This is a genomic window from Rhizobium etli 8C-3, from assembly GCF_001908375.1.
GTDB lineage: Bacteria > Pseudomonadota > Alphaproteobacteria > Rhizobiales > Rhizobiaceae > Rhizobium > Rhizobium etli_B.
Map to the genome: position 1 here is coordinate 3,592,056 of NZ_CP017241.1, position 115,343 is coordinate 3,707,398.

96 protein-coding genes and 2 pseudogenes (2 of these 98 cut by a window edge) are annotated in these 115,343 nt (G+C 59.7%); 37 read left to right on the forward strand and 61 right to left on the reverse strand.

All coding sequences use genetic code 11. The annotated features are described in order from the left end of the window. The 6 genes from AM571_RS17820 to AM571_RS17845 all read left to right on the forward strand — a co-directional run. Positions 1 to 854: the 3' portion of an ABC transporter substrate-binding protein gene (locus tag AM571_RS17820; RefSeq protein WP_074063334.1), read on the forward strand. The gene continues 307 nt to the left of window position 1, outside the view; 854 of the gene's 1,161 nt are visible here — the last part of the coding sequence; the start codon falls outside the window, past its left edge; the stop codon is at positions 852 to 854. Positions 855 to 1,045: 191 nt separating this feature from the next. Continuing rightward, positions 1,046 to 2,032 (forward strand): ABC transporter ATP-binding protein, encoded by a 987-nt coding sequence (locus AM571_RS17825; protein WP_074062550.1) that lies wholly within the window; start codon positions 1,046 to 1,048, stop codon positions 2,030 to 2,032. Then, positions 2,029 to 2,997, forward strand: coding sequence for an ABC transporter permease (locus AM571_RS17830; protein ID WP_074062551.1), 969 nt, complete (start codon positions 2,029 to 2,031; stop codon positions 2,995 to 2,997). Before AM571_RS17825 ends, AM571_RS17830 begins: the two co-directional genes overlap by 4 nt. After that, positions 2,987 to 3,802 carry an ABC transporter permease gene (locus AM571_RS17835; RefSeq protein WP_074062552.1) on the forward strand — a complete coding sequence of 272 codons (816 nt, stop codon included), beginning with the start codon at positions 2,987 to 2,989 and terminating at the stop codon, positions 3,800 to 3,802. The genes AM571_RS17830 and AM571_RS17835 overlap by 11 nt, the downstream gene beginning before the upstream one ends. 14 nt (positions 3,803 to 3,816) lie before the next feature. Beyond that, positions 3,817 to 5,244: a gamma-aminobutyraldehyde dehydrogenase gene (locus AM571_RS17840; protein WP_074062553.1), complete on the forward strand. Its 1,428-nt coding sequence runs from the start codon at positions 3,817 to 3,819 to the stop codon at positions 5,242 to 5,244. Between the two features lie 109 nt (positions 5,245 to 5,353). Continuing rightward, positions 5,354 to 5,527: a DUF1328 domain-containing protein gene (locus AM571_RS17845; protein WP_022715956.1), complete on the forward strand. Its 174-nt coding sequence runs from the start codon at positions 5,354 to 5,356 to the stop codon at positions 5,525 to 5,527. Positions 5,528 to 5,543: 16 nt separating this feature from the next. Here the strand turns inward: AM571_RS17845 and AM571_RS17850 are convergent, their stop codons facing one another. Together AM571_RS17850 and tal are read right to left on the reverse strand one after the other, a co-directional pair. After that, positions 5,544 to 6,212: a DUF1345 domain-containing protein gene (locus AM571_RS17850; protein WP_074062554.1), complete on the reverse strand. Its 669-nt coding sequence runs from the start codon at positions 6,210 to 6,212 to the stop codon at positions 5,544 to 5,546. Between the two features lie 105 nt (positions 6,213 to 6,317). Further along, positions 6,318 to 7,283, reverse strand: coding sequence for a transaldolase (gene tal, locus AM571_RS17855; protein WP_074062555.1), 966 nt, complete (start codon positions 7,281 to 7,283; stop codon positions 6,318 to 6,320). A 320-nt stretch (positions 7,284 to 7,603) separates the two neighbouring features. Between tal and AM571_RS17860 the strand changes: the two genes are divergently transcribed. After that, on the forward strand, positions 7,604 to 8,590 hold the full coding sequence (locus tag AM571_RS17860; protein ID WP_074062556.1) for a sugar-binding transcriptional regulator: 987 nt from the start codon (positions 7,604 to 7,606) through the stop codon (positions 8,588 to 8,590). Here AM571_RS17860 and AM571_RS36370 read toward each other — a convergent pair. After that, positions 8,581 to 9,453: a methylated-DNA--[protein]-cysteine S-methyltransferase gene (locus AM571_RS36370; RefSeq protein ID WP_132552536.1), complete on the reverse strand. Its 873-nt coding sequence runs from the start codon at positions 9,451 to 9,453 to the stop codon at positions 8,581 to 8,583. The two genes, AM571_RS17860 and AM571_RS36370, sit on opposite strands and share 10 nt — an antisense overlap. Before the next feature lie 69 nt (positions 9,454 to 9,522). After that, positions 9,523 to 10,020, reverse strand: coding sequence for a DUF2244 domain-containing protein (locus AM571_RS36375; RefSeq protein ID WP_132661384.1), 498 nt, complete (start codon positions 10,018 to 10,020; stop codon positions 9,523 to 9,525). On the opposite strand from AM571_RS36375, the gene nth reads away from it, so the two are divergent. After that, positions 10,019 to 10,822 (forward strand): endonuclease III, encoded by an 804-nt coding sequence (gene nth, locus AM571_RS17870; RefSeq protein ID WP_196776293.1) that lies wholly within the window; start codon positions 10,019 to 10,021, stop codon positions 10,820 to 10,822. The genes AM571_RS36375 and nth overlap by 2 nt on opposite strands. Before the next feature lie 16 nt (positions 10,823 to 10,838). Here nth and AM571_RS17875 read toward each other — a convergent pair whose 3' ends face one another. Further along, positions 10,839 to 11,558 (reverse strand): sulfate transporter family protein, encoded by a 720-nt coding sequence (locus tag AM571_RS17875; RefSeq protein WP_074062558.1) that lies wholly within the window; start codon positions 11,556 to 11,558, stop codon positions 10,839 to 10,841. A gap of 233 nt (positions 11,559 to 11,791) precedes the next feature. Here AM571_RS17875 and AM571_RS17880 point away from each other — a divergent pair, with 233 nt between their 5' ends. Further along, positions 11,792 to 12,646, forward strand: a complete 855-nt coding sequence (locus AM571_RS17880; RefSeq protein WP_074062559.1) for a MurR/RpiR family transcriptional regulator — start codon at positions 11,792 to 11,794, stop codon at positions 12,644 to 12,646. Here AM571_RS17880 and AM571_RS17885 read toward each other — a convergent pair. The 9 genes from AM571_RS17885 to AM571_RS17925 form a co-directional block, all read right to left on the reverse strand. Next, complete coding sequence (locus AM571_RS17885; RefSeq protein WP_074062560.1) at positions 12,643 to 14,226, reverse strand: FGGY-family carbohydrate kinase; 1,584 nt, start codon at positions 14,224 to 14,226, stop codon at positions 12,643 to 12,645. The two genes, AM571_RS17880 and AM571_RS17885, sit on opposite strands and share 4 nt — an antisense overlap. Further along, positions 14,226 to 14,915, reverse strand: coding sequence for an HAD family hydrolase (locus AM571_RS17890; protein ID WP_074063335.1), 690 nt, complete (start codon positions 14,913 to 14,915; stop codon positions 14,226 to 14,228). The genes AM571_RS17885 and AM571_RS17890 overlap by 1 nt, the downstream gene beginning before the upstream one ends. 93 nt (positions 14,916 to 15,008) lie before the next feature. After that, positions 15,009 to 16,490 (reverse strand): mannitol dehydrogenase family protein, encoded by a 1,482-nt coding sequence (locus AM571_RS17895; RefSeq protein ID WP_074062561.1) that lies wholly within the window; start codon positions 16,488 to 16,490, stop codon positions 15,009 to 15,011. A 101-nt stretch (positions 16,491 to 16,591) separates the two neighbouring features. Then, on the reverse strand, positions 16,592 to 17,590 hold the full coding sequence (locus AM571_RS17900; RefSeq protein WP_074062562.1) for an ABC transporter ATP-binding protein: 999 nt from the start codon (positions 17,588 to 17,590) through the stop codon (positions 16,592 to 16,594). An 18-nt stretch (positions 17,591 to 17,608) separates the two neighbouring features. Continuing rightward, complete coding sequence (locus AM571_RS17905; protein ID WP_074062563.1) at positions 17,609 to 18,439, reverse strand: carbohydrate ABC transporter permease; 831 nt, start codon at positions 18,437 to 18,439, stop codon at positions 17,609 to 17,611. Between the two features lies 1 nt (position 18,440). Beyond that, positions 18,441 to 19,313, reverse strand: a complete 873-nt coding sequence (locus AM571_RS17910) for a carbohydrate ABC transporter permease (RefSeq protein ID WP_074062564.1) — start codon at positions 19,311 to 19,313, stop codon at positions 18,441 to 18,443. A 133-nt stretch (positions 19,314 to 19,446) separates the two neighbouring features. Further along, entirely contained in the window at positions 19,447 to 20,757 is a 1,311-nt protein-coding gene (locus AM571_RS17915; protein ID WP_074063336.1) for an ABC transporter substrate-binding protein, read from the reverse strand. 144 nt (positions 20,758 to 20,901) lie between these two features. Next, the gene (locus tag AM571_RS17920; protein WP_074062565.1) at positions 20,902 to 21,855 is read right to left on the reverse strand and encodes a sugar-binding transcriptional regulator; all 954 of its coding nucleotides are present in this window, start codon (positions 21,853 to 21,855) and stop codon (positions 20,902 to 20,904) included. 139 nt (positions 21,856 to 21,994) lie between these two features. After that, on the reverse strand, positions 21,995 to 22,573 hold the full coding sequence (locus tag AM571_RS17925; protein ID WP_237358562.1) for an exopolysaccharide biosynthesis protein: 579 nt from the start codon (positions 22,571 to 22,573) through the stop codon (positions 21,995 to 21,997). Between the two features lie 264 nt (positions 22,574 to 22,837). On the opposite strand from AM571_RS17925, the gene AM571_RS17930 reads away from it, so the two are divergent. Genes AM571_RS17930 through AM571_RS17940 form a run of 3 tightly spaced genes read left to right on the forward strand, consistent with a single transcriptional unit; the run spans position 22,838 to position 25,802 of the window. Then, positions 22,838 to 23,500, forward strand: coding sequence for a response regulator (locus tag AM571_RS17930; RefSeq protein ID WP_074062566.1), 663 nt, complete (start codon positions 22,838 to 22,840; stop codon positions 23,498 to 23,500). Beyond that, complete coding sequence (locus AM571_RS17935) at positions 23,497 to 24,831, forward strand: ATP-binding protein (RefSeq protein WP_074062567.1); 1,335 nt, start codon at positions 23,497 to 23,499, stop codon at positions 24,829 to 24,831. Before AM571_RS17930 ends, AM571_RS17935 begins: the two co-directional genes overlap by 4 nt. A 59-nt stretch (positions 24,832 to 24,890) precedes the next feature. Beyond that, positions 24,891 to 25,802, forward strand: a complete 912-nt coding sequence (locus AM571_RS17940; protein WP_074063338.1) for an ROK family protein — start codon at positions 24,891 to 24,893, stop codon at positions 25,800 to 25,802. Between the two features lie 54 nt (positions 25,803 to 25,856). Here the strand turns inward: AM571_RS17940 and AM571_RS17945 are convergent, their stop codons facing one another. From AM571_RS17945 to AM571_RS17960, 4 genes are all read right to left on the reverse strand, one after another. After that, positions 25,857 to 29,003 carry an efflux RND transporter permease subunit gene (locus AM571_RS17945; protein WP_074062568.1) on the reverse strand — a complete coding sequence of 1,049 codons (3,147 nt, stop codon included), beginning with the start codon at positions 29,001 to 29,003 and terminating at the stop codon, positions 25,857 to 25,859. Positions 29,004 to 29,030: 27 nt separating this feature from the next. Beyond that, entirely contained in the window at positions 29,031 to 30,167 is a 1,137-nt protein-coding gene (locus AM571_RS17950) for an efflux RND transporter periplasmic adaptor subunit (protein ID WP_074062569.1), read from the reverse strand. Between the two features lie 50 nt (positions 30,168 to 30,217). Then, positions 30,218 to 30,823, reverse strand: a complete 606-nt coding sequence (locus AM571_RS17955; protein WP_074062570.1) for a TetR family transcriptional regulator — start codon at positions 30,821 to 30,823, stop codon at positions 30,218 to 30,220. A 136-nt stretch (positions 30,824 to 30,959) separates the two neighbouring features. After that, positions 30,960 to 31,391 (reverse strand): OsmC family protein, encoded by a 432-nt coding sequence (locus AM571_RS17960; protein WP_074062571.1) that lies wholly within the window; start codon positions 31,389 to 31,391, stop codon positions 30,960 to 30,962. Positions 31,392 to 31,582: 191 nt separating this feature from the next. On the opposite strand from AM571_RS17960, the pseudogene AM571_RS17965 reads away from it, so the two are divergent. From AM571_RS17965 to AM571_RS17975, 3 genes and pseudogenes are all read left to right on the forward strand, one after another. Next, positions 31,583 to 31,797, forward strand: a pseudogene (locus AM571_RS17965) (D-galactonate dehydratase); the annotation flags it as partial. Between the two features lie 100 nt (positions 31,798 to 31,897). Further along, a complete protein-coding gene (locus AM571_RS17970) occupies positions 31,898 to 32,296 on the forward strand; it encodes a DoxX family protein (protein ID WP_074062572.1) in 399 nt (132 codons plus the stop codon). 84 nt (positions 32,297 to 32,380) lie between these two features. Beyond that, a complete protein-coding gene (locus AM571_RS17975; protein ID WP_074062573.1) occupies positions 32,381 to 33,160 on the forward strand; it encodes an SDR family oxidoreductase in 780 nt (259 codons plus the stop codon). 2 nt (positions 33,161 to 33,162) lie between these two features. On the opposite strand, the gene AM571_RS17980 is transcribed toward AM571_RS17975, so the two are convergent. Then, positions 33,163 to 34,380 carry an adenylate/guanylate cyclase domain-containing protein gene (locus tag AM571_RS17980; RefSeq protein WP_074063339.1) on the reverse strand — a complete coding sequence of 406 codons (1,218 nt, stop codon included), beginning with the start codon at positions 34,378 to 34,380 and terminating at the stop codon, positions 33,163 to 33,165. A 337-nt stretch (positions 34,381 to 34,717) separates the two neighbouring features. Here AM571_RS17980 and AM571_RS17985 point away from each other — a divergent pair, with 337 nt between their 5' ends. Next, positions 34,718 to 35,629, forward strand: a complete 912-nt coding sequence (locus AM571_RS17985) for an SMP-30/gluconolactonase/LRE family protein (RefSeq protein ID WP_074062574.1) — start codon at positions 34,718 to 34,720, stop codon at positions 35,627 to 35,629. A 49-nt stretch (positions 35,630 to 35,678) separates the two neighbouring features. Beyond that, positions 35,679 to 37,922: a glycoside hydrolase family 2 protein gene (locus AM571_RS17990; RefSeq protein WP_074062575.1), complete on the forward strand. Its 2,244-nt coding sequence runs from the start codon at positions 35,679 to 35,681 to the stop codon at positions 37,920 to 37,922. A 6-nt stretch (positions 37,923 to 37,928) separates the two neighbouring features. On the opposite strand, the gene AM571_RS17995 is transcribed toward AM571_RS17990, so the two are convergent. The 5 genes from AM571_RS17995 to AM571_RS18015 form a co-directional block, all read right to left on the reverse strand. Then, positions 37,929 to 39,044, reverse strand: coding sequence for an ABC transporter ATP-binding protein (locus tag AM571_RS17995; RefSeq protein WP_074062576.1), 1,116 nt, complete (start codon positions 39,042 to 39,044; stop codon positions 37,929 to 37,931). Positions 39,045 to 39,047: 3 nt separating this feature from the next. Then, positions 39,048 to 39,992, reverse strand: coding sequence for a carbohydrate ABC transporter permease (locus AM571_RS18000; RefSeq protein WP_074061012.1), 945 nt, complete (start codon positions 39,990 to 39,992; stop codon positions 39,048 to 39,050). Beyond that, complete coding sequence (locus AM571_RS18005; protein ID WP_074062577.1) at positions 39,989 to 40,942, reverse strand: carbohydrate ABC transporter permease; 954 nt, start codon at positions 40,940 to 40,942, stop codon at positions 39,989 to 39,991. Before AM571_RS18005 ends, AM571_RS18000 begins: the two co-directional genes overlap by 4 nt. A gap of 82 nt (positions 40,943 to 41,024) precedes the next feature. Continuing rightward, entirely contained in the window at positions 41,025 to 42,281 is a 1,257-nt protein-coding gene (locus tag AM571_RS18010) for an ABC transporter substrate-binding protein (protein ID WP_074062578.1), read from the reverse strand. 224 nt (positions 42,282 to 42,505) lie between these two features. Next, positions 42,506 to 43,294 carry an endonuclease/exonuclease/phosphatase family protein gene (locus AM571_RS18015; protein ID WP_074062579.1) on the reverse strand — a complete coding sequence of 263 codons (789 nt, stop codon included), beginning with the start codon at positions 43,292 to 43,294 and terminating at the stop codon, positions 42,506 to 42,508. A gap of 65 nt (positions 43,295 to 43,359) precedes the next feature. On the opposite strand from AM571_RS18015, the gene AM571_RS18020 reads away from it, so the two are divergent. Continuing rightward, positions 43,360 to 44,331, forward strand: coding sequence for a lysylphosphatidylglycerol synthase domain-containing protein (locus tag AM571_RS18020; RefSeq protein ID WP_074062580.1), 972 nt, complete (start codon positions 43,360 to 43,362; stop codon positions 44,329 to 44,331). On the opposite strand, the gene AM571_RS18025 is transcribed toward AM571_RS18020, so the two are convergent. Continuing rightward, complete coding sequence (locus AM571_RS18025; RefSeq protein WP_074062581.1) at positions 44,281 to 45,816, reverse strand: phospholipase D-like domain-containing protein; 1,536 nt, start codon at positions 45,814 to 45,816, stop codon at positions 44,281 to 44,283. The two genes, AM571_RS18020 and AM571_RS18025, sit on opposite strands and share 51 nt — an antisense overlap. A 150-nt stretch (positions 45,817 to 45,966) precedes the next feature. Here AM571_RS18025 and AM571_RS37435 point away from each other — a divergent pair. Next, a pseudogene (locus AM571_RS37435) lies at positions 45,967 to 46,451 on the forward strand (hydroxypyruvate isomerase); the annotation flags it as partial. A 98-nt stretch (positions 46,452 to 46,549) separates the two neighbouring features. Here AM571_RS37435 and AM571_RS18035 read toward each other — a convergent pair. The 12 genes from AM571_RS18035 to AM571_RS18090 all read right to left on the reverse strand — a co-directional run bounded on the left by AM571_RS18035 (position 46,550) and on the right by AM571_RS18090 (position 60,456). Then, on the reverse strand, positions 46,550 to 48,274 hold the full coding sequence (locus AM571_RS18035) for an ABC transporter substrate-binding protein (protein WP_074062583.1): 1,725 nt from the start codon (positions 48,272 to 48,274) through the stop codon (positions 46,550 to 46,552). Between the two features lie 78 nt (positions 48,275 to 48,352). Further along, positions 48,353 to 48,634 (reverse strand): DUF2160 domain-containing protein, encoded by a 282-nt coding sequence (locus AM571_RS18040; RefSeq protein WP_074062584.1) that lies wholly within the window; start codon positions 48,632 to 48,634, stop codon positions 48,353 to 48,355. Positions 48,635 to 48,645: 11 nt separating this feature from the next. Next, positions 48,646 to 49,473, reverse strand: a complete 828-nt coding sequence (locus AM571_RS18045; protein ID WP_074062585.1) for a carbohydrate ABC transporter permease — start codon at positions 49,471 to 49,473, stop codon at positions 48,646 to 48,648. A gap of 10 nt (positions 49,474 to 49,483) precedes the next feature. Next, a complete protein-coding gene (locus tag AM571_RS18050) occupies positions 49,484 to 50,350 on the reverse strand; it encodes a carbohydrate ABC transporter permease (protein WP_022716001.1) in 867 nt (288 codons plus the stop codon). 2 nt (positions 50,351 to 50,352) lie between these two features. After that, positions 50,353 to 51,423, reverse strand: coding sequence for an ABC transporter ATP-binding protein (locus AM571_RS18055; RefSeq protein WP_074062586.1), 1,071 nt, complete (start codon positions 51,421 to 51,423; stop codon positions 50,353 to 50,355). A gap of 9 nt (positions 51,424 to 51,432) precedes the next feature. Further along, positions 51,433 to 52,512, reverse strand: a complete 1,080-nt coding sequence (locus AM571_RS18060; RefSeq protein ID WP_074062587.1) for an ABC transporter ATP-binding protein — start codon at positions 52,510 to 52,512, stop codon at positions 51,433 to 51,435. A gap of 42 nt (positions 52,513 to 52,554) precedes the next feature. Beyond that, the gene (gene glpD, locus AM571_RS18065; protein ID WP_074062588.1) at positions 52,555 to 54,072 is read right to left on the reverse strand and encodes a glycerol-3-phosphate dehydrogenase; all 1,518 of its coding nucleotides are present in this window, start codon (positions 54,070 to 54,072) and stop codon (positions 52,555 to 52,557) included. A 186-nt stretch (positions 54,073 to 54,258) separates the two neighbouring features. Continuing rightward, a complete protein-coding gene (locus AM571_RS18070; RefSeq protein WP_074062589.1) occupies positions 54,259 to 56,262 on the reverse strand; it encodes an aldo/keto reductase in 2,004 nt (667 codons plus the stop codon). 43 nt (positions 56,263 to 56,305) lie between these two features. Continuing rightward, positions 56,306 to 57,391 carry an ABC transporter ATP-binding protein gene (locus AM571_RS18075; protein WP_074062590.1) on the reverse strand — a complete coding sequence of 362 codons (1,086 nt, stop codon included), beginning with the start codon at positions 57,389 to 57,391 and terminating at the stop codon, positions 56,306 to 56,308. A 13-nt stretch (positions 57,392 to 57,404) separates the two neighbouring features. Then, entirely contained in the window at positions 57,405 to 58,247 is an 843-nt protein-coding gene (locus tag AM571_RS18080) for a carbohydrate ABC transporter permease (RefSeq protein WP_074062591.1), read from the reverse strand. After that, positions 58,244 to 59,104 carry a carbohydrate ABC transporter permease gene (locus tag AM571_RS18085; protein ID WP_074062592.1) on the reverse strand — a complete coding sequence of 287 codons (861 nt, stop codon included), beginning with the start codon at positions 59,102 to 59,104 and terminating at the stop codon, positions 58,244 to 58,246. Before AM571_RS18085 ends, AM571_RS18080 begins: the two co-directional genes overlap by 4 nt. Positions 59,105 to 59,181: 77 nt before the next feature. After that, a complete protein-coding gene (locus AM571_RS18090; RefSeq protein WP_074062593.1) occupies positions 59,182 to 60,456 on the reverse strand; it encodes an ABC transporter substrate-binding protein in 1,275 nt (424 codons plus the stop codon). An 86-nt stretch (positions 60,457 to 60,542) separates the two neighbouring features. Here AM571_RS18090 and AM571_RS18095 point away from each other — a divergent pair, with 86 nt between their 5' ends. Together AM571_RS18095 and AM571_RS18100 are read left to right on the forward strand one after the other, a co-directional pair. Next, positions 60,543 to 61,454, forward strand: coding sequence for a helix-turn-helix domain-containing protein (locus tag AM571_RS18095; RefSeq protein ID WP_074062594.1), 912 nt, complete (start codon positions 60,543 to 60,545; stop codon positions 61,452 to 61,454). A 520-nt stretch (positions 61,455 to 61,974) separates the two neighbouring features. Next, positions 61,975 to 65,124 carry a PAS domain S-box protein gene (locus tag AM571_RS18100; RefSeq protein WP_074062595.1) on the forward strand — a complete coding sequence of 1,050 codons (3,150 nt, stop codon included), beginning with the start codon at positions 61,975 to 61,977 and terminating at the stop codon, positions 65,122 to 65,124. Positions 65,125 to 65,185: 61 nt separating this feature from the next. Here the strand turns inward: AM571_RS18100 and AM571_RS18105 are convergent, their stop codons facing one another. Beyond that, entirely contained in the window at positions 65,186 to 65,578 is a 393-nt protein-coding gene (locus AM571_RS18105; RefSeq protein WP_074063340.1) for a response regulator transcription factor, read from the reverse strand. Between the two features lie 431 nt (positions 65,579 to 66,009). Here AM571_RS18105 and AM571_RS18110 point away from each other — a divergent pair, with 431 nt between their 5' ends. Next, complete coding sequence (locus AM571_RS18110) at positions 66,010 to 66,645, forward strand: response regulator transcription factor (RefSeq protein ID WP_074062596.1); 636 nt, start codon at positions 66,010 to 66,012, stop codon at positions 66,643 to 66,645. A 45-nt stretch (positions 66,646 to 66,690) separates the two neighbouring features. On the opposite strand, the gene AM571_RS18115 is transcribed toward AM571_RS18110, so the two are convergent. The 6 genes from AM571_RS18115 to AM571_RS18140 all read right to left on the reverse strand — a co-directional run bounded on the left by AM571_RS18115 (position 66,691) and on the right by AM571_RS18140 (position 72,316). Then, positions 66,691 to 67,020: a hypothetical protein gene (locus tag AM571_RS18115; RefSeq protein WP_074062597.1), complete on the reverse strand. Its 330-nt coding sequence runs from the start codon at positions 67,018 to 67,020 to the stop codon at positions 66,691 to 66,693. Between the two features lie 11 nt (positions 67,021 to 67,031). Then, on the reverse strand, positions 67,032 to 67,352 hold the full coding sequence (locus AM571_RS18120; RefSeq protein WP_074062598.1) for a hypothetical protein: 321 nt from the start codon (positions 67,350 to 67,352) through the stop codon (positions 67,032 to 67,034). A 555-nt stretch (positions 67,353 to 67,907) separates the two neighbouring features. Next, positions 67,908 to 69,188, reverse strand: a complete 1,281-nt coding sequence (gene otnK, locus AM571_RS18125) for a 3-oxo-tetronate kinase (protein ID WP_074062599.1) — start codon at positions 69,186 to 69,188, stop codon at positions 67,908 to 67,910. Between the two features lie 3 nt (positions 69,189 to 69,191). Next, positions 69,192 to 69,968, reverse strand: coding sequence for a 2-oxo-tetronate isomerase (otnI, locus tag AM571_RS18130; RefSeq protein ID WP_074062600.1), 777 nt, complete (start codon positions 69,966 to 69,968; stop codon positions 69,192 to 69,194). Between the two features lie 10 nt (positions 69,969 to 69,978). Then, positions 69,979 to 70,914, reverse strand: coding sequence for an L-threonate dehydrogenase (gene ltnD, locus AM571_RS18135; protein WP_074062601.1), 936 nt, complete (start codon positions 70,912 to 70,914; stop codon positions 69,979 to 69,981). 85 nt (positions 70,915 to 70,999) lie between these two features. Continuing rightward, the gene (locus AM571_RS18140) at positions 71,000 to 72,316 is read right to left on the reverse strand and encodes an MFS transporter (RefSeq protein WP_074062602.1); all 1,317 of its coding nucleotides are present in this window, start codon (positions 72,314 to 72,316) and stop codon (positions 71,000 to 71,002) included. 217 nt (positions 72,317 to 72,533) lie between these two features. On the opposite strand from AM571_RS18140, the gene AM571_RS18145 reads away from it, so the two are divergent. The 6 genes from AM571_RS18145 (at position 72,534) to AM571_RS18170 (ending at position 84,636) form a co-directional block, all read left to right on the forward strand. Continuing rightward, positions 72,534 to 73,532, forward strand: coding sequence for a LacI family DNA-binding transcriptional regulator (locus AM571_RS18145; RefSeq protein WP_074063341.1), 999 nt, complete (start codon positions 72,534 to 72,536; stop codon positions 73,530 to 73,532). 516 nt (positions 73,533 to 74,048) lie between these two features. Then, positions 74,049 to 75,737 (forward strand): ABC transporter ATP-binding protein/permease, encoded by a 1,689-nt coding sequence (locus tag AM571_RS18150; protein ID WP_074062603.1) that lies wholly within the window; start codon positions 74,049 to 74,051, stop codon positions 75,735 to 75,737. A 99-nt stretch (positions 75,738 to 75,836) separates the two neighbouring features. Then, entirely contained in the window at positions 75,837 to 76,505 is a 669-nt protein-coding gene (locus AM571_RS18155; protein WP_074062604.1) for a CBS domain-containing protein, read from the forward strand. Between the two features lie 413 nt (positions 76,506 to 76,918). After that, positions 76,919 to 79,384 (forward strand): phosphoketolase, encoded by a 2,466-nt coding sequence (locus AM571_RS18160; RefSeq protein WP_074062605.1) that lies wholly within the window; start codon positions 76,919 to 76,921, stop codon positions 79,382 to 79,384. 33 nt (positions 79,385 to 79,417) lie between these two features. Beyond that, positions 79,418 to 83,311: a GH36-type glycosyl hydrolase domain-containing protein gene (locus tag AM571_RS18165; RefSeq protein WP_074062606.1), complete on the forward strand. Its 3,894-nt coding sequence runs from the start codon at positions 79,418 to 79,420 to the stop codon at positions 83,309 to 83,311. A gap of 5 nt (positions 83,312 to 83,316) precedes the next feature. Next, positions 83,317 to 84,636, forward strand: a complete 1,320-nt coding sequence (locus tag AM571_RS18170; RefSeq protein ID WP_074062607.1) for a glucoamylase family protein — start codon at positions 83,317 to 83,319, stop codon at positions 84,634 to 84,636. 187 nt (positions 84,637 to 84,823) lie between these two features. Here the strand turns inward: AM571_RS18170 and AM571_RS18175 are convergent, their stop codons facing one another. After that, positions 84,824 to 86,002, reverse strand: coding sequence for an acetate/propionate family kinase (locus AM571_RS18175; protein WP_074062608.1), 1,179 nt, complete (start codon positions 86,000 to 86,002; stop codon positions 84,824 to 84,826). A gap of 2 nt (positions 86,003 to 86,004) precedes the next feature. Continuing rightward, the gene (locus AM571_RS37440; RefSeq protein WP_237358506.1) at positions 86,005 to 86,361 is read right to left on the reverse strand and encodes a hypothetical protein; all 357 of its coding nucleotides are present in this window, start codon (positions 86,359 to 86,361) and stop codon (positions 86,005 to 86,007) included. Between the two features lie 904 nt (positions 86,362 to 87,265). On the opposite strand from AM571_RS37440, the gene AM571_RS18185 reads away from it, so the two are divergent. Further along, positions 87,266 to 87,586, forward strand: a complete 321-nt coding sequence (locus tag AM571_RS18185; protein ID WP_074062609.1) for a hypothetical protein — start codon at positions 87,266 to 87,268, stop codon at positions 87,584 to 87,586. A gap of 370 nt (positions 87,587 to 87,956) precedes the next feature. Here AM571_RS18185 and AM571_RS18190 read toward each other — a convergent pair whose 3' ends face one another. From AM571_RS18190 to AM571_RS18225, 8 genes are all read right to left on the reverse strand, one after another. After that, positions 87,957 to 89,747: a hypothetical protein gene (locus tag AM571_RS18190; RefSeq protein WP_074062610.1), complete on the reverse strand. Its 1,791-nt coding sequence runs from the start codon at positions 89,745 to 89,747 to the stop codon at positions 87,957 to 87,959. A 267-nt stretch (positions 89,748 to 90,014) separates the two neighbouring features. Continuing rightward, positions 90,015 to 90,329, reverse strand: a complete 315-nt coding sequence (locus AM571_RS38400; RefSeq protein ID WP_074062611.1) for a hypothetical protein — start codon at positions 90,327 to 90,329, stop codon at positions 90,015 to 90,017. A 197-nt stretch (positions 90,330 to 90,526) separates the two neighbouring features. Beyond that, entirely contained in the window at positions 90,527 to 90,763 is a 237-nt protein-coding gene (locus tag AM571_RS18200; protein ID WP_074062612.1) for a hypothetical protein, read from the reverse strand. Between the two features lie 159 nt (positions 90,764 to 90,922). Further along, a complete protein-coding gene (locus tag AM571_RS18205; protein WP_074062613.1) occupies positions 90,923 to 91,234 on the reverse strand; it encodes a potassium channel family protein in 312 nt (103 codons plus the stop codon). 203 nt (positions 91,235 to 91,437) lie between these two features. Then, on the reverse strand, positions 91,438 to 92,532 hold the full coding sequence (gene cax, locus AM571_RS18210) for a calcium/proton exchanger (protein ID WP_074062614.1): 1,095 nt from the start codon (positions 92,530 to 92,532) through the stop codon (positions 91,438 to 91,440). Positions 92,533 to 92,803: 271 nt separating this feature from the next. Then, positions 92,804 to 93,013, reverse strand: a complete 210-nt coding sequence (locus AM571_RS35735) for a hypothetical protein (RefSeq protein ID WP_081377150.1) — start codon at positions 93,011 to 93,013, stop codon at positions 92,804 to 92,806. Positions 93,014 to 93,577: 564 nt separating this feature from the next. Then, entirely contained in the window at positions 93,578 to 94,534 is a 957-nt protein-coding gene (locus tag AM571_RS18220; RefSeq protein ID WP_074062615.1) for a hypothetical protein, read from the reverse strand. 84 nt (positions 94,535 to 94,618) lie between these two features. Continuing rightward, positions 94,619 to 94,933 (reverse strand): hypothetical protein, encoded by a 315-nt coding sequence (locus AM571_RS18225; RefSeq protein ID WP_074062616.1) that lies wholly within the window; start codon positions 94,931 to 94,933, stop codon positions 94,619 to 94,621. A 478-nt stretch (positions 94,934 to 95,411) separates the two neighbouring features. On the opposite strand from AM571_RS18225, the gene AM571_RS18230 reads away from it, so the two are divergent. Continuing rightward, complete coding sequence (locus AM571_RS18230) at positions 95,412 to 96,104, forward strand: GGDEF domain-containing protein (RefSeq protein ID WP_237358507.1); 693 nt, start codon at positions 95,412 to 95,414, stop codon at positions 96,102 to 96,104. 192 nt (positions 96,105 to 96,296) lie between these two features. On the opposite strand, the gene AM571_RS18235 is transcribed toward AM571_RS18230, so the two are convergent. The 7 genes from AM571_RS18235 to AM571_RS18265 all read right to left on the reverse strand — a co-directional run bounded on the left by AM571_RS18235 (position 96,297) and on the right by AM571_RS18265 (position 106,052). Beyond that, complete coding sequence (locus AM571_RS18235) at positions 96,297 to 97,400, reverse strand: glycoside hydrolase (protein WP_074063342.1); 1,104 nt, start codon at positions 97,398 to 97,400, stop codon at positions 96,297 to 96,299. 28 nt (positions 97,401 to 97,428) lie between these two features. Beyond that, on the reverse strand, positions 97,429 to 98,601 hold the full coding sequence (locus AM571_RS18240; protein ID WP_074062618.1) for a polysaccharide pyruvyl transferase family protein: 1,173 nt from the start codon (positions 98,599 to 98,601) through the stop codon (positions 97,429 to 97,431). A gap of 39 nt (positions 98,602 to 98,640) precedes the next feature. Continuing rightward, positions 98,641 to 99,819 (reverse strand): polysaccharide pyruvyl transferase family protein, encoded by a 1,179-nt coding sequence (locus tag AM571_RS18245; protein ID WP_074062619.1) that lies wholly within the window; start codon positions 99,817 to 99,819, stop codon positions 98,641 to 98,643. A gap of 36 nt (positions 99,820 to 99,855) precedes the next feature. Further along, positions 99,856 to 102,534 (reverse strand): glycosyltransferase, encoded by a 2,679-nt coding sequence (locus tag AM571_RS18250; RefSeq protein WP_074062620.1) that lies wholly within the window; start codon positions 102,532 to 102,534, stop codon positions 99,856 to 99,858. Then, entirely contained in the window at positions 102,524 to 104,005 is a 1,482-nt protein-coding gene (locus AM571_RS18255; RefSeq protein ID WP_074063343.1) for a DUF6212 domain-containing protein, read from the reverse strand. The genes AM571_RS18250 and AM571_RS18255 overlap by 11 nt, the downstream gene beginning before the upstream one ends. Positions 104,006 to 104,187: 182 nt before the next feature. Continuing rightward, positions 104,188 to 105,435, reverse strand: coding sequence for a glycosyltransferase family 4 protein (locus AM571_RS18260; protein ID WP_074062621.1), 1,248 nt, complete (start codon positions 105,433 to 105,435; stop codon positions 104,188 to 104,190). 44 nt (positions 105,436 to 105,479) lie between these two features. Then, positions 105,480 to 106,052 carry a MarR family transcriptional regulator gene (locus AM571_RS18265; RefSeq protein WP_081377118.1) on the reverse strand — a complete coding sequence of 191 codons (573 nt, stop codon included), beginning with the start codon at positions 106,050 to 106,052 and terminating at the stop codon, positions 105,480 to 105,482. 195 nt (positions 106,053 to 106,247) lie between these two features. On the opposite strand from AM571_RS18265, the gene AM571_RS18270 reads away from it, so the two are divergent. The 7 genes from AM571_RS18270 to AM571_RS18300 form a co-directional block, all read left to right on the forward strand. Then, complete coding sequence (locus tag AM571_RS18270) at positions 106,248 to 108,008, forward strand: type I secretion system permease/ATPase (protein ID WP_074062622.1); 1,761 nt, start codon at positions 106,248 to 106,250, stop codon at positions 108,006 to 108,008. Then, positions 108,005 to 109,405, forward strand: coding sequence for an HlyD family type I secretion periplasmic adaptor subunit (locus tag AM571_RS18275; protein ID WP_074062623.1), 1,401 nt, complete (start codon positions 108,005 to 108,007; stop codon positions 109,403 to 109,405). The genes AM571_RS18270 and AM571_RS18275 overlap by 4 nt, the downstream gene beginning before the upstream one ends. 271 nt (positions 109,406 to 109,676) lie before the next feature. Beyond that, positions 109,677 to 110,336, forward strand: a complete 660-nt coding sequence (locus AM571_RS18280; protein ID WP_074063345.1) for a calcium-binding protein — start codon at positions 109,677 to 109,679, stop codon at positions 110,334 to 110,336. Positions 110,337 to 110,400: 64 nt separating this feature from the next. Further along, positions 110,401 to 112,650, forward strand: coding sequence for a glycosyltransferase family 2 protein (locus AM571_RS18285; protein WP_074062624.1), 2,250 nt, complete (start codon positions 110,401 to 110,403; stop codon positions 112,648 to 112,650). Further along, the gene (locus AM571_RS18290) at positions 112,647 to 113,486 is read left to right on the forward strand and encodes a class I SAM-dependent methyltransferase (protein ID WP_074062625.1); all 840 of its coding nucleotides are present in this window, start codon (positions 112,647 to 112,649) and stop codon (positions 113,484 to 113,486) included. The genes AM571_RS18285 and AM571_RS18290 overlap by 4 nt, the downstream gene beginning before the upstream one ends. Then, positions 113,483 to 114,745, forward strand: coding sequence for a glycosyltransferase family 4 protein (locus AM571_RS18295; RefSeq protein WP_074062626.1), 1,263 nt, complete (start codon positions 113,483 to 113,485; stop codon positions 114,743 to 114,745). Before AM571_RS18290 ends, AM571_RS18295 begins: the two co-directional genes overlap by 4 nt. After that, positions 114,742 to 115,343 carry the 5' portion of a hypothetical protein gene (locus tag AM571_RS18300; RefSeq protein WP_074062627.1) on the forward strand. 130 nt of this gene lie beyond the right edge of the window, so 602 of the gene's 732 nt are visible here — the first part of the coding sequence; the start codon lies at positions 114,742 to 114,744; its stop codon lies off the right edge, out of view. The genes AM571_RS18295 and AM571_RS18300 overlap by 4 nt, the downstream gene beginning before the upstream one ends.

The following is a 115,343-nucleotide window of genomic DNA, read 5'->3' on the forward strand; positions in this document are numbered from 1 at the left end:
TTGCGGGCAAGCGCGTGCAGCCGATCAATACCGATCTCATTCCAAGCTTCAAGAACCTCGACGAACGCTTGCAGAGCGCCCCGTGGCATACGGTCGGCGGCGTCCACTATGGCGTGCCCTACCTGTGGGGGCCGAACGTTCTGATGTACAATACCGATGCCTTCAAGGATAATGCCCCGACCAGCTGGAAGGTTGTGTTCGAGGAAGAAACGCTGCCCGATGGCAAGTCCAACAAGGGCCGCGTCCAGGCCTATGACGGGCCGATCTACGTCGCCGATGCTGCCATGTATCTGATGGCCCACAAGCCCGATCTCGGCATCAAGGATCCCTACGAACTCAACGAAGATCAGTATAAGGCAGCTCTCGACCTGCTGCGCGGCCAGCGCAAGCTCGTCTCCCGCTACTGGCATGACGCGATGATTCAGATCGACGACTTCAAGAACGAAGGGGTCGTCGCATCCGGTTCCTGGCCGTTCCAGGTGAACCTGATGCAGGCCGACAAGCAGAAGATCGCCTCGACCTTCCCCGAGGAAGGCGTGACCGGCTGGGCCGACACGACGATGCTTCATGTCGACAGCGAGCATCCGAACTGCGCCTATATGTGGATGGAGCACTCGCTGTCTGCCAAGGTCCAGGGTGATGCCGCCGCCTGGTTCGGCGCGGTTCCCTCCGTTCCGGCCGCATGCAAGGGCAACGAACTGCTGACCGATACCGGCTGCACGACCAACGGTTTCGATCACTTCGACAAGATCAAATTCTGGAAGACGCCTGTTGCAAAGTGCGCGACGCAGAGTGAGTGCGTGCCCTATCACCGCTGGGTGTCGGACTATATCGGCGTTATCGGCGGGCGATAGTCCTCACCCAGGCACAATGATTGCCCCCGACCCTCTCCCTCACGCAGGGAGAGGCAACATGCCTCAAGACCTCTCGCCGCCAAAACGCCCCGAGGGGCGATAGCATCGCCGCGTGTTCCCATCGCCGCGTTGCCGGGAGAAGCTATCCGGCAGGCAGGACGAGGGGCATCAGGTATAACTTGGAGACCCCAATGACCCCCGCCGTCCGTTTCCAGCAGGTTTCGCGCCATTTCGGCCAGGTTCGCGCCGTCGACGGCGTCGATCTCGAAATCGCACCGGGCGAGTTCTTCGCTATGCTCGGTCCGTCGGGTTCCGGAAAGACGACCTGCCTGCGCCTGATCGCCGGCTTCGAACAGCCGACGGAGGGGCATATCGAGATTTTCGGAGAAACGGCAGACGGTGTCCCGCCCTACCGCCGCAACGTCAACACCGTCTTCCAGGACTATGCGCTCTTCCCGCATCTCAATATCCTCGAAAACGTCGGCTACGGGCTGATGGTCAAGGGCATCGGCAAGGTAGAGCGCACCAAGGCCGTCGAACAGGCGCTGGAAATGGTGAAACTTCCAGGCTACGGCGCCCGCCGGCCAGGCCAGCTCTCCGGCGGCCAGCGACAGCGCGTGGCGCTTGCCCGCGCGCTGGTCAACAAGCCGAAGGTCCTGCTGCTCGACGAGCCGCTTGGCGCGCTTGATCTGAAGCTGCGCGAGCAGATGCAGGAAGAATTGAAGAGCCTTCAGCGCGCGCTCGGCATCACCTTCGTCTTTGTCACCCACGATCAGGGCGAGGCGCTCTCCATGGCAGACCGCCTCGCCGTCTTCAACAACGGCCGCATCGTTCAGGAAGGTTCGCCGCAGGATATCTACCGCCGTCCGAAGACCCGCTTCGTCGCCGATTTCGTTGGTTCCTCCAATGTCATCGCGCCTGATGTAATGACGTCGCTCGGCGGTGAAAGGCGCTGGGCAAGCCTGCGCCCCGAAGCGATCCATCTTTCCGGCGACGGCATGGAGGCAGCGGTCGAAAATACCAGTTTCCTTGGTGCCGCCTATCGCCTGACGGTCGGCATGTGGGGAACACGCCTGCATGTCACATTACCGGCAGGTGCCAATGTGCCGGATATCGGCGCCAGCGTGCGTCTCGCATGGCAGCCGGCCGACGTGCATTACATGGATGATGCAGCATGACATCGCTCGCCCTGACGAAGCCTGGCGTTACGACCTCCATCTTGCCCGGCCGCGGTGGCTTCTTCGGTAGATTGTCGGATGCCTTCTGGCGCCACCCAAAGCTACTGCTTTTCTTGATGCTGACGCCGCCGCTGCTCTGGCTCGGCATCATCTATATCGGCTCGCTGATCGCGCTGCTGCTGCAGAGTTTCTTCTCGATCGACGATTTCTCCGGCTTGATCAACTATGAGTTCACGCTCGCGACCTACGCGGAGCTTCTCAATCCAACCAATTTTGACATCATCGTCCGTACCCTTGCCATGGCGCTCATGGTGACGATCGCATCCGCCGTCATCGCCTTCCCAATCGCCTACTACGCCGCGCGCTATGCGCAGGGAAAGTGGAAGGCGTTTTTCTATCTCGGCGTCATGCTGCCGCTCTGGTCGAGCTATCTCGTCAAGATTTACGCCTGGAAGCTGATCCTCGCCAAGGAAGGCATCCTCACCTGGATTTTCGCCAAGCTGCATCTCTCATGGCTGCTCGACGGCATTCTCACGCTGCCGATCGTCGGCGGCAATTCGCTTTCGGTGAGCTATCTCGGCACCTTCGTCGTTTTCGTCTATATCTGGCTGCCCTACATGATCCTGCCGACGCAGGCTGCTCTCGAGCGCGTGCCTGCAAACCTGATCGAGGCCGCCTCCGATCTCGGCGCCACGCCAGGCCAGACCTTCCGCACAGTGCTGTTCCCGCTATCGCTGCCCGGCATCGTTGCCGGCTCCATCTTCACTTTCTCGCTGACCCTCGGCGATTACATTATACCGCAGATCATCGGTTCTTCCCGCCTCTTCATCGGCCAGGCGGTCTATGCGCAGCAGGGCACCGCCGGTAACGTGCCGCTCGCCGCCGCCTTCTCCGTCGTGCCGATCGTCATCATGGCCATCTATCTCTGGCTTGCAAAAAAACAGGGGGCTTTCGATGCGCTCTGACCGCCGACACCGCTCCCCTTTTGCCCTGAAGATCGCAGCCGCGAGCGGCCTGCTTTTCCTGCATCTGCCGATCCTGCTGATCTTCGTCTATGCCTTCACTACCGAGGAGAAGAGCTACCAGTGGCCGCCGCCGGGCCTGACGACGCAGTGGTTCGACGTAGCCTGGAACCGGCCCGATGTCTGGGCAGCCCTTAGCCTTTCTGTGCAAGTCGCCAGCATCGCCACCGCTATCGCCCTGGTGCTCGGCACGCTTTGTGCTGCCGCCGTCAGCCAGACGAAATTCTTCGGCCGCGAGGTCATCTCTTTGCTCGTCATTCTGCCGATCGCCCTTCCCGGTATCATTACCGGCATTGCGCTACGATCGGCCTTCAGCCTGTTCGACATCCCGTTCTCGGTCTGGACGATCGTGCTTGGTCACGCCACCTTCTGCATCGTGGTCGTCTACAACAATGCAGTCGCCCGCTTCCGCCGCACCTCCGGCTCATTGATCGAAGCTTCGATGGACCTCGGCGCCGACGGCTTCCAGACTTTCCGGCACGTCATCCTGCCGAATATCGGCACCGCACTGCTTGCCGGCGGCATGCTTGCCTTTGCCCTCTCATTCGACGAAGTCATCGTCACCACCTTCACCGGCGGCCAGCAGTCGACGCTGCCGATCTGGATGCTCGAAGAGCTCATCCGCCCGCGCCAGCGCCCTGTCACCAACGTGGTCGCCATGGCCGTCGTGCTCGTCACCTTCCTGCCGATCCTGGCAGCCTACTACCTCACCCGCGACGGCGATCAAATCGCCGGAGCCGGCAAATAAAAGGGAAGAACATCATGGACACCCAGATGCTGATTGGATCCCGCTTCGAAATGGGCACGGAAACGGAAGAGCACATCCTGAACCCGAAGACGGGTGAGACCGTGCTCAATCTGCCGGAAGCTTCCTTCGGCCAGATCGATGCCGCTGTGGAAGCCGCCGGGAAGGCTTTCAAGAGCTGGTCGCAGACGACACCCGCCGAACGCTCCGGTTATCTGCTGAAGATCGCCGATGCCATAGAGAAGGACGGGCAGGCCTTTGCCAGGCTCGAGGCACTGAACTGCGGCAAGCCGATCAACGCCGTGCTCAACGACGAGATCCCGGCGATCGTCGATTGCTACCGTTTCTTCGCGGGCGCTGTGCGCAACCTGCACGGTCCGGTCTCTGGCGAATACCTGCCAGGTCACACCTCGATGATCCGCCGCGACGCGATCGGCATCGTCGGCTCGATCGCGCCCTGGAATTATCCTCTGATGATGATGGCCTGGAAGCTGGCACCGGCGATCGCCGGCGGCAACACCGTCGTCTTCAAGCCTTCCGAACAGACACCGCTAACGGCTCTGAAGATGGCGAAACTGCTCGCCGACATCCTGCCAGAAGGCGTCGTCAACGTCATCCTCGGTCGCGGAGAAACCGTCGGCAATGCGCTGATCAACCACCCGAACATCGGCATGGTCTCGATCACCGGCGATGTCGCGACCGGCAAGAAGGTGCTGCAGGCGGCTGCCAAGTCCGTAAAGCGCACGCATCTGGAGCTTGGCGGCAAGGCCCCCGTCATCGTCTTCGAGGACGCCGATATCGATGCGGTCGTCGCAGGCATCCGCACCTTCGGTTACTACAACGCCGGCCAGGACTGCACTGCCGCCTGCCGTATCTATGCTGACGCCAAGGTTTATGACAGGTTCGTCGCCGATCTCTCCTCTGCGGTTTCCTCGATTAAGTTCAACCTGGACGAGGACACTGAAAACGAGATCGGTCCGCTGATCTCCAAGCGCCAGCGCGACCGCGTCGAAAGCTTTGTCACCCGTGCTGCCGAACACAAGCACATGGAAATTACCGCCGGCGGCAAGGCCTCAGGCGACAAGGGCTTCTTCTTCACGCCCACCGTCATCGCCGGTGCCACGCAGGATGACGAGATCGTCCGCCGCGAGGTCTTCGGCCCGGTCGTCTCCGTGACGCGCTTTAGCGAGGTCGAGGATGCCGTCGCTTGGGCAAACGACAGCGACTATGGCCTTGCCTCCTCCGTCTGGACCAAGGACATCAGCCGTGGCATGAAGACGGCCGCGCGCCTGCAATATGGCTGCACTTGGATCAACACGCATTTCATGCTGGTCAACGAAATGCCGCATGGCGGTCTCAAGCAATCCGGCTACGGCAAGGATATGTCGGTCTATGCGCTGGAGGATTACACCGCCGTCCGTCACGTGATGATCAACCATGGTTGAGTAATTCCGACCAGGATCAGGTTGTGGTGAAGAACCGTCGCAGGGTCTGCGGCGGAACAATTTGGTCTTTCCTGCGTCCTCTTCTGTATCCAACGCAGAGGAAACATCCATGCTCAAATGGGCTCTCATATTTCTCGTCATTTCACTGGTTGCCGGCTTCTTCGGTTTTTCCGGCATCTCAGCCGCCACCGCAACGATTGCGCGTGTCCTCTTCGGCATCGCCCTCGTCATCTTCCTGATCTTCCTGATCCTGGCGCTGATCGCTGGCCAAGCGGTTCTTTAAGAGCCGCTTGTCTTGCCTAGAGCAGGCTCGCCCCGACATTGATCGCGAGTGCCAGGATGGTCGTATTGAAGAGAAACGACAGCACCGCATGAAGCAGCGCGATCTTTCGCATCTGCATGGTGGAGACGGCAATATCGGCCGTCTGCGCGGCCACGCCGATCGTGAATGAGAAATAGAGGAAATCCCAATAGACAGGCTCTTCGATCCTGTCTGGGAAAATCAGGCCTTCACCCTTGTCAGGTCCACCGTAAAATCGATGAGCGTAGTGGATTGTGAAGAGCGTGTGGAGGAAAACCCAGGAAACCAGGATCGTGACCACTGCCGCGCAGGCTCTGGCGAAGGCGACATCAGGCGGCGCTTCTTTCACGGAATGCAGCTCGAGCCCAATGCCGGCAATGCTTGCAAGTGCCGCTGCGATCGACAGGAAGAGTACGAAGTTGTCGGAAAAATCCAGATCTTCGGCTCGCTTGCGGATATCGGCAACCGTTGCGCAAAGCATCCTTCGCCAACTGATACATGCAAACACGATGGCCGTCACGTTCCAGCCGATCAGCACGTTGCTGGCGTTTACATCCCGGGAGGTGAGAAGCAGGAAAACCACCAAGCCTGCGAGGAAAGCAATGATGATGCTCAGATGCCGGACGATATAGATCATAATCGAACTGCGCTGATCGTCGTCCGCCATGTCGTTCCTCAGGCTTCTTTCAGGCTTTATGCCATTGATATCAGCACGAAAAAGGCGCGGCCGCCATTGGCAACCGCGCCTTTCCAGCCCTTTTCTATGAAGGTGTCAGGCAGCAGCGAGCTGCAACTCCTTCTGGACCATCGAGCGAAGCGCCGTCAGGTCCTTGGCGAAGGCGCGAATGCCTTCGGCAAGTTTTTCGGTTGCCATCGCATCTTCGTTCATCATCCAGCGGAACGTCTTCTCGTCGATCTCGATCCTCGGCTCGGCCTTCTTCGTGTCCGGCGAGAGCTTGCGAACCAGTGTGCCCTGATCATTGGCGAGTTCGTCGAGCAGCGCCGGACTGATGGTCAGGCGGTCGCAACCGGCCAGTGCTTCGATTTCACCAGCGTTGCGGAACGAGGCGCCCATGACGATCGTCTTGATGTCATGGGCCTTGTAGTAATCGTAGATCTCACGGACAGACTGAACGCCTGGATCCTCTTCCGCAGTATAATCCTTGCCGGTCGACTTCTTGTACCAGTCGAGGATGCGGCCGACGAAGGGCGAGATCAGAAAAGCCTTCGCATCGGCGCAGGCTATGGCCTGGGCCTTGGAAAAGAGAAGCGTCAGGTTGCAGTCGATGCCCTCTTTCTGCAGCACTTCGGCAGCGCGGATGCCTTCCCAGGTCGAGGCGAGCTTGATCAGAATGCGGTCGCGTTCGATGCCGCGCTCCTTGTAGGAAGCGATGATCCCGTGCGCTTTGGCGATCGATGCTTCAGTGTCGAAAGAAAGGTCAGCATCGACTTCAGTCGATACGCGCCCCGGCACGAGCTTCGACAACGCGGCGCCAACGGAGATCGCAAGACGATCTGCGACGGCGGCGGCAACTGCATCGCTGTTTCCGCCCTGCTTCTTGCCCCAGGAGACGGCTTCCTTGATTGCATCGGCAAACATCGGCGTTCCGAGTGCCTTCAGAACGATGGTCGGATTGGTCGTGCAATCCACCGGCTTCAGGCGGGCGACAGCCTCGATATCGCCAGTGTCGGCGACGACCGTGGTCATGTCGCGGAGTTGGTCAAGCTTGGATGTCATGGTCAAATTCCCTTGTGAACTCGAACTGTTAACTTGAGCTGCGGACCGGCGCGAGCTCTGCCCGGCGATGAAGTAGTTACAGACAGATGACTTTGCTGCAGGAGCGAAACCGCGTGCCTTCTCAAGTGCCCGCGTGTCCTCCTCGGACAAACGACTGTGTCGGGATGACTATCGCCACTGCGAAAAGCGAAAGTCAAGGACATTTGTGCATTTCAATTGACATAAGTGTCACGCCCGTCATTATCGCCTGGAACAAGGAAATTTTGCCCTGCTTTTCCGCTTCCGGATGCAAGTAGGGTGAAACTCGAGCAGGAGAAGATGTGGTCAAGCTGAAACGCGGCACGCACACGGCTTACTCAGAAGCCTCGTCGCTGAGGCTGCGCGCCGCGTGGCTCTACTACAATCAGGGCCTGACGCAGAAGGACGTCGCCGAGCAGCTCGCCATAAGCCGCACGACGGTCATCCGCTTGCTCGACGAGGCGATGAAGCGCAGCGAGGTGCAGATCTGGATCAACGATTCGATCGGGGACTGCGTCGAGCTTTCCGTGAAGCTGGAGCGCGCCTACGGGCTCGACGAGGCAATCGTTGTCCCCGCTCCCGTCAGTTCCGACGTCGATAGTCTTGCAAAGAGCGTTGGGCTGGCGCTCGGGCAGTTCCTGTCCGAGGCGATCCCGGACGAGTATACGATCGGCGTCGGCTGGGGCCGCACGATGACGGCTTCGCTTTCGAGCTTCAGGCCGCCCCGCCGCACCAATTGCAAGGTCGTCTCGCTGCTTGGCGGCATCGTCGCGGTGCACCAGACCAACCCCATCGACTATACGTGGCGGCTGGCCAGTCAACTTGGCGCCGAGTGCTACATGTTCCTCTCGCCGCTGCTCGTGGATTCGGTCGAGACAAAGCGCAATCTGATCGAGAAATGCGGACTGGACACGATCTATCGGCTGGCGGAAGACCTTGACCTTGCGATCGTCAGCTGCGGCGACATTGGCCCGCATTCGACATCGCTGTCGGAAGGCTGGATATCCAAGGCGGAATTGCAGCAGCTGATCGATGCCGGCTGCGTCTGCGACACGATGTTCAATTTTCTGGACAAGGACGGCAATACCGTCGATCACTCCATCAACAGCCGGGTGATGTCGGTCGATCTGGACACGCTGAAGAAGGCGCGCCACATCGTGCTCTCTTCAGGTGGGGCACACCGCGCCGTCGCCATCCGTGCCACCATCCGGCGCATCGGCTGCAATACGCTGATCACCGACGAGAGCGCGGCAAAGGCGCTGCTCGAACTGGCCGAAACTCATGCCTGACCGGCTTCCCACCCCAATATAGCCCGTTTGCGGGTGAGACCCCAATGGTAACCCGTCAAGTCGCCATTCTTCCCGAGCGCACGATGACATGGCACAACGAAGGAGATCGGATTGCGTCCAATCGCAGCACCGACTGCACGCGATGCCGTAGGCTGGCCGATATCTTTGGCAATGTCGGAATAGGTCATCGCTTTGCCAATCGGAATCTTCAAGAGACTCTCCCAGACGCGGACCTGAAAATCCGTGCCGATGAGCACGACGCGCAACGGCTGGTCTACTGACCAGTTTCCGGGCTCGAAAATGCGCGTTGCATAAGGCGTGGTTGCCTGCCGATCTTCGACAAATTGGGCATTCGGCCAGCGGCAGCTCATGTCTTCGAAACAGGCGGCCTCGTCGCCGAGATCGCTGAAAGCAAGGCCTGCAAGGCCGCGATCGGTAGTCATGACCAGCGCGACGCCGAAGGGTGACTGGTGGAAGCCGTAGCGGATCGTCAGGCCGCCGCCCTTTGCCTTCCATTCACCGGGCGACATGGCCTCATGGGTGACGAAGAGATCGTGAAGACGGCTTGGACCGGAAAGACCCACCTCGATCGACGTTTCAAGCAGCGGCATGTCTTCCTTGCGCAGCAACCGCTTGGCATGATCGAGCGTGACTGCCTGGAGAAAGGCCTTGGGCGAAAGCCCCGCCCAGCGGGTAAACGTCTTCTGGAGCTGCGTCGGCGACTGGTTGAGCCGCGCGGCTATCGCCTCCAGCGACGGCTGGGCGCGATAGTCTTCCGTGATAAGTTCGATGACCTGACGGACGGTCTCGTAATCCGGACTCTCGGCCATAGTGTCTCTGTTCAGATGGGCGATCATATTCATCATTCTTCTCCTTGTAACAAGGAGATAGTCAAGAAGGGGACCGCAAGCCACCCGTTTCTTGCGCAACGTTCAAAGCCGTTGCTTGACTGTCGCAAGCGCTCCTTTGAATGCCTTGGCAAAGCTTTCGCGATCATCCGGATTGAGGAAGGAGCCGATATCCGTCCGCCGGCCTTCACCAAAAACATGCATGGATAGAATGCCGATTTCCTGATGGCGGCAAACGAGGAAACGTGCCCAGAATGGATTGAAGTGATGCTCCACCATGCGTCCGGATGGCGTAAACTTTCGGATCGCGACATCGGTGCGCGAAACAGTCACCTCCTCGCGCGCCCTGCCGGAGCGGTAGTTGAGCCAGAAGGCACCGTACAGCAACGCGAAATCCAGCCCGAGGAAGAAGCCGATCGGCCAAGCGCCGGTAACGACGAAGAAGATCCCATAGATGAAACAGAGCGTACCGGAAATCAAAAGCAGCACCCTGAAGCCCTTGCGGCCGAGCGACCGGTAAGGGAAAAGTTCGGCTGCAAAAACAGGCTGTTCGTTCGCCCGCCCGGCGTTGCTTTCCGTCATGGCTGATGAGTATAGATTGTCGATGCCCGATCCGAAACTCAAATCCGTCCGCAAAACCTTGCAAAACTCCAAAGCGAACGCCCGCCGCAGGGCTGTTCCGGTGCGCACTGCGTATTCGCAAGCCGAGCGCGAGGAGATATTCCGCCGCTTTTCGATCCAGCGGCCGGAACCCAGAGGCGAACTGGCACACACCAATCCATTCACGCTCGTCGTTGCCGTGGCACTTTCCGCCCAGGCGACGGATGCCGGTGTCAACAAGGCGACGCGGGCGCTTTTCAAGGTTGCAGACACGCCGCAAAAGATGCTGGCGCTCGGCGAGGAACGGCTGCGCGACTACATCAGGACGATCGGCCTTTACCGCAACAAGGCGAAGAACGTCATGGCGCTCTCGCAAATGCTGGTCGATGAATTCGGCGGCGAGGTTCCGAACAAGCGGGAGGAACTCGTTCGCTTGCCAGGCGTCGGCCGCAAGACAGCGAACGTGGTTCTATCGATGGCCTTCGGCCAGGCGACGATGGCGGTGGACACGCACATATTCCGCATCGCCAATCGCATCAAGCTGGCACCGGGAAAGACACCGGACGAGGTCGAGGACCGCCTGATGAAGGTGATCCCCGGTCACTACCTTTATCATGCCCACCATTGGCTGATCCTGCACGGCCGCTACACGTGCAAGGCGCGCCGCCCGGAATGCGAGCGCTGCGTGATTGCCGATCTCTGCAAATCGCCGGAAAAGAGCTGCGACGTACCGGCGCCGCTGGTCGAGCTACCGCCGCAGGTGATCGGCGAGGCCGTCGAATAGCCGACGATCGGCCTCCTCAAGTTGATCGGTGAAAACCGAGATCCCGTTGGGAAATCAGCTTATAGAGATGAACCATCATGCCCGCCGCAAACAGCGGCGTCAGCAGATTGAGGAAGGGGATCGCCAGGAAAGCGGCGATCACCAGACCGCCGAGAAAGACGGTAGAAGCGTGCTTTGCCCTGAAAAGCCGGGCCTCCTGCGGAGAACGGAAGCGCATGGCGGCGAATTCGAAGAATTCCCGACCGAGCAGATAACCGTTTACCAGAAAGAAGGCGATCAGGTTCACGCCGGGGATGAAAAGGAGGAACAGGGCGACAATATTGCCGGCGATCACCACGCCCAGGAACTTGAGAGAACTCGTGATCGCCGGGCCGATCGGCATCGCCGTTCCCGGGATATCCTCGGGATAATCCCGCTTCTCCACCACTTCCGCCACGTCATCGAGAAACAGGCCTGCAATCAACGCGGTCACGGGCGACAGCAGCAGCGCCAGGCCCAAGGCGAGACCGATGCTTGCGAGAACGACGAACACGAAGCTCAGCCAGCCGGCCCAATCCGGGATTTCGGGAAAGAAGCCCGCAATCCACGGAAACAGAAAAGTAATGAACAGGCCTCGCAGCACGAACCAGAGCCCGATCAGAACCAGGATCGTAACCCCCAACACCTTAACGAGAACCGATCGGGTTTCCCGTGCAAAAAGGTTGAAAAAGGCAAGGCGCGCCGCATCGAGGATCATTCTTCGCATCTCCAGGTTATATCTGTGCATGTAGGAATCTCAACGCCCGACGGCAAGTCGAAATAAAACTACATGCAACGATGGAAAACTTGTCTAAAATAACACAATAATATATAGTCTATAGTGTTCGATATAAACTTGAGCCTAGGACGCAGCTTCCGGAAATAGTTGCAACGGCAAGTCTCGCCAATAGCGCATCCGCGAATTGCCTCTGGGAAGTCAGGGAGGCTGATGTGGAAGACTTTGTTCAGAAGCTCAGACACTATGTGAAGTCAGGCACGCCGGCCGAGCGCAGAATTGCGAAATATTTTACCGAGCATCTGAACGACCTTCCTTTCGAGACCGCTGCCTCCGTGGCCGACAGGCTCGATCTAAGCCCGATGACGGTTGGCCGTTTCCTGCGCGCGCTCGGCTATCAGGGTCTCGACAGCGTCAAGGTCCATTTCCGTGAAACAGCCGTCACCTCCCCTGTCCAACTTCAAAATTCGCTCAGCGAGTTGCAGACCGATGCCTCGGAAGGAAAGTCGCTTGCGTTGCTGGTCACCGAGCAGATCCAGGCGCTGCATCACATCTACCATCTGACGGCACAGACGCACTGGGCCGAAGCTGTCGCGATGATTGGCATGGCGCGTGAAGTTTTCATTGCGACGCATGCACGCCTTGCTTGCTTTGCGACGCATTTCGCCCACCGGCTGACACGGTCGCGCGATGGCGTCCACGCTCTGGACGGTTCTGCAAACCGCTTCGCCGAACTGTTCGCTCGCCCGAGCGGTGAAGGCGCCCTCCTGATCATCATCGATTGCCGACGCTTCGGCAAAGCGCGTCTGTTGGCGCGAACCGCGCGGCGCTATGGATACAAGGTCGTGCTGATCACGACGGAAATCAGCGACTGGCTGCCCGACCAATCCAATGTCATGCTGGCGCTTCCGCCCGCCCGCTCGCCCGACGAGGACAACCTTCCTCCGTTGATCGCTCTTCTCGACTGTCTGGCGGAATCCGTCATTGCCGCCACAGGCGAAGAGGCGCTCGAACGCCGGCGGCGAATATCGGAATTCGGCACTATTCTCGGAGAAGGCGGCAGCCGCTAGCATATAGCCTCCAGTTCGGCGCGATGGCGATACATCGCGAGAAACCGCCGGTACTCGCGATCATACAGAGCCTGCTTTGTCGCGTCCGGCGCACGCTCTTCACCCCCGGGATACATTGCCAGGCCGGCTGTCGTGAGATCCGTGTGTAAGCCACAGGCGACAGAAGCCCCGATCGCGGTGCCGAGCAACACCGCCTCGTTCATCTTCGGCACGATTACCCTGCAACCCGTTGCATCCGAGTAAAGCTCCATCAGCACGGGGTTTTTCACATGCCCGCCCGCAACATGCAGCGTATCCGGCACATAACCATATTCCTTCATCTTTTCGAGAATATGCCGGATGCCGAGCGCGATACCCACGGCCGTGCGCCAGTAGAGCGCGCAAAGCCCGTCGAATGAGGTATCGAGCGTCAGCCCGCTGATCGTGCCGACTGCGTGCGGATCGGCAAGAGGCGACCGGTTGCCGTGGAAATCCGGCATCACGAAGATGCGCGAGCCGAGGGCGTCGCCTTCTTCGGCACGCAACTGGGCGATGCGGGAGACGATCTTGTGATGCAATGCAGGGTCGGGCTCGCCTCCAGCAGCATGCATGCGCACGATATGGTCGAGCAAGGCACCCGTCGCCGATTGTCCGGCCTCAACCAGCCACAAATCCTGAAATACGACCTCAAAGTAAGGTCCCCACATTCCGTGACTTGGTTTTCGATCGCGGGAGAAGGAAATGATGCAGCTCGAGGTTCCGGCAATGAGCGCCAACTGACGCTCAAGCTGCGCCGGGTCGGCCGCATAGCCGGCAAGCGTGCCAAGCGCGCCCGCATAGGCGTCGATCAGGCCCGCCGAAACATGGCAGTCCGTCGTCAGCCCGAGTGCCGATGCAGCCTCCTGGGTAAGGGTGCCGACGCTGGCGCCGACCGGTGCTGTCTCGTCGGGCAGACGGCCGCGTTCCTTAAGGTCTTCAAGACCGATCTGCGCGAGAAAATCCCCTTGCCAACCCTTTTGCTTGTGCGCCAGATAGTTCCACTTCGCCGTCAGCGTGCTGCGCGAACGGGCAAGCGAGCCCGTCGCCTTCCATGTCATGAAGTCGGCAAGGTCGAAGAAATAACCGGCATTCATCCAGGTGCCAGGCAGTTTCTTCTTCAGCCACATCAGCTTTGGCATCTCCATCTCCGGCGACATGAAATGCCCGGAGTGTTCGAGAACCGCATGGCCGGTTGCAGTGCAGAAATCAGCTTCGTTCAGCGCCCTGTGGTCCAGCCAGACGATCGTGTCGAAGCGTCTTTCGCCCCCGGTCGATACGCTGATCTGCCCACCATCGACATCGCGGACGACGAGCGAGCACGTGCCATCGAAGCCGATCGCACCGACAGACGCAGGAGCTGCGCCCGATTGTTCCATCGCCTTGCGAACGACGATGCAGACCGCCGACCAGATGTTTTCAGAATCATGTTCGGCATGATTTTCACGCGGCCTATTCATGATGATCGGATGTTCGGCCTTTCCGAGCAGGCGACCGCGGGCATCGAACACACCGGCACGCGCGCTGCCGGTGCCGACATCCACCGCAACCACATGATCATGCATCAAGGGAAAGTCCCATCCAGCTTTTGTTTCTGGATAAGGTGTAGCAAATCCGGCATCGCGTCAAACACGAGTTCCGGCGAAAGCCGCTCGAGTTCGGCACGATAACCTGCAAAATTGGCATGTGAGCCGCCGGTAAAGGCAAAGACCGTCATGCCTGCAGCCTTGGCCGCCTCGATGCCCGCAGGGCTGTCTTCGATTACGACACATTCCTTGGGATCGACGTGCATTTCGCGGGCGGCATGCAGGAAGAGGTCCGGTGCCGGCTTTCCATTCGTCACCATCGAGGCGCTGAAGATGTTCGGCAGCTTGTCGATGAGGCCGGTGACGGTGAGCGACAGCCTGATGCGCTCGACCTGGCTGGACGAGGCGACGCAGCAAGGGATGTCGAGCGCATCGATCGTCGCACCTATGCCGTCGATCGGCCTCAGTTCTTTCCTGAATCGTGCATAGAGATTGGTGCGAATGCGCTCGAGAAACTCGTCGCCGGCATGCACCTGATAATCGCTCTTCATCGTTTCGATGACGGTCGCGAGGCTCTTGCCTAGAAAGCGTGCATAGACCTCTTGCTCGGTGATCGGCACACCGAGGTCGTTCATCGCCTCGACGAGCACGCTGACGGAGATCGGCTCGCTATCGACGAGGACACCGTCACAATCGAAAATGACCAGGCGTGTTTCGCAATCAGCCATGAAGACCAACCCAGAGTTCGGTTCGGGCGCGTGATCGGGTCGCGCACGCGCAAGCCGATCAATGGCGGCATGAATTGCCGCCATGTTGAGTTCCTACACTGCAAGCTTGCCGTCGAGATAGAGCTGCAGGGTCGCACGGGTCCCCTTTTCCCACAGCGTTTTCAGGGCATGCGCAAAACGCTTGCGGAACAAGTCGGATTGCGACACCTCGCCGAAAATGCCCTCGAAGACGAGGAACGCCGCCGGATCGTCCTTTGCCTTCAGTGCGGCGGCATGGAGCAGATCGGCACTGGCATCGTTGAAGACGATCTCCTTGCCGCTGTCGGTCGTGCCCGCGAAGTAACGGCACCACAGAGCCGAAACCAGCGAAAGGCCCACGACGTCCCTGCCCTGGCGCAGATTGTCGAGCGTGGAAGGCAGGATAAATTTCGGCTGACGGTTCGAACCGTCCTGCGCCAGGCGCGGGATCGTGTCGGCGATCTTCGGGTTCAGAAGGCGGCGCTCGATCAGCGCGAAATAATCCTTGAGCGAGGTATCGGGCACCGGCGGCACGATCGGGATGATCTCGTCGTTTTCGAGCTTGGCGAGGAAGGCGCGGATCAGCGGCTCTTCCATCGCCTCATGCACGAAATGGATGTCCATCAACGCCGCCGGGTAGGCGATCGCCGCATGGCCGCCGTTGAGGATGCGTATCTTCATGTGCTCGTAAGGAGTGACATCCGGCACGAAGGTGACGCCGACTTTATCGAGCGCTGGCCGTCCGGCAGTAAACTTGTCTTCCAGCACCCACTGTTTGAACTCTTCACAATAGACCGGCCAGTTGTCTTCGATACCGAACGTATCGTTCAAAAAATCGATCTCGCGCTGGCCCGTTGCCGGCGTAATGCGATCGACCATGGCATTGGGAAAGGCGACATTTTCCTTGATCCACACGGCAAGGGCCGGATCGGAAAGCTCCGCCACACCCAAGACGGCGTTTCTGGTCACGGCGCCGTTATGCGGAATGTTGTCGCAGGACATAACGGTGAAGGGCACGATGCCCTTTTCCTTGCGCGCCTTGAGACCGGCAACGATAAGACCGAAAACGGTTCTCGGCTCGGACGGGTTTTTTCCGTCCGCAGCTATCGCCGGATGCGATGGATCGAATTTTCCGGACGCGTCGATGAAATATCCGCCCTCGGTGATCGTCAGCGAGACAATGCGGATTGCAGGATCGGAGAGCTTGGCGACGATGGCTCGGCAATCGCCGACCGGCAGGATGTCGACCATCGGCGCCGTGACACGCGCAGCCGTCTTGTTGTTGTCCTGCTCCACGACCGTCGTCAGGAAGTCCTGCGCGGCAAGCTTCTCGCGCATCGCGACGTCGGAAGGCAGGATGCCTGCACCGATAATGGCCCAGTCGTGATCCTTTCCTTGGTTGAAAAGATCGTCGAGGTAGATAGCCTGGTGGGCACGGTGGAAATTCCCGACGCCGAAGTGCACGATGCCGGCGGTAAGCGACGCTCGGTCATAAGCCGGGATCTCGGCCGTTTTAGCCGCATCGGGAAGCGTTGCCAGCGATAATTTGCACGTCATGTTTCAGTCCTCTTGAGGTCTTGCGAAGCGGATCCGCGCTCTGCTTGCAGCAAACCGGACGCCTTGCCCGGCCTGCATTTTCACCCCGCACGATATGCGCTTCAGATGGCGAGGCCGCCCTCGTTGAATTTATGGATGCGCGACTTGTCCGGCGTCAGGTAGACGGTGTCGCCGGCCTTCGCCGCGAAATCGCCGCCACCGCGTGCGGTGACCGAGCCGATACCTTCGACGTCTATATGCAAGAAGGTATCGGAGCCGAGATGCTCGGCGACGACGACCCTGCCTTTCCAGTCGCCGCTTTCGGTCGAAAGCAGCACATGCTCGGGCCGCACGCCGATCGTATGCGCGTTCAGCGCAGCCGCATTGTGGCCTGTGATGAAATTCATCTTCGGCGAGCCGATGAAACCGGCCACGAAGAGATTGCGCGGGCTCTTGTAGAGCTCCAGCGGCGAGCCCACCTGCTCGATGTTGCCGCGGTTCAACACGACGATCTTGTCGGCCATCGTCATGGCTTCCACCTGGTCGTGGGTGACGTAGACCATTGTGGTCTTCAGTTGCTGGTGCAGTTCGCTGATTTCGATGCGCATGTTGACGCGAAGTGCAGCATCGAGGTTCGACAGCGGCTCGTCGAAGAGGAAGGCCGATGGCTGGCGGACGATTGCGCGGCCGATCGCCACACGCTGCCGCTGACCGCCGGAAAGCTGGCGCGGCTTGCGCTCCAGGTAATCGGTCAGGTTCAGGACGCGTGCGGCATCGCTTACCTTCCTGTCGATTTCGGTCTTGTCCATGCCCGCCATCTTCAACGGAAAGGCGATATTGTTGCGCACGCTCATATGCGGATAAAGCGCATAGGACTGGAACACCATCGCAAGCCCGCGCTCGGATGGCGCCTTTTCGGTTGCGTCCTTGCCGTCGATGACGATCTTGCCGCCGGAAACGTCCTCCAGCCCGGCGATCAGCCTGAGCAACGTGGATTTGCCGCAGCCCGACGGGCCGACGAAGACGACGAATTCGCCGTCCTGGATGTCGAGATCGATCGAAGGGATGACCTTGGCTTCGCCGAAGACCTTCGAAACGCTCTGAAGGGTAATGCTGCCCATGTTTGTCTCCCTGATGACTTATTTCACCGCGCCGAAGGTCAGGCCGCGGACGAGTTGTTTTTGTGAGAACCAGCCGAGGATCAGGATCGGCGCGATTGCCATTGTCGATGCGGCCGAAAGCTTGGCGTAGAACAGACCTTCGGGGCTGGAATAGGAGGCGATGAACGCCGTCAGCGGCGCAGCTTTCGAGGCGCTGAGGTTCAGCGTCCAGAAGGCTTCGTTCCAGGCCAGTATGATGTTAAGGAGCAGTGTCGAGGCAATGCCCGGTATCGCCATCGGCGTCAGCACGTAGATGATTTCCTTGGCAAGCGATGCGCCGTCCATTCGTGCCGCCTCGAGGATTTCGCCAGGGATTTCCTTGAAGTAGGTGTAGAGCATCCAGACGATGATCGGCAGGTTGATCAGCGTCAGCACGATCACCAGCCCCATCCGGCTGTCGAGCAGGCCGAAATTGCGGAACATCAGGTAGATCGGAATGAGCGCGCCGACCGGCGGCATCATCTTCGTCGAAAGCATCCACATCAGCACGTCCTTGGTCCGCTTGGTCGGCGAAAACGCCATGGCCCAGGCGGCAGGGATGGCGATGATGAGGCCGATCAGCGTCGAGCCGAAGGAAATGATCACCGAATTCATGAAGTGGCCGAGATAGTTCGAGCGGCTCTGCACCTCCGCATAGCTTTCCGTCGTCCAGTGGAAGAACAGGAACTGCGGCGGCGAGGCGATCGCATCGGCCTCCGACTTGAAGCTCGTAAGAAATGTCCAAAGGATCGGGAAGAAGATCAGGATCGCCAGCGTCCAGGCGATCGCCGTCATGACCACCTTGCGTCGAGTTGTGACTTTTCTGGCCATCTCAAGCCTCCAGATTCTTGCCGACAAGGCGGACAAGGAAGATCGCGACGATGTTGGCGAGGATGACCGCAATGATACCGCCCGCCGAAGCGCCGCCGATATCGAACTGCAGAAGCGCCTGCGCATAGACGAGGTAGGTGAGATTCGTGCTCTGCGTCCCCGGGCCGCCATTGGTGGTAACCAGGATCTCGGCAAAGACCGAGAGCAGGAAGATCGTCTGGATCAGGATCACGACCGTGATGGCGCGCGCCATATGCGGCAGGATGATATAGATAAACCTCGATATCGCACCGGCGCCATCCATTTCGGCAGCTTCCTTCTGCTCCTCGTCCAGCGACTGCAGAGACGTGAGCAGGATGAGCGTTGCAAACGGCAGCCACTGCCAGGCGACGATGAGAATGATCGAGAACAACGGCGCGTTTGCCAGCCAGTCATAGGGTTGCAGCCCGAGCGCCTTGGCAAGATGTGCGAAGAGCCCGTTGACCGGGTTCATGAACATGTTCTTCCAGACAAGTGCTGCCACCGTCGGCATGACGAAAAACGGCGCAATCACCAGGATGCGCACGATGCCCTGGCCATAGATGTCCTGGTCGAGCAGCAGGGCGAAGGCGATACCGCCGACCACGGTGATGATCAGCACACCGAGCACCAAAAGCAGCGTATTGGTGAGTGCCGCGAAAAAGGCGGGATCGGAAAGGAAGTAGCTGTAGTTCACAAAGCCGACGAAGCTTTCCATTCCCGGGCTGAGAAGGTTGTAGTTCAAAGTCGAGAAGTAGATCGTCATCGCAAGCGGGACGATCATCCACGCGAAGAGAAGCACGACGGACGGTGCGATCATCATTCGCGCTGCGGAGCGGGTGTGTAACGTTGCCATGGCGATGACCGATCCTGTTTCGAGGGGCTGTCTGGCTGCAGGGCAGCTGAGAAAAAGGGGCCGCCGACGCTATTCGGGCATTCGGCGGCCCAGAGGGGCGGGAGGTCAACGATCCCACCGTCTCAGGAGGTTATTATTTGATGTAACCAGCCTTGGTCATTTCGCGGGTCGCCAGTTGCTGGGCGCTCTGCAGGGCCTGTTCGACCGAGACCTGGCCGGCGAGAGCCGCGGAGAACTGCTGGCCGACGGCCGTGCCGATACCCTGGAATTCCGGGATCGCCACGAACTGGACGCCGACATAGGGAACCGGCTTGACGGTCGGCTTGGTCGGGTCGGCCGCATTGATGGAGTCGAGCGTCATCTTCGCGAAAGCCGCAGCCTTCTGATATTCCGCGTTCTCATAGAGCGAGGTACGCGTGCCGGGAGGCGCGTTCAGCCAGCCTTCCTTCTCGGCGACGAGCTTGGTGTAATCCTTGCTCGTTGCCCAGGCGACGAACTTCTCGGCTGCTTCGACCTTCTGCGAGCTCGCCGGGATGGCAAGGCTCCAGGCCCACAGCCAGTTGCCGCGCTTGCCGAGACCCTTGTCGGGAGCGAGCGCGAAACCGACCTTGTCGGCAACCTTCGATTCCTTCGGGTTGCTGACGAAGGAGGCTGCGACGGTCGCATCGATCCACATGCCGCACTTGCCGGTCTGGAAGAGCGCCAGGTTTTCGTTGAAGCCGTTCGACGAAGCGCCGGGAGGGCCGGCTTCCTTCATCAGGTCGACGTAGAAGGCAAGCGTGTCCTTCCACTCCGGCTGGTCGAACTGGGGCTTCCAGCTCTCATCGAACCAGCGGGCGCCGAAGGAGTTCGACATCGCCGTCAGGAAGGCCATGTTTTCGCCCCAACCGGCTTTGCCGCGCAGGCAGATGCCGTAGATTTCCTTGTCCTTGTCGGTGATCTTCTTCGCAGCATCGGCGATGAAGTCCCAGGTCGGCGCGTCGGGCATCTTCAGGCCGGCGGCGTCGAAAAGGTCCTTGCGATACATGACCATCGAGCTTTCACCGTAAAACGGCGCCGCATAGAGCTTGCCGTCCACAGTCAGGCCGCTGCGAATGGCCGGCAGCAGGTCATCGGCGTCATAGTCGGCGCCAAGGTTGTCGAGCGGCAGGAGCCAGTTCTGCTTTGCCCAGATCGGGACCTCGTAAGTGCCGATCGTCAGAACGTCGTACTGGCCGCCCTTGGTCGCGATGTCGGTCGTGACCTTCTGGCGCAGAACGTTCTCTTCGAGAGTTACCCATTCAAGGTCGATGTCGGGATTTTTCGCCTTGAAGTCATCCGTCAGCTTCTGCATCCGGATCATGTCGCCGTTGTTGACGGTCGCGATCGTCAGCGTTTCGGCCGAAGCCATGCCCGCAAACGCCAGTGCTGAGCAGGCGCCCAGCAGAATAGTTCTCAATGTCATATCTTCCTCCCAGAAGATGGGTATGAGCATTCGCTTTGCTCGTGAGCAATTACTCACTATAGGGCGTGGAATGTCAATTGGAATCGTTGCTGCAACAGCGAAATGCAGAGTTATCCGTTTGATTTTACAAATGATATTTTTTGCTCAGGAAGTGAGCAAAAAATCGGCCGTCTGTTCGTCGGTGATCAGGCTGTTGATTTGACGGCCAACAATGGCAGCTCTGATTGCCTTGAATTTGCGCGTGCCTTTGGCGATTCCAATGACTGTCGAGGTTTCGCGTGAAGGAATCGAGGCCGATGCGACGCGCTCGTTGATCGGATTGTCGAGAAGCCTGCCCTGGGCGTCGAAAATCCAGCCGCAGATTTCGCCGACGGCCCCCTCGCGCATCAGCTCCATCATCTCGTCCTTCTCCAGGAAGCCGTCGACGCAAAGCGGGCCGTCGATACCCAGTTCGCCAATACCGACGAAGGTCACATCGGCCTGGGCGCTGATGGCAAGCGTGGAGCGCACCAGTTGCTGGCCATGGAGCAATTCACGCTCCTCGGCCGAAGTGACGAGCACCGGCAGCGGCATCGGGAAGTGCCGCGCCTTCACCGCATCCGCCATGCTGAAGATGACATTGTAGTAGGCAGCTGATCCGTCCGGCGTAATGTTGCCCGTCAGCGAAACGATGCGATGATTGGGACATTCGATCGTCGGCAGCTGATCGACGGCAGCCTTCAGCGTACGGCCGGTTCCAACAGCGAGCACGATCGGATCCGGCCGCTTGAGCCATCGCTCGATTTCGGCAGCCGCCGCTTCGGCGATGCCGACCGTCCTCGATGAAGACCCCGGATCGCTCGGCACGATCTCGACATGCTTGAGCTCGAATTTCTTGCGCAGCTGATTGGCGAGCTCGAGACAGGCAGCAATGGGATGATCGAGCCGCACTTTGATGAGTTTTTCGGCAACGGCCAGCGACACCAGGCGCTGTGCTGATTGCCGCGAGATACTCATCGTAGAGGCAATCTCGTCCTGCGTGCGTCCAGCCACGTAATAAAGCCAGCCCGCACGCGCTGCGTCGTCCAGCCGTCCAGGTGTCTCGGTTCTTTTCGCCATTGGGGTCTACCGCGCGTAAATGAGGCCGGCTTTTCCGCCGGGCGAATATCCTTGAGTCTGTGCCGCGCCAGATCAGAACAAAATTGAGCAAAAGTCGAGTGCATTGAGAAATGCAGCCGCCGTATGGGAGAAAATTCGCTCACGCAAACCAGTTTGTGACGAAGAAGATCGCAGCCTTGATAAGGCCGTAGATCACGCCGCCAACGACGGTCAGCGAAACACCGGCCATGATCAATCCAAACAACGAAAAGAGACCGTCCTTGCCCAATATGCCGAAGGCAAACAGACAGATGGTAAAGGCCGGCAGGATGTTGCCGAGCGGGATAGGCAGCGTCAGGATGACCGCAAGCACCAGGCAGAGAAAGCCCACGAGGTATTCGGCAGGCGGTTCGACGAGGAACGAAAGCCGCGGCTGCAGCATGCGCTCGGCAAAAGCGAGCCAACGGTGAATGCGCGAGACGATCGCTTCGAAGTCCTCGCGCTTCATCGAGCGGCCGGCAATTACCTTCGGTAGCCATGGCTTCAGCCCGAATGTCAGCTGGGCTGCCAGAATGAATAGCGGTGCGCCGAGGATTGCGGAAGTTCCCGGCGGCGTCGGCACCAGATTGGGAATGGCAAAGACCAGCATCAAGGCACCGGTCGCACGGTCGCCCATCACCTCGAAGAGGTCGCCGACGGAAATGCGCTCACGGTTCCTGTCACCCGCAAGCTGCCTCAGGATGGCCGAAAGCCTTCGCCCCCGGGGGCGCGGACCCCTGATAAAACGCCTGCGTGATGTCTCCATTTCCTCGATTGTCACAGCATCCCGGCTCGTCGGCTTGCGACTGATACCATCGGAGTGTGAATCTTCTCTGTCGAATGCGCCGCCATCATGGCCATGCGCGTTCTGGATCTCGGCCATTACATGGCTATTTTTCGCCGGCACCCCTTGCTTGACCCTCAGCAACAAGCAGCGCTACTGCTCTTGGCAAGGAGACATTGCGTGCGCATTCTGCTGGTTGAAGATGACGGGATGATTGGGGAAGCGGTGCGCGATCACGTTGCAGCGGCCGGCCACGCGATCGACTGGATGCGTGCGATCGGCGATGCTGAAGCCGCCGCAGGCTCTGTCGGCTACGGCCTGATCCTGCTTGATCTGCAGCTTCCCGACGGCAGAGGCATCGATTTCCTGAAACGGTTGCGTGACAAGGGTGTGGCGATGCCGGTAATAATCCTCACCGCGCGCGACCAGATCTCCGATCGCATCGAGGGGCTGAACGCCGGCGCCGACGACTATCTCGTCAAGCCGTTCGATCTTAGAGAATTGAACGCCCGCATCATGGCCGTTTCGCGCCGCTACGACGCCAATCCAAGGACTATCATCCGCATTGACGATATCGAGATCGACCGGCCGCAGCACAGGCTTGCCGTCGCCGGAGAACCGGTTGTGCTGACCAGCCGCGAATGGGCTGTGCTCGATCTGCTCATCGCCCGTCCGGGCGCAATCGTAGCAAAGGACCGGATCGAGGAAGCCCTCTATGCCTTCGGCTCGGAAATCGAAAGCAATACGGTTGAGGTCTATGTCAGCCGGCTGCGCAAGAAGATCGGTCGCGACAGGATCAAAACCGCCCGTGGCATCGGCTATTCGCTGGCGCAACAATCATGAAACGCGAACCGAGCATCACGCGCCGGCTCATTCTCGCGCTCACGAGTGCTCTGGTCATCTTCTGGCTCGCCGCGATCGGGCTCGGCATCCAGGTGATGCAGCAAGAATTCGACGAGCTTTTCGACAGCGCCCAGCAGGAGACGGCACAGCGTCTTTTGGCGCTGGTGGTCAATGACCGGAACCAGCGCCTCGAAACGGACCCTCCCGGCGTCGCGCTTCTGAATAGTCCGGCCAGCCGCGAATATCTGACCTACCAGTTACGCGACAAGGACAAGAAGGTCATCCTCCGCTCCAATGACGCCTCGCCCGAACCTTTCGATGCGCCACTCGTGCGCGGTTTTCACAACAATGATCGCCAGCGCATCTACACCGAAGCGACCGCTGACGGCGCCCTGTTCATGCAGGTCGCCGACCGCCTCGGCAATCGTCGCGAAGCCGTGCGCGAAAGCGCCGTCACGCTGCTGCTTCCGCTGATCGTGCTGATCCCGGCGAGTATTTTCGCCATCTGGCTCATCCTTGGCCGGGCGCTGAGCCCGATCGAAACGCTGCGCCGGAACATCGCCACCAAGGACAGCGGCAATATGGCAGCCATTGAAGGCGACGAATTGCCGAAGGAAATCAAGCCCATCGCTCGCTCGGTCAATCTTCTGCTCGCCCGTCTCCGGTCGGCTCTCGAAGCGGAACGCGAATTCAGCGCCAACAGCGCTCACGAGCTCCGCACGCCGATTGCAGGCGCGCTGGCACAGACCCAGCGCTTGATTGAAGAACAGTCGTCCGGCGCCGCCAGGACGCGGGCGCGGCAGGTCGAAAGCTCGCTCATCGATCTCGGGCGCCTTGCCGAAAAACTGCTGCAGCTTTCACGCGCCGAAGCCGGCATCGGAGCCAGCGACAAAGCCGAAGACCTCGGCAAGGTGCTGGATATGATCGTCAGCGACTACGAGCGCGACAGCCGCACCAAGGGGCGCGTCAACTATGTGCCCGACGCTGGATCAACGCTTGTCCGTTATGCAGACGTGGATGCATTCGGCATCGTCATGCGCAACCTCATCGAAAACGCGCTGCTTCATGGCGACCAGGCTCGGGGCGCCACCGTCAGCCTGGACAAGGCCGGGACCATCCGCGTCGTCAATGGCGGCCCTGCGATCCCGCAAGCGCATCTCAGTGACCTCAAGAAACGCTTCCGGCGCGGCACGACCAGCGCATCCGGTTCCGGCCTGGGCCTTGCGATCGCCGACCGCATCGTCTCGCAGATGGGCGGCACGCTGGAACTCCGCTCCCCGGCAAGCGAGGAGACTTCCGGCTTCGAGGCCAAGGTGAACCTGCCGGCATGAGACTTGCAAATCCGCCCGAAGGGTGCGACCAGACGCGGAAACTTTCGAGGCAGACAAGCATGATCATCTCACTCGACATCGGCGGTTCGGCAATTAAACTCGGTATCGCACGCTCGCAAACGGATATCGTTCCGATGGGTCGCCGTCCAACCCCCAAGGATGATTTTGCTGCTTTCGCCGAGACGATCCGAAGTTTCATAGCCGAGACCGGCGAGACACCTTCGCGCCTTGCCTTCTCGATAGCCGGCGTCGTCGATCCCGATACGCAGCGGCTGACATGTGCCAACATTCCCTGCATTCACAACCGCAGCCTTGCGTCTGATCTGCAGGCCGAACTTGGTTTTCCGGTTTTGATTGCCAACGACGCCGATTGCTTCACCATCGCCGAAGCCGAACTCGGCGCCGGGCGCGGCCACCGTATCGTCTTCGGCGCCATCCTCGGCACTGGCGTCGGCGGCGGGCTCGTTTCCGACGGCCGGCTCGTCAACGCCTCGGGCGGTTTCGCCGGCGAATGGGGCCACGGGCCGATCCTTGCCTGCGAAGCCGGCAATCCGCCTGTGAAGATCCCAGCCCTTCCCTGCGGCTGCGGGCAGAAGGGTTGCGTCGATACAGTCGGCGGCGCCCGTGGCCTAGAGCGGCTTCACAAGACGCTGCACGACCTCGACTTCCCCAGTGAGCAGATCATCGCGCAATGGCAACGAGGTGAGGAAAAGGCGACGAGCACGCTCGACGTCTATACCGATCTCGTCGCCTCGCCATTGGCACTGACCGTCAACATCACCGGCGCGACCATCGTCCCGGTCGGCGGCGGCCTTTCCAATGTCGGGCCGCTGCTTGGCGAACTCGACAAGGCCGTCAGGGGCCGCACGCTGCGCAGGTTCGACCGGCCGCTTGTCGTGCGCAGCGAATGTCGTCTGGAGCCAGGCCTCATCGGCGCGGCACTTCTGGGCCTCAAAGCGGAAGCGGCTTGAGAGCATCTTGATGATGATTGGAATGAAAATGGCGCGGCTTGCACCGCGCCATTTTCACTCTGCTGCCAATGCCGGCGGATGATGTTCTTCCGCCTCTTCCTGGTTGGCATTGGCATATTCGGCCTGCGTGTCCTTCGTCTTCGGCTCGCGGCCGAAGAAGAGGGCATAACCGGCTGGTAGCACGAGGATGGTCAGCACGGTTGCAACCAGAATGCCGCCCATCATCGCGTAGGCGAGCGGACCCCAGAAGACGCCGCGGGAGATCGGGATAAGAGCGAGAACTGCCGTCAGCGCCGTCAGCATGATCGGCCGGAAACGGCGCACGGCCGCACCCACGATCGCCTCCTGCCGGTGCATGCCCGCCTTGATATCCTGGTCTATCTGGTCGACGAGGATGATCGAGTTGCGGATGATGATGCCGAGCAGCGCAATCACCCCGAGGATCGCGACGAAGCCGAAGGGCGCGCCGCTGATCAGCAGTGCCGCAGAGGCGCCGATGATGCCGAGCGGACCGGTCGCGAGCACCAGCATCGCCTTGCCGAAATGCTGCAGCTGCGCCATCAGCAGCAGGACGATGACGACGAGCATGACCGGCGCCTTGGCAGCGATCGAGGCCTGACTTTCAGCTGCATCTTCCGCACCGCCCTGGATTTCGATCTTGTAGCCGGCAGGCAGGCTGTCGCGCAGACCTTGCATATCGTCATACATCTTCATCGCCACGTCGTTCGGCTGGATGCCGTCTGGCAGTGTCGCGCGGACAGTGATCGTCGGCAGGCGGTCACGCCGCCATTCGACGCCTTGTTCCATGACGGGGACGACCTTGGCGACCTGGGCGACCGGAACAAAGCCTCCGAAGTCCGTCGAGACATAGACCGAATTGACGGCCGACAGCAGCGAACGGCTGGAATCCGGTTCGCGGGCGACGATCGAGACCGTCTCTTCGCCGTCGCGGAAGTCGTCAAGCGACGTGCCCGACACGGCCGTCTGCAGCGTCTGGCGAACGCGCTGCGACGTGACGCCGAGGGCGCGGGCACGGTCCTGGTCGATCACCAGCTTCATGGCCGGCACCGGCTCCAGCCAATCGTCGTGTACGGCGCCGAGCTGCGGATTTTCGGCAAACTTTGCCTTTACCTGATCGGCGATCTGGCGAACCTCCTGGCGATCCGGTCCCATGACGCGCATTTGCACGGGCCAGCCCGTCGGCGGACCGAGGAAGAGTCGGTCGACCTTGCCGCGGATCGATGGAAAATCGTCCGCAAGGATGCCACGCAGCTTGACGATCAGCCGCTCGCGGGCAGGTTCGTCGTTCGCGATGATCAGGAGCTGCGCGAAGTTTGGATTGCGAAGCTGCTGGTCGAGCGGCAAGAAGAAGCGCGGTGCGCCCTCGCCGATATAGGTGGCGATGAACTTCTTGTCCTTGTCATCCATCATCCTGGCTTCGAGGGCCTTTGCCTGCGTCTCGACTTCCTTGATGCTCGTGCCTTCCGGCAGCCAGAGATCGACGAGAATTTCCGGACGCGAGGACTGCGGGAAGAAGTTCTGCGGAATGAACTGGAACGCCCAAAGGCTTGTTGCGAAGGTGAAGAGCGTGGCAGTCAGCACGATGATGCGATGGCGCACAGCCCATGCGACAGTGGTGCGCAGGCGGCGGTAAAAGCGCGTGTCGAAGACATCGTGGTGCTCGCCGGCGTGCTTGCGCTGCTTGAGGATCATGTATCCCAGCCACGGGGTGAAATAAACCGCGACGAACCACGAGACGACGAGCGCGATTCCGACCACATAGAAGAGCGAGCGCACATATTCGCCGGCCGTCGATTCTGCAAAGCCGACGGGAATGAAGCCTGCCGTGGTGATCAGCGTACCGGTCAGCATCGGGAAGGCGGTCGAGGAATAGGCGAAGCTCGCCGCCTCGATCTTCACGAGGCCCTCTTCCAGTTTTCGTTCCATCATCTCCACGACGATCATCGCATCGTCGACCAAGAGCCCAAGCGCAATAATGAGCGCGCCGAGCGAGATGCGCTGAAGGTCGATGCCGAGTTCGTACATGATGGCGAAGGTCGCAGCCAGCACAAGCGGAATCGCTATCGCAATGACAAGGCCCGATCGCCAGCCGATCGATAGGAACGAGACGATCAGCACGATGACGAGCGCTTCGCCAAGCGCATGCATGAATTCGCTGATGGCTTCCGTCACGACATCCGGCTGATTGGATATCTGGTCGACGGAAACGCCGTAGGGAAGTGATTCATCGAAGCGCTTATAGGTCGCTTCGATATCCTTGCCGACGTCGGTGACCTTGAAACCCTTGGCCATGACCACGCCGACTTGCACGCTTTCGTGCCCGTTGAAGCGGTACTTGCGTTGATAGGGGTCTTCAAGCCCGGAATTAATGGTGGCAATATCACCGAGACGCGTCACCTGGTTGCCGGAACGCAGGCGTAGTTCGCGAATATCTTCGGCTTTCTTCACATCCCCTTCGACGGAGATACGCACCGAACGCAGCCCGGTATCGACAGAGCCGGCGGGATCGACTGAGTTTTGGCCTTTGATGGCGTTCTGCAGGTCTGGGATCGTAAGCCCTCGTTCGGCAAGCGCCTTGGAGGAAACGTCGACATAGATCTTTTCCGGCTGGTCACCGATGATGACGGCCTTCTCGACGCCGCGGGTCGAAAGCAGCATGTCGCGCGCCTGGATCGCGAATTTCTTGAGTTCCGGATAGGAGTAGCCGTCGCCGCTGATCGAATGAAGCGTGATGAAGGTATCGCCGAATTCGTCGTTGAAATAGGGTCCGAGCAGGCCTTCGGGCAGCTCATTCGAGATATCGCCGACCTTCTTGCGCACCTGATAGAAGGCGTCCGCCACTTCCGCGGAGTTCGTGTCGCCCTTCACCTGCAGCGTAATGATTGCGCTGCCGGCACGGGTGTACGAGCGAACGAATTCGAGGTGCGGCGTTTCCTGCAGCTTGCGCTCGATCTTGTTGACGACCTGATCCTCCATTTCCTGGATCGAGGCGCCTGGCCACGTAGCTTGCACGACCATGACACGGAAGGTGAAGTCCGGATCTTCCTTCTGTCCCATGCGCATCAGTCCGAGCGCACCGGTGATGATGATCAAACCGAAGAGGAAACGCGCAATGCTCGGATGACCGATTGCCCAGCGCGACAGATTGAAGGAGCGTTTCTCGGTGTTCGAGTTGTCCATGACAGTATTCCCTCTCCTGGACAGCAATTATTGAACGGTGCCGGCAGTCCCGGCGGAAGCCGACTGCTGGCCCGGCACGGAGACCTTCAGGTTCTCTGTCATGAACTGCGTTCCGGCAGCAACAACGAGATCCCCGCTCTTCAGGCCTTCGGTGACGTTGACGCCGTCACCGGTGAAATCACCGACATGAATTTCGCGTGCGTGCACGGTTGCCGCGCCGCGGTCGACCACCCAGACGATCTTCTTCCCATCCTTCTCGCCAAGCGCGCTCAGCGGCACTGCGACATAGGGTTCGGAGTTCTTGACATCCGCCTCGATCGTCGCCGTCATACCGAGCAGCACACGCTGATCATTTGGCAGGCTGACGCGGACGGAAAAGGTCCGGGACTGCTGATCGGCGCTGCCTGAAACTTCGCGCACCTTGCCCTCGAGCATCAGCTTGTCATCCGACCAGAAGGTTGCCTTCACCGTCTTGCCGGGCTTGAATTCGGCAATATCGTTTTCCGACACCGCGATTTGAACTTCCTTCTCGCCATCGACGGCAACGGCAACGACAGGCGTGCCGGAGGCGACGACCTGACCGGTATCCGCATTGACTGCGGTCACGATGCCGTTCTGATCGGCCTTCAGATCCGTATAGCTTACCTGGTTCTTTGCCTGATCGAGTGAGGAGATCGCAGCATCGCGCGTCGAAACAGCCTGGTCGTAGGAAAGCGAAGCCTGCTCGAGCTGCGATTTCGGTGTGGCATTCTTGTCGAAGAGCTGCCCGGCACGTCTGTTTGCGAGATCTGCCGTCTGCACACCCTTTTCGGCCGCCGCCAGATTGGCTTCAGCCGTCTTCACCGCGAGCTGATAATCGGTGGGGTCGATGCGCGCGAGCACATCCCCAGGCTTCACCCGATCGCCGATATTGACGAGTCGCTGCGTGATCTTGCCCGCAACACGGAAGCCGAGATTCATCTCGATGCGTGCTCTTACAGCGCCGGAATAGTCAAGGGTGCGCGTTTGGCCGGCCATGGCAATTTCCACGATCTTGACGGGGCGGACGATTTCCTTCGTCTCTGCCTTCTCCTCCTCGCTGCAGCCGGCAAGGCCGAGGCTGGCGATGCCGACAAATGCGAGGCTGAAAACGGACGGCAGATAGCGTGTCTTGAGCGAAACCATCTTCGCACTCCTGATCGTTTCGTGTGTTTCTGGACGGCCTTGCCGTGCTGTTATTTCAATGCCTTGATCGAATACTCGATGAGTTCGTCAACGCTCGCGCGGTTGGTCTTGGCAAGACATTGCGCCACCATCTGCGGGTGGCAGAGCGTCACGGTGGCCGCACCGAAGCAGCGTGAAGCAACATCGGCGTCTTGCTCGGCGAATTCACCGGCGGCGATCCCTTCGCGGATCACGCCGGCGATGAGTTCATGAATGCTGTCGATGTGCCTCTCGATGACATGCCAGTCGCGCTCGATCGCGAGGACCACAATCTCGTGCACCTTCTGTTCATCAAGCATGGTGTCGAGGGTCATCTGATACTGGCCATGCACAAATCGTCGCAGCCGCTCCGACGCGCTGATCGGCAGATGGCAGATGTCGTAGGCCTGCTTGTAACTGGCAGCCAGCATGCGGCCGCAGATCGCCTGGTGGATTTCCACTTTCGAGGCGAAGAAGCGGTAGATATTGGCCGGGGACATGCCAAGGTCACGCGCAATATCCGCAACCGTGGTCTTGCCGTAGCCATAATGCCGGAACAGCCGCTCTGCCGCGTCGAGAATGCGCGCCACGTTTTCCTGACGGGTACTGTCCAGCACGTTTTCTGTAGTGTCATCCATGCGCTCAGACCTTACGACTGACGAATTTTGAATTTCGTCAGTCGTAAGATATCAGGCATCACTTGTCAATGATCTGTTGCACCAAAAAAATGCCGCGGCCCCGGCCCGCAGCATTTAGAGTCACCAGTTGCCGAGGTCAGGCCAGCTTGACGTCGAGTGTGATCGGCACAGCGGAAAGTGCCTTGGATACCGGGCACCCCGCCTTTGCCTTATTGGCAAGCTCGGTGAACGTCTCCTGGTCGGCGCCGGGGACTTTGCCGGTCAGCGACAGATGGATCGCGGTAATCGCGAAGCCGTCTTCGACGCTCTCGAGCGTTACCTTTGCCGTGGTCTCCATGGCTTCGGCCGTGAGCCCCGCATCGCTGAGGATCAAAGACAGTGCCATGGTGAAGCAGCCGGCATGGGCCGCGCCGATCAATTCTTCGGGATTGGTGCCTGGAATACCTTCGAAGCGGCTTGCAAACCCGTAGGGGTACTCCTTCAACGCGCCGCTCTGCGTCGATATCCGCCCCTTGCCTTCCCTGAGGCCGCCGGACCATTGAGCCGAACCTGTACGATTGATCTGCATGCCGTCCTCCTGTTTCGATTGGATTGCTTCGGGAAAGGTCTTGTGCCGCTTCCCGCCGCAGGAGGCTAAATCCTCCCGAACGGCAATATAAGGCTCTATCCTCGGAAGACGACTGCCATAAGAAAATCGTCCGAAGACAAGACCTCCCATCGGCCGACACGACACATCATCGCATGGCTGCAGGTCGATGCGCCTTCATCGAGGAACAGAGCATCGGCATTCACTACAACCAGGGCAACGACATCCTCGACTACATCTCCAACAAGGACGCCTTCCGATACCCGAGGGCTTTGTCAGCATTGCCCAGGGGCCGGGCGGTGTCGAGGTCGATGAACGCTCCAAGCTGGGCCCAACCTGGCGCAATCCCGTCTGGCGTCATGCCGACGAAAGCGTCGCCGAGTGGTGAGGACCAACAAGGGTCGCATCGAGCGGCCCTTTTTGTTGCACCGTGTAGGAGGCAGCGCGCGCCATCCGTCATAGTGAAAGCTCACCGAAGGAGATTTCACATGGCCAGAGCAATCGCAGTGATCGTCGCACGCATCATCTTCAGCTTCATCTTCTTCATGGCGGCCGGCTTCAAGTTTGCCGACATGGGCGCCACGGCAACCTATATCGCCTCCGCCGGCTTTCCGGTTGCCCGCTTGCTGGCATGGGTCGCAGCCTCCTTCGAGATGGCTTTGGCGCTAGCCCTGATAACCGGCGTGTTCTTTACGGAAGCAAGCCTGCTTGGGGCCATTTACGTCGTCTTTCTGGCATTTGCCTTTCATGGCCCGTCACGCTGGACGGACAACCAGGCGGAATTCGGCTTCTTCGTCGACCACTTCAGCTTCCTCGCTGGACTTCTATTTGCCGCCGTGCACGGGCCGGAGAAGTGGGCGATCACCCGCAGCCTGATGAGACTTTAAGGCCAGCCCGAACTTCGCCGCCCGCCGGAACCATGCCTCCATTCGAACATTGCCCTAACGCTAACCGAACGAGGGATTGGGAAAATGGAACTTCAGGGAAGAACTGCTTTGGTCACCGGCGCCGGTTCCGGCATCGGAAAGGCCACCGCGCTGAAGCTTGCTGCAGAAGGCGCCAGGGTTGCCGTTTTGAGCCGCACCGGCCGCGAGGCCAAACAAACGCGCGACGAAATCCGCACTGCAGGCGGGCAGGCGATCTCGCTGACGGCCGACACCAGCGACGAAGGCTTGATGCGCGATGCAATTGACACGCTTCTGGCCAGGTTCGGCGGCATCGACGTCGTCGTTGCCAATGCCGGTATCAATGGCGTCTGGGCGCCGATCGACGACCTGAAGCCGGAGGAGTGGGACAAGACCATTGCCGTCAACCTGCGCGGTACCTACCTCACCCTGCATCTCACTGTCCCGCATATGAAATTGAACGGCGGCTCCATCATCGTCGTCTCCTCGATCAACGGAACGCGGACCTTCACGACGCCCGGCGCGACCGCCTATACCGTCACGAAGGCCGGCCAAGTGGCGATGGTGCAACAGCTGGCATTGGAACTCGGCAAGCACGGAATCCGCGTCAATGCCGTCTGCCCGGGCGCCATCGACACCAATATCAGCGACAATACCAGGAGCCGCCACCGCGAGGAGACGGAAATCCCGGTCGTCTGGCCTAAGGGCGAAATTCCGATCAGCGGCGGCGCGGCAGGCCAGAGCGCCGATGTCGCCGAAGCCATCCTCTTTCTTGCGACAGAGCGCTCGCGTCACATTACCGGCACACCGATCTGGATCGATGGCGGCCAAGGGCTGCTGCGCTAGGCTCAGGCGCCGAGCCCGGCAGTTTCGAGCGTGTAAAGCTCCTGCGACCGCTTGACACCGCGCAGCGCGTAACGGCCGATGCAGGCGAGGCCGCCGCGGTGAGCTTCAGCAATAGCCGCTGCAAAATCCGATGACATCAGTACGTTGAGATCGACCGACCGGCATATCGACGCAATGCGGCTGACCTCGTTGACCGCCGGACCAATGACCGTGAAGTCCAGCCGTTCCTGGCTGCCGATATTGCCGTAGAAGACATCGCCGATATGCAGGCCGAGATAGACGTCGGTCGTCGGCCTGCCATCGGCGGCGCGCTGTTGATTGAGCGTTGAAAGCTTCTTGCGCAACAGAGCCTCGGCGCGCAATGCCGCGTGGCATGCTTCGGATTGGTCCTCATCCTTGAAAATCGCAAGAACACCGTCGCCGATGAGCTTCAAGACGTCGCCACCTGCCTCGTGGATCGCGGAAATCACCACTTCGCTATATGCGTTGAGCAGCGGCAGAATCTCTTCCGGCGGCGCGCTGTCCGATATCTTGGTGTAATTCAGAAGATCCGAAAACCAAAGCGCCGCCGAAATCCGCTCCGACTTGCCGCGCGTGATCTTGCCCTCCAGCACCTGCTTTGCTGCATCCTCGCCCAGGTAGACCTCGGCGATGGTCCGCGCGATGCGACCGAGGGCGATGCATTTTATTGCCAGCGCCAGGACCGGCACCAGCTTGCGCAGGATGGCGAGGTCGTCGTCGCAAAAGCCTTGCGGATGCCGGGTCGTAAAATGCGAAAAAAAGCAATCCATCTCGCCGATCGTACCAGCCTTGGCGAAGCGATGTACCATGGCGACGAAATCGGTGTGGCCAGCTTTGACCATTTCGTCGAGCATGACGAAATCGGTCGGGTCGCCGAAGCCGATGCGGCGGCGCACCTCGCTCTCTTTGCCGGACCAGAGGTAGTAGAAGGCCGAACGCTGCCAGTTATCCCGCGCACTGCCTTCGCCGGTCGGACCATATTCGAACTCGGTCTCGATTTCCTCCTGGCTGTCCCACCGGAAGGCGCGGCCCTCGTGCACCGGGTGCAGTGTATCCATGAGCGCCAGGCCGCGATCAAGCGGCAGGCCGAACTCGCGGCAGGAATTGCAAAAGCCGGTCAGCAGCTCGGCTTCGGAGGCCCCTTTCAGCCCCTGTTCCGTCAGCCATGCGGCCACCGTTCCGACGTCGCTGTGATCCATGCCATTCACCTTCATCTGTGTCGAAGCTGTAACTATATTTCATCGCTGAAGGAAAGAAAAACCAGCTCTTGGCCCTCGCCGGCTCAATGGACAGTGCCGCGATCTCCACAGCATGGCCGAACCGACGCGAAGGCAGCACCGCTCGAATATCGAACCCTCTCGGTCGCCGCAGCAAATCCGCTTGTCGGGTTTGAGGCAGAGGTAGCCGCTTGCCGCACAAGGCGGCCGCGTTTTGAAAAATGCCAGAGCCCGGCGCATTTGCCGTTACCGGGCTCTGGCACGCATCGCCGTTTATGTTTACGAAGAACGTCATATCGCTTTGGAGAGGAGCCAGTCAGTGTCGCAAGATATCCTCTATGAGATCCGTGACGACCGCTTCCGCAGCCTGATTGCAGGGAGCGCCAGGCTGGAGGAGCTTTATGCCGGCTGCCGCTGGGCGGAAGGCCCTGTCTGGTTTTCCGATCTCAATTGCCTGATCTGGAGCGATATCCCGAACGAGCGCATGCTGCGCTGGGTACCTGATGGCGGCGTCTCGGTCTTCCGCTCGCCATCGAACTACGTCAACGGCAACACCCGTGATCGTCAGGGGCGCCTGATCTCCTGCGAACACGGCGGCCGTCGCGTCACGCGTACCGAGCCCGACGGCAAGATCACCGTTCTGGCCGACAGCTATCAGGGCAAGCGTCTCAACTCGCCAAACGACGTCGTCGTGGCGTCTGACGGCTCGATCTGGTTCACGGACCCGAGCTACGGCATCAAATCGGACTATGAGGGCCACAAGTCGGAGCCCGAACAGGAGACGCGAAACGTCTACCGCATCGACGCGCAGAGCGGCGTCGTCGAAGCGGTGGTTACCGACTTCATCCAGCCGAACGGCCTTGCTTTCACTTCCGACGAAAAGCAGCTTTACATTGCCGATTCCGGCTCTGCCGATCATGAGGTGCCGCGCCACATCCGCGCCTTCGACGTCATCGACGGCAAGAAGCTCGCCAACAGCCGTTATTTCTGCTCGATCGACAACGGCATACCGGATGGCTTCCGCTTCGACATCAGCGGAAATCTCTGGAGCAGCGCCGCCGATGGCGTCCATTGCTTCGCCCCGGACGGTACCTTGCTCGGCAAGATCAAGGTACCGCAGACCGTCTCCAACGTCACCTTTGGCGGCCAGAAGAAAAACCGCCTCTTTATCACCGCAACGCAATCGCTCTATTCGATCTACACGACGACGAATGGTGCACAATATCCATAAGCGGCTTTGCCGGCCGCGCCAATCAGACATGTTTTAAGAGGAGTCCGGGATGCGGTCCGTCGTCTCGTTCAATGAATCCTGGAGTTTCCACGAAGGCTTCGGCCAGCAGCTTCTCGACACTTTCGACGGCACGACGAGCGTCAGCCTGCCGCACACCGCCGTCGAGCTGCCTTTCAACTATTTCGACGAGACTATCTATCAGCGCGCCTTTACCTATCAGAAAATCCTGCGCTGGCTGCCGGAATTCGAGGGCCGCGAAGTCTCGATCGTCTTCGATGGCGTCATGGCCGACAGTGTCGTCTATCTGAACGGTGAAGAGATCGTCGCTCACAAGGACGGCTACACCCCTTTCGAGGCCCGCCTCACCGGCAAGCTTGTCAAGGGCGACAACCTTATCACCGTGAAGATTGACGGGAGCGAGAATCCCGCAATCCCCCCCTTCGGGGGCCGTATCGACTACCTCACTTATGCCGGCATCTATCGCGATGCCTGGCTTAAGGTCACCGGCGCGGTTTCTGTCCGCAACCTCAAGATCGAAACCGAAAACGTACTCTCCGAGGCCAAATCCGTTCGTGTTCGCTGCGATCTCGCCAACCCGCAAAATGCCGCGTTTCTTGGCACCGTTACGGCCCAGCTCAAGGACACATCCGGCACCGTCATCGCCACCGCGAGCGGCGACACGACGGGCGAAGACGTGACGCTTTCCTTCGAAAGCCTGGCGGACATTTCGCTTTGGGACATTTCCAGCCCCGTGCGCTATGAAATAACTGTCGACCTGAAAACCAGCCACGGCTCGGATCGGCTGTCGTCGCATTTCGGCTTCCGCACCGCCGAGTTCACGCCGGATGGTTTTCTGCTCAACGGCAAGCCGCTGAAACTGCGCGGCCTGAACCGCCACCAGGCATTTCCTTATGTCGGCTACGCGGCCGGGCGCTCGGCGCAGGAGCGTGATGCCGACATCATGAAATCTGTGCTGAAGTGCAATATCGTCCGCACCTCGCACTATCCGCAGTCGAAATGGTTCCTTGATCAGTGCGACCGCATCGGCCTTTTGGTTTTCGAGGAGATCCCCGGCTGGCAGCATATCGGTGACGTGGAATGGCAGCAGGAGTCGATCCGCAACGTCCGCCGCATGATCGAACGCGACTGGAACCACCCGTCGATCGTCATATGGGGCGTGCGCATCAACGAATCGCAGGACTGCCACGACTTCTACGTCGAGACCAATCGGCTCGCTCGCGAACTCGACCCGACCCGCAAGACCGGCGGCGTGCGCTACATCACCGAAAGCGAGTTGCTCGAAGACGTCTATACTATGAACGATTTCATCCTCGGAAACGAGGAACTGCCCGGCGCCAATCGCCCGCGCACGGCTCTTCGCAGCCAGCAGGAAACCACCGGTCTCGATCGAAAGGTGCCCTACCTCATCACCGAGTTCAATGGTCACATGCATCCGACCAAGATCTACGATCAGGAAGCGCGCCAGGCAGAGCATGTGCGTCGTCACCTTGAGGTGCTAGATGCCGCCTACGGCGATCCGGAAATCGCCGGCGCGATCGGCTGGTGCATGTTCGACTACAATACCCACAAGGATTTCGGCTCCGGGGACCGGATCTGCTATCACGGCGTGCTCGACATGTTCCGCGAGCCGAAATTCGCCGCCTATGCCTATTCCAGCCAGTGCGATCCGTCTGACGAGATCGTCATGAAGCCGGTGACCTTCTGGGCGCGCGGGGAGCGCAACATCGGCGGCGTTCTGCCTCTGATCATTCTTACGAACTGCGATGAGATCGAGCTGAACTACGGCTCGATCACCAAGCGTATCGGTCCGGATCGTGAAAATTTCCCGCACCTACCCCACCCGCCCGTCGTGCTGGACCATCGGCATTTCACGGCGGACGAGCTTGGCACATGGGGTTTTGAATGGCTCGACGGCGAGTTTACGGGTTATATCGACAGCCAGCCCGTAGCCAGATTGCGGCTTGCTGCCGATCCTGTGCCGACGACGCTCGACGTTGTGGCCGACAGCGGATCGCTGAAAGCCCGCGAGCGCGACACGACGCGCGTCGTTATTCGCGCGCTCGACCAATACGGCCAGCGGCTTCCCTTTCTGCATGACAGAGTGACGCTGCGCGTCGATGGTCCAGCCAAGATCGTCGGCCCCTCCACTATTCCGCTGCAGGGCGGCACGGCCGGTTTCTGGCTGGAAGCAACGGGGCTCACCGGCAATATCACGGTCGAGGCTGCCTCGTCCCGCTTTGCACTCGTCACCCTCAATGTAACGGCTGTCTGACGGACGTTATGCGATCCGCAGCTGGCTCTCCGGATCGAAAAACACCGCCTTGTCGAGATTGAAGGCAAGGCGCGTGCTCTGGCCAGGCTGAATACCGGCATCGGCGCGCAGCCGCGCGATGACCGATTTGCCGCCGAGCTTCGTCACCGCGAAAGTGTCCGAGCCCGCGGGCTCGACGACCTCGATCGCACAATCGCCTTCCGCCAGCCACTTTGCCTTGCGATCGGCGCCATCCGGGTCGGTCAGCGCTTCCGGGCGAATTCCGAAGATCACGTTTCTGCCGGCATAGGAGGCCAGGCTGTTATTTGCGGCCGGAACAGGCAGCTTCAATGCTTCGGCGTTCGGCCGGTCGAGTGAAACCAGCAGGCCGCCGGCGCTGTTTTCCAGCCTGGCATTGAGAAGATTCATTGCCGGCGATCCCATGAAGTCGGCCACGAAAATGTTGGAGGGGCTATTGTAGATTTCCGAAGGGGTGCCGAATTGCTGCAGGACGCCATCCTTCAGTACGGCGATCTTGGTTGCCAGCGTCATCGCCTCGATCTGGTCGTGCGTGACATAGACGATCGTCGTTTTCATTCGCTGATGCAGGCGCTTGATCTCCGTGCGCATATCGACGCGCAGCTTTGCATCGAGGTTGGACAACGGTTCGTCGAAGAGGAAGACCTGCGGGTTGCGCACGAGCGCGCGCCCCATCGCGACGCGCTGCCTTTGGCCGCCTGAGAGCTGGCTGGGCTTGCGGTCGAGCAGATGGCCGATCTGCAGCATGTCGGCCACTTCCTTGACAGCCTTTGCCCGCGCGTCCTTCGGCACACCGCGAATCTCCATGCCGAAGGATATGTTTCCAGCCACCGTCATGTTCGGATAGAGCGCATAGGACTGGAACACCATGGCAATGTCGCGCTTGGAGGGATGAAGATCATTGATGGTCCGGCCATCGATGCGGATATCGCCTTCGGTGATCGTCTCCAGGCCGGCGATGGTGTTGAGCAAGGTCGACTTGCCGCAACCGGAGGGACCGACCAGCACGAGAAAGCCGCCTTTTTCGAGCTCCAGATCGATGCCCTTGAGGATGTCGACGGCGCCGAAGCGTTTTTTAAGACCGGATATTTCAAGGAAAGCCATGGATTACCCTTTGACGGCGCCCGCCATCAGACCGCGTACGAAATAGCGGCCGGCGAGAATATAGACGATGAGTGTGGGCACGGCGGCGATCATGGCGGCGGCCATGTTGACATTGTATTCGACCACACCGGTCGAGGTATTCACGACATTGTTGAGCGCCACCGTCATCGGCATGGATTCACCGGTGCCGGCATAGGCGGAAGCGAACAGGAAGTCGTTCCAGATATTGGTGAACTGGTAGATCACCGTGACGACGATGATCGGCAGCGAATTCGGCAGCATGATGCGACGGAAGATCTGGAAGAAGCTGGCGCCGTCGACCTGCGCGGCTCTGACCAGTTCAGTCGGAAAGGCCTCGTAGTAGTTGCGGAAGAACAGCGTCGTGAAGCCCAGACCGTAAACGACATGCACGAAGACCAGATTGACGGTCGGATTGCCGAAGCCGAAGCTCATGCCCGTGGCGTTCTGGAGCGTGGCACCGAAGCGGCCGAGGCTACCGAGGATCGTCGCCATCGGCAGCAGCACCGACTGGAACGGGATGAAGCAGGCAAACAGCATCAAGCCGAACACGAGCGTGTGACCCGGAAAGCGCCATTTGGTCAGCACATAGCCGTTGAGCGCGCCCAGGATGGTGGAAATCGCCACGGCCGGAACGACCATCTTGATCGAGTTCCAGAAATAGCCCTTGATGCCGGCGCAGGTCAGGCCGACGCAGGTCTCGCCCCAGGCCTTGAACCAGGGCTCGAAGGTCGGCGACCGAGGCAATGCCAGCATGTTGCCGTTCTGGATCTCGTCCATGGTCTTGAACGAGGTGACCAGCATCACGAAGAGCGGCATCAGGTAGAGGATCGCGAAGATCAGCAGCAGGCCGTAGATGATGGTGCGGCCGATCCACCGGCGGCCATTGCCGCCTTGCGATGTGGTTGCTGAAGAGGCAACGGTGCTCATCGCGCCTTCTCCCTCAGTTCGGAATAGAGATAGGGCACGATGATGGCCGAGATCGTCATCAGCATGATGATCGCGCTTGCCGAACCGACGGCCATCTCGTTCCGCTTGAAGGTGTATTCGTACATGAAGTTGGACGGCAGCCAGGCCGAGCCACCGGGACCGCCCGAGGTCAGCGCGACCACGAGGTCGTAAGACTTGATCGCCATATGGGCGAGCACGATGAAGGCCGAGAGGAAGACCGGTCGCAGCATCGGGATGACGATGCGTCTGTAGAGCTGCAAGGTCGTTGCCCCATCGATCTGGGCGGCTTTCATGATCTCGCTATCGATGCCGCGCAGGCCCGCGAGAAACATCGCCATCACGAAGCCGGAAGCCTGCCAGACGCCGGCGATCACGACGGTATAGATGACGAAATCCTTGTTCTTGATCCAATCGAAATGGAAGCTCGTCCAACCCCATTGATGCAGCGTCTGCTCAAGTCCCAGGCCGGGGTCGAGGAACCATTTCCAGGCAACGCCGGTGACGATGAAGGAAAGCGCCATCGGGTACAGGAAGATTGGCCGCAACAGCCCCTCGCCGCGGATCTTCTGGTCGAGCAGAATCGCCAGAAACAGGCCGAGTGCTAAACAGATGCCGACATAAAGGAAGCCGAAGATCGCCATGTTGGTGATCGAGGTATACCAGCTGGAGGGCGGATCGCTTTCAAACGTCCAGCGCCAGAGCCGTTGATAGGCGCGTGGTCCTGTCAGCGCATAGGATGGAAATGTCTTTGAATTGGTGAAGGACAGATAGGCGGTCCAGACGATGAAACCATAAACAAAGATCACCGTGACGGCAAAACTCGGCGCCAGCACGATCTTCGGCAAGACATCCTGCAGGCGGGAGCGGATGGAATTGCCTCTTTTGCGTTCCGACGTGAGCTTGATCTCGGGGGTCGCGACGGTGTTCATGAAATCGTCCCCTCCCAGGGCCGTATCTGTGGCAAAACGCCTCCCCCGCCTGCGCGGGGAAGGGGCCTATGATCGACGCAAGCTACTTGGCGTCGTCGATTGCCTTGACGAGCTCTTCCACGGCCTGATCAGAGGTCGTGATCTGTCCATGAACGAACTTGGAAACGACGTCCTTGTAGGCATTGGCTACCGCCGGAGGAGCGCCGTAGCCCTGGGCCAGCGAGCCGAACAGCGTGCCGCCTTCATTGGCAGCCTTGAGGTCGGCAATGCCCTTCTTGCCGCAGGCGTCGAAGTCCGTGTCGGGAACATCGGTACGGGCCGGAACCGAACCTTTGACGACGTTGAAGGCCGATTGGAAGCTCTTCGACAGCGTCGCGGTCGCCAGCGCTACCTGCGCGGCCTTGCGGTCGTCGGGAACGTCGAACATGCCGAACATGTCGGAGTTGTAGATCACGCTGCCGTTTGTGCCCGGGAAGCGGTAGCAGAGGAAGTCGGTATCCGGCGTCTTCTTCGCCGCGACGAATTCGCCCTTGGCCCAATCGCCCATGACCTGAACCAGCGCATCGCCCTTGATGACCATGGCGGTCGCCAGATTCCAGTCACGGCCGGAGAAGTTCGGGTCGACATACTTGATGATCTTGGCAAGATTGTCGAAGGACTTCTTCATCGTGTCTGATTTCAACGATTCTTCGTCGAGGTCGTTGAAGGCCTTCTTGTAGAATTCCGGCCCGCCGGTGGAAAGCACGATCGAATCGAACATCGTCGCTTCCTGCCAGTTCTGACCGCCGAGAGCGAGCGGAATGACGCCGGCAGCCTTGGCCTTGTCGAGCAGGGCAATCAGCTCGTCGAAGGTCTTCGGCTCAGTGCCGCCGATCTTGTCCATCACGGCCTTGTTGATCCAAAGCCAGTTGACGGAGTGAACGTTGACAGGAGCAGCAACCCACTTGCCGTCATAGACGGAGAACTTCTGGAGAGCTGCGGGAACGGACTTGTCCCATCCTTCCTTCGTCGCCGTCTCGGTAAGATCGCCCATGACACCGGCCTGGGCGTAGTCGAGAACGGTATAGCCGAGCATCTGCGAGGCGGTCGGATAGGTACCTGCCGCAACCATCGCCTTGAGCGCGGTCATGGCAGCATCACCGCCACCGCCGGCCACCGGCACGTCCTTCCAGGCAAAGCCTTCCTTGGAAAGGTCCTCCTTGAGCACGTTGAGTGCCGCAGCCTCACCGCCCGACGTCCACCAGTGCAGCATCTGCACTTCCTTCACGTCGGCCGAGTAGGCCGCAGTACCTGCCATCATCACGGCAGCAGCGGCTGCCGTGCCCAAAAACTTGCGCATGATATTCCTCCCGTTCGCAAGTAAAGCGGCGAGACTCTCCTCGTCCGCCGATGTCTGCCGCAGTCGAAGCGGCAAACATGCCCCGCAACTCTCCCAGTCACGGTTGATAATTTAAAGCGTTATAAAACGAGCGGCGTCAAGTCTTTCTCGACTCGTGAGAAAAATCGGACTTTATGGATAAATTGTTGAAATATTTGACTTCGACAGCCACTTCCGGCGATCGCTCAAAACGCGATTTCCCTTCGCCTGCTCGCAGCCCCCGGCAATATGGTAGCCAGCAGCGGCAGGTGATCGGAAGCCCGGCGCACGAGCGGTGTCGCGGTGACGGTTGCAGATGTCACGCCAATCCCGTCCGATACGAATATATGGTCGATCCGCAGGATCGGCAGTCGAGAGGGATAGGTCGGGCGGGGACGGCGCGCGGCGAGCAGCTGCGTGTCGCGGAAATGCCGCGCCAGCATTTTGTAGGCCGGCGATGACGGGACAGCATTGAGGTCGCCGCAGATGATCGCGGGAGCCGCCTGGAATTTCTGGCTTCCAATCCATTCCCTGTCGAGCAGCGTCGTCACCTGCCGCATCCGATCGATGCCACGAAGGCCAAGATGCGTATTCAGCAAGTTCAGATGCATTCCCGCCATTTCGATCTGCACCCATATCGCCCCTCGCTTTTCGCCGACGGAAGGTAGCGGCCCGGCTTTCATCAAGCGGGTCGGCATGGCCGTCAGAATGGCATCGCCGTACTGCTCCTCCTCGACATGCAGCGCCGGATGAAAATGGGCCTGCATCTTCAAGAGCGAGGCGATCGCATGTGCCTGGTCTATGCCGCCCGTGCGCTTGCGGCCGACATCCAGTTCCTGCAGCGCAATGATGTCCGCACCGGTTTGCGCGATCACATCGGCGATGCGCGCTGGCTCGATCCGCCGATCGGTGCCAATGCAGCTATGCACATTATAGGTCAGGATTTTCAGCTCGCTGCCGATTGATTGCAGCGGAGCGGGAGAGAATGTGCTCATCCGGGGGGAACTAGCTTTCAGCCTGTTTCGTTCCATCTGCGGAACTCCAACGAAACGGGGCGTTTATGTCCATCAAACGCGTACTGATCAATCTGGCTTTCGTTCTCTGCCTGATGCTTGCGGCCTTTCTTCTCTACAGGGTCTTCAGCCGTTACACCTTGAGCGACGTCTTGGATTCGATCCGCACGATACCGGGAGTGCGCATTCTTGCGGGCCTCGGCTTTGCGGCCGCCTCCTATCTCTGCCTGACCGGGTTCGACTGGCTGGCACTGCGTTACGCCGGCAAGCCGCAGAGCTATCCAAGGGCCGCCCTTGCTTCGTTCACCAGCCTCTCGATCGGCCATAATCTCGGTCTTGCGGCGCTGAGCAGTGGCGCTGTACGCTACCGCTTCTATTCACGCTGGGGCTTGAATGCCGAAGAGGTTGCAAAGGTCATCCTGTTTTGCGGCGTGACCGTAGGCATCGGCCTTTCGACGCTTGCGGGCATCGCCCTGCTCATCAATCCGCAGGATGCAGCAAATCTCCTGAAACTCGGCCCGGCCAGTCTATTTGCCCTCGGCTGCATCTGTGTCTGCGTGCCGGCAGTCTACGTCGTTCTGTCCGCCACCGTCCGCGCGCCGCTGCATCTTTGGAAATGGTCTTTCGAAATGCCCTCCCTGAAGCTCGCATTGGGCCAGGTCGTCATCGGCACGGTAAACTTCATCTTCGTCGCAGCCTGCCTGCATCAGATGCTGGCCGCACAAGGCCAGGCGAGCTACGTGCAGACGGCCACGGCATACGTGCTGGCCAATATCGCTGTTCTCGTTACCCACGTGCCTGGCGGTCTGGGCGTCATCGAAGCCACGGTCAGCTATGTCCTGCCCGGAGCCGCCTCGATTGGGTCACTGGTGGCCTTCAGGGTGATCTATTTTCTGGTTCCTCTTTTGATCGGCCTGCCGACGTTTGCGATCAGCGAATTCGTCATTGCCAAGCCAAAGCCGCCACCGTCAGAAGATCGCCCTCAACAGCCGGCTCAGGCGCATACGCAGCTTCTGTAGCGGCCGGTACGGTCGCCGCGGGTCCACGAAAGCAGTCCCGATCATCGGCGATGTCTCGCCTCGCGCGATATCGATTGAAAACTGGCGAAGGCCGCGCTTGCGGACGTTCAGCGCCTCTATGGCCTTAAGCAAGGACCGCTTCGCCGTCTCCATGTCTTTGACAGCTTCGATTGTCGCATCGAGATGTTCGGCAATCAGTCGGTGGCGAAGCGACGTTATCGCCTGCCGGTGAGCAGCAGTCTCCGCCTCGATCGCCAGGTCGCACTCCGTATCGAGCCCCTCCGAACGGTTGTTGAGGTTCGACGAGCCGATACGAATGAAACGATCGTCGACGATGATAAGCTTCGAATGGATGACAACCTCCTGCTCACCGCCCTTCCCGTCCGGGACCACCGGATACATCACGCACAGCCGGTCATAGCGATCGATGCGCTTCAGCCTGCGGATCAGCCGGTCGCGGTTGTGGCCCATCGCCAGCTTTTCGATCAGTCCATGCGAACTCTTCGTAACCAGGACCGCAATCTCCGGTCCATCGACCTCCCTGAGCCGCTTCGCGATGACCCGCGCAACGCCGAAGGAGGCAAGATATTGGGTCTCGATGTAGATGTACTTTCTTGCCGCATTTATGGCATCGCGCGTCAGACGAAAGGCTTCAAACCGCCCGCGTTTGCCGATCCATTTCGGCTCGGTGAGTGCAATCGCCGCCGTCACGTTCTCCATTTCAGGGGGGAGCGTAGGCGGCCATGGCACGCTGCCCTGGGGCGCCCCTTCGATGAACTCGCCGGTCGCCTGCTTCCACCGCCGCCGACACACCTCGCCGATCAGGCGCGCAGCGCTGCCTGAGACCATCGACTGCATATCGTGCACGGGATCGTATGGCACACCGTCCGGATCCTTCCGGAGCGGATTGTCGATCCGGTGATCAGGTTCATCCCAGCGCCGGGCGGTCAAATCCAAACCGCCGAGGAAACCGATGCTGTCATCGATGGAAACAAGCTTCTGATGGTGACAGCCACGCAGAGGATGGCGCAGATCGAAACGCAGGCTGATCTGCGGGTGGGTGGAAAAGCCGTTTCCCTTGAAAAGCTTCAAGGACTTGCCCGAGTAGATCGGCCCCATGCCCCAGATCAATATCCGGATCTGCAGCCACGGATTTTCATCGGCAAGCGCCAGCAGAAGTTCGCCGAGCGTTTGCGAGCTTTGATGCGGCTTCAGCCGGATATCGGGATTGAAATCCCAGCCGATGATCCAGATCGAATGTCTTGCCTGTCTCAAAACCTCGTCGAGCGCCGCGAAATAGGCAGCGCCGTCGACCAGGAATGCCGCTTTATCGGCTTTACCGGTTTGCCAGACGTTTCGTCCGGCGCGGATAATACCGCCCGGGATGACCGGAAGGGCACTGCGGCGCCGACGCGCGACGGTGGTGATATAATCAATTGCTTTTGTTGTCTTTCGGCTATCGGATACGGCTCGAAAATCTGTCATTCGCTGTCCAGCGCCCTTGAATATCGTGCGCTGAAAACGCCCGAAATGTGCGGCTTGTTCCCGGATGGAGCAAAACGAAGGTTGTTTGACGTGATGCAGCCGCAATCTGCTCAGTCATTGAATCCGCATTGCCTTCTGCAGGCATTGACGGCCAGCAACGCCGGTTTGCCGGCAATCGAGTTCCGGCAGTGGACGGACAAGGATCTCGGCGCGATCTCCGCTGCCCTCAGGCAGACCGGTCTTGCCGTCTCCAGCATCTTGGCAGAGCCGGTGATTCCGTTGACAGATCCACCAACAAGCAAGCGTGGTTGGAAGGACTGGCCGCCTCGATAAGGGTCGCCCAGAACCACCCTCGAAGGCCTCGACATCGCCGACGAGATCGATCGCCCCGAGATCGGAATCGTCTACGAACGGAGGATGTGATCGGCCGGAGGATCTCGCGCGTGTGTCATGTACACGTCGCAGACCACGAGGGGTCGCAACGAACCCGGCTCCGGCCGCATCGATCTGGCGCACCGCCTCAACTGGCTGTTTGAGAGAGGGTACACACAGGAAGCGTGGGGCTGGAGTATAGGCTGCTTGCGCAAGGCATTGCGGCGGTCGGGCGATTGGCGCGCTTTGACAAGCTTGGCGGGCACGCTGCCATGACGCGCATATCGGAAGCATATGGGTCCCGGCACCCTTTGGAGAGCGGGCCGGAAGCATTGTTTCTTCCGGCCCTGCCCGATGACGATCAGTTCGACTGCCAGCTCTTGACCAGTTCGTCGTAGTTGACCGTTACCGGCTTCTCTTTCTCGTTCTCGACCTTCAATTGCGGAGCGAGGTTGCCCTTTGCGACGGCATCCTTGTTCCAGTATTCGAGGTCTTGCTCCTCAGCGAGCTTCGGGCCGATGTCGCCCTGAACGCCTGCGCGTTCCAGGCGCTGCAGTACCTTTTCCTGCTCGGCGCAAAGCGAGTCCATGGCTTCCTGGGCAGTCTTTGCTCCCGACGACGCATCGCCGATTGCCTGCCACCAAAGCTGTGCCAGCTTCGGATAGTCCGGAACGTTCGTACCGGTTGGCGACCACTGCACGCGGGCAGGCGAGCGGTAGAACTCGATCAGACCACCGAGCTCAGGCGCGCGCTTGGTGAAGCTGTCATGCCGGATGGAGCTTTCGCGGATGAGCGTCAGACCGACATGGCTCTTCTTGACGTCGACCGTCTTCGACGTCACGAACTGCGCGTAAAGCCAGGCTGCCTTTGCGCGGTCATCCGGCGTCGACTTCATGAGTGTCCAGGAACCGACGTCCTGATAGCCTAGCTTCATGCCGTCCTTCCAATAGACGCCGTGTGGCGACGGAGCCATGCGCCACTTCGGCGTGCCGTCCTCGTTGACGACCGGCAGGCCCTTCTTGACGGCGTCGGCCGTAAACGCCGTGTACCAGAAGATCTGCTGGGCGATATTACCCTGGGCCGGAACCGGACCGGATTCCGAGAAGGTCATGCCCTGTGCTTCCGGTGGCGCATAGGCCTTCAGCCAATCGAGATACTTGGAGATCGAGTAGACCGCGGCCGGGCCGTTGGTATCGCCGCCGCGGGCAACGCAGGAACCGACAGGACGCGAGTTCTCGTCGACCTTGATGCCCCATTCATCGACAGGCAAGCCGTTCGGAATGCCCTTGTCGCCGTTGCCGGCCATCGAGAGCCAGGCGTCGGTGAACCGCCATCCGAGCGACGGGTCTTTCTTGCCGTAGTCCATGTGACCGAAGACCTTCTTGCCGTCGATTTCACGGCCGGTGAAGAATTCGGCGATGTCCTCGTAAGCCGACCAGTTGACCGGCACGCCGAGGTCGTAGCCGTACTTCGCCTTGAAGTCGGCCTTGTTCTTTTCGTCGTTGAACCAGTCGTAGCGGAACCAGTAAAGGTTCGCGAACTGCTGGTCAGGGAGCTGGTAGAGCTTCTTGTCCGGCGCGGTCGTGAACGAAGTGCCGATGAAGTCGGCGATATCGAGGCCGGGATTGGTGACGTCCTTGCCTTCGTTCGCCATCCAGTCCGTCAGGTTGCGCACCTGCTGATAGCGCCAATGGGTGCCGATGAGGTCAGAGTCGTTGACGTAGGCGTCGTAGATATTTTCCCCCGACTGCATCTGCGTCTGCAGTTTTTCAACGACGTCGCCTTCGCCGATGAGATCGTGGGCGATCTTGATGCCGGTGATGGCGGTAAAGGCTGGTGCAAGCACCTTCGATTCATATTCATGGGTGGTGATTGTTTCGGAGACAACCTTGATGTCCATGCCGGCGAAAGGCTTCGCCGCATCGACGAACCATTGCATTTCCTTTTCCTGATCGGCACGGGAAAGCGTCGAGAGTTCGCCGACTTCCTTGTCCAGAAAGGCTTTTGCCTCATCCATGCCAGCATAGGCGGAGCCCGCCATGGCCAGCAAGATGCCTGCTGTTGTCGCTAGTAAATGCCGTCGCATAATATCCTCCCAGGGTTTGCGATCGCAGTCTTCACGTCTCAGGCGGCCAGTCCCCCGGCCATCTGTATTACCCTGCCGTCACACGTAGCGGAACACCCCGATGGCGTAGACTACGGCGAGGGCAAGAGCCCACCACAGGTTGGGCCCGACAAGGCCCAGCCATGCGAGATGAATGAACGCTGCCCCGAGCAGCGAAATGAAGAGCCGGTCCCCGCGCGTCGTTTCGAAACGCAGCACGCCTACTCGCGGCGAGCCCCCCGGCGCGAAATATTCCCACACGCTCATGGCGATCAGCAGCACAAGGATCGTCAGGAAGAACAGTGCCGTGGGCAGCGTCCACGCCATCCATGAAAAGTTCATATCGATCTCCCTCAAACGCGTCCAAGAGCAAAGCCCTTGGCGATGTAGTTCCTGACGAAATAAATGACGAGTGCTCCAGGGACGATCGTCAGCACGCCGGCAGCAGCCAGCACGCCCCAGTCCATGCCGGCCGCCGAAACCGTGCGCGTCATGATCGCCGAGATCGGCTTTGCGGCCGTCGTCGTCAGCGTGCGGGCAAGCAGTAGTTCGACCCACGAAAACATGAAGCAGAAGAAGGCTGCGACGCCGATCCCGCTTGCGATCAGCGGCATGAAGATCTTCACGAAGAAGCGCGGGAACGAATAGCCGTCGATATACGCAGTCTCGTCGATTTCCTTCGGCACACCCGACATGAAGCCTTCCAGGATCCAGACTGCCAGGGGCACGTTGAAAAGGCAATGCGCCAGCGCAACGGCAACATGCGTGTCGATGAGGCCGAACGCCGAATAGAGCTGGAAGAAAGGAAGCGCGAAGACGGCCGGCGGTGCCATCCTGTTCGTCAGCAGCCAGAAGAACAGGTGCTTGTCGCCGAGAAACCGGTAGCGGGAGAAGGCATAGGCGGCCGGCAGCGCCGCAAGCACCGAAATCACGGTGTTCATCATGACGTAGATGATGGAATTGATATAGCCGTTGTACCAGGATGGATCGGTGAAGATCACCCTGTAGTTCCTGAGTGTCGGGTTCTGCGGCCAGAGCGAGAAGGCGCCGGTGATCTCGGCATTCTCCTTGAAGCTCATATTGATCAGCCAATAGATCGGCAGCAGCAGAAAGACGATATAGATCGTCGAGACGACCCAGGAGAAGTTGCCGGCAGGTTTGTATTTCATCGTGGTTTCCATGACCCTCTCCTCACGAATTCGCGTCGCTGCTGGTCATGACCGTGTAGAATATCCACGACAGCAGCAGGATGATCAGGAAGTAGACGATCGACATGGCGGCTGCTGGCCCGAGGTCGAACTGACCGACCGCCATCTTCACGAGATCGATGGAAAGGAAGGTCGTGGAATTGCCCGGTCCGCCACCGGTGACGACGAACGGCTCTGTATAGATCATGAAGCTGTCCATGAAGCGCAACAGCACCGCAATCAGCAGTACGCGCTTCATCTTCGGCAACTGGATATAGCGGAAAACCGACCAACGCGAAGCGCCGTCTATCTTCGCAGCCTGGTAGTACGCCTCGGGGATTGAAACGAGACCGGCATAGCAGAGCAGCACGACCAGGCTCGTCCAATGCCAGACATCCATGATGATGATCGTGATCCATGCATCGATAGGGTCACGGACATAATTATAGTCGAGCCCCATCGCTTCCAGGCTATGGCCGAGCAGGCCGATATCGACACGGCCGAAGACCTGCCAGATCGTGCCGACCACATTCCACGGGATGAGGAGGGGAAGAGCCATCAGCACGAGGCAGACGGGAACGCCAATGCCTTTCTTGGGCATGTTGAGCGCAATGAAGATCCCAAGCGGGATTTCAAGCGCCAGGATGATGAAGGAGAATAGCAGGTTTCGCTGCAGGGCCTCCCAGAAGCGGTCGGAATGGAGGATGTCGTCGAACCAGTCGGTGCCGGCCCAAAAGAACTCGTTATTGCCGAAGGTGTCCTGAACGGAATAGTTGACGACCGTCATCAGCGGAATGGCCGCTGAAAACGCGACGAGCAGCAATACCGGCAGGACGAGAAACCAAGCCTTGTTGTTCCAGGTCTTTTCCATGATCAGCCCTCCCTGCCGACCCGCCACGAACCGGCGTAGATGCTGATCGCATCCAGATCGAAGCTGGCGCGCGCATCCGTTGGAATCTCCACATCCTCCGCAAGGACGATGGCGATCGGCTGATCGGCAAACCGCGCGCGAACGATCTTTTGCCTGCCGATATCCTCGACCTTCGAAATCGAGATGGGCATGCCTTCACGGCCGAGGCGGATGAATTCGGGACGGATGCCAAGTTCGATCTTGGCCGCACCATTCGTTTTCGGCGCGTAGCCGAGATTGATCGTCTCACTGCCAATCTTGACGGTACTGCCGGCAACTTCCGCCGGCATGACATTCATCCCCGGTGAGCCAATGAAGTAACCCACGAAGGTGTGGCTCGGGCGTTCGAAAAGTTCCGCCGGCGTGCCGATCTGCACGATTTCTCCCTCATACATGACGACGACCTTCTCGGCAAAAGTCAGCGCCTCCGTCTGGTCGTGGGTCACATAGACCATAGTGAAACCGAACTGCTTGTGCAGCCGCTTCAGCTGCGACCGCAGCACCCATTTCATGTGCGGATCGATAACGGTGAGCGGCTCATCGAAGAGAATCGCATTGACGTCGTTTCGCACCAGACCGCGGCCAAGCGAAATTTTCTGTTTCTGATCGGCCGTAAGCCGCTGCGCCTTGCGCTTGGCCCAGTCCGAAAGATCGATCATCTCGAGAATCTCGCGAACGCGCCGGTCGACGTCGGCCTCCGGAACACCCCGGTTGCGAAGCGGAAAAGCGAGATTGTCGTAGACCGTCATCGTGTCGTAGATGACGGGAAACTGGAAAACCTGCGCGATGTTGCGGGCTTGGGTCGACAGCGTCGTTACGTCTTGGCCGCCGAACAGGATGCGCCCGTGCGAAGGCTGAAGCAGACCGGAGATGATGTTGAGAAGCGTTGTCTTTCCGCATCCTGACGGACCAAGAAGCGCGTAAGCGCCGCCGTCGGTCCACTCGTGATCGACTTCCTTCAGGGCATAGTCCTTGTCCGTCTTCGGATTGGGTCCGTAGGCGTGGCGGATATGGTCGAGCGTGATCCGTGCCATTGTGTCCCCCTATGCCGCAAGCCGCGTGGCGGCAATGGCGCGGCCGTTCTCGCCGAACGCCATCAGATGACGCGTGTCCAAAAACACGTCGACATCCGTATCCGGCTCGATATCGTGAATGCCGTGCGCTAGCATGACCCAGCGCACACCTTCGTAGTCCAGATGCACGAAGCTCTCGGAGCCGGTGATTTCGGAAATCTGCGTTCTGGCGCGAAGCCTGGGCGCATCAGCGGTCTGTGGTCCCAGCGCAAGATGGTGCGGATGAAACGCGATGGTGACCGGACCGTCGGCGATTGCCGCAAGATGTGCAGGCACCGGAATGCCGATCAGGCCACTATGCTGAAAGCTCGCGCCTTCCTTCGAAACCGATATGAAGTTCAGCGGTGGGTCCGCAAACGTCTTGGCCGTCACCAGGTCGGCGGGCCGGCGATAGACGGAAATCGTCGGACCGAATTGCGTCACGCTGCCCTGGTTGAGGGTCGCGGTATTGCCACCGAGCAGCAAGGCCTCGGATGGTTCCGTCGTCGCATAGACGAAGATCGCGCCGGACTGGGAAAATATCCTCGGCAGTTCCTGGCGCAGTTCCTCGCGCAGCTTGTAGTCGAGATTGGCAAGCGGTTCGTCGAGCAGCACCAGACCTGCATTCTTGACAAGGGCGCGCGCCAGCGCGGTCCGCTGCTGCTGCCCGCCCGACAGGTTGAGCGGCGTACGCTCGAGATAAGGTGTCAGCTTCAGGAGTTCTGCCGCCTTGCGCACTTCCACATCGATGGTCTTCGCGTCCAGGCCAGCAATCCTGAGCGGCGAGGCGATATTCTCATAGACGGACAATGCGGGGTAATTGATGAATTGCTGGTAGACCATCGCGACATTGCGCTTCTGCACCGGCACGCCGGTCACATCGGCGCCATCGAAATGGATGGAGCCGCTGGTTGGACGGTCAAGTCCAGCCATGAGGCGCATCAACGACGTCTTGCCGGAGAGCGTCGGTCCCAGCAGGACGTTCAGCGTACCCTTTTCGAGTGTCAGATCGGTAGGATGAATATGGTATTCACCACCTACCATCTTAGCGGCATTCCGCAATTCAAGCATTCCGGTTCCCGTGCCTCCTCACGACGGGGATGACATGGCGCTTCATCCCGCAAGCTGCGCAGGGATCGCGGCCATGTACTCCTCCAATTTCTGTACTTCATCCATTTCCAGATATAGCCCGTTCTTGGTCCTTCGCCACAGGATGTCTTGTGCGGTGACGGCCCATTCGTTCCGGACGAGATAGCGGACCTCGGCCTCGTAAAGATCGGAACCGAAGCAGTGGCCGAGATCGACGATAGACTTGGCCTCGCCGAGCAGGCTTGCGGCGCGCGTGCCGTAGCGGCGCACCAGCCGGCGGGCATGGGCCTCTGCAAGGAACGGATAATCGGTTTTCAGCTTGCTCACCTCGGCCGCATATCCCTTGACCGGGAAATCGCCGCCCGGCAGATGGCTGCTTGCCGTCCACGGTCCGCCCTTCTTGCCGATCGTCTCGCCGATCTTTTCCAGCGCATGCTCCGACAGCCGCCGGTAGGTGGTCAGTTTGCCGCCGAAGACATTGAGCAGCGGCGCCTCGCCACCTTTGCCTTCGAGCTGCAGCACATAGTCGCGCGTCGCCTCCTGTGCCTTGGAGGCGCCGTCGTCGTAGAGCGGCCGCACCGCCGAATAGCTCCAGACGATGTCGTCCGGGGTCACCGGCTCGTTGAAATACTCGCTGGCGGCGGCGCACAGATAGCCGGTCTCCTCGGCAGAGATGCGCACGTCCTTGGGATCGCCGCTGTAGTCGCGGTCGGTGGTGCCGATCAGCGTGAAGTCGTCCTCGTAGGGGATGGCGAAGATGATGCGGTTGTCGGGGTTCTGGAAGAAATAGGCGCGCGGGCCCTCGAACTTCTTCTTGACGACGATATGGCTGCCCTGCACCAGCCGAACATGGCGCGCCTCGGTCTCGCCAAGGGCTGCACGCAGCACCTGGTCGACCCAGGGACCGGCGGCATTGATCAGCATGCGGGCCTGATGCCGGCGCGTTTCGCCGGTCAGCATGTCGCAGCTGTCGATTTCCCACAGGCCGTTCTTGCGGTGCGCCGCCACCACCTTGGTGCGCGGCATGATCAGCGCACCGCGGTCGGCGGCATCGCGGGCGTTGAGTACTACCAGGCGGGCATCGTCGACCCAGCCGTCGGAATATTCGAAGGCCTTGGCAAACACCGGCTTCAGCGGCCCGCCCGCCGGATCGCGGCGCAGGTCAAGCACGGCGGTCGGCGGCAAAAGCCTGCGGCCGCCAAGATGGTCGTAGAAAAACAGCCCCAGCCTGATCAGCCAGGCCGGCCGTATGCCGCCCTTGTGATAGGGCAGCACGAAGCGCAGCGGCCAGATGATGTGCGGGGCCATCGCCCACAGCACCTCGCGCTCCATCAGCGATTCGCGCACCAGCCGGAACTCGTAGTGCTCCAGATAGCGCAAGCCTCCATGGATCAGCTTCGTCGCCCCAGACGACGTGCCCGATGCAAAGTCGCCCATCTCCGCCAGCGCCACGCGATAGCCTCGTCCAGCAGCATCCCGGCAAATGCCGCAGCCGTTGATCCCGCCGCCAATCACGAAGAGGTCGTGATGTGTTTGGCCCACTTTTACCCCTCCCCGTGCGCCCTAATCGATTTGCGCAACACCTCAAATCGAAACTTACTGAAGTAAAAACGAAAACTATTCGCGTGTCAAACGAATGTTTCTTGCGTCGAGGTATCAGCAAAAAGCCGCCACCCGATCGGGTAGCGGCGCACTATGAAGCGGTTGAGATGGAACCAGCCTGTTTCCCTAGCCCTCCAGCCACTTTACCTGTTCGCGAGTAAGCTCGATGCCAAGGGCCGAAAGACTATCTTCCAGTTCGGCGATCGTGCGCGGGCCGATCAGCGGAATGACGGGGAACGGCTGGGCGATCACATAGGCGAGCGCGATATGGATCGGGTTTCGACCGAGCTTTTTTGCCAGCTCGTTCGCGCGGTCGCGGCGTGCGAAATTGCGATCGGAATACCAGCAGCGGACGATTTCCTCATCGTCGTGCTTGTCGCGTCCCGCCCGGTCGGTGAAGAAACCGCGGCCCTGGCTGGACCATGCGAAGTTCGGAATCTGCTTTTCGTTCAGCCATTTCTTCCATTCGTCGTCCGAGGCCGCGACGCATCCTGCCCAGATCGGATCGAGCATTTCGGCGAGCGAAAAGTTATTGGAGAGCGCCGCAGGCGCTTTCTTGCCGGACTTTGCCGCATAGGCCATTGCCTCGTCCATCCGCTCACGGGTCCAGTTCGAGCCGCCGAAGATCCCTCGGATGCGGCCGCGATTGGCCTCGGCGTCCATGGCATCGACGAACTCTCCAACCGGAATCGCCGTGTTGTCCCGGTGCATGAAGTAGATATCGACATAGTCGGTCTTCAACCGGTCGAGCGACTGATCGAGTTGCTTGGCGATCATGTCCGGGTAGCAGAGAGGCGAATGCGCTCCTTTGCCGATCAGCACGATCTCCTCACGCGAAACATTGCGGCTCGTGTGCCAATCGCCGAAGATACTCTCTGTCTTGCCGCTTCCATAAACATAGGCCGTGTCGAAGACGTTGCCGCCCGCCTCGTAGAAGGCATCGAGCGTCAGCGAGGCCGCCGCAAAGTTCGGGAAGAACTCGAATCCAAGCGTTACGACGGAGGCCGGTTTGGAGATGCCAGGTATCTGGCGCTGCGGAATGCTGCTGCCGGGCCTAACTGCTCCGCCCGCAATATTCGTCGTTCGGCTTGACGCCTTCTCGACACCATATTCGAGGCCGACAGAGGCCCGCCATCTATCGAGAACGCGAAGATTGCCGGTGGAATCGGCCCAGCTCATGCCTGGCGAAGCGAATTCCTTCTCGCCGGCACGGATTGCATCTCCGGCCGCATCGACTTCGAAGGAATAGAGCCAGCGGTCTTCCTTGACCTCGATCGTTTCCTGCTCGGCTCCCCTGAAAAGCTCGATCGTGCCGACGCCGCCCTTGTGACCTGAGGCGAACCAGAAATCCTTGACCTCGATGCGCCCTTCGGAGCCGATGACGCGAAGCGTATTGTCCTGCTGGGCCATGATGGAGCAGGAGACTTCGGCAATGATGCCGTTTTTGAATTGCAAGACGGCGGAGGCCCATTCGTCTACGCCGGACTGTCCGAGGTGCGCCACGCCGTAAACCTTCTCCGGCTCGCAGAAAGGCTTGCCTTCAACCGCTCCGGCGATCAGCCGCGCCATCGAGACCGGGTAGCCACCGACATCCAGGATGCCGCCCCCCGCCGTATCGTTGGCGAACAATCGATGCTCGGGCTTGAAGCCGCCCATGTTGAAGCCGAAGCTTGAGCGGATGATGCGCACTGTGCCGATCACGCCGCTCTTCACGAGTTCGACGATCTTTTCCGTCTGGGGATGCAGGCGGTACATGAAACCCTCGCCAGCAAAAACACCGGCCTTCCTCGCTTCATGGTAGATTGCCTCCGCATCAAAGGCCGAAAGCGCAATCGGCTTTTCCACCAGCACATGCTTGCCAGCGCGAATCGCCTTGATCGCCCACTCGGCATGGCCTGTATGCGGGGTGGCTATATAGACGGCATCTATCTGCGCATCGGTCAGCAGCGCATCATAGCCTTTGACGATGCGGGCGCCGGGAAAGCCATCGCCAAGGCCGGGCTTTTGCGGATTGCGGCTCGCGATCGCCACCAGTTTACCCGTACGCGAATGGGCAATGCCGTCTGCAAAGGTGCGGGCGATGGTGCCTGGGCCGATAATGCCCCAGCGGATCGGCTGCTCTGAACTCATGACTATTTCCTCTTTCATATTTTCGTCTTGGGAGCGGATTTCGTCATCGCAAGCGATTGCCTGCGCTGTCGAACAGGAAGGTGCGTCTTGCCGACAGCGCGACGGTGAGCGTGTCGCGATCGGCCGAGGAACGGGATTCGGGACGTTCGATGATGAGCGGCTGGCCGCCAGCAGCGGTCGCATAGACGTAGCTGGTATTGCCGAGGTGTTCGGCAACATCGACGGCGACGGTGAGGTCGGTGTCGCCACTGCCGCCGTCGGCAAAATGCTCCGGCCGCACGCCGAGCGTTACCTGCGCGCCTTTTTCGGTTGCTGAAAGAACCGGCAGCGTCAGGCGGACGTTCCTGTCGCCGGCCAGGGCGACGGTCGCGTTCGATGCGTCACGCTCAACAACCTCGGCCGCCAGAAAATTCATCTTCGGCGAACCGACGAAACCGGCGACGAACTGGTTAGCCGGATCGTCATAGAGATCCAGCGGCGCGCCGATCTGCTCGATGTTGCCGGCACGCAGCACGACGATCTTGTCGGCAAGCGTCATAGCCTCTGTCTGATCGTGCGTGACATAGACCATCGTCGCGCCAAGCTGCTTGTGCAACCTGGAGATCTCCACGCGCATCTGCACACGCAGTTCCGCATCGAGGTTCGAGAGCGGTTCGTCGAAGAGGAAGACCTCGGGCTCGCGAACGATGGCGCGGCCGATTGCAACGCGCTGGCGCTGGCCACCGGATAGTTGCTTCGGGCGGCGTTCCATCAATTCCTTGATCTGCAGGATCTCTGCGGCGTGACGCACCCTCTTGTCGGTATCCTCTTTAGGGTTGCCGTTCATGCGCAGGCCGAAAGACAGGTTATCGGCGACCGTCATATGCGGGTAGAGCGCATAGGACTGGAACACCATGGCGATGCCACGGTCGGCGGGCTCGACATTGTTGACGACCCTGCCGCCGATCGTGATTTCGCCCTCCGAGATGTCTTCGAGGCCGGCGATCATCCTTAGAAGAGTGGATTTTCCACAGCCCGAAGGACCGACGAAGACGACGAATTCGCCGTCCTTGACGTCGAGATTGGCGCCATGGATCACGCCGAAGGCGCCAAAGCGTTTTACGACATTCCTGAGTGAAAGCTCTGCCATGCGGCCTCCGCTATTATTTGATTGCGCCGGCCGCGATGCCGGCGATGAAGTGGCGTTGCAACAGCACGAAGACGAGAAGGATCGGCGCGGTCAGCAACATTGCACCCGCCATGATCCCGCCCCAGGAGACCTTGGTAAGACCGATCAGCGTTCCAAGCGCCACCGGCGCCGTCATCATTCCGGGCCTGGAATTGATGAGCAGCGGCCAGAGATAGTTGTTCCAGGATGCCAGGAAGAGAATGATCGACAGCGCCGCCATCGTCGGACGGGCAAGCGGCAAGGCGATGCGCAGGAAGATCTGCCACTCCTTGACGCCCTCCACGCGGGCGGCATCGAAGAGCTCGTTCGGCATCATCGAGAAGGACTGGCGCATGAAAAGCACGCCCAGCGAATTGAAGAGCGGCGGGACGACCAGCGCCACCCAGGTATTCGCCAGCTTGAATTCGCGCGCCACCATGATGAATTGCGGGATCACGACGACGGCGAAAGGCAAGGTGATCGTGCCCAGAATGATTGCCGTGACGAGGGAGCGGCCGGCGAATCGATAGCGGGCAAGCGCCCAGCCGGCCATCGATGTCAGCAGCACCGACAGGACGGTGTAGACGACCGCGACGGTGATTGAGATGAACATCGCCCGGAGAAAATTCGTGTCGGCCTCCAGGTTCTTGAAATTCTCGACGAAATTCGTCGACGGCCACAGCACGATGTCGGGGCTGAATATGCCGTTGTCCGGCATGGTCGAGAAGACGAACATCATCCAGAGCGGAAAGAGCCAGATGATGGCAAGCGGCGTCAGCACGGCATGCAGCGCAATCTTGCGCATCAAGAGGGATTGCGACTTGGACCTCGACTTCATTTCGATTCCCTCCCGACCCAGAGATTGAAAAGCGAAATTGCAATCGCCAATGCGGCTATCGTGTAGGCGATCGCCGATGCGTAGCCGAAATTCAGCGATGTGAAGCCCTGCCGGTAAAGAAGCAGGCCGAGCGTTTCCGTGCCCCCGCCAGGGCCGCCGCGATTGGTAATGAGGAAGGGTTCGGTGAAGAGTTGCATCGTCCCGATTACCGACAGCACCACGCAGAAGAGGACGATCGGCTTGAGGAGCGGCAAGGTGATGTGAAAGAACTGCTGTAGCTTGCTGACGCGATCGAGCGTCGCAGCCTCGTAGACGTCCTCAGGGATCGACTGCAGGCCGGCCAGGATGATGATTGCGTTATAGCCGGCCCAGCGCCAGGTAACGGCGATTATGACGAGTGCCATCGCCGCATTCGCATTGTCGAACCAGGAAACCGGAGCGATACCGACCGAGGCGATCAGCTTGTTGACGATGCCGAAGTCGATGCTGAACATCAGCCGGAAGACGGCGGCATAGGCGACCTCGCCGACGACGACCGGCGCGAAGAAGGCGAAGCGGAAGAGCGGCCGCGCCGCAAGCAGCGGCGAATTCAAGAGCACCGCCATGACGGTTGCAAGCGCAATCATCACCGGCACCTGGATGACCAGGATGATCAGCGTGTTGTAGAGCGCGTTGTAGAAAGCCGGGTCGCCGAACAAACGCCCCCAATTCGACGCAAGGCTGAATTTCCAGGGATTGACGCGCGTATTCTGGAACGAAATCAAGAACGAATTGATGATCGGCCAGAGCCAGAAGGTCGCAAAGACCAGCAGATAGGGCGCAAGGAACGCATAGGCGCTCCGGGTCCTGAACGGCATTTATATCCTCCTCACAAGCGAAACGAGCCACCTCGAAGGTGAAATGCCGGGCGCGCATCAGGCGCCCGACAGGTTGCTCATTCTGCGATCGGAAGACCGGTCGCCGAAGCGATCTGGTTGGCGGCATCATCAAGTGCAGCCTTCGCATCCGGATAACCGCCGGCGAAATACTTCGTCTGCGCTGCCTTGTAGATCGCGTCCGCATCGCTTTGAAACGCCGTCCCGCGGCTCGGCACGATCTTCGGCAGCGTCGAAAGGATATCTGCCCAGACCTTCTGCCCGCCCCAGTAAGGTAGCGGCTCGTTGACGAAAGGATCCTGGACGGCCGACAGCAGCGAAGGGACGAGGCCGAAGGACTTCAGCATCGTGACCTGGCCTTCATTGGTCGCCAGCGCATAGTTCAGATAGGCCCAAGCCGCTTCCTTGTTTTCGGAATTGGCGCTGATGGCCAGCGACGAACCGCCGAGGTTTGCGGCATGCGGGCCGTCGGCCGTGAGGCTCGGCATCATGTAGACGCCCCATTTGCCGGAAAGGTCCGGCGAGCCTGAGCGTATCGTGCCCTCGTACCAGCCGCCATACATCTGGCTTGCGACCTTGCCGGCCGTATTGGCCTGGATCTTCTGGTCCCAGATGGCCGCTGTCAGCGTACCGGCGTCCTTCATCTGCTTGACCTTTTCGAGGGTCGCGACGCAGGCCGGCTGGTTGATGGTGATCGTCTGGCCGTCGGTGGAGAAATAACCGCAGTCTTGCTCGTTGGCGATCATCCGGAACCATTCGCTATCGCCGTTGAAATCGGCCTGGGCCATGACGACGCCAGGATTGGCCTTCGAGATCTCCTTGCCGGCGGCGATGAAATCGTCCCAAGTCTTGATCGTTGCCGGATCGACGCCGGCCTTTTCATAGAAATCGCGGCGGTAAAAGACGGCAACCGGCCCGGAGTCCCACGGCATCGCATAGGCAGCGTCATCCACCTCCAGCTCTGTGCGCTTGAAGTCCGGGAATTTCGCCTGGATTTCCGCCGTATAGCCCAGATCCTTCAGGTTTGCGAAGCAATCCGGGAAGCGGTTCCAGAAGATTTCCGCCTCGAAATTTTCGATCGTCACTATGTCCGGCAGGCCGTCGCCGCCGGCTGCGCAGCCGGCAAGTGTCTTATCGAAGACTTGGCTGTTGCCAAGATCTTCGACAGTCACCTTGATGTCGGGATATTGTTTGTTGAAGCCTTCGAGCGTGGATTTCAGCGCCGATGCTGCAACGTTCCAGCTCCAGATGGTGAGATTGCCCGACTGCGCGAATGCGGAACCGGAAAAAAGCAGTGCGACCGCAGCGGTCGCACCGATAAGTTTGAAGCGCATTGAAAATCCTCCCTTTTCAATTGCCGTCCTTTAGCGAACGTGGCTAAGTTATCCGTAAGGGAGCCGCTGTCTCCTAAAAAGGGAATATCAATTTGGCGGAAAGTAAGGTTGCCAGCAGAGCCATCTATCAGCCGGGCGCAAGCAGCATCGAAGGCTCGCCGACAGAGCTTCAGCTGTTTCATGCCCATCCACCGGTGATGGCGATGCCGCACTGGCATGCGCAGGTGGAGGTGAACTACATCATGCGGGGCACTGTGCATTACCGCATGAACGATCACGAAATGACGCTCAAGGCTGGCGACATGTGCCTCTTCTGGGGCGGCCAGCCGCATCAGATGGATGAGTCTTCGGAAGATTCGCTCTATGCAGGCGCCCATTTGCCGCTCGTCTATTTCTTCCGTCTGCGCCTGCCCGCTGAAATCTCCAGCCGCCTGATGAAGGGCTCGACGCTGCTGACGTCCGATACCGATGCTGCGGACAAAGAGAACTTCTCCCGCTGGTTCCGCTACGCCAATTCGGGCAATCCGGCAAAGGCCCAGCATGCTGTCGACGAGTTGCTGCTTCGCATCGAGCGCATCGCCTTCGAACCCTATTCGATGACGGTCGTCGGCTACGGTGGAAAGGAGGCCGAACAGCCTCACACGCAACCGTCGCGCAGCATTGCCCGGATGTGCGATTTCATCGCCGCCAATTTCATGGAGGACATCGACACCGTCGATATCGCCCGGGCGGCGGACCTGCATCCGAAATATGCAATGAACGTCTTCAAGAAATCGACCGGAATGACGCTCAGCAAATATCTCAATCTGTTGCGCCTCTCCCGCGCCCAGGCGTTGCTGATGGCAGACGATGCCAATGTGCTTCAGGTGGCCATGGACAGTGGTTTCGGCTCCATCAGCGCCTTCAACAAATCCTTCCGCCACATCGCCGGCATGTCTCCGTCGGACTTCCGAAGAGACATTCGCCTCGCCACATCCAGCGGCCTACCGGCAAGCTAGCTGGTTCGCGTCCATAAGCGGCAAACTGCCGATACATGAGAAAAATCACGATATTGCCGGCATCGACACCCTGCGGCTCCAGGTACACTTTCAGATCAAACTCCTGGTTTTAAAGACAAATCCGCAACCGCCTCGCAGCCGAACTTGCGTCAAGAACGCGCCGTCCAGGCCGGTATTCGAACTTTTCGCCGAACGCAAGATCGGTCGCAGCGCGATCTGCTCGGGCTGTTGACGCGGGAACTTCGCCGCACGGTCTTAAGGAGACGCCATGGGCCTGTCGGCCGCAGTGCTGCGCGGCCTCATTGCTGAAGCAGCCTCGTCAGTTGAGCCCTCAGGCTTGGGCTTCCATCTGCAAGTATCCGTCTCGTTGCGGGCTTTTGCCGGGCGGTCGCGGGGCAGGGGCCGAGGAAGTCAGTCCTGCACAAGACCATCACGGAGCTTCGGATTGCGAGCGCCCGGCCACAGGAGCAATATAGGAGACACAAAATATCCATCTGGCCGCCTAAGGCACTCGGCGATCATGTTACGGAACCATTTAATCCTCGCCGTTGCCGGCGTCGTACTCGTTCTAAGTCTGGTCCTGGCCGGTCTATGGATCTGGACGGGAAACGTCATCGTCTCGATCATGTCCGAGCGGCTGATCCGAGAGGTGACGCATGCCGTGCATCGCGACGTTGATCATTTGGTGCGCGCCGCCGACAAGGCGGTGTCCCGCTTGGCCAATGGTCTTGCTCGTCACGACCTGTCACCCGGCGACCCACATGCTGTCGCACAGGAGCTCCATACGTTGCTGGCTGAAGAACCCGACGTCGACTGGATGTTTTTCGGCAACGAGGCCGGCGGGATCGTTTCGGTCGGGCGACTGGCAGATTCAAGCGTCGTGTTTCTGATGACCGATGAATTTCGCGCAAACGTCGTGCGCGAGTTCGAAGCACTGCCAAGCGGCAGGATCGGCCGTTTGCGGAAGTCAGAAGGCGCGTTCGACGCACGCGGGAGGATCTGGTACGCCAGGGCCAAGGAGACGGGCAAGCGCTATTGGACCGAGCCCTATCTCGGTGTAGGCGAGCCGATCTTGGGCATCTCGCTCTCCCTCCCGGTCTTCAACAAGAACCGCAACTTCGTTGGGGTGTGCGGGATCGATCTCATCTTGACTAATCTTTCCAGGTTCTTGCAGACGCTCGAAATCGGCGACAACGGCAGGGCCTTCATCATGGACGCCACCGGACATCTGATTGGCGCGTCGGGAGGAGTGGCGCCCGTCACTATCGGCGCTGACGGCGCGCACCTGCGCCTTCAGGCATCAGAGGCGACCGATCCCATCGTCCGCGAAACTGCCCGCTACCTTCGAAGGTACCCGGGGGTAGCCGGGTCTTCGTCACCTGGACCGCGCGTGTTTTCCTTCAGTGACCCTGAGGGGGGCAGGATCTATGCGGCGGTCGATCGCGCTGAGGCCCCCGGCGCACTTGACTGGACAATCATCTCAGCGGTGCCAGCCTCGGATTTTCTGACGCCTGTATACCGTGCGGCCTATCTGTCGATAGGCGTCGGCACAGTCATCGTCGCTGTCTTCGGGGTCCTCGGACTGGGGCTCGTCGGACGCACGCTGCGGCCGCTGACCGCCTTGACGCAGGCCGCCCACGCGATTGCAAACGGCGAATGGCGGGAAGTGCCCAAGGTCCGTAGAAACGATGAGGTCGGCCTGCTTGCCCAGGCGTTCGCTCTCATGACCTTCCGTCTCAAGGAGACGTTGGAGGGTCTGCGTCGAAGCGAGGCCAACTTTGCAGAAGCGCAACGCGTCGCCCATGTCGGCTATTGGGAGCGTGACCTCGACACAGACTGTCTTACCTGGTCGGACGAGACATACCGCATCTTTGGGTTGACGCCGCGCGCAGGCACGGTCGTCAGTGTTGCCGAAGCGGTTGAGCGGATCCACCCGGAGGATCGGTCGATCTGGAGCCAGGCAGCGGCGGAGGCCATGCGCGGCGAATCTCGCTACGACCTGGAGTACCGCATCGTCCGGCCCGGCGGCGAGCTGCGCATCGTTCACAGCCAGGGCGATCTTACAAGGGACGGGTCGGGTCGGCCGCACAGCATGTTCGGTACGATCCAGGACGTTACCGAGCGCAAGCGGGTCGAAGAGGCGCTGCGGGACAGCGAGGAGCAGTGGAGAGCCGTATTCGAGAACAATCCGACGATGTACTTCATGGTGGACGCAAGCGGCACCGTCGTGTCCGTAAATCCCTTTGGCGCGCAGCAGCTGGGTTACACCGTCGACGAACTGATCGACCGACCCGTAAAGGACATCTTTCACGAGGAGGACCGAGATGCCGTCCAGAGGCATGCAGCCGCCTGTCTCGAACATCTTGGCCGGGCCATGAGCTGGGAACTGCGCAAGATACGCAAGGACGGCTCGATGCTGTGGGTTCGCGAGACGGGCCGAGCGATGGTGATCAAGAAGCGACCTGTCATCCTCATCGTGTGCGAGGACATCACCGAGCGCAAGCGCGCCGAAGAGGCTGCCCGGCGGAGTGAGGAAGAGCTTCGCGAGGTCATCGAGACAGTTCCGGCGATGGTGTGGACGGCCCTGCCCGACGGCCGTGTCGATTTCATCAATCGGCGTTGGCAGGAGTTCACAGGCTTGTCCCTGGACGCAACGGCAGGAGCGAGCTGGGACGCCGAAGCCCGATTTCACCCCGAAGATCTTGAACATTATATGTCCAGGTGGCATGCCTCCTTGGCCACTGGCCACCCGTTCGAGGTTGAAGTGCGGATCCGTCGGGCAGCTGACGGCGAATACCGCTGGTGGTTCGAAAATGCCGTGCCGCTGCGCGACGAGCACGGAAACATTGTTAAATGGTACGGGTTTCTCGTCGACATTGAAGATCGCAAGAGGGCCGAGGAGGCCCTGCAGAAGGCGCAGGCCGAGCTCGCGCATGTCGCGCGCGTGACCACGATGGGCGCCCTGACCTCCTCCATCGCCCATGAGGTCAACCAGCCGCTGGCCGCCGTGGTCACCAACGCCAATGCCGCCCTCCACTGGCTCGCCAGCGAGCCCCCCAACCTCGACGAGGCGCGGGAGACGGTGGAGCGCATCGTCCGTGACGGGCATCGTGCCGGCGAAGTCATCGGCCGGGTGCGCGCGCTCCTGAAGAAGACAGTCACTGTCACGGCGCAGGTGGACCTGAACGCCCTTGTCGAAGATTCAGTCGCTCTCGTCCAAGGCGAGGTACGCCGCCATCGGATCTTTCTGCGGACCGAGTTGGCGCACGACCTTCCGCACGTTGCGGGCGACCGGGTGCAGTTGCAGCAGGTAATCCTCAACCTGGTGATGAACGGCATGGAGGCGATGAAGACGATCGCAGACCGACCACGCGTACTGCTGATCAGGTCCCGCCTCGACGCATCCGAGGCCGCACTGGTCGAAGTGCACGACACCGGTGTCGGCTTGGAGCCCCAGAGTGTGGAGCGGGTGTTCGAAGCGTTTTTCACGACGAAGGCAGAGGGTCTGGGCATGGGCTTGGCCATTTGCCGGTCGATCATCGAGGCGCACGGGGGGCGACTGTGGGCCCGGACGAACGATCCTTGGGGGGCTGTGTTTCAATTCACCTTGCCTTCGGCTCCGGCCGAGAATGCTCCTGGCGAGCATCCCGGCCCAGCGCCGGCAGTGTGAGGTGGCGGGTCTTGCGACATGCATCACTTCGACGTGCCGATGCCTGGCGTCAGCCGCCCCCTCATCGGTCTTGCCGGTCGGTACCACGGGCCAGCGCAGAACCGATGCACTTCAGCAGATCCTGCTCTCCAAACGGTTTTGCCAGGTAGCCGACAATGTCGGGACCCAACCCACGCCTGTGCGCATTCTCATTCGGATAGGCAGTGATCAGAACGGTCGGAATGCTCTTGCCCAACGCGACAAGGCTCCGGTGCAGATCAAGCCCGTTCATTCCGGACATATGGATGTCCGTTACCAGGCAGGCCGTGCGGTGCAGATGCGGAAACCTCAAGAAATCATCGGCGGATGAAAAAGCCTCGGCGTCAAATCCCAGCGACCTCATGAGTCCCTTGGTAGCCTCGCGCATCGACTGGTCATCATCGACGATCGCAATGAGAGGCTTTTTCGTTGGCACTGCCGCCTCCAAATTCGCGATAGGCGTTTTGCAGAAGTGTGTGGTCGCGGCTTGCAAGATACAGCAGCCTGCAGGGGCGACAAAGTCACTGGGGGCTATACGATGGTATAGATTGCTTAAGACCTGTCGTCGCAAAGTGCAGGGCCGCCAAGTTTTTGGTCCCGCTGGTTGCCGGTTGGGCGTGCCGGCAATGGCAGGAGGTGCAACGCCATAGCGGGCCGATCGATCCTATCGCAACTGGCCTTGTCGCTAAGGGAATTAGGGCGCATTCTGATGTGCGAGAAAGCTTCGGTTCGGCACCGGCTGAGGAGAGAGGGGAGTGTTCTCATTGCGGCATCGCCACTCTGTCGGTTGGGCTTGCCCCGATGCCGCAACAGCGGGTGCAGACCTCTCGTGTCCGCAAGAGCTGCCTTCCTCCGAGGGCCGCTGACATGACGGATGTGCGAGAAACCGCCATCGTCATCGATGATGATCCGGCGATCCGCGAGGCGCTCGGCAGCCTGCTGCGATCCGTCGGTTTTGACGTGAAGCTCCTTTCCTCTGTGGACGACTTCCTCAAGTCCGAACGACCGCACGGGCCGACCTGCCTCGTGCTGGATGTCCGGCTGCCGGGACAAAGCGGTCTTGAATTTCAACGAGAGTTGTCGCGGAGAAACATTCAGCTCCCGATCGTCTTCATCACCGGGCATGGCGACATTCCCATGTCCGTGCAAGCGATGAAAGGGGGGGCGATTGAGTTCTTGACGAAACCGTTCCGCGAGCAGGATCTACTCGATGCCGTTCATGTGGGTCTGGCGCGCGACCGTGCTTGGATTGAGAATGAAAAAGCGTTGGCGACCTTGCGTGCGAATTTTGAGAGCCTGACCCCACGGGAGCGCGAGGTGATGGCTTTGGTGGTGATCGGACGGCTGAACAAACAGATTGCCGCCGATCTAGGCGTGAGCGAAATTACGGTAAAGGTACATCGTAGCCAGGTTATGCAGAAGATGCGTGCCAAGTCCCTGCCCGAACTCGCCCTCATGGCGGACAAGCTGAAGCTGGGGCCAGGAAAGCCGCAGGGCTCCTAGCCGGCCAATCCAGATGAGAGAATCCCTGAAAGGCACCACCCGACCTTAATGTATTGTCACCGAATGCTGCGTAGGGCAAAGCTCCTCGAAGGCCTCTACAAGACGGACAAGCCCGAGCGAGTAGCACAAAAGACCGAACCGCGTCCCGGTAACGTACAGGGTAAATTGAGATGCCCGCGATTGCAGCGCTCGCCCCTTTAGAGACAAGATCGTTTCGCGCGGCATGACGGAAAACGTCATCAAATGAGCTTCAGGATCCAGATTCGGCACTGCTGGATAGTCTGGCGGCATCTGGATCGGATTACCTGATGGCATCGTCCAGCCTTCTGACATGCGCTGCAGGTCGATTTCGATGCGGTTGAGGTCTTGCGTCATGGTGACCATCCTTAGAAGGAGCGCGGAGGAACGAACAGGCAAATGGTGCGACCCGTGGGCTCGCCGGCCACCGTGCATTGGTGAAACTGCCCGTCCGGACTGTTCTTGATGCGAGTATCCCGTGGCGTTATGAGCTCGCCGGTGAGCTTGATGACATATCCGCGGGGGCCCTCGAGAACCCCTTGATCGCGGATCTCGCGGCAATCCATCCCACTGCAGCACGAAAATGGATATGTCCATCCGTGCGGCTGCGCCGCCGTTGGCGTCGCATCATGCGCCACTGCCGGGGCTGCGATCACGAATGGAAAGAGAATAGCTGCTGCCTTGCTCATGATTCGCACCTCGATGGTGAATTGAACCAGCTTCGGTTCTGAAGCCCTTCGAAAAATTGAGCCGCTGCGAAGTAGCGTTCTTTGTCTTTTCGGGCGGCTCCGCCTCCACGATGTGCCGCCCGTCCATTTATGGCGTCTTGGAAAACGGCCCGGTGGGGCAGAATGTAGGCTAACGGTAACAGCACGTTGTCCGGCCTGCCTATTGAACAGGAGGAAGAATCAGATACCAACGAGGAAGGGACGACTTATACGTCGGTCTAGGTACGCTTCAATGCGGGACTATGATTGCAACCTCCAAGTACTGCTTCGTTAAAAGTTCTCGACCTGATGACCAAGCGCTCCTTGCGTCAGGCGAGTTAGACGCGGCGCTTAAAAAAAAGCTCCGCAAGGGGGCAACGGGAACTTTCAAGCCAGGCCCGCACACATGAAAACGGAGATATACGCTCGACAGAAAAGCCGCGCGGAGTTCGGCCAGGAAGTGGTTCTGGGGCGAACTCGTCCATTTTTGATCGGAAGGGCATTTATCTCCCAACCCGTATTTTCGCACCTGAAACGTCAGTGCATCATTGCCAGCGCGGAGGTGAAGAAATCCTCGCCTCCGAAGTTTCCGGATTTCAGGGCCAGGAGCATGTCGCCCTGCTTATTTCCGACCGTTCGCAGCACCGGTACGCCAGGCGCGATTTCCAGGCCGATCAGAAATGCTGGAATGGCGAGCCTGTCGACCGCTGCGCCGGAGGTTTCGCCGCCGGCGATCACCAGGCGCCGCACGCCTCTTGTCATCAGTTCCTCAGCAATGATCGACGTCGCGGTTTCGATCGCGTGGCCCGAGGCGTCCCGTCCGTACTGCGATTGCAGCCGGGCAACGGTTTGGGGCGACGCGCTCGCTGCGACGACGACGGGGCCGGCGGAAATGCGGTTCCCGGCCCAGGAGATCGCGGCGGAAATCTCGTCTGGGCCGGCGAGCAGTTTTTCCGTGTCGAGCCGCAGAACGGGCAACGACCTTTCGGCAACCTCCAGCTGCCGGAGCGTCGCGCTGGAGCAGCTTCCGGCAACGATGGCGGCAAGCCCGCCCACCGGGCGCATGGCGTCAGCAGTTGCTGCGGTGGCGCAACCTACCCGGCCCGAGCGCATAAGGGCACGGGCGAGACCAAGACCAAGGCCCGATGCGCCGGTCGACACCGGTGCTTGGAGCGCCACCTCGCCGAGCGTTTCAAGATCCTGTTCGCAGATCGCATCCGCGATCGCGGCGGTCGCGCCCTCGGCGCGAATGGCCTCAAGCCGCGCCTTTACCGCACCGGCTCCAGCCGAAACCGTTGCCAGGTCGACTGTATCGACCCCACCGCGCGATTGCCGGGCCATGACGCGCACCAGGTTGGCATCATGCATTGGATTGAGGGGGTGATCCTTTAGCGGGCTCTCGTTCAGCGGTTTCCCGTCGACAAAGAGGTGACCGAGATAGACGGTGCGCCCCGTTTCGGGGAAGGCGGGTGTAACCAGCACCGTGCCGCCGCCGGCAGCATGGCTCAGCGCCTCCGTCACCGGACCGATATTGCCGGCAACAGTCGAATCGAAGGTCGAGCAGATCTTGTAAAGGACATGGACCGCCCCGCGCTCGCGCAGCCATCGTTCGGCCCGTGTCGCCGCAGCAACGGCGTCAGCGGCTGCGACGGAGCGAATTTTCATGGAGACGACGACCGCGTCGACATCCGGCAGCGCCAGCGACGGGTCGGGAATGCCGACGGTCTGCACGGTTCGCAGACCGTTCTTCGTCAGCGTGTTGGCAAGGTCTGACGCGCCGGTGTAATCGTCGGCGATCGATCCAAGCAGAATGGTCATCTGCTACCTCCGGGCAAAAGGTCTGAACCAGTCGAGGCCGTCCAGCGTCTGGCCCCGGGGGATATATTCACAGCCTACAAAGCCGACGTAACCGAGCCGGTCGATTTCCTCGAAGAGATAGGGGTAGTTCAGCTCCTCGCCGTCCGGCTCATTGCGCGACGGCACGCTGGCGACCTGGATATGGCCGGTCATCGGCAGCAGGCGGCGCAATCCCATGACCACGTCGCCATGCAAGATCTGGCGGTGATAGACGTCGAACTGAAGCTTTAGATTGGGCAGGCCGAGGTCGGTGATTAGCCGCTCAGCCGCACCGAAATCATTGAGGAAATATCCCGGCATGTTTCGTCCGTTGATGGGCTCGATCAACAGATCGATACCGTCCTCTCCGAGACGCGCCGCAATGTAGGCTACGGAATGCCGGTAGCAGGATGCAGCCTCCATATCAGAGGGCTCGGCAAGACCTGCCATCAGATGCAAGCGCTTTACGCCGGTCGCCGCCGCATAGTCCAGTGCCCGTTCCACGTCAGACTTCAGATCGTCGAACCGCCCAGAAACAGCTGCAACACCGCGCTCGCCTGCTGCCCAATCACCCGGCGGCAGATTGAACAATGCCTGCCGCAGATTGTTGCGGTTTAGCCGTTCGGCGATCGCTTCTGGCGGGGCTTCATAGGGAAAAAGATACTCGACGGCGGAAAATCCGGCATCAGCTGCAGCATCGAAGCGATCGAGGAACGACCATTCGTTAAACATCATCGTCAGGTTGGCTGCGAAAATGGGCATACCGACCTCCTTATCGGGACTCTTTGATTACGCCAGGCAGATGCGTACCCGAGAGCTGGGCATAGAGCCGGGCAAGCGAGGAATCGTCGTCACGGCCCATACCGGCGCCTGAAGCCGCAAGGTACATCTGCAAGGCGGCCGCCACCAACGGCACCGGATAACGCTCCGAGCGCGCCATGTCTTGAACGATGCCGAGATCCTTGACGAAAATCTCGATGGCGCTGAGCGGCCTGTAGTCTCCCGCCAGCACATGCGGGATCCGGTTTTCGAACATCCACGAATTGCCGGCCGACGCCGTGATCACCTCGTAGACCTTATCGAGATCGAGGCCTTGCTTGGCAGCGAAGGCGATCGCTTCGCACGCAGCGGCGATGTGCACGCCGGCAAGGAGTTGGTTGATCATCTTGAAGGCAGCCCCTGTGCCAGCCGAATCGCCAAGTTCATAGACCTTGGCGGCCATGGCATCGAGGGCCGGGCGAGCCGCTTCGAAGGCAAGCCTGGAACCGGACGCCATGATCGTCAGCTCGCCGCTCGACGCTTTTGCCGCGCCGCCGGAAATTGGCGCGTCGAGGTAATGCAGGCCAAGGGCCTCCACCTGGCGTGCCAGGTCTTTCGCAACGGCCGGATCCATTGTCGCAGAAGAAATGAATACGGCCCCTGGTTTTACCAGGCTTGCGACACCTTCGGCACCGAACAACAGGGCCCCGGTCTGCGCGCCGTTTACGACGACAGAAACGATGATGTCAGCGCCCCGAACCGCCTCGGCGGGCGAGGCCGCGCCCCGGCCGCCATCGGCGACGAAGCGATCGATGGCGGCAGGCGCGATGTCATAGCCGACGACGTCGAGGCCCGCGCGCTTCATCGACCGGGCCATGCCGGCCCCCATGGAGCCGAGGCCGATCACGGCAGCGACCGTCTGTCCCAGATTGTCAACATGCGATGCCATGGCGATATTCTCCAGGTTATTGAAATTGAGCGCAGGCCCGGCTCCTTGAAGCCATAGATCTCGAAAGGGCCTGCAGCTGGAAAGTTTAGCGATTGACGGTTTTTCTGGGAACCGCCAGCACCGCCAGCGAGCCGACGATGAGCGCTGCGGCCAGGAAATACATGCCGGCGCTGTTGCTGCCGGTGAGATCCTTCAGATAACCCACCAGAAACGGCCCGAGAAATCCGGCGAGGTTTCCGACCGAATTAATCCAGGCAATGCCGGCGGCCGCACCCGTACCGACGAGAAAAGCCGTTGGAAGTGACCAGAAGAGGGGTGCGCAACTGATTGCGCCTGCGGCGGCGAGCGAGAGGCAGGCTATGGCGACTGTCGTGCTTGTAGCCGTCGTTGCTGCGATAAAGCCGGCGGCCGCGATGAGCGCGGGAATGACGAGGTGCCACCGCCGTTCGCGCAGCCTGTCGGAGGAGCGTCCAAGCGCCAGCATGACAACGAAAGCGCAAATGTAGGGGATCGCGGAAATGAGGCCGATATTCAGATTTCCGGTTACGCCCGAAGCCTTCACAATGGACGGCATCCAGAAATTCAGTCCATACTGCCCGAGCACCAAGCAGAAATAGATAAGGCACATCAGCCAGACGCGGCGGTCCGTCAGTGTTGCGGCAATGCTGTGGGGGCTTGAGACCTTGGCCCGGTTGTCTGCTTCGATATTGGCCGTCAGCACCGCCTTTTCGTCTTCGTCCAGCCATTTGGCGGCCCGGATCGTATCATCGAGATAGAAGTACGTGGCTGCGCCGAAAAGAATGGCCGGAATGGCCTCGATGAGGAACATCCATTGCCAGCCGGAAAGACCGTGCGTTCCGTGGAAGCTGTCCATCAGCAGGCCCGAGAGCGGATTACCGAAGATGGCAGATATCGGGATCGCGGACATGAACGTGGTGATGATCTTGGCGCGGCGATGGGCCGGATACCAGGACGTCAGGTACAAGATAATGCCGGGGAAGAATCCTGCCTCGGCTACGCCCAGAAGGAAACGCAGGATATAGAAGACGGTCTCCGACGAGGTGAACATGAAAGCGGCGGAAACGACGCCCCAGGTGACCATTATACGGGCCATCCAAACCCGCGCTCCAACCTTGTTCATGATGACGTTGCTGGGCACTTCAAAAAGAAAATACCCGATAAAGAAGATGCCTGCACCGATGCCATAAGCCGCTTCCGATAGACCGAGTTCGCTCGCCATCTGAAGCTTCGCGAAGCCGACATTGACGCGGTCGAGATACGCGACGACGTAGCAAAGCATCAAAAAAGGGATTATTCGCCAGAATACCTTTCCATATGCACGATCCTCCACCGCCTGTGCGGGGTACACGCCATCGACTGGCGCCTGCGTTTGCAGCGTCATGATTTCCTCCAAAGGTTTACCGCAAATCTCCTTCCGCGGTACGCCGGCCGCGATATTGGCAGCGCTGCCATTTCCTTTAGTCCATTTTGGCAGCGCTGCCAACAGCAAAATTGGCAGCGCTGCCAAGAAGAAACTTGCTTCTTGCTGAAAGCAGTGAAAAATGGCGAAAGAATCCGATATCGCCCGGCACGAGGCAGCCGCAGGTTCAAGCATGACTGTGGAACTCAAACACCAGACGACAGTAACGCTTGCAGAGGTCGCAGAAGCGGCCGGGGTCGGCGAGAGCACGGTGTCGCGCGTGCTGCGCAACCACGGCTCCTTTTCCGACAAGACGCGCGTGCGGGTCATGGCGGCGGTCGAGCGGCTGGGTTATGTACCGAACCGGATCGCGGGTACTCTGGCCTCCAACGGTTCGCGTCTTGTTGCCTTCGTTGTCCCATCGCTTTCAAACATCGTCTTTCCCGACGTCCTGAGAGGCGCAAGCACCGTTCTGGAGGAAAACCGATACCAGGCGGTGTTTTCCGTCAGCGACTATGATCCGCACAAGGAGGAAGCTCTGACCGCTGCGATGCTCGCCTGGCGGCCGGCGGCAGTCATGGTGGCCGGATACGAGCACACCGACGGTACCATAAAGAGATTGCGCGCGAGCGGTTGCCGGATCGTGGAACTGCTCGACGTGGACGGTGATGCTCTCGACATGGCCGTCGGCTTTTCCAACCGTGCTGCCGGACGGCAAAGTGCTGCCTTCCTGCTAAAGCGGGGCTATCGCCGCATCGGTTATGTCGGTCACGACCTGAACCGCGACACCCGCGCCGGCAAGCGGTTTTCCGGCTTCTGCGAAGCCCTCGCCGCTGGCGATGCGACCCTTGCCGATCGCGAGATTCTCGCAGGGGCATCATCCGTGGAGAACGGCAGGCTGGGGCTGGAGCAGTTGCTCGCCCGAAGCGCAGATCTCGATGCCGTTTATTTTTCGAACGACGACATGGCGCTGGGCGGCTATTTTCATTGCCTCGCAAGGGGAATTTCGATCCCCTCACAGCTTGCCATATTCGGCTATAACGGTCTCGATATCGGCCGGGTAACGCCGCAGCCGCTCTCGACCATCCGCACCCCCCGCGTTGAGACCGGAAAGGTGGCCGCACAGCTTGTCGTCAATAATTCGCCCTCCCAGGTGGTCGATCTCGGATTTGAGCTGATCGAAGGGGCAACCGCTTGAGTGGTTCAGAGGCGGAGCGATCGTCACAGATAGCCGCTCCCAAGACGGAGCGCAGAACTGCGCTTTCCAGGGCTTCAGACAGCAAGCGATGACCTGGGGTCGTTATTCGGTTTTGGAATTGGCCATGGTTGGCAATCCGATTCCACCATTCGAATGCAAACAAGGCATCGAATTTCCTCGGAGCCGATTGATATTCCTCGTAAGCTTTGTTTGCGGGGCGTGATCAGATCGAGACCTGCACATTGCCGTGGTTGAACCGTGACGACTGCCGTTAGAGGCGTGCGCTGCCTGGCAGGCTTGCGTGACTTTGTCGACACGGGGCCGATCTCGCCTTGTGGTGATCTCGTTGCTGACGATTTCACTGAAAGTATGAGCAGGCCGCCGGTTGAGGGAGTATATCGGTCAGTATCCCGCAGATCTTCACGGCACGGCCTGCGGGGATGTTTGGTTTTGGCGCTGCCCGACAACCAAGGGGCCCGCTCCTCCTCATAACTGGAGCCTGCCAGAGGGGATGCCATGGACACGCAACAGATTCCGTTCAAGGTAACCGCCGCTCGCTTCGTGCGGGCCGTCAGGATCTTTATGACTTCCGAAGTCGGCAGACAGGCTAGGATGATGTTTGCCGGGCTCGTGGCGCTTTTCTTGGCGCTTAGCAGCCTTAACGTTGTCAACAGCTATGTAGGCCGTAACTTCATGACCGCGATCGCCAATCGCGAAATGGCTGAATTCATCCGGCAAGCGATATTTTACATCGGGGTCTTTGCGGCATTCACCGTTGTTGCAGTCGTCGCCCGGTTCACCGAAGAGCGACTTGCGCTGCTCTGGCGGGAATTTTTGACCCGGCGGGCCATCAATCTCTATCTCACCGATGGGACCTACTATCATCTGGGCGTCTCGGGACAGCTCACCTATCCCGACCAGCGGATCGCCGAGGACATGCGTGCGTTCACCGTCACCACGCTGTCTTTCATCTTGATGGTGCTCAACAGCGGCCTCACGATCGTCGCCTTTTCCGGTGTGCTGTGGTCGATAAGTCCCTTGCTGTTTGTCGTCGCAATTATGTATGCGGCTTGCGGTTCGTACCTGACGATTGCGCTCGGGCGACCGCTCATCAAGCTAAACTACGACCAGCTCGACAAGGAGGCCAGCTTTCGCTCCGGCCTTATTCAAGTGCGAGAAAACGCTGAATCCATTATGCTGGCGCGCTACGAAGAACCGCAGGCCCTTCGCCTGTCGCAGCGACTGGAGGAAGTGGTCGCCAACTTTCGCAAGATTACCGCCATCAATCGCAACGTGGGATTCTTCACCACCGGCTACAACTGGCTGATCCAGATCATTCCTGCCCTGCTCATTGCCCCTGCCTATATGAGAGGGGATATCGATTTCGGCGTCATCACCCAATCCGGCGCAGCCTTCGCAATGCTTGTGGGTGCATTCTCGCTGATTATAACCCAGTTCCAGTCCCTCTCTAGCTTCGCGGCGGTCGTCGCGCGGCTCAGCTCCCTGATGGAGGCCATCGAACAGGCACAAAGATCCGTTAGGTCAGGTATCGAGATCGTCGAGGAAGAAGGGCGTCTGGCGTACGAGCAGTTGACCCTGCTGTCATCGGCAGACGGCCACCCTCTCGTCAAGGAGTTGTCGATCTCGATCCCTGCCGGTACGCGCGTCCTGATCACCGGACCGGCTGAGGCTGCCCGCGTCGCGCTGTTCAGAGCGACGGCTGGCGTTTCCTTCAATGGGTCCGGACGCATCGTTCATCCAGGTTCCGGCGAGATACTCTTCCTGCCTCAGCGGCCCTATCTGCCGGCCAGTACGCTGCGCCAGATACTCGTACGAAACGAGCGCGCCGATGAAATTCCGGACGAGCACATCATCCAGCTTCTGCGCGAGCTTAATCTCGGACAGATCGTTGAACAGGCAGGCGGATTACATGTCGAGAAAGATTGGGAAATGTTGCTTTCGCTGGAAGCGCAGCAACTCCTGGCACTCGTCAATATCCACCTCGCGGCGCCGCGGTTCGCCTTCCTGGATCGAATCGACACGACGCTCGGTCCCGAGCGATTTCACAAGATCATGCGGATGCTTTCTGAAAATTCGATCACCGTCATCAACAACGCCGAAACCGTCGCCTTACGCGATTGCCACGACGCGGTCTTGGAATTCGGTGAGGATGGCGGGTGGACGTGGACGGCAAAGGGAGCCTGACGCATCGCCGCTGCAATACCGGTGAACTGGTTGTCGAAGGCCTGCAACAGGTTTATTTTGTCCGCTCCTCGGTGCCTGGAGGGGGAAGGTGGTGCAGAGATGCTAGTCAAAGATGTGATGATGAAGAAAGTGGTTGGAGTTTCGCCGGACAACAGCGTCCGGCGGGCTGCTGAGATCATGCTCGCCAATCACGTAAGTGGTGTTCCAGTCATTGACGACGCAGGTCGTCTCGTCGGGATCATCAGCGAGGGCGATCTGTTGCGGAGAACGGAGTTGGGGCGTGGAGCCATTGCCGACCTTGGAGGTCAGGCTTTTTCCGCCGAGGACAGAGCCAAGGCCTATGTTAAGAGCAACGCGTGGAGGGTGGCTGACGTCATGAGCCGCAACCCTGTGGTCGTGGAAGAAGACGCGTCTCTTGCCCACGTCTCTGGTTTGATGCAGGAGCATGGCATCAAGCGAATTCCGGTCATGAAAAAGGGTGCGCTGGTCGGCATCGTCAGTCGTGCGGACCTTCTCAAAGCAATTGTTACAGCCCACCAGGATGAAACCGCGCCGGGTGACGAGGCCATCCGTCGCAGCATATCGATCCGCCTCAGCGAAAATACGGGCCTAGAAGGAAAAGACATGACCGTGACCGTCATCGACGGTGTCGCTCACCTATGGGGAAGGGTTGATACAGCAGAGTGCAGGAAGGCAGCGCGAGTAGCGGCCGAGAATGTCCGCGGCGTGATTAAAGTGGTTGAGCATTATCCTGAGGATGGTCCGTGACAGGCAGAATCGGATCTGCGAGCACGAGAGTCTTCGCCGATGGCTTCGTCTCGGATCATATCTCCAGCGCTTTCGATTTTTAACTGTGCTTAGGATGTTTTTTATGCGAATATTAGATTATTCGCATACTGTTGGCTTGGCACGAGGAATGTACTTGACGGCAGGGCTAAATTTACTTGAATCAGAGGCATGGATGACGGTCCACCGGCCATGAATGCCGGCCGGCCAGTGCCTTAGCTGAGCTGCATGCGGTCGGGTTAATACCGCTCGAACCGCAGACTATGCCCCTGCCCCAGCATCCCTCCGCCAAGCCGGGCATCGCTCGCTCGAATGGGCAGACATCGAGCCAATTCGACGATTCTCATCTTGGAAGATCTTACCGCAGCAATCTGGGCTCAGAGGAGGAGGCACCCATGGTCTCGCTTAAGACGGCAGGAGATGCAAAGGTCTCTATAAACAAGAGCATGGCAGCGGACGGTCCCCTTTCGGCGGAAGAATTACAGTCGATGGATGCCTATTGGCGGGCATCGAACTACCTGTCGGTCGGACAGATCTATCTTCTCGACAATCCTTTGCTGAAAGAACCGCTAAAGCGCGAGCACATAAAGCCGCGGCTGCTTGGTCACTGGGGCACGTCGCCAGGCTTGAACATGCTTTACGCCCACCTCAATCGCGTTATCAAACGCGACGATCTCAACATGATCTACGTCATCGGGCCGGGACATGGCGGGCCATCATTGGTCGCTCACGCCTATCTCGAAGGCACCTACAGCGAAGTCTATCCCAACATTGGCCAAGACACGGAGGGCATGAAGAGGCTGTTCAAACAGTTCAGTTTTCCAGGCGGCATCCCGAGCCACGTTGCTCCCGAAACACCCGGCAGCATTCACGAGGGCGGCGAACTGGGCTATGCCCTCAGCCACGCCTACGGAGCGGCGTTCGACAATCCGGATCTGATTGTCGCCTGCGTTGTCGGCGACGGAGAAGCCGAGACGGGGCCGCTTGCAACAGGCTGGCAAAGCAACAAGTTCTTGAATCCTGCTCGCGATGGTTGCGTGCTGCCTATCCTGCACCTGAACGGCTACAAGATCGCCAATCCATGCTTTCTAGCCCGCATTCCCCGCGACGAGCTGAGGAAATTTTTCGAAGGCATGGGTTACACGCCATATTTCGTCGAGGGTGACGACCCTGCCGGTGTGCACCAGCAACTGGCTGGCGTCCTTGATACAGCAGTGGCGGATATCCAGGAAATCTGGGCAGATGCCCGCGACAGAGGCAACGTGAAACGTCCCATGTGGCCGATGATCGTTTTCCGCACACCCAAGGGCTGGACCTGCCCGCCTGAGATAGACGGCAAGAAATCCGAAGGCTATTGGCGCTCGCACCAAGTGCCGATGGGCGACATGGACAAGCCGGAGCACATCCGTATTCTCGAAGGATGGATGAAGAGCTACCGCCCCGAGGAACTGTTCGACGACGGTGGCCGGTTCAAACCGGAGCTGGCAGCTCTTGCCCCTGCAGGGCTTCGTCGAATGAGCGACAACCCCCACGCCAACGGCGGCTTGCTGCTGCGGGACCTGAAGATGCCCGACTTCCGGGATTACGCGGTATCCGTACCGAGCCCTGGGGCAACCATCGCCGAGTCTGCGCGGACGATGGGCGCGTTTCTCCGGGATATCATGAAGATGAACATGGAGAGCAAGAACTTCCGCCTGTTCAGCCCTGATGAAAACAACTCGAACCGCTGGCAGGATGTGCTGGAAGTCACCAATCGCTGCTACATGGCGGATATCTACCCGGATGATGATCATCTGGCGCCGGACGGCCGGGTGATGGAGGTCCTCAGCGAGCACCAATGCCAGGGCTGGCTGGAAGGCTACCTGGTGACCGGCCGGCATGGCTTCTTTTCCTGCTATGAAGCCTTCATCCACATTATCGACTCGATGTTCAACCAGCACGCCAAATGGCTGAAGGTGTGCAACCACATTCCATGGCGGCGACCGATCGCCTCGCTCAACTACTTCCTGAGCTCCCACGTCTGGCGGCAGGACCACAATGGCTTCAGCCACCAGGATCCGGGGTTCATCGACCATGTGGTCAACAAGAAGGCGGACGTCGTGCGGATATATCTGCCGCCGGACGCCAATACTCTTCTCTCGGTAACAGATCACTGCCTGCGCAGCCGCAACTACGTCAATGTCGTTGTCGCCGGCAAGCAGCCTGCCCCGCAGTGGCTCACGATGGATCAGGCCATCAAGCATTGCAATGAGGGCCTTGGTATCTGGGAATGGGCAAGCAACGACAAGGGCACCGAGCCTGACGTCGTGATGGCATGTTGTGGCGATGTTCCAACGCTCGAGACACTCGCGGCAGTCGAGCTGATCCGGGAGCATATTCCGGAGCTGAAAGTCCGCGTCATCAATGTAGTGAACCTGATGAAGCTCCAACCGCCATCCGAGCATCCGCACGGCCTGTCGGATCGCGATTTTGATGCTCTCTTCACCAAGAACAAGCCGATCATCTTCGCCTTCCATGGCTATCCATGGCTTATCCACCGGCTCACCTACCGCCGCACCAACCACGCCAGTCTGCACGTGCGCGGCTACAAGGAAGAGGGAACGACGACGACGCCGTTCGACATGGTCGTGCTGAATGAAATGGACCGCTTCCATCTGGTCGAGGACGTGATCGACCGGCTGCCACAACTCGGTGCGCGCGCGGCCTATTTCAAACAGGCAATTCATGAAAAGCTGATCGAACATAGGCAGTACATCGAGAAATACGGCGACGACATGCCGGCAATAAGCGGCTGGAAATGGGGATTGAAAGGCCAGGCAGGAGCCCCCCATAGAACCTCGACCGAAGGGGACAATGCCTGAGCGACGGCACAGTCCAATCGAACGGAGGTTCCAGTGGCAACGAGCACGTCCGAGGCAGTACGCAAGCGCAGCACCGCCGAGCCGGCCAATCCCGGCTCAGCGGTCGCGTTGCTTTCCAACGATCGGTATAGTGTCCTGGTCACAGCAGCCGGGGCCGGTTACGGAACCTGGCAAGGTCTTGACATTACCCGGTGGCGCGAGGACAGCACCCGCGATTGCTGGGGCCAATTTTGTTATGTTCGGGATCTGAATGACAACGATCTCTGGTCTATCGGACGGCAGCCGGTATCTTTGCCATCAAATGTCTACGAGCACGCCTTTCACGGAGACAGGGCCGAATTCTGCTGTCATGCCGGTGACATCGAGATTATCTCGAAAATCTGTGTCGCGTCCGACGTGGACGCGGAAGTGCGTATGCTCACGGTCACGAACAATGGCACAAGGGAGCGAACGCTCGAACTGACAAGCTATGCCGAGGTCTGCCTGAACAATCGTCGTGCAGACATGGCGCATCCGGCTTTTGTCAAGCTCTTTGTCGAAACACGGTATGACGGGGCGACAGGCGCCTTGTTTGCGCGCCGCAGGCCCCGTGCTGCCGGGGAAAAGGCCACTTGGGCAGTCCACGTGTCCTCATCGAACCTGCCGCCTTCCCAAGACCTCCAATATGAAACTGATCGGCTGAGATTTCTTGGCCGAGGCCGAACGACAGCCAATCCCGTGATATTCGACGCGGGTGGATCGCTCTCCGGGACTGCAGGTCCCGTCCTCGACCCGGTTTTCTGTTTGCGACGGACGGTTCGCATGGCTCCAGGCGCCGTAGCCCGTGTCGCCTTCGTCACAGGCGCTGCGCAAGACCAGTCCGCCGTCGAGCTCATCGCCGCAAAATATGCCAAGATCGACGCGGCCGAGCAAGCCTTCGCCGAAGCATCGGAGAGATATCGAAGCGAGCTTCAGACGTTGAGCCTTACGCCTGACGATGTCTCGTTGTTCAATCGGTTGGCCGGGAGCGTCGTCTTCGCAAACCCGACGATGCGGCAGGTGACAGCGCTGCAGAACGATCGACTGGATCGGGCGGCTTTGTGGGCTCATGGTGTCTCCGGCGACCTCCCCATCGTACTGGTGCGCGCAAATGCCGACAAGGACCATGCCCTCATTCGGCAGGTGATGATGGGCCACGATTTCCTTCGGCGGAAGGGCTTGGGATTTGACCTTGTCCTGCTTGACGAGGGCGGCGCAGCCAACACCAAGCGACTGACCGAAAAGCTGCTATCTGGCCCGCAAGCCGAAGTGATCGGTAAACCCGGCGGAATCTTTATCCTTTCCGCGCCCGATACCGAGAGCGAACACTTGAGGACCATCGAAACGGCGGCGCGCATAGTCCTGCTGGGAAGCGGCGGCGAACTTGCCGACCAGCTCGACCGGCCCTTGCCCGCTCTGTCACCTCTTTCGCAGACGTTGGCCGCTCGGGTGAGCGAGCAACCTGCAGCCTCACCTTCTATCCCGGTGGAGGATTTGCAGCACTGGAACGGATTCGGAGGCTTCACGCCCGACGGGCGCGAGTATGTCGTGCGTGTGGACGCTGTCAGACCACGAGCCCCCGTCCTTCCGCCCGCACCTTGGACCAACGTGATCGCAAACCCTGATTTTGGCTGCCTGACGACTGAAGCCGGTCTTGGCTATACCTGGTCGGAGAACAGCCAGATGAACCGGCTGACGCCGTGGTCGAACGATCCGGTTACGGATGCGCCGGGCGAGGTCCTTTATTTGCGAGATGAAGAAACCGGAGACGTCTGGACGCCGACACCGCTGCCTCTCGGTCCTGGTGCGGTCGTGACTGTTCGTCACGGCCAAGGTTACAGCCGATATGCAAGTCACAGCCGTCACATCAGTCAAGAACTGACGGTGTCGGTGCCGCCTAACGATCCGGTCAAGATCATTCGACTTCGGCTTAGCAACGACGACACCCGGGTTCGGCATGTCACCGCAACCTACTTCGCCGAGTGGGTGCTTGGGACCCAGCGCGAAGAGACGGCAACGCGGATTGTTTGCGAGCGGGATGCCAGATCGCATGCGATTGTGGCCAGGAACCCCTGGGCCGGAGATTTTGCGCAAAAGCTGGCGTTTGCAGCCGCCAGTCAGCCGTTAAGGTCGGCAACCTCCGACCGTAGCGAGTTCCTGGGCCAATACGGTTCGGTGTTTCAGCCTGCGGCCCTGGAGCGAACCAATCTGGCAGAGCGTTTTGGCCCGTTGCTGGATCCCTGCGCCGCGCTGATGGTGGAGATATCGCTGCTTCCCGGCGAAAGCAGGGAGGTTGTCTTTATACTTGGAGAAGCCGCCGGCCTCGACGAGGTCAGCAGGCTCGTCCATGACCATGCGGACGTCGAGCGCGCATGCGAAAGCCTGTCGGCCGCCTCCCGCCAATGGGATGACATTCTAAACTCGATCCAGGTCTCCACGCCGGACCCCGGCATGAACTTGATGATGAATCGCTGGTTGCTGTACCAGGTCCTGGTATGCCGTGTATGGGCGCGCACGTCAAATTATCAGTCCGGCGGTGCCTACGGTTTCAGGGATCAGCTTCAGGACGTCATGGCGCTGGTCTACAGCACACCGAACGAAGCCCGCTCCCAGATCCTGCGAGCTGCGGCACGCCAATTCGAGGAGGGGGACGTCCAGCACTGGTGGCATCCTCCATCCGGCGTCGGCGTTCGTACACGAATCACCGACGATTTGTATTTTCTGCCGCTTGTCGTTCAACACTACGTGTCCACGACAGGCGACGTTCAACTGCTCGACGAAATGGTGCCCTACATCACCTCACCGGTGCTGAAAGACGACCAGGAGGAAGACTTCAACCAGCCGGCGGTCAGCGAGCAGTCCGGCACCATCTACGAGCACTGCGTCCGTGCGCTGGAGCATGGTTACCGTTTGGGCAGCCACGGTCTTCCCCTGATGGGAACAGGCGACTGGAACGACGGCATGAACAAGGTCGGCGCGGAAGGCAGGGGAGAGAGCGTCTGGAACGGCTGGTTCTTTCTCACGGTCCTCAAGTCATTTGCCACGATTTCGGCGGCACGCGGAGATCAAAGCCGTGCCACCTGGTGTCGCGAACGGACCGAAGCTTTGTGCAAAGCCCTTGAAGCCAACGCCTGGGACGGTGGCTGGTATCGCCGGGCCTATTTTGACGATGGCACGCCGCTCGGGTCGTCCCTGAACGACGAATGCCGGATCGACGCCATCCCGCAGGCCTGGGCTGTCATTTCGGGCGAAGCCGATGCTGGACGGGCTTCAAAGGCGATGCGTGAGGTCCACGACCGGCTGGTACGGCAAGAGGACAAGCTGATCAAACTCTTCGACCCGCCTTTTGACGAAGGCTTGCTGCAACCCGGCTACATCAAGGGCTATGTCCCCGGCATCCGCGAAAATGGCGGCCAATACACGCATGCGGCAACCTGGGTTGTCTGGGCGACGGCCTTGCAGGGCGACGGCGATCTCGCCCTGAAGCTTTGGAACCTGATCAATCCGATTTGTCATGGCGCGACGAGAGATCAAATCGAATGCTACAAGGTGGAACCATATGCGGTCAGCGCCGATATCTATGGCGCGCCCCCACACACCGGGCGCGGTGGATGGACCTGGTACACTGGATCGGCCAGTTGGTTCTATCGCGCCGCGCTCGAGGCGATCCTCGGCTTTCGCCAGCAAGGGCGGTTGCTGCGGTTTGAACCGTGCGTTCCGCCAAGCTGGCCATCTTATGAGATCACATACCGAACTGGATCGACGATCTATCGAATCCGTTTCGACAACGCAAGGGGCATTGGCCGAGGCGTGCATTCTGTCACACTGGACGGTGAGCCTGTCGCGAACGGAGCCGTCCGGCTTGCCGAAGACGGACGTACGCACGATGTCCACGTCGTAGTCGGTTAGCGGCCATGCCCGAAACGCTCTCAACCGACGCCGATCTCCACCGCATGCCAACCGACGAGGATCTCGGTCGGCTGCAATTCAGCACCCTGCTGTACTATCTCCACTGCACCAACCCGGACAATGGCCTGGTTCGCGACAAGACAGAACCGAACGCCCCGGCAAGCATCGCGGCGATCGGCATGGCGCTGGCGACGATCCCCGTGGTTGTCGAACGCGGTGTCCTTATCCGCCAATTTGCAGCGAAGATTACCCGCAACCGCTTGAGATATCTGATGGCATGCCCGCAGGGGCCGGAGCCGGATTCTTCTGGCTACAAAGGTTTTTTTTACCACTTTCTGAACATCGAAACGGGCCGCCGGGTGTGGCAATGCGAGCTGTCGACGATCGACTCGGCCTTCCTGTTTGCGGGTGCCTTGACCGCCGCCACCTATTTTGACGGCGACACGGCCGATGAGGTGGAAATCCGCCAGCTCGCGATGGCGCTTTACGAGCGTGCCGACTGGAACTGGGCTCGCGATGGGGGTCCAACTTTAACGCATGGCTGGCGTCCGGAGAGTGGTTTCATTCCCTATCGGTGGCGCGGCTACGATGAAGGCCTTTTGCTCTACATCATCGGTCTAGGATCCCCAACTCACCCTTTGCCGCCCGAATGCTATGCCGCCTACACCGAAACCTATGAATGGCGAAATATCTACGGCCGCGAGCTGCTGTATTCCGGACCGCTGTTTACCCATCAACTGTCGCACATGTGGATCGACTTTCGAGGCATCCGCGATGCGTTCATGCGCCACCATGACACCGACTATTTCGAAAACAGCCGGCATGCGACATATGTCCAGCGAGAATATGCAATCCGCAACCCGATGGACTTCGCAGGCTATGGCGAACTTTGTTGGGGATTCACCGCATGCGACGGACCCGGTTGGGGCAAGCGGACGATAGCTGGGGTCGACCGAGAGTTCTTCGACTACATTGCCCGCGGGGCTCCCTTCGGACCTGACGACGGGACTGTCGCGCCATGGGTCGTCGTCGCCTCGCTGCCGTTCGCGCCGGAGATCGTCGTGCCGACTGTTCGCAACTTTGCGCGTATGAATCTCGGCATGACGCGGCTTTACGGCTTCAAGCCGTCGTTCAACCAGATGTATGCCGTGGAAAACAATCAGGCCGGATGGTGGGTAAGTCCTTATCATTTCGGCATCGACCAGGGCCCGGTAGTGCTGATGATCGAAAACTATCGGACCGGCTTGCTCTGGAACATCATGCGCAAATGCAAGCCCATCGTGACCGGATTGAGACGTGCGGGATTTTCAGGGGGCTGGCTCTAGACGATGCCGGTTGGCTTCCGCCGTCGCTGTCGATTGGTATCTTCGGGAATGCGAAGGAGATAACCTGGCGGGACGAAGGTCCGGCGGCAGTTTTGTTTTCGCCGCATGGTCACTCGACCATTGATATCCGCCGTCCACATGGAGCACCTGCCTGGCGATCGGGCGGGCGGCGCCGTGAGGCACGGATTCAGGATGCCATTATGAGTGCAAGCGTGTGGCGTGCGATCATCAGTTCCTCATCCGTCGGCAGGACGTAGAGCGCAACGCGGCTCTGCGGAGTGGATATGCCAGTCCTGCCCGCTTCGTTGGCCGCGGGATCGAGTTCTGCTCCGAGCCAGCCAAGCCGCTCGGCGATGCGAGCGCGGATTGGCGGCGAATTCTCCCCGACGCCGGCCGTAAAGACGAAAGCGTCGAGGCCTCCGAGCGCGGCGGCAAGCATGCCGGAACTGAGCACGCAGCGATGGATGAAGTGACTGATGGCGATGGCCGCACGCGGGTCATCGCTGGCAAGAAGATCGCGCATGTCGCCGGATATGCCTGACAGACCCTTCAGACCGGACGCCCTGTAGAGAAGGTCCGTAACCTCCTCCACGGTCATGCCTCTGTGGTCGAGCAGGTATAGCACGACACCAGGGTCAATCTGACCCGGCCGGGTGCTCATCGGCAAGCCATCGAGTGCCGTAAAACCCATCGTTGTCTCGAGGCTGCGGCCGTCCTTCAGCGCGCACATGGACGCGCCGCTGCCTAGGTGGGCAACGATGATGCGCCCACCGGCGATACCGGGCGCGACTTCGGCCAACCGCTCGGCAATATATTCGTATGACAGGCCATGAAAGCCGTAACGACGCACTCCGTGCTCGTAGTAGTCCCAGGGCAAGGCGTAGCAATCCGTATGTGGGGCGTGACCGCGATGGAAAGCGGTGTCGAAACAGGCGACCTGCGGCACATCCGGATTGATTTCCATCGCCAGGCGAATCGGTGCGAGGTTGTTCGGCTGGTGCAGCGGAGCAAGCTCCTGGAAAGCCGCAAGCTTGTCGAGTATGGCGTGGTCTATGAGGACCGGTGTCGCAAAGTCCGGGCCGCCGTGAACGACGCGATGACCAGTGGCGCGGAGCGTGATACCCTTTAGGGTCATCAACCACGCACGGGTTTCAGCGATTGCCGCCGGCAGGTGGTCGACCGCCTCTGGCGCATATCGACGATCAACCAGGACCGTTCCGTCGGCGGCGCTCGCCGTTAGACGAGGCCGCACTCCGATGCCATCGATCTGACCGCGAATGAAGCGCTTTGGGACGGAACCGGCGATCTCGAAGATCTGGAATTTCAAGCTCGACGAGCCGGCGTTGACGACAAGGATCGTGTCCATGTTCAGGCCGCCAATTCTGTTACGCGCCGCCGGGAAGCGGCGCAGAGTGTCGCCACCGCGCGCGACACCAGACGGCTTCGCACGCAGTGGGAACGCGATGTCAGCACGATCGGCACTCGGACACCTAGAACAATGCCCGCGGCATCCGCGTGGGCGAGGAATGTCGCCCGAATTTTTGCAACGGTCCCTGCCAGGACAGGAATAATCAGCCTATTCTGCGCGGCCACAAGCGTGCCCGGCAAGGATGTCTCGTCGCAGGGATGCGCCCCGATCGTGACGGCAGGCGAAGCCTCCCGTGCAGCGAAAATCAGGCGGTCGTATTCTGACTGCTCAGCTTTGGTCATGGAAAGGTCGGTCACTTGGGAAGCTCCCTCTGCTTCGATCAGGATGGCCTGCGAACGCGAGCGGTCTTGCTTGACCGGTCCAAGGACTGGTTGCCGCCGAATTCTTCCTTGCCGAGGCTGAACAGCTGAGCCGCACGCTCGAGGCGATCGGTTGCCGCCACCTCCGGCGCCCCGACGACACCTGCCTTGCGCAGGGTCTCGAAGATCTTTCGGCGCTCGCCTATGCCCCCGGCAGGAGTGCCGGAAGGGCCCAGGCTCGTCGATCAATAGGACGAAATCCTATTCCCGCATCATCGTCTCGAACTCAGCCCGCGTCAATCGACCTGCGCCGGCATGACTGCGCCTGATCCTGCCGATAGCTTCGAAATCGCGTTCATCGGACTCTGCCATGCATTATGCCGACAGCGCAGCGAACAGTAAGGCAGCTCCTTTCTCTTTCACCACGGCGATCTTGGTTCAAGCACTTTGGGGGCGCCTTGCGCGGTGAGCGGCTGCAGGCCGGCTCGATGCCAAACGCGGCCCGCAGGCGTAAACAGCAAGGAAGCGTCCCCCCGGCAGGCGTTCCGGCGGCGCAACGGCCGCCGGGACGACTGATGGGGCAAAGACGCGGTAGTTCGCGAGACTGCTGTCCGAGAGTTGGGCCCCAGCGGCGAAGCGATGTTTCGTGCTCGATGCCATTGCCGCCAAGACTGCAGATTGTCATCCAGCGTGCGCATTTTGCAGCGCATGATCCACTACCCTGTCACAAGGTCCGGAGTCCGCGCACAACTCGACTCACGCGAGGAACGGTAGTATTGTTTTTCAGTATTTTTTCAGTTCGCATGCAAACGGGACTGTTCGGCTTTTGGAGCAAAGACCGCCCCGTTTTTCTAATTGCAGCTCTATGAATTGGATGTTGTAAACAGGGGGAGATTTCGAAGTGAACTTAGCAAAAGCTGTTACTGCGGGTATCTTGTTTCAACTTTCTGTATTCTCATATTCAGAAGCTCTGGCGAGCGAACCATTGGACGATTTTCCATTTGTCGTCACCTGTGAATACAAGGGCCTCCATCACGCCTACTATCTTTCGAAGTTAGGGCCAGACGGCGTGGCAACCTACATCACTCCGGACCGGCTTGCCGGAACGATTTCGATAGACGGCCAAGCAAAAGCCAGGGGCGAAGGCCAGGTGGGGAGCTGTCTCGGGAAAACACTCAAGGAGCTGAGAGCGTCCGGCCAAGCTTACGACATTAAGCGCTAGAGAGCCCGACGCCATCCGATGGCCAAGCTGGAGGTCGGGGTTCGTCAAGAGCCGGGCCCCTCCAGATACCTCCGAGAAACATCGCGGCCGGGCGTTTTGGTTGCTGATTTTCGACGTCGAACACTGGCATCAATCGACGAGCGTGCCATCGGGGTCCGCAACCATCCGGGCAAACACCTCGTTCAGGCGACAAAGTGGCTAATGCCCTTACGCCCCCGTCTCCACTGTCGCTTGGATCCCATGGCATCGCGGCGGCTCGCAAGGCTGACGAAGAAGTGATTCAAGAGCGCAGGGCGTGATCGTGCGACCGACGGTGTTTCCTTGAGACGATCCAAAATCGGATGGTGAAATTCACCACTCACGGCGTGATTCATTCTGTTTGCGCCTTTTCGCCCGAGACGGCGAGCCCCGCAGCCTCCAATCCGGCGAAAAACCGCTCCTGGTCCTCGGTCCGCGCCAGCCGGCTGACAACCTCCCGCCTGATATTCGGGATCAACGCCGGAGACCGGGCCTTGATCCAGTCGATTTGCTCCTTTGCGTCAGCCGTTTTTCCAAGGCTGCCGAGGATAGAAAGCAGAACGAGGCGGTGCATTGGATTGTAGTTCAGATCCGACATGCGTGACCATAATTCGGCGGCCTGCGTGTCCCCCCGCATGAAGGCGCAGAGTGCCATTCCCACTTCGTAATATCCGCGTGGCCCGGCATTCTTATTGACGGCTTCCGAAATGAGCTGGCAGCCCCTGTCCCATTGTCCCGACATCGACAGGCGCAAGCCATGTTCGCCCGCCACCTCGGTGTCATTCGGATTGCTGGCATAGGCTGCCTCGCCAGCGCGCAGGGCGCCCGTCGGGTCATTGGCGAAGAAATTGGCAAGCATTAGCGCTTGCAGCGCGCGGGCATTGTTTGGGTCTAGCTGCACGGCGCGTTCGGCAAACTCCTTTGCTACGTCAAGCGTGACAGCCATGGGCTTCGTGTTCAACTGATACGGAAAGCGGAACTCGTCGAGATATGTCAGCGACAGAAAGGCCGTGGCGTTGGAATCGGCAGGCATTTTTTCGACCGCCCGTTGCAGACACGATTTTGTCACCTCATGCGCCTGGGCAGTCATCTCGCTGCGGTAGCTATAATAGGACAAGATACATGAAAAGGCGTCGGCGCCGCCGGCGATGCTGGCGGTGTCGGTCTGGAACATGACGCCAAACGGACGCGCCACTGCCGTTGCAATATGTTCGGCAAGACTCGCCTGCGTCTTCAGGATGCCTTGCACCTTCATGTCGGCATCGTAATTATTCGCCCATATGACCGCTCCATCCGCCCGCCGGACAAGTCTGGCAGTCGAGCGCATCATACTGCTCTCCAGCCGCACACTTCCCTGAAGAGCATAAAGCGGTTCCGTCGAAGTCTGCCCCTGTTTGAACTGCGGCAAGTCGGCAACGACGACAATGTCATTGAAGGGGACGAGCGTTTCGATGATGTCGTCGGTAATGCCGCGTGAGATTTCGGATGCAAGTCTCCCTTCCGAGCCACTTTCAAAGCGCTCGACGACAACGGTGAGGCGATTGCCGGTTCCCGATTGTGTTTCGCCTCCCGCATCGAACAATCTCTGGTGTTGAAGCATCGCTGCGGCCGAGACACAGGTGATCACCACTCCTCCGGCAAGGAGCCAGTGCCGGTATCGCGACGAATGCCGGGTTGCCCCGATTTGGCTGACGGCATCCTTGATGGCATCGACCCGTTGGGCGCCCTCTCCCGAAGACATCGGCCGATTCGATTGCAGAGCTGCGGTTTCAACGCCCGGCCGCACTTCAAAGACCGGCGCATAACCGCCCCTCGGAATTGTGATGATGACCCGATCGGCGCCACCGGCGGTCAGGTAATAGTGCTCCAGCTCTCTGCGCAGTCGCCCTGCTTCGATGCGCACACATGGATCCTGCTGAGCGTCGAAGTTCGCATCCCTGCCAAAAACAGCTTGCGCGATGGTAAAGGCCTTCAGGTAATTGCCACGACCGGCAAGCGCTTCGGTAACTACGAATTCCAGGAATCGCCTCGCCCGCTCGGGAAGGCGAAATTCCGGGCTGGAAAGTACGCGCTCGAGCTGCTGCTGCACTTCTTCCTCTGAAGCCGGGCCGCTGCCAGTCGTATCAACGCCTGCATTTGTCATCGCCCCCAGACTCCGATTTGCAAGCAACCTGCAGTATGCAATCACGGACGATAGTCCCGAGCTGGCCGAGCGGCAACATAATTCAATCGAACAAACTAATTTAGTATAAACTAATTAAAAGTATCCTGACGAGCCGACCCCGGCGACATCATCGAGAAATACCGCGGTCTTCATGACAGCAAATACTGAAGTGGACGTTTTTGCAGGCTCCATCCCCTATGAACGGCTGAAGTTCGATGCGTTTCTCGGAAAGTGCCGCAGCGGGTTTCAGGCTTCGTCGAGGATCGCAGTATCCGCCACGTCGAGCCCGACATGACGCCATGATTCCAGCCATGGACGGGGCGGATCGACAGATCGGCCGATGCCATAGCGCAAAGAACCGGATCGGGACAGATCTCGATAGAGGCCAAAGCAAGCGATTTCGTTCGATTGGGCATCATCGCGCTTTCCGGCTACTGGACTATGATTCTCATCGCTCCCTTCGCACTCCTGGTCGTTTAGTCCTGCCGTTACACTGTTGCCGATGTCACGGCCGGTCGGAAACGGGCGATCGTTGCGGCCATTTGTCATCGTCGTCGGCATGATCGCCCCCTCGCCCTCTGGTCAATTTCGCCGATGCTGCACAGACGCTTCGGCAAATTATGGACTTGAAGTTCTATGCTCTTGTCGGCTGCTGAAAGCCTGCGCCCCGGCCCGCGGCATCATCCGCCGGATCTGAAGGTAGTCCACCTAGCAGTTTCGATGCCGAGCCGGCACGAACGCGATAGGCATTGTCAGGCTCACTGGTCTTTGCAGTAGACAACGACCTCCTGCTCTATTTCCCGGCACAGCTGTTCATATTCAGAAATCAGCTTGTCTTCCCGTGGGCTCTGGTTTCGAAAACGGTCCAGCGCATCGACGGCAAGATCATAGGCTTCAAACATCTCACCGAGCGCTTCACTGCTCATGCCCGCCAGAAGGTGGCGGATATCGGGAAGTCGCAACATCAATTTTCTGCGGCCGCGTTCTCTGCTCATTGTTTGGCTCCGCCTTCGCAATCAATCCGGGAAGTCATACAAAATCGCTTTCACTTCGGATCCTTTGCAGATCCGCATCGATATGTCTTCAAATGCGTCGGGATTTATGACCTCGAACGGCATGTCTCGCACATCCGCCGCGCTCGGATCAGGACTTTTCTATTCCACGTTGCCTCGATCGGTCGCGTTCAGGGCCTTCACGGTGACAGCCGCAACGACACCGGTCAGCACAATGCCCGCAAAGCCAATCACCAGTGCCAGCACCCGCGCCGACACATGTTTGGGCGTAAAATCACCATAGCCGATGGTAAGTCCGGTCACGAACGTGAAATAGAGGGCTTCGTCGATCCGCCAATTTTCTATCCGCCATATTGCAAGGCCGGAGACGACCATGACGGATACGATGCCGGACAGGATCGGCCAAATTATGCGAAGCTGCCGAGCGAGCGCTATGAAGAACAGACGCCGCATTTTCCGGGCGCCCGGTTCGTTGCCTGTTTCTACTGCCACGACTTTCGACCTTTCTGTGGTTCAGCGTCAGGTGAGAGCTATGAAGCGTGGGGCCAGCATATCCGGGAATGCTTATCGGGTCGCATCAAGTCTCCATCCACCATACCGATACTTGCTTCAGATGATCGTCGCACCGGGACATGGCGTTCCGTTGCAGGGCGGCTTTACTGCATTCGTGGCGGCAAGACATACAGCGTTATGGCGAAGATCAAATACACCATCAGCACCAAGACACCGACGAACCATGCCGACCGTCCGCTATTGGTTACGAACATCGCAGTGATGGTCGCAAGGAGTACCATCACCACAACACCTGGCGCGAATTGCAGGTCCATCGGCGACGGGCCGATCACGTAACTCAGTAGCACCAGCACGGGTGCAACGAACAGCGCAATCTGGGAAGCGCTTCCGAGCGCGATACCCACGCTCAGGTCGAGCCGGTTCTTGCGGGCGCCGGAGAACGCCGAGGCCATTTCGGCGGCGCCGCCAACCAGGGCGACGACAATGAAACCGACAAAGGCAGGCGTCATTCCGAAGGCTTCGGCCGCCTTTTGCACGGACTCGACGAAGATCTCGCTCACCAGCGCTACGAGGACGGTTACGCCGGCGAGCGTGCCCAGGGCCAAGCCGATCGGCCAGGGCATCTCGTCATTGTGCGCGTGCTCCGCTGCCGCGAAAATCTCCCGGTGTGTCTTGAGGCTGAACAGCAGCCCAAGTCCGTATCCGACGATGAGCATGACGGCCAGGCCAAGACTGAGCTTCTGGGTGACGGCCGCGGCCGAAGTGGAGTCCATCTCGGCAACAGCCGAAGGCATCAGCAGCCCGACTGTGGCGAGAAAGAGCAGGCCCGCTTGAAGACGGGCGCTGGCTCGGTTGAACTCCTGGAAGTGGTATTTAAGCCCGCCCAGAAAGAACGAGGCACCCAGCATGAACAGCGTGTTGGTTACAATGGCGCCGGCGATGGAGGATTTCACCAGGGTATACTCCCCGGCGCGCAACGCAGCCAGTGCGATGACCAGCTCGGTGAGATTTCCCAAGGTCGCATTGAGCAACCCGCCTGCGGCGTCACCCGTCTTGGCCGCAACAGATTCAGTAGCGTGACTGAGCAGCCCGGCCAGTGGCACGATGGCAAGTACCGACAGGATAAAGAGCGTCGTGTGTGCCTCGGGGATCAATATCGCAGCAGCAAACACCAGCGGTACAGCGACCAGCAACCACAGCATGGGGCTGTCGCGTATTTCTTTTAGAAGAAGACTCAACCCTTCACTCCCGCTGGGGCAGCCCGAGCAGATCGTGGCAGTTTGCAGGCGTCAGGTGCTGATGAGCCAGAGACGGTCTGCAGACCATCACGGTTCTCAGCGCTTTCCAATCTCCCAATGGACACCGAAACTCCGCATGCGGTCCTCCTCAGTTTTTGAGACAGCGGCCGCGCCGCCGGCTCTATGAACTCCATCAGACTATATTGGCCCGTCCTCTTATGTCATTGATCGCAGACAAGGTGCGCCGCGCCATCGTGCGATTTTGTCGCGATCAATGAAGTTCGAAAACATCGCATCGATGCACTATCTGCCAAGTGCGCCAGTGAGTGGGGTGCACTTCCAGTCGTTCTCCGGTCATGGCGTTGATCCAACCACCAGCCAGGCGCTGGCAAGGGAAAATCAAGGCATGGACGCCTTCGTCGTCGATGACGGAAAGCTCTATATCCTCGTCGAATGGAGCGTCGAAGACCAACCGCCACATCACCGACTCCTTCTGCGACGATGCACGAGCGACAACCGGACAGGGGCCATAATTCGCCATGCCAGTCACGCTGTCGGCGTGGTTGCTCCGGCCAGCGCTTCGCGGTTGTCGCGATGTTTCCATTTGTCTAGTAGCGGAATCATCAGGCCCGGGCATTGATCCTGGTCAATGGAGGCGAAAGGAGCCTGGCAAGCTCGCAAGCTCTTCCGATGGAAAACGACCTTAAGACCCCATGTCGTTGATGACGAGGAATCGCTCAGACGGTCGGGGACCACTTCCTTATTAGTACGGGCAGGTTTTGCCGTTCGGACGCACAGCGCGCAAACGCGTCGGCGGAACTTCCGCCTATTTTCGGAAGGAGCTGGATCTCAATGGTGCGCTTTGGAGAGGTCTCTCCGACGGGGCCTCAATCCCTAGACCCCGACGTGCCGCGTCGCGGGAATGGGTTGCTGGTCAAACGTTGACCTTGTGGACGCCGTTGAATGGAACGTATTTAAGAGCAGTTCCTCAACGGGCTGCGCCCCTGCGGATTGGTCATTGCCCGATGTCAGTCCGATAAGGCCGCTACGGATCAGTGCCTGCGTCGCTCAGCTTGCGGCTGTTTGAAATCTCCATCGCGACCTGCGCGGCAATCTCGTGCTCGATGTCGAGAACGATCTGGTTCCGCTGCTCGCGATCATATTGCTTTGCCCAGACGACCGCCCCGTCGGCACCGTCTATCAAGCGAACATGCAGGTGAACGACCTCGCCCTCCACAAGTGCACTTCCCTGAATGTTGAACAGCAGTCCGGCCGTTTCCGTGCCGGGGTGGTTCGAATTACTAACGACAATGTTTTCAACTTTCGAGAGGTTCCCAATCAGCTGATCGGTCAGTTCCCTGGCTAAATCGTCGGCATGTGCGGTGCCGCCGACGGCCACAAAGGGCTCGACGAGGATCGTCACTCTGCTTGTCAGCGTTGAAGCAGCAGTGGCGGGGGACGGTTCCGGCGGCAGGAAATAGGATTCGAGCGGACGGATAACGGCGAGTACCGCCATGATGCCGAGCAGGACAGGGAGGCCAATCGGCAGCAGAAGATCGCGATAGGTCGTCGGCCCAGTTTGCCGTCGCATGTTCTCGCTGTCTTGCTGAGCGGCGGCTTCGCCTGCAATGCACCTTTTCTCGCCGACCAGAAACCGTGGAGCATAACCTCCTTTGGGAATCGTAATCCGTATCGGGTCGTTTCTTCCGCACACGAGATAATATCGCTCAAGTGCGCGGCGGATTCGGCCCGCCTCTATGCGGACGACCGGGTTATTCTGAGCATCGAAGGACGCATCGCGCCCGAAAACGGCATGCGCGATCCTGCAGGCCTTCAGCTGTTCGGTGCGCCCTTCGAGCGTTTCTTCAACGATATATCGCAGGAAGCGACGTCCGCGCTCGGGAACTTGGAATTCCGCACTTTCAAGTATGCGGTCAAGCTGGGCTCGCACGCTTGCGGAATCCCGAGATGCGTGGCCTTCCTCTCCGTTTTCCGATCCCATCGAGACCTCCCGCGACACGTTCGTATGGCTTCCTCAAAGGACGAATGCCTTATACTCCTCTCGGTGGTCCCAGGCTTCTTCAAATTAGCAATACGCAGGGACACGTAACCGACCGACTACCGCGGAGATTTCCTTTTTGATGCGCGCGATGAGCTTTTCGTCGTCGACGAAGCTGTCGAGGACGTCGTCCATTCGCCAGGCGTGCGGCAGGCCCAGACGATCCAGTTCGTTTTCGATGTCGTTGCGGTGAGAGCGGGTGGTGGCCTCGTCCGGTCCGGACATAGACGCTGATGATGCTTGCGTGGCTGAGGTTGTCATCATTCTAACGATCGCCTGAAGAAGCTTGGCATCTTTGTCGAGCAGTTTGGCAAGGTAGTCGATGCCACCTTGCCTTACCATCGGCTATCGCGATTTCCGCCAGGCAGTGCCAATCGACCGATCGGTCGGCTGCGTTTTGCCAGCGTGCTTTGCCTTGAACGCGACAAAGCCCACCACGATGGGGAGGCCTTTGTTGTTTTCATGTCTTGTAATTCTCGTGCGGTGACCTGATGGCGCGGAGACTTGTAGATTTTACCCTATGGCAATCGAGCCGCAGGCCTTCCACGGTTTTCTGTGTTTGAAGCGAATAGTCACGGCGTTAACGCGGAAGGTGCGAATGTATTTAAACGGCGCATTGGCCTGGGCCTCCACAGGCCATGATCTCGTTGACGTGACGATCAAATTCTTCGTGGCCCTTTGCTAAAATGCCATCAGATTTATTCACCTGGTATTTCATCGAAGCCCTTAACGATAGCGACCACTGTAAAAGCTCCGTTAACCGATGACTCTGCAATTTCGTTGTCGCCAGGCCGTAAACGCCCCACATATCAAGATAGCAATGCTCCGCGCCCTTGCCTCTGCGACTGGAGTGACCGTGGTCGTTTGGGCACTGAGCCAGCTTGTTCCCGAACCTCCATTTTGGGTGGAATTGACCGGCGTGGCATTAATTTCGGCTGCTGTCACATTCGGGTTTCAATTGGCAATCAACGAAGCGCTTCGTGATACCCAAAAAGAACTTCAGCACGCGCTCCGTCACGATCCCGTCACGGGTACATTGCGCGCCAGCGAATTTGCGAACTCAGTTGAGCAAGCGATAGACCGCAGGCGCGTGAGCAGCACGGAAAACCCAGATGGCGTCATGCTCGTTCTCAGTGTCGGTAATTTCGATGAGATCGGTCGTCGCTATGGTCCGCAATGGGCCGATACGCTGCTTCAATCGATTGTTCGGATCGTGCATTCTTCCCTGCGCTATGGTGATCTCGTCGCCCGCCTTGCCTCCGACGAACTCGGCATCTATTTGCCCGGCACAACAATGGAAAATGCCAGCAATATCTGCGAGCGCATCCGCGCGCGGGTACAGGAAACCACGTTCACAGCCGGACAAGAGCGTCAGATGTCGGTGACGGTGCGGCTTGGCGGTACCAGGGTCGAGGACCAGGCCGACTTTCAGGCACTCCGCCAGGCTGCTAACCGCGCCGCCCTGGCGGAGGAAGAAGCTGGCCCACCCCTATTCCGGGAGCTGTTCTCGTGAACGACAGGCTTTAGCGTCTGCCGCGAGTAATAGGGCTTTACGGTCTTCAGACCAGAGCTGCCTCCGGCGGACGTCGTCTTATCCCTAACGGGGACGGATAATGTAACCAGTTGTGTGTCCGCAGACCTTCCGTCACCGTTTCCCATCGCGGCCGCGCGGACCTCGGCTACGGGAACGGACAGACTTGACCCGTCATCTCGCTACCCCGCCGCTGTTCGCTTCGGTGGCCGCAACGCCGGCCGGGCTCAGGGCGCCGCAACGCCAGACGCTGTAGACCGGTTGGGTGTCCCAGTCATAGTAGAAGGCAGCTTTCAGCCTTCCCTTCTCCATCAGCTCCGCGAAGCTGCGGCGCACGGCACGGACCGCCACTTCCCGCTCGCGATCATCGACCGGACAGGAAAGCTCGGTGTTGGCAATGCCCCATTCGCTCACCCAGCACGGCTTGCCTTCCCCTTCAGGCCGGCAAAAGTCGAGAAGCCTCGTTACATAGCGCGCAAGCGCTGCATCATTCTTGCGCCCCGGATAGAGATGGATGCCGTAGCCATCGACCAGCGCATCGATCCCCCGCTTGCGCAGGAGCGAAATGAACTCGCCCGGTTCGAGCCGTTCCATGCCGCGGCGGTCGGCCTCGCCAGTGCCGACGTCGGAAAGTCCGGCCGAAATCAGAAGCGCGTCGCGGCTATAGACCGTCGCCCGCAATTCTTCCCGGGTGATGCGGAGGGCGCCGACATATGCGTCGAGCCCGCGTTCGAAGGCCGAGCGATTTGCAAGTTCCGAAACGTTGCGCGGCGTCTGCCGTCCGGGTTTTTCGTAGACGGCGAGGTCGCCATTGTAAGCGCTATAGTTTATTTCATTTCCAGGCTCGACGCCGTCGATGCGGATGCCCATTTCGTCGATGCGGCGAAGCGCCGAGCGCAACTGCGCTCGGTAGAGATCGAGATCGAGATCCGAAAGCCGCTGAACATCCCAGATGCGGCCGAAACCGGTGCGGGGACGTGCCTGCGAGGAATAGTAGTCTTTATTGCCGAGCTGGATCTCGAGGAGGATTTTCAGCCCCAGCCGGTCCGCGATTTCGAGCGCGTCAATGCTCTTGTCCACCGGCCTTGACAGCGAAAGCCGGATATGGGTGATGTCGCTTGCCGCGATCTCCTTCAGCACGCGCTCCTGATCGGCGCGGGAAACCCAGGCCAGATTTACGCGGTTAATGCCGATGCGACCGGGAAGCGGCTCGTCCGCGCCCGCTGGTGGAACCGGGATAAAGGCCCAAACCACTGCCAGCGCGCAAGCAAGGAGCATGCGCGTCTTTGCCGGCGCCCTCATCCGCTCAAAGTCCGATCTGCCCCAGAGCATTGCGGAAATTCGCCTCGCAAGCGGAGTAACGATCGATCACGGTCTGCGTGTCGATCTTGCCGAGGAAGTTGGCAAGATAGGAACGCTTGTCCGTCTCCCTGTTCCAGGTGGCTGCCTCAATGTAGGGGAAGCCGATAAATTCGAGCATCTCCCGCATCCGGTCGTCGACGGCGATCATGAGGGCAGGCGTGCCGGCCTGCATGCCGATGATGCAGCCGTGAAAGCGGCGGCCGAAGCAGAGATCGCGCGCCGACATCGCCCCGCGCCACTGGTTCGTATCGAAATAGATCAGCAGTTCGTATTTCCGCTGCCATTTCTCCGAATGCTTGTATTCCGTCCCTCCCGTGATGCGCCCGCTCGACCGGTCATAGACTGTGTCATTGTCGTCGCCTGTCAGGGAGAGGCTGTAGGCAACCACTTCGTCCTGGACGACATAGCTTGCCACGCTGTCGGGCTTGAGCAGCGCATGGGCATCCACGATCGTATCGGCAACGCTACCGAGATAGCCGCCGAAGGCGATCCTCTGGGCCTCCACCAGTCCCGGATTGGCAAGTGCCGCAAGCGAGCGCTTCATGTCGTTCGGCGAGAAGTAGAGCGACGGGCAGCCCGTCGGCTTGACGAACTTCATCCCCTGCTCCCTGAGGAACTCGGCGGTGAAGTAGCCACGCGTGAGGAAGAAGCTTTCCTTGTTCCTCAACACCTCCAGGAACTTGATCGTGCCGGCCGGCAGCTGATCCTTGAGGCCTTCCTTGCGCTGGATACCGATGCCCATCACCACAATCGGCATCTTCAGCTTCGCGAAGATCTCCGCTTCCAGATCAGCGGAATAGCCGGGGCGCAACAGATTGGCGGAGGCGAAGACGCATAAGTCGAACTCGCGGTTCACGCGCTCGTAAAGCTCGTTCGAGTCGCGATGGTTGGCGAGATGCCAGAACGGCAGATAGGTGACGTCATGACCGCGCAGGCTCTCAGCCGCTCCTTCGCCGATCAGATAGTTGCCGGTGTTGGCGATCTTCCTGACCTGCGAGATCAGGCCCTTCCTGGTCCTGGTCTCGTCGAAATAGGGCCGATGGATGACGGTCGTGCCTGAGACGTCCGCAATCGTCCGCTGCAGATAGGATGGAATGCCCGTAAGCAATATACGCATAACTGTCCTCTGAACCGAAAAGTGATGGCCCTCTGGCCGCTATAGACCAATGCCGATTTCACGAAGCGTAGTGCGGAAGGCGCGCTCGCGGTCGGAATACCGGTCGACGAGTTCATTCGTGTTGAGCTTTGCCAGATGATCGGCCACGAACTCGGCGCGGTTCTCCGCCTTGTCGACCTCGGTGATGTCGACGGCCGGTAGGCCGGTGAAGCCCAGCATCTCGCGCATGCGGTCGTCCACCGCCACCATCAGGCTCGGCACGGCCGCCTGCATGGCGATGATCGAGCCGTGGAAACGACGGCCGAAATTGAAGTCCATCGACGAGGCCCAGGCGCGCCACTGGTTGGTGTCGAAGAAGGTGCGAGCCTCGAACCGCCGCCTCTCCCGCTCGGTGCCGGGATAGGCGATATCGCCGATCATCAGGCCCGACGCGGAATCATAGACGCGCCCCTCGTCGTTAGGCTCCACCTTCATATCGAAGTGGAGGAACTCGTCCTGCACCACGTATTGCGGCACGGTTTCCGGCGGGGTCAGCGCATTCGCATCGAGGATAGCATCCTGATTGCCGCCGAGGTAGCCTGAAAAGATTGTCCGCGCCTTGCCGATATTGACGCTTGACAGCTTCCTCATGGACCGGCGCATGTTGGCCGGCATGAAGTAGACTGAAGGGCAACCGGTCGGGCGCACGAAGGAGAAACCCTGGTCCTTTAAGAAGCCGGCAGTTTCATGGCCGCGTGTCAGGAAGTAGTGCTCACGCTCCTTCAGGATGGCCAGAAGCCGCTTCGTTCCCTCCGGAAGATTGTTCTCAAGGTCCTTGCGGTTCTGCAGGCCGATGCCCAGCATGACGATTGGCATGTTAAGCCGGCTTAGGACATCCGCCTCTGCGTCCGCGGAGAGGCCTTTACGCAAGAGGTTCGCGCAGGTGAAGACGCAGATGTCGAAGTTGGCGTTAAACTCGTCGAACCCATTGCCGTTCTTGCTCAAATTGTAGAGATGCCAGAAGGGAACTTGCTTCGCATGTGGCGCGAGCGCATGCAGGGCGCCCTCACCGATGAGGTAGTTCCCGGTATTGCTGATGTTGCGCAGTTCCTGCAGAAACTCTTCCTTCGTTTCCGGCTGCTTCTGTCGCTCCGCATAGGAGACGGACAGGCCGTGGGCGCCGTTGGCAAGGCGCGTGTAGTGACCGGGAATACCCGTCACGAGAATTCGCGGACGCATTCGACTAGACCTTTCTGTTAAGAAGCGGCGCGGCAATCAGCCAATCGCCGCGACCACGGGATTTGCCGCCGCCTGCTCGCGAAAGACCGCAGCGCGGGACAGTGACGAATTCTTCACGGACCGATCGCTCCACGAGATAAAATCCGAGAAAGAGGAAGCCCATGACCGGCGTGCGGCGGTCCTGATGCAACCCTCCATGAGCGGAGCGAGCCTCTCGCGATTGCGGGCGATCTCTTCGATGATCCGCGCCACCTCCCTCACCACCTGAGGATCGGAAGGCGCGTTGATCAGTATGCCGTCCTCGCCATCGGAAATGAGCTCGTCCACCGCACCGACCGCAGTCGCGATGGGCACGCAGCCGAGTTGCTGCGCCTCGGCGATCATCAGCGGCGCGCCTTCCCATCGAGAGGGCATGACGAGAACGTCAGCCCAGCCCAGCGCCTTGATCAGATCCTTGCTCGCGAAGACGGGCGAGCGCACGTCGACGCCCAGGTCCTTCAGCCGTTCGCTCCAGGAGACCCTGGAATCGGCGAGGATTTCTCCTCCGATGGCCCGGGCTTCGAAGTTGACCTTGGAGTCCCGCAGTTCCGCGAGCGCTGCCGCCAGCCGGTCTATACCCTTCTGCTGATCGAACCGGCCCATGTAGAGAAGCCGCAAGCGGTCATCCCTGCGCTCGATCCGCCTGACGGCCAGAACCTCCGCCAGGGTCTTGGGCGGCACCGAGAAGCTCGCTCCGTTCGCAACGGCGAAGATTTTCTCGTGGGGGACGCCGTAGCTGTGCAGATAGATCTTGAGCTGTTCGGAGCAGGTCAGGAAGGCGTCGTAGCAATGCTCGTGGGCAATCGCTGCGAAGGGCTGGCCGGCAGGCCTTTTGAAGGCCGTGCTGTCCACGACGTGGAGATAGCATGCCGTGCGCGTGCCTTCGGAGCGCAGTCGCGCGATGAGGGGATGGACGGCCATCACATGATTGTTGATGACCAGGTCGAAGCCGGAAAGCTGTCCCTTCAGCGCCTCCCAGTCGACGGAATGCCCCTCGTCGATGAAGTCCTGCCCCAAGAATGAGCCCGACCCTCCCCAGGCTGGAACTCCCGCGTCCCAGAAGTGAATGTAGTCGAAGCTGGAATCGAACTCATCGATGACATCCATCCTTGACGTGCCGAGCACGAAGAGATGGGTTTCGTAACCCGCCACTTTCAATTCCCGGGCGGCCGCATAGACGACCTTTTCGGCTCCTCCGAACGAGGCATTCGGCACGAGAAGCGCCACGGTCCGCTTGCCCTCGCTATGCCCGAGCGGCAGGACTGGTGATCCTCCGACTTCCTTGCGCAGCGCCTTGTAGAGATCAGTGTAGGGCACGAGCCGGGCGGGACGCCAGGTCCACCGCCTCCCGGCCGTCTCGCGCAGTGGGCTCATTGCAATCGCGTTGACGCAGTTGATCATCACCTGCTGAGGCGTGATGAGAGAGCGGCGCGGGAGGCTTCTTGGAAAAGGGAAGTGCACTTTCAGAACGGTCGATGTCGGCCATACCTGCTGGCTTCCGATCGAGGCGAACCAGTCCACAGCATTGTTCTGGACCACCTCCTGGACGAGCCGGATCGAAAGGAAAACGAGATCCGCGGGGCCGAGTTTTTGTCCGCCAGCCCCATGAACGATCGGCTCGATCTTGCGCTGGGCGGCATCGTTGGCGAGTTGGACGAAGACGACGTTGCTGTTCTCGCTCAGGCGCTCAAGATGGGCAAGCACGTTCGGCAGCATGCGCGAACGCCGCAGAAGGTCGAGCGCCGCGCCGCTTCCGGCGACCAGGAAAGGCGGGAAATGTTCATTGTCGGGCTCGCCGATATTGCCCCAGAATGCCGGGATGATGTCGTCGAGGCGAAGCACCGTCGGTGGCTTGGTAGGATCAGTGAAGAAGGAGATCGCCGTATCTTCCGTTCGCGCAAACAGGTAGCGCGGGCACTCCTCGTGCTCGAAATCCACCAGCATCGGGCGCTGGAACAGCGGCCTGTGGCGCTTGCGCAGGAAGCTTACCGACGTGGCGCGGTCACGATTGGCCTCCTTGAAGCGGCTCTCCGCCCTCAGCCTGTACTCGAAGACCGTGTCATGGCAGGGCGTGCCGACGAAACCATGCTCGATGCAGGACAGCCAGAACTCCCAATCCTCGAAGCCGTTCTGCCTGTCGTCGTTGAAGCGAACGCCTTGCTGAAAAACATCGATCGAGATCATCGATCCGGTATCGCAGATGTTGTCGGTGATGCAGTGGACCAGTCGTGAATAGCGGTTGCCGTAGTGAGCGCGCCAGCTTACCGAAAAAGTGTCGATATTCGTGTAGACCCACCCGCAGCCACTGGAGAGGAGGTGCCGGTAAAGCGTCTCAATGGTGCCGGGAAGGACGCGATTGTCGGCGTCGAGGAAATAGACAGCCTTCGTCTCTGGAAAGCGCTCGAGGACGAAGTTGATGGCGCGATTACGCGCGCCACCCGGACCGGCGTTTTGGCCGAACACGACATGGATGCAAGGATGGGCCGCGGCGTAGAGCAACAGTTGATCGAACGTCTCGTGCCGTGGATCGCCGTCGACCGAGACGACAATGACGATCCGGCAGCTGCTAACATTCGAGGCAAATACCGACTCGATCGCCTCCAGGGCAAGTGCCGCGTGACCGTAAAGGGGCATGGCCACGGCGATCAGGTCCGTTGGCTCCCTGTTACTGGACATCGGCGGCCTCCGTAAACTGTTTGACCAACCTGAAGCCGGACACCTTGAGCCAGGAGAAATCGACCGAATCCGTGACTGCGCGGCTGAGAATCATCAGGTCCATCGGGCCGCGTGCCGGCTCGTCCAGCTGGATGTTGATGTTGACGACCTCACTGGAGCTGACTTCACGCCATCCGCTGAAGAATGCGGACGGTTTGGCGGCGCCCTTTCGCGCAAGCTCGGCCACTTCGGAACGCGCATTTGAATTGGCCGGTGCGATCAGGAAGCTGACCGCCGCGGGCTGACCTTCGGGATGATCGATAAAGGCGCTCGCCGAGAAGGATATCGTCCCGGGCTCGACGGCGCGACTGACCGCGCCTGCCGATATGCCGCTCGGCAACGGGTGGCAGACAACAGCATGCTCATGCTCGAGGAAGCGCACCGTCTGGAATTCCGGCACGATCGGCGTGACCGAAACGTCCGCGATCTGGCTCAACGTAGAGACCGCCAGGCGATAATCGACAGTGTACTGGCCTTCGAGCAGGCTGCTGGGCGCAATCATGTTGGGTGTTCTGGCGGGCTTTACCCCGGGCAGTCCCGTAAACACTTTAAACGCCAGCGGGCGCAGGTCGAGATCCGGATGCGGGAGTTCCGACCGCGCCGAATAGCGTTCGCCGGCGATCGGATAGCCGAGAGAAAGGCCGACGGTCTCCGGTCCGGTCGCCGAGATCCGCAGCCGAAGCGTGCGTGCAGCCCCTCCGCAGGCCCGGGGCAGCGAGAAGAAATTCCAGTTCGGCACGAGTTGCGCATAGGGTACCGTCCACTCGGCGACTCCTTCGCCGCTCTCGAGGTAGCTCAATACGACGACAAGCTCTCCGGCGGTTCTGGGCACCGAGTGCAGGTGAAGGGCAAACCCTGCCACGCCAAGGCTGGATATTGGCAGCAGTTGCTCGACGAAGGCGGCGGCAAGCAATTGCCCGATCCCCTCGTCCTTTGGATCGGCGTAGGGATCATGGGAGAAAACTTCAGAAACCGGCTCCCAGTTTCGCGCCTGGAAAGCATCTTCGAGCGCCCGGTAGTTTTCCAGCAGCGTCTCGCGTTCCCGGCGCAGGATCGCAAGTTCCGAGGTGATTGAGGCGCTGTATCGGGCAAGCCGGCCCACGCCGCCCTCGGTCAGCGCCCGCAGAAGCGGAAAGCTGTCCGACTTGTTGACGGGATCAAGCCGCTGCATGGGAATCGCGGGGACAGTTCCCAGTGGTCCAAGCAGCGCCAGACGCTCCCGCAAATCCGCCTCGCCCTCTTCGGAAAAGGCGACGGCGATCAATGGAAAAGCATTCTCCAATGTCGCTGGGGGATGGCCATCGACATCGAGGTAAACAACCAGATGCTCTATATCGCTCCCTTCGAAGCATGATCGATCCCGGTCCGATGCCGCTATTAGCTTTCTCGTCACCAGTCGTTTCCCAATGCCGGAAGACGTCAATTCTTGCACGCGCGGCCTCTGAAGAATTATCACGGAACAAAAAGCAAAGACGCCGAATATTCAGATATTTATCCAAATCATACCGCGCCATATACAGGGAGCCTAACAACTAACGTTGCAGTGCACAATAATAAAAATCAGCCGCTGCAAAGAAAAATATTTCATATATACTTTAAAAATCAAAGTAATAATCATGAATTCATCTCTGCATTGCGGCGAAGTAACTTTCCAGTCAATTTCTCAAGAAGATACTGTTGGCGATCGAGGCAGTCCGTGAGCCGAAAACGCCTCTCCACTGTCCGGCGCGCCGCGGCACGCATCCCAAAATGCCGTTCGGGACTCTTCAGGGCGCCGAGAATGGCCTCAGCGAGTGCGTCCGTATCGAAGAACGGCACCAAAAGGCCGTTCCGGCCGGAGCGTATAACCTCCCGGACGGGCGCTGTGTCCGATCCGATGACCAGGGCGCCGCACGCCATCGCCTCCAACATCGACCACGACAAAACGAACGGATAGGTCAGGTAGATGTGCGCGGCCGAGATCTGGAAAAGCTGGCGCAAAACCGAATGCGGCACCGCGCCGGGAAAGAGGATATTCTCCCGCGGTATATCCAGGGTTTTGAGGAGATGATCCTTCCACGCCCCGCCGCCGGGCGGCGGCACACCATAGCTGATGCCATCCCCTCCGACGAAAACGAACAAAGCATCGGGGCGTTGGCGCACAACCTTGGCGGCAGCCTCCAAGACCTGTGGAAATCCGCGATACGGCTCAAGGTCGCGCGCGACAAAGGTGACAATGGGAGAACGACCGGCGCTGAGCACACGCCCGTCCGAAAGCGTGACCGTAGTTGATGGGTCCGGTCGAAACCGCGCCGTATCGATCCCCTCGTGGCATACCGAAATGCGCCCCCGGGCGTCGGCGGGGTACAGACTTCTCTGCCAATGTGTGGGGCTAATGCCGGCCTCGATGGCCTCAAGGGATAGGAGCTGCGCGATGTTGCGCAGCCGCAGCCTCTTGCGCGTTTCCAGATCGGGCTGATCGTCGGGGGAAAACCCGATGTCCGCCCCTTCCGATCGGTAGAAGAACTCGCAATACCCCAATGCGGGCACCCGCGGCAGCACGTCCTTCAAGAACATCATGCTTCCCCAGCCGATATGGCCGACGACAACGTCGGGTACCAGCCCTTGCCGCGCCATGGCGTCGAGCGTTTCGGCAACGCGATGGCCGATTCGCGCATGGTGATCGGGAGTACCCATGTGTCTCGCCATATGCGGATCTGCACGCGGACCCGATTCTGCTCGATGTCGAACGACGCGAACGGATGGGATCTTCTGGTCTATGGTCTCGGTGATGAGGCTAACCTCATTTCCCGCCTGCGCGAGCTGAGCGGCCAAGGCAGCGAACTGACCGAAACCCCGACGATGAACAAACGCCACGTGCATCGCGTCTAGCCCGCCCCTGCAAGGTGCACGGCATCACTCACCGCTCAGACGCCGTACCGTGAGGCGCTGCCCCAGGCCAGCTCGAGCTGGTGCAGCGTCTGGAAAGCCGTCTCAAGCATCCGCTGGTCCTGGTCGCCACGATTCAGCGCACGCTCATAGGCCATCGCCGCGTCGCGCAGATTCGCCCTGAGCTGGCGTCCCTTCTCTGTCAGTTTGATGCGCGCCGACCGCTTGTCGCGCTGGGAGGCAACGCGATCGATGTAGTCGCCATCGCCAAGCTGCTTCAGATAATAGGAAACGTTGGAGCCGACATAATGCCCACGATCCAGAAGCTCGGCGACCGACAGTTCCGAATCGCCGATTGCCAGCAGAATCATCGCCTGCGCCGGCCCGATATCGTCTACACGAAGCTTGGTCAGCTCCGCGCGGATCAGGCCCGAGAAGCGCCGGCTTGCCCGCTCCATGAGGCGAGCGAGCTCGAAATACGTAACCTGCTGGAGGTCCCCAAGCTCGGCACCCTGAGGAAGCCGGGGGTCTGTTTGTACTGTCTGGCTTATTCGAAGACTCGGATCGTCATTCAGTTCCGCCAGCAAACTGAACACATCATTTTCTTTCATTCGACTCTCCGTTTCAAGAAAATACTTCAAAATTTGAAGTAATATTCAAATACGCTCATCACCATCAATCACCATGAGCTTGCACAAGTTCGTCGTTTTGTGCCAGATTGGTCGAAGCAATACTATCCTTAGGCTCAGTTACAACCAAATCTGTCCTCCAACAGATGGATCTAACGTTAACTCGAGGCAAATTTCATGCGTGAGTCAGTTCATAATGAGACAATAAGCAAAGGGAAAACCGGGGGAGGCCAAAAACAGGACAGTCCAAGGTTGCTAGTGATACAAGCAAAGCGTGTATTCTTGTCAGGGTTGCTTTATGCAGCGGCACTAAGCGTGTGTCTGAATCTATTACAACTGACGATGCCTCTGTTCATGCTGCAGGTTCATGACAGGGTACTCAACAGTCAGAGCATGGACACACTTGCAATGCTCACCATCTTGGCCGTCGGCGCCCTTGTGGTGCTCGGTGTTCTGGAATTCATCCGTGCCCTCTCTTTCCAAGCCATCGGAGGCGCGCTCGTGCGCCGGATGAACATGCCTGTCCTGGCGGCCGCCGTTCAGGCTTCTGTGGATCAGGGCCTGTCGCGCGCGACCCAGTCGCTTCGGGACATCGCAGAACTACGAAGCTTCCTGACCTCGTCAGCGGTCAGTGCGCCCCTGGATGCTGCCTGGTCACCGATTTTCCTCGGCGCCCTTTTCCTTTTGCATCCGCTTTTTGGTCTTATCGGAACCGTCTCCGCCGCATTGCTCATTTGCGGCGGCCTGGTCACCGACATGTTGACGCACCAACTCACCAAGGAGGCGAACCAAACAAATATCGAGGCCGTGTCCAGGATTGGCGCTTCGCTGCGACATGCCGAGGCCATCGAGGCGATGGGCATGCTGCCAGCTCTGGCGAATCGTTGGCGCGCCCTTCAACTGCAGGCTCTCAGTGCCTTTGAAACGAGTGGGTGCAGGAGCAAGGCGATGTCGTCCATCACCCGCAGCCTGCGCTATTCCATCCAGATCATGACGCTGGCAGCCGGAGCCTATCTGGTGCTGGAGCAGGAAATCACGCCCGGCGCCATGATGGCATCGAGCATTCTTGTCGGGCGCCTATTGATCCCCTTCGATTCGATCATCGAGAATTGGCGGCAATGGGTGCTGGCGATCGCTGGCTGGCGTCGCCTCGAGGCCCTTCTCAAGGCGGATCTTGCAATCCGCCAAACGATGCCCACGCCGCATTCGTCGGGCGACATCGTGGTCGATAAGCTCGTCTACGCCGCTCCGGGGCTGGATGTGCCCATCATCAAGGGCATTTCTTTCTCCCTCTCTCCGGGCGAAGTTCTGGGCGTGATCGGTCCGTCCGCGGCCGGCAAATCGACACTCGCGCGGCTGCTGGTCGGCATCTTGCGCCCCACGTCCGGCGGCGTCTTCCTCGACGGCAACAATACCTATCTCTGGGAGCGTGGCTCGTTCGGTCAGGTGGTCGGATATCTGCCGCAATCCGTCTCGCTTTTGGAAGGCACCATTCGAGAAAACATTGGGCGAATGGCCGACAGCGATCCCTACAAGGTGCTGGAGGCGGCGCGATTGGCCGACATCCATGAAATGATCGGACGCCTGCCACTCGGTTACGACACACCCGTCGGCGACGGACATCTGACCCTTTCGGGAGGGCAGCGGCAGCGCATAGCGTTGGCGCGCTGCCTCTACAACCAGCCTCGCCTCATCGTGCTCGACGAACCGAACGCAAACCTGGACTCGATCGGCGAGCGGGCCCTTATCCGCGCGATCGAGCGTGCGCGCGACGACGGCGCCATCGTTATCATAATCGCTCACAGGCCAGCCATCATGCAGGTCGCCGACAAGCTGCTCGTGCTCGAAAACGGCCGCATCACACAGTTCGGACCGCGAACGGCCGTGGTGACAACCACGATGCCGGGCGAACCACACCGCGAGGTAGCCGCAATATGACTGAAAAGAGCCCTCTTGCGGTCCGCTCCGATCTATCAGAACGTCGCCTCCAGCGGCATCAGCCGGCATCGCGGGATGTTGGCTACTCGAACTTGGAATTCGACCGGTTTGATAGCCGTTCGCCGCTTCGTCGTCTTGTCGTTGCGGGGCTCGCCACGGTCCTTGTGTCCTTCGGTGGATTTTTTGCCTGGGCCTTTTCGGTCGAGCTCAGCAGCGCGACGGTCGCCAACGGCACGGTCATCGTCGATTCGAAGCGAAAGACTATCAGCCATTTCGAAGGCGGCGTGATGAGTCTACTGCTCGTTCAGGAGGGTGACAAAGTTTCCGCCGGGCAGCCCCTGATCGCGTTGGAGGATACGCGCGCCCGTTCCAGCCTGCAGTCGCTCCAAATCCGACGCATTGGCCTGATCGCAAAACTGGCGCGATTGAAAGCCGAGCAGACTGACATGCCGCAAATCAGCTTTCCACGCGATTTGGATGACAGCCGGGACGATACGGTCGATGACGCCGTCAGGGCGGAGACGATATTTTTCGAAAAGCGGCGCGAGACCAAGGTCGGACGCGTCGAGGTCCAGCAAAAGACCATCGAGGAGCACCTCGAACAAGCAACGTCGCTCGGCATCCAGATCCAGGCGACCGACCAGCAAATCGATCTCATGAAAGAGCACCGGACGGCGACGGAAACGTTGACGAAAAAAGGCGCGGCACCGCGCACGCAACTCATCGAAATCGACTCCAAGCTAAGTGAGCTTGCGAGGGAACGGGGCGAACTCGTCGGCAACAAGGCCCAGGCAGAAAAAGCCGCAGCAGGCGCACAGCTTGCGCTGACCGGGATCGAAAGTGACTTTCAGTCGACGATTGCCGGCGAAATCACCACGGCACGCATCGATCTGGCGGACGTCGAAGAGCAGATCGTCGCTTCGAAGGACGTGCTGCGGCGCCTTGAGATTCGCTCTCCGCAGGATGGCATCATCAGCAACATCTTGCTGCGCACCCCTGGCAGCGCGGTCACGCCCGGCCAGCCGTTGCTCGAGATCGTTCCGGAAAACGAGCCCCTGCTGGTCGAAATGCGCGTCAATCCTCGCGACATCGACAGCATTTCCCTGGGCTCGCATACGCAAGTGCGGCTGACAGCCTATAATCAGCGCTCCCGCCTGCCGATGGAAGGCACCATTACATATGTCGCCGCGGACCAGTCGGTAGATGAAAAGTCAAACAGTGCGTTTTTCGTCGCGCGCGCCAAACTCGATCCGGCATCGCTCAAGGCAAACCCGGATGTCCACCTCTATCCCGGCATGCCCGCGGAGGTGCTGATCATCCACGAGTCACGCCGTGCGATCGACTACCTCACTTCTCCCGTCCTCGAGAGCTTCAATCGCGCGTTCAGGGAAGACTAGATTTCAAGGAAACTGGAATGCTGCATAGCAGAAATTATTTCAAGTTTTGAAGTTATTCCAAAGTAAAATATTTGCATATTACTTTATTATCCCGGACATTATCGAAACAATGTGCCAATAATATTCAATTTGGGAAATATATTTCTCAAGACAGGACATTTTAGATTCAAGATATGTTGCACTTCGGTTTTTTGCAGTGCACATTTCAGGCGCGAAATCGTCGCACCCTGCGCCGAGACGCATGAATATCAAATCCGAAGAGGAGAGGCAGATGGCCACATTGGAAGGCGGAGCATACGACGATGCGCTGTTCGGCTCCCGCTTTAACGACTTCATTCGCGCCCATGGGGGCGCTGATTTCGTGAGCGGCGGCAACGGGCACGACCTCGTGTTCGGTGACGACGGTGACGACCTGCTGTTCGGCGGAAAGGGAAACGATTCCCTGTTCGGCGGCGATGACAGCGACTTGTTGAACGGTGAAAACGGGAACGACAACCTCGTCGGCGGCTGGGGTGATGATCTTCTGTACGGCGACAAGGGCAACGACACCCTGCTCGGCGGCCAGGGAAGCGACCTCCTGTCCGGCGGCAAGGGCGCCGATATACTTTATGGCGGCGATGGTGCTGACATCATTGATGGCGGTGCTGGCAACGACGTCCTGGCAGGCGGTGCTGGCCACGACATCTTCGTCTTCGACGGCGGCGGCGGGAATGACGTCATCCTCGACTTTAACGCTGGCGAGGATCTGCTGCAGATCTCGAAGGGCATCAATGGCCTCGACGTGTCTTCGCCCGAAGACCTGGCCTCGCGTGTCACGCAGGTGGGGGGCAATGTCGTCGTGGATCTCGGCCATGGCGATACGCTCACATTGGTAAATGTCGATGCCGACGACATCCATGCCAATCCCGAGAACTACTTCACCGTTCACTGAATATGATTTCTGTGCGCCCTGCCTCCTCCCGTGGGGCGCGCAACTCCGATCCAGAGGATAGCGTGTGACGTTCGACGAATCGATAGACGCCACTGGCGTTTTCAGAAACGCAAAGATCTTTCGGCTCGGCGCGGAGCTGGCCGTCCTTATCTGGGATCTCCCCCCGTCCCTTCCCGCCACCACAAAGTGCCTGTTGTCCATGGACCAGTCACCGATACCGCTCGTCAGCATGATGCTGCCTCTTGGCAACGGAAGGCAACGAATGTTCTGGGCGATGAGACCGGAAAAGCAGCCGGTGAGTGTCGGCATTTGCACGGAACACGGCAGCACCGCCGAAACCATCGTGATGCATCCGGCGCGCACGCTGGTGCCGCTCGATGTGGAGACACTGTTTGCGGATCTCGCGCCGGATGCCCGCATCAAGTTCGTCAACAACCTGCTGACCGTGTGGCGAAGCGCCTTTCGCATCGCCAGCGACCATCTTTTCAACATGGTGGTCGAAGACGCCCTTCACGCGCTCGTGCCCCAACCGCAGGCCGCCAGCATCGTCTGCCAGATTGCGCGGGGAAGCCATCTGATTGAGACGGCTATCAATCCGGATCTTGGCGACATCACAGCGATCTATGCGATCGGCGCAGCTTCGATTACACGCATGGCCGTAAGACTTGTTCGCGGACGCAACGCAAAAAACGGCATGCAATCGTGCCATTTCATCGCAGAAGTGCCTTCCCCTCCGTTTCTCATCGTCCTCCTGAGCAAGAACGGCGTCGCCATTCGCCAGCTTGCTGACGGCAAGCCTCGCCATCCCAGTCTTCAGAGTTGGTGGGGCAAAAACCTTGAGGCGGTGGAACTGCGCGAAATGATTGTCCGTCGACTCGCCACGTTGCCGGAAAGCGGCGCCGCCACGGCGATCGACCTTCAAGTTTGTGCACCACTGGCGTCAAGTCGGATTGCCAAGTCATCGATGCATCCGTCCGGCGAGGTCGATCTCGCTCTGGCGCTCGACGACGGTCTGCTTGCCGGCGGCTGGTTCCATGCGCCGTCATCCGCGTTCGCCGGCATCGACTACGTCAAGGAGGACGGCACGGCCGTGCCGCTCGACGCCAACAGCTACGAATTTCCGGCATGGGCGCAAGGGAAGGATGAGAAGAGCAAGACCGATGTGACCGGTTTCGTTGCCTGGGTCCCGCTGCCGGAATCCCCCGGGCCGCTCCTGCAACCGCGATTTCAGATGCGCCTTGCCTCGGGAGCGGTCAGGCCGCTGATACCGACGCCACAGCCTTTCGAGCCCGCGACACAACGAAACCATGTCCTGCGCGCCGTGCCGCCACAGCATGCGGTCGACGGTGCCTTCCGCACGATTCTCGCCCCTGCCCTGCAGGACATAGAACGACGATTGGGCAAGACCATAGAGGTCGACAGCACGAAGGACTACAGCTTGCCCAAAAGCCCACCCCTCGTTTCCATTGTCGTGCCCCTCTATCGGGTTCTCGATTTCCTGCGCTTCCAACTGTCGGGGATGGCCACGGATCCATGGCTCGCAGCCAACGCGGAGGTCATCTATGTCCTCGATTCACCGGAAATCCAGGATCAGACGGAGCACCTGCTGGGCGGCCTGCACCTCCTGCACGGGCTGCCGATGAAGTTGGTCGTTATGAATCGCAACGGCGGCTATGCGCGTGCTTGCAATGCCGGCGCGCGTTTTGCACGCGGCGCCATACTGGTCATGCTCAATTCAGATGTCGTGCCTTGCGCGCCAGGCTGGCTTCAGGTGTTGTCGCGAGCGCTTTTGAAAAGCAACGAGCTGGGTGCCGTCGGCCCGAAACTGATCTACGAAGACGGATCGCTGCAGCACGCTGGACTGTACTTCGGCCGCGACCAGCGCGGGATCTGGCTGAACCACCATTTCCACAAGGGCATGCCTGGCGACTACGTGCCTGCGCAACAAGCCCGCGACGTCCCTGGCGTTACCGGCGCTTGCCTTGTGACCCGCAGAGACACCTACGAGCGCGTTGGCGGGTACACCGAGGACTACGTGATCGGCGACTACGAGGACAGCGACCTGTGCCTCAAGATCCGTCGCGTCGGGCTCCAGATTGCCTATGAGCCGGCAGCGTGCCTGTATCATTTCGAGCGTCGCTCGATCCGCCGCAGCCAGGACTACATGCGCGGCGTTGCAAGCCAATACAATTCATGGCTGCACACGCAGCGCTGGGAGGAGGATATCGCCGAACTGATGGCGAACCTGTTCGATAGGGACCACGATCGACCCGCCGCGGCGGGCATGAGAATCCGGAAGAGGAACGCAGCGTGACTCATGCGGCACTCCTGCACCCCACCAAGCCGGCCCGGCTAATCGATGAAGACCGTGTTCGCTGGCTAATCGAATCTGTTCGGGACAATCGTTTTCTTCCGCAACCGGAATCCACCAACGTCTTCGTGGGAGACGGGGATTTTCGCGCGATAGGAGCGGAGTTTCTCGGTTATTTCATTCGCATCGGCGGCCTGCGCGAAGACAGCCGCGTTCTCGACATCGGGTGCGGCATCGGCCGGATGGCCGTGCCGCTTACCCAATATCTCGATCCGAAAACGAGCCGCTACGATGGTGTCGATCCAGTCGAGAGCGGTATTGGCTGGTGCCAGCGAACGATTGTGCCTGCCTACCCCAATTTCGCCTTCCGGCAACTGGACATCGCTCACGAGCTGTACAATCCGAACGGCAAGATCAGCGGGATGGCCTTGACGCTTCCTTTTCCGGATCGCCATTTCGACTTCGTCATCATGACGTCCGTGGTCACTCATCTGCCGCCCGCGGAGGTCCTTGTCTACCTCGCCGAGATCCGCAGGATCCTGTCACCCGGCGGGCGCCTGTTCATGACCGCCTTCGTGGTCGACCGGATCGCGGCGGCAAACGAACACGGGCGGCGCGATCCGCGTCTCCCCTTCCGCCGCTATGGCGAAAGCCCATGCTGGTTCGTACCCAACCAGCCACCGCTTGCCGCGGTCGGTTTCGAAGACGGCTTTCTGGACAAGGCGCTCGAACGGGCCGGCCTTTCCGTCGCTTTGAAATCGCTTGGCCATTGGCGCGGCACCAACGCGGGCCACCATCAGGACTTCATCGTGGCGAAGCGCCGGGGAAATGGTCGATGAGCAAGCGTATTCTGGTGGCAGCCCACAACCATCCGTCCCTTCACCCGGGTGGAACGGAGATATTTGCTCACGACCTGTTCCGCGCCTACCAGCGCGAGGGGCACGAAGCCCTGTTTCTCGGCGCCACGAACCAAATTCACCGCGAAGCCAGACCGGGCACGAGCTTTCAGAGCATCGGCTCGGCGGGAGATGAGGTCCTGCTGTGGTCCGGACACTTCGATCGCTTCTTCATGAGTCAGATCGACCTTTATGGTGTTGTGCCGGACATAGCGGAGTTGCTGCGCGATTTCCGGCCAGATGTGGTTCACCTCCATCACCTGCTGCTGCTTGGCGCCGAGTTCCCTCATATCGTCCGCCGCACCTTACCCCACTGCCAGATCGTCATGACGCTCCATGACTACTATCCCATTTGCCACCACGAGGGCCTGATGGTACGCACCGGCAGCAAGGAGCTTTGTCACCAAGCAAGCCCGGACCGCTGCCATGGCTGTTTCAAGGACATTCCGCTCGATCGCTTTGCCTTGCGCGAACGCCACCTCAAGGCCCTGCTGAGCACGGTTGACCACTTCGTCTCGCCAAGCGCTTTTTTACGGGAACGCTTCGTGCTCTGGGGACTGGACGAAGGTGCGATTAGCGTCATTCCCAATGGTATCCCCACCCGAAATGCCGGCGCGCGAAGGGAGCTGCTCCAGGGCGGAAGACCGGTCTTCGGATATTTCGGAAATCTCAACCCCTGGAAGGGGGTGACCGTATTGCTCGACGCGGCGCGCCAGCTTCTGGCCGATGGCCTTGATTTCGAACTCCGCATCCATGGCGGAGCGCCTTTCCAGAGCGAGGCCTTCGTCGATGAGATCAATCGGCGCTTTGCCGAAACGTCAGAATCGGTGCAGTCCAGGGGCCCCTATCGACGCGAAGATATTGGCGATCTGGTGGCCGCGGTCGATTGCACCATAGTTCCTTCCGTCTGGTGGGAGAACGCGCCGCTTGTCATTCAGGAAGCCCAGGCTCAAGGCCGTCCGGTCATCGCCAGCAATATCGGAGGAATGGCTGAGATGATCGAGCATGGCGTCAACGGCCTGACTGTTCCACCCAACGATGCCCGAGCGCTCGCCGCGGCGATGCGGAACATAGTGGAAGAGCCGAACGTGCTGCACCGGCTCTCCGAAAACGCTCGCAAGCCCGACGACATCGACACGACCGCCCGCCGCTACCTCAAGTGGATGGAGACGGCACAGGCTCAGGCATTGGAGAGCTTATGACCAGTCCCGCTGAACGACCGGATGCCGCATCCGAACAGGACAACGCCAAGCCGATGAACGGCCGGGTGGATGCCGTTGACATGGGCCGGATCTTCGGCTGGGCATTCGACCCGATGGCGCCGGATCAACGGCTGACCATTCGTGTCCTCCTCGATGGCAAGGTGATTGCCGAGGCTGTTGCCGACCGCAATCGCCCCGACTTGCGTCGCAACGGTATCGGCGACGGCAAGCACGCATTTGAGATCGCGCTGCCCGATCCCGTCCATTCTCGGGCGAACGATATTGTCGTCATGGCGCGGAATGGAAGCGGTTCCGAGCAGGCCCTGCGCGTTCCCCAGCCAGACGAGCAGGCGGCCGAGGCTCTTATCGCCGCACCGCTGGCGAAAGTGCTCGATAAGCTCGATTTGCTGATGGCGGCGCAGCGGCAGTTGCAGGTCTCACAGCGCTCGCTGCAGCGCGCACCGGAAATCGACGCCGACAAGACCGAGACCGCCGGGCCCACCGATGTCAGCAAGGCCGTCGAAAGCCTCAAGGTGGATATGAGCCAACGGCTGAATGATTTCGACGTCCACCTGATGCGGCTGGATGGAGTTGTGGC

What these genes read in the sequence shown, in the direction of transcription:
- AM571_RS17825 (WP_074062550.1), top strand. Translation starts at nt 1,046, where the DNA reads ATGACCCCCGCCGTCCGTTTCCAGCAGGTTTCGCGCCATTTCGGCCAG.
- AM571_RS17830 (WP_074062551.1), top strand. Translation starts at nt 2,029, where the DNA reads ATGACATCGCTCGCCCTGACGAAGCCTGGCGTTACGACCTCCATCTTG.
- AM571_RS17835 (WP_074062552.1), top strand. Translation starts at nt 2,987, where the DNA reads ATGCGCTCTGACCGCCGACACCGCTCCCCTTTTGCCCTGAAGATCGCA.
- AM571_RS17840 (WP_074062553.1), top strand. Translation starts at nt 3,817, where the DNA reads ATGGACACCCAGATGCTGATTGGATCCCGCTTCGAAATGGGCACGGAA.
- AM571_RS17845 (WP_022715956.1), top strand. Translation starts at nt 5,354, where the DNA reads ATGCTCAAATGGGCTCTCATATTTCTCGTCATTTCACTGGTTGCCGGC.
- AM571_RS17850 (WP_074062554.1), bottom strand. Translation starts at nt 6,212, where the DNA reads ATGGCGGACGACGATCAGCGCAGTTCGATTATGATCTATATCGTCCGG.
- tal (WP_074062555.1), bottom strand. Translation starts at nt 7,283, where the DNA reads ATGACATCCAAGCTTGACCAACTCCGCGACATGACCACGGTCGTCGCC.
- AM571_RS36370 (WP_132552536.1), bottom strand. Translation starts at nt 9,453, where the DNA reads ATGAATATGATCGCCCATCTGAACAGAGACACTATGGCCGAGAGTCCG.
- nth (WP_196776293.1), top strand. Translation starts at nt 10,019, where the DNA reads ATGGCTGATGAGTATAGATTGTCGATGCCCGATCCGAAACTCAAATCC.
- AM571_RS36375 (WP_132661384.1), bottom strand. Translation starts at nt 10,020, where the DNA reads ATGACGGAAAGCAACGCCGGGCGGGCGAACGAACAGCCTGTTTTTGCA.
- AM571_RS17875 (WP_074062558.1), bottom strand. Translation starts at nt 11,558, where the DNA reads ATGATCCTCGATGCGGCGCGCCTTGCCTTTTTCAACCTTTTTGCACGG.
- AM571_RS17885 (WP_074062560.1), bottom strand. Translation starts at nt 14,226, where the DNA reads ATGCATGATCATGTGGTTGCGGTGGATGTCGGCACCGGCAGCGCGCGT.
- AM571_RS17890 (WP_074063335.1), bottom strand. Translation starts at nt 14,915, where the DNA reads ATGGCTGATTGCGAAACACGCCTGGTCATTTTCGATTGTGACGGTGTC.
- AM571_RS17895 (WP_074062561.1), bottom strand. Translation starts at nt 16,490, where the DNA reads ATGACGTGCAAATTATCGCTGGCAACGCTTCCCGATGCGGCTAAAACG.
- AM571_RS17900 (WP_074062562.1), bottom strand. Translation starts at nt 17,590, where the DNA reads ATGGGCAGCATTACCCTTCAGAGCGTTTCGAAGGTCTTCGGCGAAGCC.
- AM571_RS17905 (WP_074062563.1), bottom strand. Translation starts at nt 18,439, where the DNA reads ATGGCCAGAAAAGTCACAACTCGACGCAAGGTGGTCATGACGGCGATC.
- AM571_RS17910 (WP_074062564.1), bottom strand. Translation starts at nt 19,313, where the DNA reads ATGGCAACGTTACACACCCGCTCCGCAGCGCGAATGATGATCGCACCG.
- AM571_RS17915 (WP_074063336.1), bottom strand. Translation starts at nt 20,757, where the DNA reads ATGACATTGAGAACTATTCTGCTGGGCGCCTGCTCAGCACTGGCGTTT.
- AM571_RS17920 (WP_074062565.1), bottom strand. Translation starts at nt 21,855, where the DNA reads ATGGCGAAAAGAACCGAGACACCTGGACGGCTGGACGACGCAGCGCGT.
- AM571_RS17935 (WP_074062567.1), top strand. Translation starts at nt 23,497, where the DNA reads ATGAAACGCGAACCGAGCATCACGCGCCGGCTCATTCTCGCGCTCACG.
- AM571_RS17940 (WP_074063338.1), top strand. Translation starts at nt 24,891, where the DNA reads ATGATCATCTCACTCGACATCGGCGGTTCGGCAATTAAACTCGGTATC.
- AM571_RS17945 (WP_074062568.1), bottom strand. Translation starts at nt 29,003, where the DNA reads ATGGACAACTCGAACACCGAGAAACGCTCCTTCAATCTGTCGCGCTGG.
- AM571_RS17950 (WP_074062569.1), bottom strand. Translation starts at nt 30,167, where the DNA reads ATGGTTTCGCTCAAGACACGCTATCTGCCGTCCGTTTTCAGCCTCGCA.
- AM571_RS17955 (WP_074062570.1), bottom strand. Translation starts at nt 30,823, where the DNA reads ATGGATGACACTACAGAAAACGTGCTGGACAGTACCCGTCAGGAAAAC.
- AM571_RS17960 (WP_074062571.1), bottom strand. Translation starts at nt 31,391, where the DNA reads ATGCAGATCAATCGTACAGGTTCGGCTCAATGGTCCGGCGGCCTCAGG.
- AM571_RS17970 (WP_074062572.1), top strand. Translation starts at nt 31,898, where the DNA reads ATGGCCAGAGCAATCGCAGTGATCGTCGCACGCATCATCTTCAGCTTC.
- AM571_RS17975 (WP_074062573.1), top strand. Translation starts at nt 32,381, where the DNA reads ATGGAACTTCAGGGAAGAACTGCTTTGGTCACCGGCGCCGGTTCCGGC.
- AM571_RS17980 (WP_074063339.1), bottom strand. Translation starts at nt 34,380, where the DNA reads ATGGATCACAGCGACGTCGGAACGGTGGCCGCATGGCTGACGGAACAG.
- AM571_RS17990 (WP_074062575.1), top strand. Translation starts at nt 35,679, where the DNA reads ATGCGGTCCGTCGTCTCGTTCAATGAATCCTGGAGTTTCCACGAAGGC.
- AM571_RS17995 (WP_074062576.1), bottom strand. Translation starts at nt 39,044, where the DNA reads ATGGCTTTCCTTGAAATATCCGGTCTTAAAAAACGCTTCGGCGCCGTC.
- AM571_RS18000 (WP_074061012.1), bottom strand. Translation starts at nt 39,992, where the DNA reads ATGAGCACCGTTGCCTCTTCAGCAACCACATCGCAAGGCGGCAATGGC.
- AM571_RS18005 (WP_074062577.1), bottom strand. Translation starts at nt 40,942, where the DNA reads ATGAACACCGTCGCGACCCCCGAGATCAAGCTCACGTCGGAACGCAAA.
- AM571_RS18010 (WP_074062578.1), bottom strand. Translation starts at nt 42,281, where the DNA reads ATGCGCAAGTTTTTGGGCACGGCAGCCGCTGCTGCCGTGATGATGGCA.
- AM571_RS18015 (WP_074062579.1), bottom strand. Translation starts at nt 43,294, where the DNA reads ATGAGCACATTCTCTCCCGCTCCGCTGCAATCAATCGGCAGCGAGCTG.
- AM571_RS18020 (WP_074062580.1), top strand. Translation starts at nt 43,360, where the DNA reads ATGTCCATCAAACGCGTACTGATCAATCTGGCTTTCGTTCTCTGCCTG.
- AM571_RS18025 (WP_074062581.1), bottom strand. Translation starts at nt 45,816, where the DNA reads ATGACAGATTTTCGAGCCGTATCCGATAGCCGAAAGACAACAAAAGCA.
- AM571_RS18035 (WP_074062583.1), bottom strand. Translation starts at nt 48,274, where the DNA reads ATGCGACGGCATTTACTAGCGACAACAGCAGGCATCTTGCTGGCCATG.
- AM571_RS18040 (WP_074062584.1), bottom strand. Translation starts at nt 48,634, where the DNA reads ATGAACTTTTCATGGATGGCGTGGACGCTGCCCACGGCACTGTTCTTC.
- AM571_RS18045 (WP_074062585.1), bottom strand. Translation starts at nt 49,473, where the DNA reads ATGGAAACCACGATGAAATACAAACCTGCCGGCAACTTCTCCTGGGTC.
- AM571_RS18050 (WP_022716001.1), bottom strand. Translation starts at nt 50,350, where the DNA reads ATGGAAAAGACCTGGAACAACAAGGCTTGGTTTCTCGTCCTGCCGGTA.
- AM571_RS18055 (WP_074062586.1), bottom strand. Translation starts at nt 51,423, where the DNA reads ATGGCACGGATCACGCTCGACCATATCCGCCACGCCTACGGACCCAAT.
- AM571_RS18060 (WP_074062587.1), bottom strand. Translation starts at nt 52,512, where the DNA reads ATGCTTGAATTGCGGAATGCCGCTAAGATGGTAGGTGGTGAATACCAT.
- AM571_RS18070 (WP_074062589.1), bottom strand. Translation starts at nt 56,262, where the DNA reads ATGAGTTCAGAGCAGCCGATCCGCTGGGGCATTATCGGCCCAGGCACC.
- AM571_RS18075 (WP_074062590.1), bottom strand. Translation starts at nt 57,391, where the DNA reads ATGGCAGAGCTTTCACTCAGGAATGTCGTAAAACGCTTTGGCGCCTTC.
- AM571_RS18080 (WP_074062591.1), bottom strand. Translation starts at nt 58,247, where the DNA reads ATGAAGTCGAGGTCCAAGTCGCAATCCCTCTTGATGCGCAAGATTGCG.
- AM571_RS18085 (WP_074062592.1), bottom strand. Translation starts at nt 59,104, where the DNA reads ATGCCGTTCAGGACCCGGAGCGCCTATGCGTTCCTTGCGCCCTATCTG.
- AM571_RS18090 (WP_074062593.1), bottom strand. Translation starts at nt 60,456, where the DNA reads ATGCGCTTCAAACTTATCGGTGCGACCGCTGCGGTCGCACTGCTTTTT.
- AM571_RS18100 (WP_074062595.1), top strand. Translation starts at nt 61,975, where the DNA reads ATGTTACGGAACCATTTAATCCTCGCCGTTGCCGGCGTCGTACTCGTT.
- AM571_RS18110 (WP_074062596.1), top strand. Translation starts at nt 66,010, where the DNA reads ATGACGGATGTGCGAGAAACCGCCATCGTCATCGATGATGATCCGGCG.
- AM571_RS18115 (WP_074062597.1), bottom strand. Translation starts at nt 67,020, where the DNA reads ATGACGCAAGACCTCAACCGCATCGAAATCGACCTGCAGCGCATGTCA.
- AM571_RS18120 (WP_074062598.1), bottom strand. Translation starts at nt 67,352, where the DNA reads ATGAGCAAGGCAGCAGCTATTCTCTTTCCATTCGTGATCGCAGCCCCG.
- otnK (WP_074062599.1), bottom strand. Translation starts at nt 69,188, where the DNA reads ATGACCATTCTGCTTGGATCGATCGCCGACGATTACACCGGCGCGTCA.
- otnI (WP_074062600.1), bottom strand. Translation starts at nt 69,968, where the DNA reads ATGCCCATTTTCGCAGCCAACCTGACGATGATGTTTAACGAATGGTCG.
- ltnD (WP_074062601.1), bottom strand. Translation starts at nt 70,914, where the DNA reads ATGGCATCGCATGTTGACAATCTGGGACAGACGGTCGCTGCCGTGATC.
- AM571_RS18140 (WP_074062602.1), bottom strand. Translation starts at nt 72,316, where the DNA reads ATGACGCTGCAAACGCAGGCGCCAGTCGATGGCGTGTACCCCGCACAG.
- AM571_RS18150 (WP_074062603.1), top strand. Translation starts at nt 74,049, where the DNA reads ATGGACACGCAACAGATTCCGTTCAAGGTAACCGCCGCTCGCTTCGTG.
- AM571_RS18155 (WP_074062604.1), top strand. Translation starts at nt 75,837, where the DNA reads ATGCTAGTCAAAGATGTGATGATGAAGAAAGTGGTTGGAGTTTCGCCG.
- AM571_RS18160 (WP_074062605.1), top strand. Translation starts at nt 76,919, where the DNA reads ATGGTCTCGCTTAAGACGGCAGGAGATGCAAAGGTCTCTATAAACAAG.
- AM571_RS18170 (WP_074062607.1), top strand. Translation starts at nt 83,317, where the DNA reads ATGCCCGAAACGCTCTCAACCGACGCCGATCTCCACCGCATGCCAACC.
- AM571_RS18175 (WP_074062608.1), bottom strand. Translation starts at nt 86,002, where the DNA reads ATGGACACGATCCTTGTCGTCAACGCCGGCTCGTCGAGCTTGAAATTC.
- AM571_RS18190 (WP_074062610.1), bottom strand. Translation starts at nt 89,747, where the DNA reads ATGACAAATGCAGGCGTTGATACGACTGGCAGCGGCCCGGCTTCAGAG.
- AM571_RS38400 (WP_074062611.1), bottom strand. Translation starts at nt 90,329, where the DNA reads ATGCCGACGACGATGACAAATGGCCGCAACGATCGCCCGTTTCCGACC.
- AM571_RS18200 (WP_074062612.1), bottom strand. Translation starts at nt 90,763, where the DNA reads ATGAGCAGAGAACGCGGCCGCAGAAAATTGATGTTGCGACTTCCCGAT.
- AM571_RS18205 (WP_074062613.1), bottom strand. Translation starts at nt 91,234, where the DNA reads ATGCGGCGTCTGTTCTTCATAGCGCTCGCTCGGCAGCTTCGCATAATT.
- AM571_RS35735 (WP_081377150.1), bottom strand. Translation starts at nt 93,013, where the DNA reads ATGTGGCGGTTGGTCTTCGACGCTCCATTCGACGAGGATATAGAGCTT.
- AM571_RS18220 (WP_074062615.1), bottom strand. Translation starts at nt 94,534, where the DNA reads ATGGGATCGGAAAACGGAGAGGAAGGCCACGCATCTCGGGATTCCGCA.
- AM571_RS18225 (WP_074062616.1), bottom strand. Translation starts at nt 94,933, where the DNA reads ATGGTAAGGCAAGGTGGCATCGACTACCTTGCCAAACTGCTCGACAAA.
- AM571_RS18230 (WP_237358507.1), top strand. Translation starts at nt 95,412, where the DNA reads ATGCTCCGCGCCCTTGCCTCTGCGACTGGAGTGACCGTGGTCGTTTGG.
- AM571_RS18235 (WP_074063342.1), bottom strand. Translation starts at nt 97,400, where the DNA reads ATGCTCCTTGCTTGCGCGCTGGCAGTGGTTTGGGCCTTTATCCCGGTT.
- AM571_RS18240 (WP_074062618.1), bottom strand. Translation starts at nt 98,601, where the DNA reads ATGCGTATATTGCTTACGGGCATTCCATCCTATCTGCAGCGGACGATT.
- AM571_RS18245 (WP_074062619.1), bottom strand. Translation starts at nt 99,819, where the DNA reads ATGCGTCCGCGAATTCTCGTGACGGGTATTCCCGGTCACTACACGCGC.
- AM571_RS18250 (WP_074062620.1), bottom strand. Translation starts at nt 102,534, where the DNA reads ATGTCCAGTAACAGGGAGCCAACGGACCTGATCGCCGTGGCCATGCCC.
- AM571_RS18260 (WP_074062621.1), bottom strand. Translation starts at nt 105,435, where the DNA reads ATGCACGTGGCGTTTGTTCATCGTCGGGGTTTCGGTCAGTTCGCTGCC.
- AM571_RS18265 (WP_081377118.1), bottom strand. Translation starts at nt 106,052, where the DNA reads ATGAAAGAAAATGATGTGTTCAGTTTGCTGGCGGAACTGAATGACGAT.
- AM571_RS18270 (WP_074062622.1), top strand. Translation starts at nt 106,248, where the DNA reads ATGCGTGAGTCAGTTCATAATGAGACAATAAGCAAAGGGAAAACCGGG.
- AM571_RS18275 (WP_074062623.1), top strand. Translation starts at nt 108,005, where the DNA reads ATGACTGAAAAGAGCCCTCTTGCGGTCCGCTCCGATCTATCAGAACGT.
- AM571_RS18280 (WP_074063345.1), top strand. Translation starts at nt 109,677, where the DNA reads ATGGCCACATTGGAAGGCGGAGCATACGACGATGCGCTGTTCGGCTCC.
- AM571_RS18295 (WP_074062626.1), top strand. Translation starts at nt 113,483, where the DNA reads ATGAGCAAGCGTATTCTGGTGGCAGCCCACAACCATCCGTCCCTTCAC.